The organism is Pantoea sp. X-Soil-ISGK-259 (assembly GCF_059730705.1).
Window position 1 is genome coordinate 2,407,381 of the sequence record NZ_AP035986.1, and the last position, 114,593, is coordinate 2,521,973.

Consider the following 114,593-nt stretch of genomic DNA (forward strand, 5'->3'; position numbering starts at 1 on the left):
AACATAGTGCCTTCATTGAATGGCTCCATAGCCAGAATGTTGCCTGTGCGACGGGGGCCGCCATCGGTTTTAACGCTGACGCGGTCATTTACCTTCATTTCGGTTCTCCAGATAATATCCTGAATACAGTCTAAACGAAGAACCGTGCCAATGCAGCGCGTTACCGGCGGGCAATAACCCAGACGGCGTGAATGATGCCCGGGATATAACCACAGATTGTCAGCAGGATGTTCAGCCAGAATGCGCCGCCAAAACCAACCTGCATAAACACGCCCAGTGGCGGCAGCAATATCGCAATAATAATTCGTAAAATGTCCATAACCATTCCTTTAGGTATTGATAAAAATCAGCTTTATTATCAACTATAGCTGAATATGCTCTGTCAGGACATAAAGTCAGGTAAATCTGAGTAAGGATAAAGTTTTGCAGTATCTTAACGTTTTACCGCAAGATTTCTTACGCGCCTCGCCTATACACTTCCCTGACTGCACCACCCCAATAGGTGCAGCCAACATGCAAGTAACAAGGATTTTGCCCGCGCAGCGCGGGCTTTTTTTGCCTGAAATTTGCCCGCGCCCGCCTTTCTGCATCAGGTTCTATACTCAATATTCTGTTTGCTCTCAGGAGTCAGAAAATGAAAGACGAAATGCAGCACAGCGAGGGTCAGCCGTCAGATTTACAGGTTGATATCGAGGGTTTACTAACGGCTATTCAGGCCAGAACGTCTGGAGAGATTCGGGAGTATATGGATCAGGACCAGCAGCCACGGCTGGAAGTTGAAGGCCGGGTTTTTCACTCCTACACCGAACTGGCAGAGGCGTTTGAGATCGACATTTCGAATTATCGCGCCTGAGAATTTGATGGCTGAAATCGATTTCAAAAAAATACCCGGCGGGAAGGCCGGGTAAAAAACTCATTCGTTACACCAGGGAATTCTTAACACCTCTGCAGATTACCCTATCCCTGGATTGAAACAAGCATCAGATATGCACATTTTTGCAACATGTCAGACAGATATGGAAAAATGTTACCGGAAACACCGCGCCAGCTGGTCATTGCGCCCCGCACACTTCATGCATCCCTCGGATTATAGCGACCTGGTTTTAAGAATTATCCTGGATTTCGGGCCAATGACGCCTGAAAAAAAGTGTGAGCCATATTCAACTATAATATTGAAAAATCGCCGCTTTAGCCGCGAACGTGATGAAAGGAGCCTGTTAATGCCCGATCTCCACCAGCCGTTAATGGTTATTACCGATCTGGATGGTTCACTACTGGACCATCATACCTATCGCTGGGATGCGGCCACCGAGTGGCTCAACACGCTGAAACACCATGCGGTTCCGCTGGTGATCTGTTCCAGCAAAACAGCGGCCGAAATTATTCCGCTGCAAAAAAGGCTCGGCATCAGCGGTTCGCCGTTTATTGCTGAGAATGGCGCAGTGATACAGACACAGGATCAACAGCGGATTCGCCTGCCTGATAACACGCTGACTTATGACAACCTCTGTCTGCGCCTGGCTGCTTTAAAAAAAGATTTTCGCTTTACCGGTTTTCATGACTTCTCTGATCCGGAAGTTGCCTCAATGACTGGATTAAGCGAAGCGGAATCAGCGCTGTCCCGTCAGCGCGACGCTTCTGAAGTCATTGTCTGGCGCGACAGTGACGAAGCCTTTGATCGTTTTCATGACGCACTACGCGCTCAAGGCCTGGCGCTGACCCAGGGCGGACGTTTCTGGCATGTGCTGCCCGCCGGGAGCGGCAAAGGCGAAGCGCTGCGCTGGCTGCTGGATCACTTCCCCGGAGAGACACGCACCACAATCGGCCTGGGCGACGGGCCTAATGATGCGCCGATGCTGGATGCGGTTGATTATGCCGTGGTGATTAAAGGCTACAGTAAAACGCCGGTGACACTCAGCCGGACCGACCCTGCTCAGGTTTATCACACGGCTCATCATGGCCCTGAAGGCTGGCGTGAAGGGCTGGACTATTTTCTGACTCAATCTCAATAAGCTGCCCACGGGCATTAAAAGGATGATGCGATGAGTGACTTTTACCAGAATGGCGTAATCACTAACTTCCACAACCTTACCCACCGCAGTGTGGAGTCGCTGGAAAAAGAGATGGTACGCTTTGCCCGCAAACGCAAAATGGGGCTGATCCTGCCATCGCTATTTTCTGAACTTGAAGGCCCGGCGCTGACAAAAATCGTTGATGAACTGGCTAAAGTGCCTTATCTGGATGAAATCGTGATTGGTCTGGACCGTGCCGACCGCGACCAGTTCCTGTTTGCCCGGGAATTCTTCTCCCGTCTGCCGCAACGGCATCGCATTCTGTGGAACGATGGCCCACGCCTCAAGGCGATCGATGCGGAACTGGATAAAGAGGGTCTGTCACCCACCAATCCGGGTAAAGGCCGCAATGTCTGGTTTTGTACCGGTTATACCCTGGCGTCGGACCGCACCAGCTGTGTGGCATTGCATGACTGCGATATTGTCACCTATGAGCGCGGCATGCTGGCCCGTCTGCTTTACCCGCTGGCAAACCCGGCGTTTCAGTATGAATTCTGTAAAGGGTTCTATGCGCGGGTTGCGGATGGCAAGCTTAATGGCCGCGTAGGCCGTCTTCTGGTCGGGCCGCTGCTGCGCTCGCTGCAGAAAGTCTATGGCCATTCCGAATATCTGGATTATCTGTCGAGCTTCCGCTATCCGCTCTCCGGCGAGTTCGCTATGCGAACCCATGTGCTGAACGGCATTAAAATCCCCGGCGACTGGGGGCTTGAGATTGGTGTGCTGTCAGAGATTTACCGCAACTACACCACCCGTCAGTCGTGCCAGGTGGAAATCGCCGATAATTACGATCACAAGCATCAGCCACTGGCGGAAGATGATGGCACCGGCGGCCTGAAGCGTATGAGCAGCGATATCGTCCAGTCACTGCTGCGTAAGCTCGCCACCATGGGTGTGCCGTTGACCAGCGACTCGTTTCGTGTTTTGAAGGCAACCTATTACCGTAATGCGCTGGATATGATGGAGACCTATAACCACGAAGCGGCGATGAACGGGCTGAAGTTTGATCAGCATGTGGAAGAGGCAGCAGTAGAGATGTTTACCCAGTCCATTCTGGAAGCGGGCCAGGCTTTTATTGAGCGACCTAACGATAAGCCGTTTATACCGAGCTGGAGCCGTGTCCAGTCTGCTTTTCCGGACGTGCTGCAGCGTATCTATCAGGCCGTTGAAGAGGATAACGACGGGAATGTCTGAAACAGGACGGCACAGGGACGTGCCGGGCCATCAATAAACTTTAAGCGGGCCTGGCGGGTCACTGGACCCACAGGCCTGTATGCTATCAGCTCGCCAGTTGCTCAGGATTCAGGGCGCTCAGCTCATCACTACGAAAGGCTTCACTGCGCACAGCATAACCGTCGTACCAGCGGCATTCCACCATGCCACTCGCGAAGCCGGTCACCACCATCGTCTGTCCCTGTTCCTTGTGCTGCACTTCTTCACTGATTGCGAAAACCATATTGCGCTCCTTTGATTACCTGTGTGTTATTAACCTGAGTGACTATTTTCTTTATAGCAGGCGAAGAAGGTTCCTGCCTGTTAAGGCACGCAAAAAAAGGGCAAATTCGGAATTAATCAGCTGGATATGCGGAAAATAAAAAAAGCGGATAAAAACTTATCCGCTTTGATGAAGTCTTGACGCTGACGTCAGATTTTACAGCCTTCGCAATCGGCTTCGTCGCCGAGATCATCCGGCACTTCGCTGGCTTTTTTCTCCGCTTTCGCTTCAGCCTGCTCAAGTTGTGCGTCGATATCAAATTCAAACATGTCGTCGTTCATCGTCATTCTCCTGACCGTAAATCACAGTGCGCTTTATACCGATTTTCCGCGCACTCTGGCAATAAGGTTAACCACTAACAGCACGATCGACCCAATGATAAAACCAAGCACCAGGTTTGCGCCATTACTCAGGAGCATGGCGATCCAGCCGTTAAAGCCGCTGCTGACTTGCCCGATGAGGTGATGCAGCGGTTCAATGCCATGCACCACGATGCCACCACCCACAAGGAACATCGCGATGGTGCCGACCACTGAAAGAATCTTCATCAACCAGGGCGCTGCAGCCAGCAGCACGCTGCCGATGCCCTGCGCAAGCCGCGAGGTTTTTTCACGCAGCCAGAAGCCAAGGTCATCAATTTTCACGATGGCGGCCACGATGCCATACACGCCAATGGTGACCAGAATCGCGATGCCCGCCAGAATAATCACCTGGTTAAGCAGCGGTGCGTCCGACACAATCCCTAAGGTAATCGCGACAATTTCAGCAGAGAGAATGAAATCCGTGCGCACCGCCCCTTTGATCTTCTTCTTCTCGAACTCTGCCGCATTCTCTTTAGCCAGTGAGTCAAGTCGCTGCTTGCGCGCTTCCGGTGATTTGCTCTGCTTATCCTGTTGTAGCGTGTGCATGACCTTTTCAACGCCTTCGTAACAGAGATAGGCCCCGCCAATCATCAGCAGCGGCGTGATAAGCCAGGGCGCAAACGCAGAGATGACCAACGCCATGGGCACCAGGATCAGTTTGTTGAGGAACGAGCCCTTGGCAACGCCCCAGACCACAGGCAGCTCACGATTGGCTTTTACGCCGGTGACCTGCTGTGCATTCAGCGACAGATCGTCGCCCAGTACGCCAGCGGTTTTTTTTGCCGCCACTTTCCCCATGACGGAAATATCGTCCAGAAGTGTTGCAATATCATCAAGTAAAGTCAGTAAACTGGTGCCTGCCAAAATTCTTATCCTTAGTCTGGTTCGTTATGTTGACAACATGGGCAGCGCTCAATTTCCGTAACGGTCATCTCTGCGATGCCCTCACAATCCCACTCCACCCGTACCGTCTCACCTGCTTTGCCTTCAGCATGCAAATATTTGCTGACCGGGCTTTCGGTCATGCCGGTAATCTCCTCCGTGGCAATAAGCCTGTCACCGCAGTAGACCCGCGCAGTCGCTTTGGTGTTAACCATCCGCTCGTCACGAATCTGATAGAGGCGTTTTACCGTCAGTTTTATGCTGCTCATTTAGGCTCCTGGCCACGGAGAAAGCGCAGATCTAACCAATTATGTTCCTGATTAGCAATCAGCGTTGTAATGATGAATACCCTGATGGTCGACCTCGGCACTCTCCGACATCGCCATCAGCCACTCCTCCAGCCGCTCCAGCAGATCCTGATCCGTCAGGCGCAGTTTGCCCCGTAGCGCACACTCCCAGATGATCAGTACTTTCCAGCCGCCCTCCTGCAGCTGGCGCACATAGCGCCGATCACGTTCAACATTGCTGTTGATTTTGCCGGTCCAGAACTCTGTTCGCGTCGCCGGCATCTTAAACAGATAGCAGTGATGGCGATGCCAGAAACAGCCATGAACAAAGATGATTGCCTGCTGTTCTGTCAGAACGAAATCAGGCCGACCCGGCAGGTTTTTATCCTGCACGCGAAAGCTGAATCCCCGGTCTTTCAGCAACAGTGCAATACGTTGCTCAATGGCCGTATCCTGAGCGCGAATAGCACGCATATTTTTGCTGCGCGTTTCGCTGGAGTGAACATCAGCCATAACCTCTCCTTTTTTGCTGGTTCTGTAACTTTAGTCTGCGCCACGAAAAGCGAAAGCTGTCGCCGGATGAGTTCGGAGAGTATGCCGCAAAAACAGAACTTTCCGGGGCGCTGGCACGGGGCACATCCCGGCAATTTCCTCATAGCGTCTGGAGTGATAGCATAGGCACCTTACTGTTAAGGAAAAACGCATGCATTCCGCCGCTCTCGCTGCCCCACTCTCTGCTGCACCCTCATCTGCTGACGCGTCTGACCTCGTTCAGCAGGTGCTGGCAATCTATTCAGTTCGTGATCTTACGGCCCGCCTGCATCAGGCAGGGTTTTCCTGCTGGACGCCATCACTGCTGAACCGGATCCGTCAGGGTAAAAGCGCCTTGCCGCCGTTGTGCGAGGCGGAGCTGTCGCTGCTGCAAAGTCTGCTGCCGACCCGACCGGCCCATTATGATAATCCTGAGTTTCGTTTCATCGATCTTTTTGCCGGGATTGGCGGCATTCGTAAAGGATTCGAGGCAATTGGCGGCAAGTGCGTCTTCACCAGTGAATGGAATAAAGAGGCGGTTCGCACTTACAAAGCCAATCACTACAGCGATCCGCTGGAGCATCACTTTAATACCGATATCCGTCAGGTTACCCAGCCGGAAGGTCTGACCGACGACGACGCGATTTACCGCGCGATTGATGCGGCGATCCCTGATCATCAGGTACTGCTGGCGGGTTTTCCCTGTCAGCCCTTTTCGCTGGCGGGCGTCAGCAAGAAAAATGCGATGGGACGCGCGCACGGTTTTGAGTGTCAGGTGCAGGGCACGCTGTTTTTCGATGTCGCCCGTATTCTGGCCGCCAAGAAACCGCCCTTCTTTGTGCTGGAGAATGTGAAAAATCTCAAGAGCCACGATAAGGGCCGCACCTTCGCCATTATCATGGAGACGCTGGATGAGCTGGGCTATGACGTGGCCGATGCCGGAGCCGGTAGCCCGGATGCCAAAGTGATCGATGCGCGTCACTTTCTGCCACAGCATCGCGAACGCATTGTGCTGGTCGGTATCCGCCGCGACCTGAAGAAGCAGGACTTTACGCTACGCGACATTCGCCGTTTCTATCCGGCGCAGGTGCCCAGCCTGCAGAGCCTGCTGGAGCGCGCGCCAGACGACAAATATATTCTGTCGCCGGTGTTATGGCGCTACCTCTACCAGTATGCGAAAAAACATAAAGCGAAAGGCAATGGCTTTGGTTTTGGTCTTAACGATCCGCGTAATCCTGATTGCTGCGTGCGGACGCTGTCGGCGCGGTACTATAAAGATGGCTCAGAAATTCTGATTGACCGCGGCTGGGACAGCGCTGTTGGCGAAGCAGCGTTTCAGGATGCAGACAATATGGCACGACGGCCCCGTCGTCTCTCCCCGCGCGAGTGCGCCCGTCTGATGGGCTTCGATGTGCCTGGCCGTGAGCCGTTCCGCATTCCGGTCTCGGACACGCAGGCTTATAAACAGTTTGGGAACTCGGTGGTTGTGCCGGTGTTTGCGGCAGTCGCGCAGCTGCTGCTGCCACATATACGTCAGCTGAAATCGTAATGGTTCTGAAATAAAAAAACCCGTCCTGCGACGGGTTTCTGTTTTATTTCTTCTTCTTGCTCTGTTTCTTGAGCAGCAGACGAATCTGCTTCAACTCGCTGGCGCTCAATCCATCGGATTTCACGTCAGTGGCACCTGATCCCTCAGTCCCCTCTTCGGTGATGTCCTGATTATCAATCGCCGGATGGGGATGCGTTTCCAGACTGGCCTGCAAACGTTGCACAATTTCCTGACTCATTGAAATCTGGTTTTCCAGCGCCAGCTGTTTAATCGTTTCTTTCAACTCAGGATCAATTTTAATTGTTAAATTAACAGTTTCGGTCATCGGGCAGCTCCTTTTTGTTATCGCTACACGCTACCGGATGCCCGTTTCGATTAATATACTGTCATAAAAATTTAATATTCAGTTTTCAATGGGGTGAAGTCACGCAGTACGCCCTCATCCAGCCCCACCAGATTGCCCTGCAGTTCGGCATAAAGTTTCGCCATGTAGCGCACCAGGAAATCGGCGTTATGCTCAGCTAACATGCGGCCGGTTTCGGTGTGCATGGTTTCCGGCAGGCGCAACAGCTTCTTCTGGAAATGGTCCAGCGTCCACTTAACATCATTCAGCTCACGATCTCTGCCCAGCGGGTCCTGACTGTCAAATAACGGACGATTCAGCGCACCCGCCGTGTAAAAAACGCGCGCCAGTCCGATTGCGCCCAGTGACTCCAGCCGGTCAGCATCCTGGACGATTTTAGCTTCCAGTGTCTGAGGCGGTATGCCAGCACTGAAACTGTGAGTTTTAACGGCATGCATCACCGCATCAATCTTCTCAGCAGGGAAATCGAGAAAGTCCTGCTGCAGAATGCGCTGGGTTTCCGTGGCGGCATAGGTTGAGGCGAGATGACGTTCCGGATGATTTTTTGGCAGATTAACCACATCGTGAAAATAACAGGCGGTGAGCACTACCAATGGATCAGCGGGTCTACCCGTCATGATTCGCTGCGCGCTCATCCAGACGCGCCGTAAATGGGCAATATCGTGCGCGCCGTCGTCGTGGATCCAGTTCGCCTGAAACCAGCTTTCATAGCGAGATTGCCAGAGTGTGAGTGACATAGTCTATCTCCCTGTAGTGACCGACAGCAGATTCTCTGTCGTGTTCAGTGCACGAACGGCAAGCCATCATAGCGACTGGCTAATGACACTTTTTTTACAGTGCTGTTGAAAAGAGCGGCGCTGCCAGTTTTTCGGGCAGAAAAATGAGATCTGGATCATCTGTATAGCATCTCTGTTACACAATAACCGCAATTTCGGCGGTTTTCAGCCTTTCCTCAGTGAATTGCTGCTAAGAAAATTAGTTTAACAGCTGTAATGTTTTGTCGATGTTTAACCGATAATACAGACCCTGTTTAACTTTTTTTTGTCACGTGTTTAATTGTAAAACTGTGCACAAAAGCAGGTGAAAAAGTCTGAAAAGGTTCCTATTTTTATCGTTATAACGTACTGTATCCGGGCTAATCGTCGTGTTGCGTCCATGATATCTAAAGCGTTGGTGCGCTTTTTGCATTTTGCGTTTTTTTAATACCCAACGTGACAACTTTAAAGTGACTGTCAGGCGACAAATTATTAAGCAAAATGATTTAAAGCTTTTATGATGACTCTGAGATGTGACGTGAATGGATGTTTACAGCAGTAACCGGGTTCTACTAATAAAAAAGAGGTAATCAATGAAAGAACGGCCGATTCTTTTTTCCGAACAGCGTGTTCGTGCCCTGTTGGTTGGCCAGCAAACGCAAACCCGGCGCATTATGAAAACTCAGGCTTTCGGTCCGGGACAGGATCATCACGAGGGCGTGCACGCCTTCGATGTGAGTGCTAACCATCTGCACGGCTACAAAATGATGTCGATGGCTGACATCAGCTATCAATGCCCCTATGGCAAACCGGGTGACATACTCTGGGTGCGTGAAACCTGGCGTGGCCCAATGGTGCCAGAGAGCGATCTGGCCGAATATGAACGTGACCCGACGCCGTTTCGCCTGCCGGAATATTGCCAGTATCGGGCCGACAGTAATGAGCTGGGTCAGCATGCACTGAGTACGCCAGAGGCCGAAGAGTTTGGCTGGCAGACCGCCATCCATATGCCTCGTTGGGCCAGCCGTATCAACCTCGAAATTACCGGCGTCCGCGCGGAGAAAATTCAGGACATTAGTGAAGATGACATCCGGGCAGAGGGCGTACAGACCGATTCGCACTTCCTGAATAACTTCTTCACCATGAACGCCAACTCAGAATCGCCTAAAGAGGCGTATCGCAAAGCCTGGGAAAAACAGTACGGCGCGACCAGCTGGGAAGTGAATCCCTGGGTCTGGGTCATTGAATTTCAGCGCATCGAACGCAACTAATGCTTTAGCCCTGCGCTTTGCGGGTTGAATCACAGACAACGGTCGCGCTAACGGGTTGAATAGACAGCCTTCAGCCCTGTAGCCAGCAACTGGTGCCAGCATTCGATGCTGGCATTTTTATATCTGCCGCGTCAGGATAGTGAAATAGTCCGATTCTGTGCGGGAGTTGCGATGTTTAAATGGCCCTGGAAAACGCATGACGACATGCTGGCTACATTACCGTGGCAGCAGGGTCTGGCACAGCCGGTATTCAGCCTGCTCAGCAATGACGAGCAACAGGCGTTGGTTGAGCTGGCAAAGCGCTTTCTGCAGCAGAAAAAACTGGTGCCTCTCGAGGGTGCACAGCTTGATGAACTGCGCAGCGTGCGCATCGCCCTGCTCTTTTCTCTGCCTGTCCTGAAGCTGGGTCTGGAGTGGCTGGACGGTTTTCACGATGTGCTGATCTATCCCGAGCCATTCGAGGTCGACGATCACTGGCAGGATGAGCATGGGCTGGTTCACAGTGCGCCTGCCGTTCACTCAGGACAGAGCTGGACACAGGGACCGGTAGTCCTCAACTGGCTGGATATTCAGGACTCCTTTGACCTCTCCGGCTTTAATCTGGTTATTCATGAGGTGGCACATAAGCTGGATGCGCGCGGCAGTGGTTACACCAGCGGTGTTCCGGTGATACCGCTGCGAGACGTGGCGCAGTGGGAAAAGGATTTGCGTGCCGCGATGGCAGAAATTGAGAGTGAGGTCGAGCTGGTGGGCGAACAGGCTGCCACTATTGATCCTTATGCCGCCAGCGATCCGGCTGAGTGCTTCGCTGTGCTCTCAGAATATTTCTTTACGGCCCCGGTTCTGCTGGCAGAACGCTTTCCCGCCATGTATCAGCATCTGCGACAGTTTTATCAGCAGGATCCGCTGACCCGGATCGCTACTGACACGGCGCAAACTGCTTAAATCCCGATCGCTTTGCGTTAAACCTAGCCAGTTGAATGATAATGTATTTTTTGCTGTTGACACCTTAGAGCGACGCCGTTAATATTCGCCTCGTTCAAACGATTCCTCTGTAGTTCAGTCGGTAGAACGGCGGACTGTTAATCCGTATGTCACTGGTTCGAGTCCAGTCAGAGGAGCCAGAATTAGAGAAAGCAGATATCTTCGGATATCTGCTTTTTTGCTTTATACCCGTTGGATATCCCTTCCTTCATATTTATCCCCTTTCAATTAAAAACACGTCATCCCACACCCTTTTTCAGATATGCATTTTGGCAATGGTTGTTCCATTTCATTATTGGCCAATAAGCGGTAGATGCCGTTATGGCACAAACTTGTCTCAAAGAAAAAACGCCGGGCTTTCTAGATCTGAGATTGATATTCGTGGCGTAAGAGACGTTCAGGATACGTCATTATTGTTTTGCCTGAGTGCATTTTTGCCAAATTGAACCTCTACTCATCAACGGACTCAGCCTCTCAATCCCCTTGCGTAAAAAAGCCCGCTCAGATTACGGGCCTTCAAACACACAAAACACAACAACCACTATTTTTCATGATAGCGATGCACAGCCGGATAATATTCCAGCCCATACAGCTGGCTCAGCGGCAGCAGCAACTCGACATTGATATCATGCCCATGCTGACTCACTCCGGGGCCACTCAGCAGCTGTTCAAACCAGGCTATCAGTTTCTGTTTCATCTCAGGTTCTCCGCATCGGTTGATGCCCTGAGTAAACCTGCTTGTGCGCGCAATCTGAAGCAAAAATTTCTGCGCTGCTTATGCCGGAGATGGCATAAGCAGCCTGCCCGGCTGATTAGTCAGCGCCAGAAACAGGTCTGTTACTGCGTAATCAGCGTCACCCAGTTCGCGCCTTTACCAGCAGGTGCTTCAGCGACCCGTTTCAATTCGCCGCTGGCAGGATCGATAGCGTAACTGCCAATCACGGCACTCTTCTCGCCGCTGACGATCAGCCATTTGCCCTTTGCATCGATAGCTATACTGCGCGGCTGTTTTTCAACCGGCCAGCTGCCGATTAGCGTTAACTCACCGGATTGTTTATCCACCCGGTAGCCGCTGACGTTGCTGGAGGTGCGCTCGGTCACGTAGATAAATTGCCCATCCAGCGTAATTTTGATGTCTGCCGCCCAGATGCGCAGTGTCGGATCGCTGTAACCCGCCGGGCGCTGCTCGCCATGCTGCAGGTTATATTTCTTCGCCACCGCATTTGGCCAGCGTTTCAGCTCTGTCAGTGAGCCATCCGCCGCGCGCCGGAATTGGGTGATGGTGCCGCTCATTTCCGTGAGGTTATAGAGAAAACGATTATCCGGCGAGATCACCGAATGCCGCGCACCGCTGTTCTTCTCTCCCTGAACAAAGCCGGTGCCCAGTGGTGTGATGGCCCCGTCACTGGCAAAGGTATATTGCAGCACCCGATCCGCGCCAAGATTGCCAACGTAGAGTGAATGGTTAGTGACGTCGGTAATTACGGAATGGGCATGGGGCCCGGTTTTCACTTCGCCCGTGACCTGCGCGGTCACAATCCCTTTGTCATCAATCCGGTTGCTGGTGACGATATCGCTGTCATAGGAGGCGGCCAGCAGATAGCGTCCGCTCTTATCAGTGGTAATCCACGGGAAGCTAGCTGCAACCGGCGTTACCGCCAGTTTCTGCAAATCACCCTGCGGCCCGGTAACGCGCCAGCTGATGATCGAATAAGGCGGACTGCGCAGCGCACCATAGAGATGTTTACCATCCGGGCTGGCCGCCAGCGGCATGATTTTTTTTCCGGCCGGCGTATCGCCCCACCATTTCAGGCTGCCGTTCGCCTCACTGAGCTGATAGCGGGAAACGGTGCCGGATTCAGCATTCGACACATAGACAAAGGTTGTCGCCCACAGCGGGCAGCTACACAGCAGCGGCAGAAGTGCCAGCGCCGTTTTGAGACGGATCATAGGGTCACCTTGATAAGTAGTCTCTGCGTCAGTGCGCAGCAGGCATTACGCTAACCCCGTCTGATGAGGCTGGCTTTGTGCAACTGTCTGAATTTAGGACCAGAAGTCTGGAGATGTGACGGAGATGTTATTTTTTGGGGCGGGAATGAGATTTAACGCCTCCCCCAGAATCAGGGAAGGCGTAAGCAGAACGCTAACCGGTTTTGGCGATCATCTTCCGGTAGCGATCGAGCCACTTACCGCTATTGAGCCGCCACCAGAAGAAGATGCCGCGCACCGTCCAGTCGAGGAACATCCCCAGCCAGACACCGGTGACGCCCATCCCAAGCACAATGCCGAGCAGATAACCGGCCACCACACGGGCGCACCACATGCTGAACATTGAGACATACATGGTGTAACGCGCATCACGCGCGCCCTTAAGTCCGGCGGGCAGCACCCAGGACGCGGCCCATAGAGGCATAAAGAGCGCGTTAAGCCAGAGCAGGTGCTTCGTTACGTTTATCACCTCCGGATCGCTGGTATAGAAGCGGGCCAGTAACCCGGCCAGCGGTACGGTCAACAGCGCTATCGCACTCAGACATGCCGTCGCCAGCCAGAAAACATGCCGCACCTGGCGTTCCGCCTGGAACACCTGATTCCGGCCTAATCGTGTGCCGGTAATAATGGTGGATGCAGAGCCCAGCGCATTGCCCGGCAGGTTGATCAGGGATGCAACAGAGAACGCGATGAAGTTACCGGCAATTTCACTGGTGCCCATCCCTGCCACAAAGACCTGGGTCAGGAGTTTGCCGCCGTTGAACAACACAGACTCGATACTGGCAGGCACACCTATGCCTAAAACTTCCATCAGGATGCTGCTGTTCCAGCGCCGGAAATAGCTCGATAGCGTGATTTTCAGCGAGGCGTTAAAGCCGATCATCAGCACGTAAATCACCGCGATCGCCCCGATATAGCGGGTGATGGTAAGTCCGAGTCCGGCCCCGACAAAGCCTAAACCGTCCCACGAGAAGCAGCCATAAATCAGCACGCTACTGATGATGATGTTCAGGATGTTCATGCCGCCGTTAATCAGCATCGGAATTTTGGTGTTGCCTGCACCGCGCAGCGCCCCGCTGCCGATCAGTGTGATGGCCGCAGCCGGATAGCTCCAGGCGGACGTCTGCAGATAGCTCAGCGCCAGTTCTTTCACTTTGGGATCGGCTGCACCGGCGATCGCATCGACAATCAAATGGCCCCAGAACTCAATGGCGATCACCAGCACAAAGGCAAGTATCGTCATCATAGCCAGCGACTGTCGCGTGGCGGCGCGGGCGCGCTTCCCGTTGCGTTTTGCCAGGCTGAACGCCACCACCACCGTGGTGCCGAGATCGATGGCGGCAAAGAATGAGATGATCACCATGTTGAAGCTGTCAGCCAGGCCCACGCCTGCCATCGCCTCTTTACCCAGCCAGCTGACCAGGAAGGTGCTCAGAACGCCCATCAACAACACACAGGCGTTCTCGAAGAAGATAGGCACTGCCAGTGGCGATATTTCACGCCAGTAGAGCGTGCGATAAGAGCGGCGTTTTGGATACCACGCCGTGCGCCTGATCGCCTGCATCACTGCTACGCCGGGATTTTGCAAAGGATTACCAAATCAGAAGTGACTGGATAGGAGATCTAATGATGATAGGGGGCTGAGAAATATGCAAAGTCTTTCCGGCGCAAATTAATCATGGTTACAAACTTTTTAATCCCGTTACGGCAGATTCTGCCTCACCGCCCTGTCCGCTGTAGCAATTCTGATTATTTACCTGACGTTATGATCGATTACCGCCGGCTTGCATAAGGCTGCTTTACGGCGCATTCGTCATCCGTAACGCAGTTAATGACGGCTAATCATCCTGTCTGATAGTAAAGATTTACTTAACGGACCTCAGTGCGACTGACTCATCCTTAAAACCGTACTGCTCAGATTTCCCGCTTCGTTAGCGCGAAAAATCAGCAATCACAGATTCTTCACCAATCTCTGCAGCAAACCCGCTAAGCTTGGGGCAAATTGCGGAAAAAAATGGAAGGAGAAACCATGCCGACACTACGGAAAAACCTGACCAGCCAGCAGGCGCTGGATGAACTTGAACGCCTCTACGACAGTGCCGTTGATGCGCTGCGTGCGGCGATTAAAGTCTTCACCGAAAACGGCACGCTGCCGGATGAGGCCGATCGGGCAGCGGGACTGTTTGTCTACCCCGAGCTGCGCATCACCTGGCACGGCGAAGGCCCGCAGCAGAACCGCACACGTGCCTGGGGACGTTTTACCCACACCGGCAGTTACAGCACCACCGTCACCCGTCCGGCGTTGCTGCGTCACTATATTGCGGAACAGCTGGCAATGCTGGAGAAGGAGTATCAGCTGGAGATTGACGTGGTGCCGTCCAGCCAGGAGATCCCCTATCCTTACGTGATCGACGGCTCCGATCTGTCACTGGATCGCACCATGAGTGCCGGTATTGCACGCCACTTCCCGACCACCGAGCTGTCACAGATTGGCGATGAGACCACCGACGGTCTGTTCCACGCTGACGCCAAATTCCCGCTGTCGCATTTTGACGCACTGCGCACCGACTTCTCGCTGGCCCGCCTGCGTCATTACACCGGCACCAGCGTGGAGCACTTCCAGCCGTTTGTGCTGTTCACTAACTACACCCGTTATGTTGACGAGTTTGTGCGCTGGGCGATTGAGCAGGTACGTGATCCCAATACCCCTTACGACAGCCTGGCCTGTGCCGGCGATGTAGTGCTGACCTCGGACACCGCCGACAGTGAGCCGATGCTTTCTGATCTGGCGTGGAAGAAGCACCAGATGCCAGCCTGGCATCTGACTTCGCCGAATCGCCGTGGTATTACGTTGATCAATATCGGCGTCGGCCCGTCGAATGCTAAAACCATCTGCGATCATCTCGCGGTAATGCGCCCTCACGCCTGGCTGATGATTGGTCACTGTGGCGGTCTGCGTGAGAGCCAGCGAATTGGCGATTACGTGCTGGCCCACGCCTATCTGCGTGACGATCACGTGCTCGACAGCGTGCTTCCGCCAGACATCCCGGTGCCTAGCATTGCCGAAGTGCAGCGCGCGCTCTACGACGCCACAAAAGCTGTGAGTAATATGCCTGGCGAAGAGGTGAAGCAGCGTCTGCGTACTGGCACCGTGGTGACCACTGACGATCGCAACTGGGAGTTACGTTACTCCGCGTCGGCTCTGCGCTTTAACCTGAGCCGCGCCGTCGCAGTCGATATGGAGAGCGCCACTATTGCCGCGCAGGGTTATCGCTTCCGTGTGCCGTATGGCACGCTGCTGTGCGTTTCGGATAAGCCGCTGCACGGCGAGATTAAGCTGCCTGGTCAGGCGAACCGCTTCTACGAAGGGGCGATTTCGGAGCATCTGCAGATTGGCATTCATGCGGTTGAGTTGCTGCGCGCCGAGGGTGATAAGTTGCATTCGCGTAAGTTGCGGACGTTTAATGAGCCGCCTTTCAGGTAAGTTTTTCGCCGCTGGCGAGGGGGGAGTGTTCGCTGCGCGAACGGGCGGGCTGCGGAGCTGGGGCTGGTGTTAGTTCGCTGCGCGAACGGGCTATGAGAGGGTTTCGTTCGCCTGGCGGGCTGCGTACGCTAAAGCCAGGGTGTTCGCTGCGCGAACGGGCTATGAGAAGGTTTCGTTCGCCTGGCGAGCTGGCCAGTTTCAGTTACGCCTCTGCAGGCGACCAACAAGGGGGCGCCAGTCGCCGCGCCCCCTTGACCCCGGGCTCCGGCCTGCTTCACCGCCGCTTCGCGGTCCCTTCGCTTCTTCCGGATTTCTTACGGACCGGCGGGACGCGCCCTCCCTGGCGCGAACCCGCCTCTTCGCGGCATCCCTGCCGCTCGTCCTGAAATCCCTCATCCGCTCAGCGGCTCTGACGGCCTCCCTTCCCCGCTTTTATCTCTTCTTTTTGTGTTGGGTACGTCGTCGCTGTAAGTCCGGAGGATTATCTGTGTCTCTCTGCCGGGCAGGAAGAATGGCCTTCTACCCTCGCTGATATCGCTTATTTTTGTGTTGGGTATGTCACCGGTGCAAGTCTGAAGGATTGCCTGCGGTTTTGGCCTGCCAGGAAGAATGCACTTCCACCCTATCTACTTTTATCTCTTCTTTTTGTGTTGGGTAAGTAATTGCTGCGAGTCTGAAGGATTGCCTGCGGTTTTAAGCCTGACAGGAAGAATGGCTCTTCACCCTATCAAATGTTGCCTCTTCTTTTTAATGCTGGTGCATTGCCGCTGATGGTTTTCAAAATTAGCTTTGGCTTTCAAACCACCAGACAACGCTATGTCCGATAAAAACCAGGATATTAAAGGCGGGGGTTTACCTGAGGCATCCGAAGCGCTGAGGAACAACCGGAGGCAAGGATGAGCCGACAGGACGTCGGCGAAAGGACGGAACGCGCCAGGGATGGCGCGTCCGGACGGTCCGCAGGCCGCAGGGCGTGACGAAGGCACCCCGCAACGCGGGGCGCGCAGGCTGCCGGACGCCGGGATTGTTAAGGGGCGGGCGTACGCCCCTTAACGCGTCCGCCTGCACGGGCAACCTGAAACTCCCCACCGCCTGGCGGGCGTAACCTGCTCAGTGGGCAGGCACCGCGCAACGTAACATTGTCATAGCAGGCCCGCTGCAAAGCGAAACCAGCCAGCCCCTTCCCCCCACTTTCAGCGGCCTTAATCCCCGAACCGGGCAAAAATCCCACCAGCAGGGGTTTACCAGAGGCATCCGAAGCGCTGAGGAACAACCGGAGGCAAGGATGAGCCGACAGGACGTCGGCGAAAGGACGGAACGCGCCAGGGAAGGCGCGTCCGGACGGTCCGCGGGCCGCAGGGCGTGACGAAGGCACCCCGCAACGCGGGGCGCGCAGGCTGCCGGACGCCGGGATTGTTAAGGGGCGGGCGTTCGCCCCTTGACGCGTCCGCCTGCACGGACAACCTGAACTCCCCACCGCCTGGCGGGCGTAACCTTCTCAGCGTAACCCGCTCAGCGCCAGCCCGCCGCAAGGCGTAACATCCCTGCCGCCAGGCAACAGCTAAGCACTCAGCCATCCCAGCTTAATCACAAACAGAATCGACAGAATCACCAGCGCCGCATTTATCTCTTTCACACGACCGCTCAGCAACTTCACCAGCGTCCAGGTAATGAAACCAAACGCAATGCCGTTAGCAATAGAATAAGTCAGCGGCATGGTCAACGCAGTCACGGTGACTGGCGCAGCGGTAGTAATATCTTTCCAGTCAATATCAGCCAGACCGGATGTCATCAGCACAGCCACAAACAGCAGCGCAGGTGCGGTGGCATAGACCGGCACGCTGGATGCCAGCGGCGAGAAGAACAGCGCCAGCAGGAACAGCACACCTACTACGATCGCCGTCAGGCCGGTACGGCCTCCTGCACTCACACCCGCCGCCGATTCCACATAACTGGTGGTGGTCGAGGTGCCGAGCAGCGAACCAAACAGTGCAGCGGCACTGTCGGCAATCAGCGCACGGCCCATCTTCGGCACGTTACCCTGCTCATCAGCCAGACCGGCACGTTTGGTCACGCCCAGCAGTGTGCCGGTGTTATCAAACACATCGACAAACAGGAAGGCAAAAATCACGCTGACCAAGCCAACGTTAAATGCCCCGGCAATATCAAGCTGCAAAAAGGTCGGTGCAATCGATGGCGGAGCTGAGAAAACGCCCGCGAACGGCGACAGGCCAATGCCCATGGAGATAAAGGTCACCAGCAGAATGCCGATCAGCACCGCACCGGTTACGCGGCGTGCTTCCAGCACCACGATCACCACAAAGCCCAGCATTGCCAGCAGCGGGCCGGGTTTAGTCAGATCGCCAATACCCACCAGCGTCGCCGGGTTATCAACCACGATGCCTGCCCCTTCCAGCGCAATAATTGCCAGAAACAGCCCGATACCAGCGCCAATCCCGGCACGCAGCGGCAGCGGGATACTGGCAATAATCCACTCACGAATCTTAAACAGTGACATCGCAAAGAAAATCACTGCTGAGAGAAACACCGCACCCAGCGCAATCTGCCACGTGTAGCCCATATGCAGCACCACGGTATAGGTGAAGAAAGCGTTCAGTCCCATACCCGGCGCCAGCGCAATCGGATAGTTGGCAATCAGCCCCATCAGCACACAACCAATCGCCGCCGCCAGACAGGTCGCGACAAATACCGCGCCCTTGTCCATGCCGGTTGCGCCCAGAATGCTCGGGTTCACAAACAGAATATAAGCCATCGCCAGGAAGGTGGTGATCCCGGCGATAATCTCGGTACGAACCGTCGTGTTATGCGCTTTGAGTTTGAATAGTTTTTCTAACATCATCATCTCTCGATACAGGAGACAGGAGTCTCACTTGCCAAAGGGGTTTGCATGCTGATTTATTCTGTTTCCGGGACATTGTCCTGGCCGCTGCATACTTGCTTGCCAGAACCGCCTGAAATCCCTGTGTAACCTGTTGGCCTAAGCAATTGCCATGCCACCTGCCGACGCAATCGATTACCTGGCAGAGCCGGCCACGCCTAAGAAGATTCCGAATCAAAACAGGGCGCGATTATGGTGCAATGCACCGATTCCGCGCAATCGTTTTCCTGCGGCAAATGCGTCACCCTGAAAAACTCTGCGCCAGCGCACGCTTCCGCACTCTCACAGGCGAAGCTGGTCACGTTTCAGCACGCTGCCTCAGCAACCATTTCTGGCCTGTGTAGACTCCAGAATTAACTCCTTCGTAACATTGAGGCCGCGCCATGAAGCCAGCGATTTTGGTGGTGGATGATGATCCTGCTGTCTGCGACGTCCTGCAGGATGCGTTAAGTGAACATCTGTTAACTGTCTACAGCTGTCATCAGGGACGCGAGGCGCTCTCCATGCTCAGCGAACACCCGGAAATTTCGCTGGTGATGCTGGATATGATGTTGCCCGATACCAACGGATTGCTGGTGTTGCAGCAGCTCCAGCGTCAGCGGCCGGACGTGCTGGTGATTATGCTGACGGGCATGGGTTCGGAAGCGGAGATGGTCGTGGGTCTGGAGATGGGCGCAGATGACTATATTGCCAAACCTTTTAATCCACGCGTGGTAGTGGCGCGCGCCCGTGCAGCACTGCGTCGCAGCGGACGCATTGCGCAGGCTCACCCCGAACAGGCGGGCTGGCGTTTTGGCGGCTGGCAACTGGACGATGGCCGCTGCCAGCTGTTTAATCCGCAGCATGAACTGGTGCCGCTGACCCAGGGAGAATACAGCCTGCTGCACGCGCTGGTGCGCCATGCCCGCAAAGTACTGACCCGTGATCAGTTGCTGGAGCTGACCCACAGCGAAAGCCTGGACGTATTTGACCGTACCATCGATGTGCTGATCATGCGACTGCGCCGCAAAATCGAAACTAACCCGCATCAGCCCGACCTGATTCGCACCATTCGCGGGCTGGGCTATGTCTTTTCCGCTGACGTGATGAAACCCGAAGCCGCGCTACGCGCCAGCCAGATCGCCTGAATCACTTTACCCGGCCTGCGTTCCGCTGGCCGGTACTCATCCCTCATAACTTCCGCCATAGGCGCGCGGCACCAGATCGACCTGCGCCTCTCCGCTCTGAATGACGGTGAGAATCGTTTCAGCCACGCGCTGCGGCGTATGCGCAATTGCGGCGCTCTGCTGTGCCTGCGCAATCGCAACGTCCTGCCCCGATTTCACCGACTGGTAAAATTCCGAGACGGTCATGAATGGATAAACAGCAGATACCGTTATCCCGGCGTCCGCCAGTTCCAGCCGTGCCACGCCGGAGAGCATATTCAGTCCCGCTTTGGAACTGGTATAGGCCGCCGATCCCGGCCAGGTTGCCAGGGTTGCACCGGAACTGACGTTGATAATGCACCCCTCGCCCTGCGCCCGCATCTGCGGGATCACCGCCTGCATCATCATCAGCGGCGCGATCAGATTCAGGTCGAGCAGCGCTCTGAACTCGCTTGCAGCAATCTCCTCAACCGCCGCGAACAACCCCTGCCCGGCATTGTTGATTAACACATCAATCCGGCCAAAGCGTGCTATCCCCTGCCTGACAGCATCTGCAATCTGCTCTGGCTGCGTCACATCGCAGGCCACAGCCAGTGCTTTGCCTGATTCTCCCACGAGGGCAACCAGGCGGTCTTTGCGTCGTGCCAGTAAAATAACCTGCGCACCCGCCTCCAGCGCCGCACGCGCGGTGGCTTCTCCGATGCCCGACGATGCACCGGTAATCATAATCACGGCGTTCTCAATTCTCATGTCATCCCCTCCAGTAAAATGGTCAGAGAGCGAGAATAATCCTCAGCCGATTGTGCGGCGGCTGTAATCCTGCCTAAAATTTGCCTGTTACTGCTTTTCTCACTCTGCACACGGCAACCGCCGGAGAGGTGTCCCATAAACAGGCTTGATGCGATAAGAGATGAAATGCTGGCATGCACGGCTGATGAACTCACGGCGACGGCGATTCCGCGCGTGGATCTTTACCGCGTCAGTCAGCCGATGCCCCTGCCGCCGGAAATCTATTCGCCTTTCGTCAGCCTGATACTGCAGGGAGAAAAAAGGCTGCAGATGGGCGAACGCTCTCTCCGCTATTCCGCCGGAGAGATGTTCACGGCGTCGTTCGACCTGCCCGCCACAGGCGAAATTACAGAGGCCAGTGAAATCTCACCTTATCTGGCGGTGCGCCTGACACTGGATTTCACTGCTATCAGCGAACTATTGCATCAGATGCCCATGACCGATGCGCCCAAAACAAAGAATGGCATGTCAGTCAATCGGGTGGATGAGGCGCTGGTGGATGCCTGGCTGCGGATGGTGCGCCTGATAGCAAAGCCTGGCGAGATTAGGGTGATGGCGCCGTTAGTAGAGCGCGAGATTCTTTATCGGCTGTTGCTGAGCACACAGGGCGGTTTACTGCGTCAGGCAGCAGAGGTGAACGGGTATTTCGCGAAGATCAGAAAGGCGCTGGTCTGGTTGCGTACACACTATGCCGCCGCGCTTCGTATTGAGGATATGGCGGCGATTGCGGGCATGAGTCTTTCAGCTTTTCATCGTGGTTTCCGGGCCAGCACCGGACTTTCCCCGCTGCAGTATCAAAAACATCTCCGGCTTTACGAGGCGCGCAAGACGCTTATGTTACGCCCCGGTAATGTCGCCGCTGTTGCGGCAGATGTGGGCTACGAAAGTCTGACGCAGTTTACCCGTGAATATGCACGCCTGTTCGGTGAGCCCCCCGCCCGCAGTATCAGAAAACTCAGGCTGAATAACGCTGAACACCTCGCGAAATCATTGAGGTGAACACAGCGCACGCTCAGCGCGGCCTGCCGCCGTGAGGCCGGCAATGTTGCACTGAGATTTTGCACTGAGATTGATTGAAAAGATTCAGGGAATGAACGCAATAAATGCGGCTCAGAGAAAGGCATGCGCATAGTCATTACACAGCAGCCAGCGCGGCGCTTCATCCTCATCCAGCGGGTTGAAACGGGCCAGCGGTGTCAGAAACACATTGTCGTTCTCGTCATCATTGGGCATCGACACTTCGCCCACCAGCACGTCACCAAAGCCGCTTTCGCCCCAGAAGCTGTGCCAGATCCCCGCCTCCAAAGTCACACTTTCACCCGGTGAAAGCCGCAGCTGTGTTCCGGCCGCATGGGTCTGTCGCATGCCATCCAGCGACACCACCACCGGCGAGTCGGCCAGCCCGTCTCCGTCGCGGTTATGCAGTTCAACAATCAGGTTGCCACCACCGCGATTGATGATGTCCTCCATCTTGCGCGGATGGTAGTGCATAGGTGTCAGTTGCCCTTCACGTACATGCATAATTTTTTCAGCGTAGGGTTTATGCCAGGGCTGTCCGCCAGGGGAGCCATTACGCAGAGTAAACAGCGTCAATCCGGTCTGAAAAAAATCAGCCGCACCAAAACTGGTGAGATCCCAGCCCAGCCGCAGCGCCAGAATCTCCTGTATCACTTCACGATCCTGCGCGCGCCACTGACGGATGCTGTAATCGGCCCAGGACGGAAGATGCACATCCTGCTGCCGGAAAAATTCGCGGGTATGTTGCAGGTAGTCGTTAACCTCTGAACGTTGCATATTGGCCTCCTGAATGCGGCACCCGAAGGTGCCGCTCTAACGCTTATTTCACCGTCCAGCCCTGATAGCTGCCGATATTATTACGATCAATCAGCTTCACCGGGATCAGCACAGGTTTATCCGGAGCCGGTTTGCCCTGCAGAATGTCATAGCCAATCTCAACCGCTTTGGCAGCCATCACCTGCGGGTCCTGAGCTGGCGTGGCGACAAACAGTGAGTTTTTACGCTTCAATGCCTCTTCCCCGTCCGGCGATCCATCGACGCCCACGATAAAGAACTCGCTGCGCTGCGCCTGTTTCGCCGCTAAATCCGCACCGATAGCCGTCGGATCATTGATGGCAAATACCGCATCAATTTTTGGATTAGCCGAGAGCAGACCGGTCATCACTTCCAGTCCGCCTTCACGACTGCCTTTGGCGTTCTGGTTGGAGGAGAGCAGCTTGATGTCCGGATGGGTTTTCAGCTCGTTCATGCAGCCTTCAACACGGTTCTGCACGGCAGAGACAGGCGGTCCGTTGATGATCACCACATTGCCTTTGTTCTTCAGACGGTCAGAGATATATTTACAGGCCATTGCGCCTGCCTGGGTGTTATCGGAGGTGATGGTCGCATTCGCGCCATCGGCTGCCACGTCAACCGCGACCACTACGATACCGGCGTCACGCGCCCGTTTAACGGCTGGGGCGATCCCTTTTGAGTCGGCGGCGTTGAGGATAATCATGTCGACTTTTGCTGCAATAAAGTTATCAATCTGGCCGACCTGCTGACCAAGATCGTAACCGCTGGAGACCAGCGTGACGTTAACTTTATCGCCCGCCAGCTGACGCGCCTTCATCTCTGCGCCTTTAGTGATCTGCACGAAGAAGGGGTTAGCCAGATCGCCGACCGTTACGCCGATAGATTTGAGTTCTTTTGCCTGAGCCAGGCCGGTGCTGAACAGCGTTGCCGCCAGCAGCCCGGTTACAATCGGATTAAAACGCATAGACCTTCTCCTGCTGTTTTCAAGGTGCCAACCACTTAATGGCGTTTTTTAGGTGGCGGAGGCCAGATAACGCATCCGCCCTTTTAAGCCTCAACTCACATGATGACGAGTACGGTATTTGTCGATCAGGACGGCGATGATGATCACTGCGCCTTTGATCACCAGCTGCCAGAAATAGGAGACACCCATCAGCGTCATGCCGTTATTCAGCGTGGCGATAATCAGTGCGCCAATCAGTGTGCCGGTGATGGTGCCGATACCACCGACAAAGCTGGTGCCGCCGAGAATCACCGCGGCAATCGCATCCAGCTCATAACCGACGCCCAGGTTGCCGTTGGCGCTGTAGAGCCGCGAGGCACTCATCAGCCCGGCCAGCCCCGACAGCAGGCCACTCATGCCGTAGACAAACAGCAGCACGACGCCAACCTTGATGCCCGTCAGGCGTGCAGCCTGGATATTGCCACCGACGGCGTAGATATGGACGCCCAGTGTGGTGCGACGCAGGATGAACCAGCAGATGGCAATCACCGCAAAGGCAATCACAATCAGCCACGGCACCGGCCCGAGATAGCCGTTGCCAATCCATTCAAAGTTAATATCGGAGTTGATCACCGTGGTGCCGTTCGCCAGCAGATACGCCGCTCCGCGCAATGCGGTGTAGGTACCCAGCGTGACAATAAAGGGGGGCAATCCGGCCCAGGCGACCAGGATGCCGTTGAACAGCCCCATCACCAGACCCGCGCCCAGCGCCATCGGAATGGTCAGGGAGGCGAGCATCGGGTCCAGCGACGCCACCAGCGCCACCACCGCCGTGGTGCCCAGCATCGACCCCACCGACAGATCGATACCGCCGGTGAGGATGACGAAAGTCATGCCCGCCGCCAGCACAATGTTGATCGACGCCTGACGGGTAATGTTGAGCAGGTTGGCTTCAGTAAAAAAGTTTGGCGTGACGAAACCAAATACCGCCACGATCAGGATCAGAATCGGCAGGATACCCACCGTTTGCAGCAGATCGCCCATCAGGGCGCGTTTCAGCGTCGGCGCTTTGGTGCGGGCCAGTTGTGTCATGGTGGTCTCCTTAGATTTCGCCTGTTGACGCGCTGTGCGCACCGGTTGCCAGCGTCATAATATTTTCCTGACTGATGTGGCTGCCCTCCAGCTCACCGACGATGGTGCCTTCGTGCATCACGTAAACGCGGTCACTCATCCCGACCACTTCCGGCAGTTCGCTGGAGATCATTAAAATCGCCACGCCCTGCCGCGCCATCTCCTGCATCATGCGGTAGATCTCGCTTTTAGCGCCGACATCGACGCCGCGCGTCGGCTCATCCAGAATCAGGATGCGCGGGCCAATCGCCACCCAGCGCGAGATCAGCAGCTTTTGCTGGTTCCCGCCGGACAGACCGCCCGCCCGGACCTGAGCATGCGGAACACGAATATTGAGTGAGGCGATCGCCTCATTGGCGATGGTCTGCCCTTTGCGTCGGTTGAGCATCCCGTAACTGGCGTCACGTTCCAGCGTCGCCATCACAATATTCTCCTGCGCGGCCATCTCCAGAAACAGTCCCTGCTCTTTGCGGTTCTCGGTGAGGAAGCCGATGCCACGGGCAATCGCATCACGCGGCGAATGAATGGTGACCATCTCACCGTCGATCCAGATCTCGCCCTCTTTCGGCTTATGTACGCCGAAGATCAGCTGCGCCAGCTCGCTGCGACCGGCGCCTACCAGCCCGGCCAGTCCGACAATTTCTCCGGCCCGCACTGCCAGACTACTGGGATGCACTTTGCCGCCGTCGGTAAGGTGATTCACCGCCAGCCGGATGTCGCCTAAAGGGATCGCGCGGTCTTTGTTAAACAGGTCGCTGAGCGGGCGTCCGACCATCATCCGCACCAGTTCACTGGCGTTAAGCTGGTCACGGGTCAGGCTGCCCACATATTGCCCATCACGCAGCACGCTGACGCGGTCAGACAGCTCATACACTTCCGCCATACGATGGCTGATGTAGATAATCGCCATGCCTTCGCTGCGCAGCCGTTTGATTAATGCAAACAGCTGTTCGGTTTCGCGGTTAGAGAGCGCGGCGGTCGGCTCATCCATTACCAGAATGCGGCTGTTGCGCTGCAGCGCACGGGCGATCTCCACCTGCTGCTGCTCGGCGATGCTCAGACGACTGACTAAATCCCAGGCGCTGAACTGTGCGCCGAGCCGATCAATGACCCGCTGCGCCTCTTCAGCCATCTGTCGCCGCTTCACCAGCCCGCCAGGCGCAATTTCGCTACCCAGAAAAATGTTCTCTGCCACCGTCAGGTTGGGTGCCAGATTGATCTCCTGATAAATCAGGGTAATCCCGGCAGCCAGCGCCTCTTTCGGCCCTTTCAGTGCCCAGGGCTTATTTTCAATTAAAATTTCCCCGCTGCTGGCGGTATAGGCACCGGCCAGAATCTTCATCAGTGTGCTTTTACCCGCGCCGTTCTCACCCATCAGTGCGTGAACCTCACCGGGCCAGACCGTGAGATCGACACCCTTCAGGGCATAAAAATTGCCGAAGCGTCGGGTAATTCCCCGCATTTCCAGTATTGGTGTGGCTGTCATCGCCTCGCTCCTGCGGACTGTGGATAGCCGCCAGTAAAACAACGCCAGATAAACGGAAAATGTCAGCGGCCGTTCATATTTGTCATAAACGCCTGACATCACGCTCCTATACTCGGCGCATCGTTGCAGTGATTAAGAGGTCGTGGGATGCAGCGCAGTTATCCGTGGCAGGCCGGGGCGCGTGGACGCCTGTTGATGTTCAATCTGCTGGTGGTGTCAGTCACGCTGATGGTAAGCGTGGTGGCGATCATCGGCTTTCGTCATGCCGGGGCAATTCAGGAGCAGGCGCAGGCGCAGACGCTGGCAGATATGAATGGCAGCCTGGCGCTGGCGCGCGATACCGCCAATGTGGCGACGGCGGCCGTGCGGCTGTCGCAGGTGGTCGGGGCACTGGAGTATCAAAGCGAATCGCAGCGCCTGCAGCAGAATCAGCAGGCGTTGCAGCAGTCGCTGAGCCTGCTGGCCAGCGCACCGCTGGCGGCCCGTCAGCCGGAGCGCATCGCCCGGATCCGCGCCCGCAGCCTGATGCTGGAGCAGACGATTAATAGCCTGCTGCTGAATGGCCATCAGCGGCATCTGCAGCGCAATAACATGCTGAGTGATCTGTGGCAGACCCAGATTCTGCTCAGCCATATCAACCAGCTGGTGCAGCGGGAACAGCTCATACTGCCGGATGCCGCACTGCGCGAACAAACCGAACGGCTGATCACTATCGCCATCCGCACGCCCTCGCCCATCGCCATCATTGAGCAGCTCCAGCAGGTGATGACGCAGTGGCGCACTGTGCCGCTGACGGGCGTCACGGGCAAGAACGTGCAGCGACTGCTGGCCACTCAGCAGCGCCTGCTGCCGCTGGCGGAGGCGCTGGAACAGAGCGACCTGGCGATCGCCTATGCCACCTACCGGATTAAAGCACTGGTGGCGATGCTGAATGACGATATCAATGCGTCAGTGCAGCAGGTTGCGCTGCAAAGTGAGGCGCGTACCCAGGCCACTCACCACGAACTTGATTCGATCATCGGCTTTATCGCGCTGTTTGTGCTGCTGGCGCTGGCGATTACCGGCTATGCCGGAATCTACATCTACCGCAATCTCGGATCGAGCCTGACAGCGATTGCCGGCGCGATGACGCGTCTGGCGCAGGGCGAACAGAACGTCAGCGTGCCGGGGCTGCAACGGCGTGACGAACTGGGGGAACTGGCGCGGGCCTTTAACGTCTTTGCCCGAAATACCGCCTCGCTGGCCCACACCTCACGGCTGCTGAAAGAGAAGAGTAACCAGCTGGAGTCCACCTTCCTGGCGATGCGCGACGGCTTTGCTCTGTTTGATCACAATGGTCAGCTGGTGGTGTGGAATGCGCAGTATGCGGAACTGCTCGGCCTTGCGCCGCGTGAGGTCCATCGCGGCGTCCACTATCAGCAGCTGCTGGCCCCGCTGGCGGTGGATCTGCACGATCCCGGTGAGCAGCAGGAGATCCGGCTGGCCGATGGCCGTACGCTGGAGCTGCGTTTCAGTCCGATTCCGCGGCGCGGCATGGTCAATACCGTGCTGGACCGCACCTCACGTAAAACCCTGGAAGAAGCGCTCCAGCACAGCCAGAAGATGAAGGCGGTCGGTCAGCTGACCGGCGGGCTGGCGCACGACTTTAACAATCTGCTGGCGGTGATTATCGGCAGTCTGGCGCTGACCGAAGGCCAGCTGATGCCCGGCCCCCTCGCCACCCGCATTGAGCGGGCGCGACAGGCGGCAGATCGCGCCGCCCAGCTGACGCAGCGCCTGCTGGCCTTCTCGCGCAAACAGGCGCTCTATCCGCGCGCAGTGTCGGTGGTGACGCTGGTGGATAACCTGCAGGGCTTGCTTCAGCACTCGCTGCTGCCGGGACAGCAGCTGATTATTGATGCCCAGCGCCCCGGCTGGCCCGCCTGGATCGATGCCAGCCAGCTGGAAAATGCGCTGATGAATCTGGTAGTGAATGCGCGCGATGCCATGCACCAGCAAAACGGCGAAATCCGGCTGCGCATCTGGAATCAGCGTCGTCTGGAAGGGGGAGAAAAACGTGACCGCGTCACAATTGAGGTGATCGACCACGGCTGCGGCATGTCCGCCGACGTGCGCGAACAGGTTTTCGAGCCTTTCTTTACCACCAAAGCGACCGGCAGTGGCAGCGGGCTTGGACTGTCCATGGTTTACGGCTTTGTGCGGCAGTCAGGCGGACAGATAGAACTGGAAACTGCGCCGGGCCAGGGCACCACGGTGCGTCTCTTGTTGCCGCGCGCAGCGGAAGCCGCCGTTATCGCCCCGCCACCGCCTGTGCCCGGTGAGGCTGACCTTGCAGCAGATGTTGAAGCGGCCAGTAACCGGCTGGTGCTGGTGCTGGATGATGAACCGGCGGTACGGCAGACACTGTGCGAGCATCTGCATCAGCTGGGTTATCTGACGCTGGAATGTGGCGACGGTGAAGAGGCGCTGGCGCTGCTGCGCCAGACACCGGATATCGACCTGCTGATCAGCGACCTGATGCTACCCGGCGAGATTAACGGCGCAGAGGTGATCCGGCAGGCCCATCAGAACTGGCCACAGCTGGCGACATTGCTTATCAGCGGTCAGGATCTGCGCCACCAGCCGGTCACGCTGCCGCTGTGTGAACGGCTGGCGAAACCCTGGCAGCAGGCACAACTGGTGCAGGCGCTACAGCGCGCCTGGCAGCGCAGTGAACGGCTTAACCGCGCGCAGCAGGCTGCCACAACGGCACCGGTTTCCCACTGATGTATCGCTTACGCAGGCGGCTGGAGATCACATCCATGACCATCACCACCACCACCAGGATCAGCGTCAGAAACATCACCACATCCCAGTTCCACAGGCGCATGTTCTCGGCGTAGACCAGACCGACACCACCCGCGCCGACAAAGCCCAGCACCGCTGCCGAGCGGGTATTGGACTCAATCTGGTAAAGGCTCAGCGCCAGAAACTGCGGGAATGACTGGGTAAAGATGCCAAAGCGGTGTTTCTGCAGACTGTTGGCGCCCACGGCACTCAGTCCGCGACCTGGCGATCGCTCCACCGCTTCGTGCCCTTCGGCGTAGAGTTTGCCGAGCAGACCGACATCCTGCAGGATAATCGCCAGCACCCCGGCCAGCGGCCCCATGCCGACCGCACGCACGAATATCAGCCCCCAGATCGCCATGTCGATGCCGCGTAACACATCGAACACACGGCGCATCAGAAACGCCAGCGGTTTTGCCGCGCCATCGTGCATGACGTTGCGTGCCGCCAGAAACGAGAGCGGCAGCGCCAGCAGCGAGGCGGTCAGCGTCCCGGCGAACACAATGCCCAGGGTAATCCCGACCTGCGAAAAATAGTAGCCAAACGGCCAGTTCATGAAGTCATGCCAGACAAACATTCGCAGGAAATAGCGTCCAAGTTGCTGGCAGCCCATCAGCAGGCGCGACCATTCCAGGCCAAATACGGAAAAGAAAAAGAGATAGTAGAGCAGCACCGCCAGCGCCATCAGCCCTATGCGGCGCAGATAGCGCGGCTGCGCGGCAAAGAGTTCACGATGCTGCTGCTTCATTAGCGTGACATCAGGTACGTGGCTCATCATGTCCGATCTCCTGTCACACGGCGACGAAGCTGGCCAGATAGCGTATCCAGCAGCGATACCACAATCAGAATCAGCAGCAGCGTGATACTGACCTGATCGTAGCGGTCCAGTTTGATATTGGTCATCAGCTCCTGGCCGATACCGCCTGCGCCAACCAGCCCGAGGATGGTTGAAGAGCGGAAGTTAATTTCCAGTCGCATAAAGCTGTAAGAGAGAAAGACCGGTTTCACCTGGGGCCAGAAGGCGAAGCGCATCCGCTGCAGCTTGCTGGCGCCACAGGCGGCCAGGCCGCGCACCGGCTTGTCGGATGCCGACTCAATCGCCTCATAAAACAGCTTGGTCAGGCTGCCCACGGTGTGCAGCGCCAGCGCCAGAAAGCCGGGGATCGCCCCGATGCCAAAGGCCATCACAAACATCACCGCCCACGCCAGTTCCGGCATGGTGCGCAGAAAGGCGACAAAGGCACGAATGGTCATCCGCACGCTGACCGGCGTCTGGGTGTTGTCGGCGGCGAAAAAGGCCAGCACCGCGGCCACGGCCACCGCGACCAGCGTCGAAGCCAGCGCCAGCTGCAGCGTTTCCCAAATCAGTGGCAGCTGAATCGGCAGACGGTAGCCCCAGTAGGCCAGCGAACCTTCGGTTTTGCCATCGGCAAACAGCAGCGGCAGATGCAGCACCGGCAGGATTTCATGCAGATAGTCAAAAAAGTGCGGCAGCGACTGCCAGACGGTGAGCAGATTAAATTCTGCCACCCTGCCCGCCGCCAGATAGAGTGCCACCAGCAGCAGTGACCAGAGCAGCGTGTCACGTTTCTGCTGGCGTCGGATGCGTTGGTAGTAGTGTTCGAATTCGGTCAAAGGAGGATCTCCGGCGCTAAAGCAGCGGGACGCAGGCGGGGTTGCCGCGTCCCGCTCTCCCCGCCTCGACGGGGAAAGTCAGGGCACCGTCGGCCTTAGCCGCGGCTGCCTTTCATCAGGTCACGTTTCATATCGATGATGTTTTTATAGTCAGCGACCGTCGCCTCACCGATATGCTGTTCACCACCCACGGCTTTTACGAAGCAGGCGTGATCGTCCTTATCCAGTTTTTTAATCGCCGACACCACTTTCGCTTTGAAGTCAGCGGGCAGCTTGTTGCTGACCAGCACCGGGCCGTTAGGGATCAGCGGCGACTGCCAGATGATGCGGATCTGCTTCATCAGGTCCGGATGGTCCATGCGGATCAATCGGCCAAAGGCGCCAGAGGTGTAACCGCTGTTGTAGTCACCGACCAGGGACGTCCAGGTGACTGCGCCATCAAACTGGTTATTCAGCACGCCCAGGATGTCCTGCTCATGACCGCCAGAGAAAGTGACGCTGGAGAAGAAGTTGTTATATTTGTCATCCACCGTGCCGCCGAACATCTTCTTAAACGCCTGGTTTGGCATCAGGAAGCCGGACGTCGAATCGGGATCGGCCATACCGAATGATTTGCCTTTCAGGTCTTCCAGCTTTTTATACGGGCTGTCCGCTTTAACGATGACGACAGAGTGGTAGCCACGTGACTGATCTTTGTCATCGACGACAATACCCACCACATCCACCGCTTTCGGGTCCTGAATGTAGACCGACGCAAACGAAGCCGGTGACATGCTCAGCACCATATCGATCTTGCCGCCCAGCAGGCCCTGAATCACGCCGGAATAGTCAGAGGCGTTGCGCATCTGGGTATCCACACCCAGCTCTTTATCCAAGAAGGTTTTTACACACTGATTATCGCCAATCTGCTGGGTGGCGTTCTGCCCGCCCATAATCCCCAGATTAAGCTGTTTCGGCGCATCCGCTGCGCTGACACCAAACGCCATGACACTGGTCAGAAGTGCTAAAGAAGTCAGTTTCATTCGGAATTATTCTCTTGCTGTGGACGTTAATGGATTTGGTTAAGTTCATCGCCGTACAGCTGGTGCAACAGGCTGTCGGTGAGTCGGGAAGGATGGCCATCAAACAGCACGACACCGCGCTGAATGCCAATAACCCGGGTGCAGTAGCTTTTGACCAGCTCAATCGAGTGCAGGTTGACCATCACGCTGATGCCCTGCTCGCTGACCTGGCGCAGCACATCCATAATGCGTTTGGTATTTTTAGGGTCGAGTGAGGCCACCGGCTCATCAGCCAGCAGGATTTTGGGGTTCTGCATCAGGGCGCGGCAGATCGCCACGCGCTGCATCTGTCCGCCTGAGAGATTTTCGGCCCGCTGCAGCGCCTGCGGCAGCATGTTCATCCACTGCAGCAGTTCGATGGCGTGCGCGCGGTCCTGGTCAGAAAAGATTTTGAAGAAGGATTTCAGCGTGCTGGTCTGGCTCAGGCGGCCCAGCAGCACGTTGGTCAGCACGTCGAGGCGCGGCACCAGACAGAAATCCTGAAAGATCATGCCGCACTGACTGCGCCATTCGCGCAGCTGGCGGCTGTTAAGCGTGACCACGTTACGATCTGCTTCGCCCTGATGCAGACTGATAATCGCACCGGACGTCGCGTTAATTGTGCCGTTGAGCATGTGCAGCAGTGTCGATTTACCCGCACCAGAGCGGCCAATCACCGCCACCAGCTCACCGGCGTGCAGGTCGAAACTGACCTGATCCAGCACCTGCGTGTCGCCATAGGCTTTACTCAGTTTCTGCACCGACAACACTTTTTGTCCGCTGAGGCTGGCCGGTGGCAGATCGTTGTCGACCACCGTTTTCAGAAGTGCCTGTGCCATGGTGTTCTCCGTCATCGCTGATTGCGTTCTGCCGGTTATTAAGGCGTGACGCGATGAACACGAGATGACAGCCAGATGATCAAACCGTGACAGGCCAGTGCGCGCCGCACAGCAAAGTCTGGCCGTCGCGGGCTGGCAGCACGCCTTCTGGCAACGGGTTTTCGGCTAACCAGTTATCCATCTCATGACTGAGGTGAGTGAGCCAGGTCTGACGCGGCTTGAGCCTCTCTGCTATCGCCAGCGCCTGGGTCAGATCATTGTGATTTCGAGGCTCTGCACGGGGTGGATCGTTGCAGTCAATCACCAGTTGATCCAGCGGCTGGCCGCGCAGGAAGTCGGCGGTGTCGGGCGGCAGTCCGCAGGTATCACACAGCCAGGCGAGCCGGGTGTCATGCCAGTCAAACAGATAACCGTGCGTCAGCTTTGAATGCTGCAGCGGCAGCGGCGTAACCTGCAGCTCGCCAAAGGCATGCGCCACAAAAGGGGTTAAAGCGGGACGGAAATCCAGCAGGCCAGGGTGTTTGTAGAGATCGTCACAGCCACGCGGATCGGGCGGTCCCCAGACCGGAATCGGCGCGCCCACGCCCCAGCGCAGCGCAAACAGGCCCTGAACATGATCCATGTGATAATGCGTCAACAGAATGCGGGTCAGCGAGCCAGGCGGAAAGCGTGATGCCAGCAGCGGCAGACCGGCATCCAGCAGGATGCGTTCGTGGCCAGACTCAATCAGCGCACTGCAGGGCGCCCGTGCATGAGTGCTGTTACGCTGCGCCCGCTGACAGGCGTGACAGTCGCAGCCCGGCAGCGGCGCGGCAGTCACACCGCCAGTGCCAAGAAAAGTGAGTTTCATGGATGCGCTCCTGGTCGCGTATATCGCTGCCGGGCGCTTACTGCCCGTGCCGGAAAAGTCGATCTCATTGATGCGCCTCCAGTATCTGGCGAAGCTGGCAGACGGTTTCCGCCAGCGCGCCGTCGTTGCTGAGTATCAGACAGCCATCGGGCTGCGGCTGGGCAGCACGCGCCAGCCGCCGGGCAATCTCCGCCTCATCTTCCCGTCCACGCTGACGCAGCCGCGCCGCCAGCACAGCGGGCGACACCTGCAGACAGACCGGCAGCAGCTGTGAGCCAAAGCGGGCCTGTGCCTGAGCCAGATGCAGCCGCGACCCGTTCACCACCACATTCTGTCCACGCAGCAGCCACTGTTCTGTCTCACAGCCAATGCCGTAGCGGAAACCGTGGGCTTCCCAGCTTACGGCAAACAGACCGAGCGCGGCGCGGCGGGCAAACTCCGCCTCGGTGAGTGCCACATGGTTTTCACCGCCCGCATCGGCGGCGCGGGTGATGTAGCGATGGGCGATCAACAGTTTGGGCGGCGGTGCCTCCCGCAGCGCATCCAGCAGGCTATCCTTGCCGGAGCCGGAGGGACCGGTGAGCCAGATCAGCCGCGCCATCAGTACACCTGCCGGCCTTTGCTCCAGACGTGCCGCACGTGCGGGTAGCCGTGTGCGGTGTGCGCCAGCACCAGGTCGGCGCGGCAACCTTCCGCGATGACACCGCGATCCTCCAATCCTAATGCGCGGGCCGGATTACAGGTCACCAGCGCGATGGCCTGCGCCATGCCCAGGCTGTTGCGCTCGTCATCCGCCAGCCGGAACGCGGCATCCAGCAGGCTGGCCGGGTAGTAATCGGACGACAGAATGTTCAGCAGGCCGTGTGACGCCAGTTCCCAGGCGGCGACGTTGCCGGAGTGCGAGCCGCCGCGCACGATGTTGGGCGCACCCATCAGCACCTGCATGTTGCGATAGCGTGAGGCACGTGCCGCTTCCAGCGTGGTCGGAAACTCCGCAATGCGGCTGCCTGCCGCATGGGACTCTTCCACATGCGCGGCGGTGGCGTCATCATGGCTGGCAATGGCGATGCCATGTTCCCGGCACAGTCCCGCAATCGCCTGACGATTGGGCTGCGACCACGCTGCCGCAAGGGTGAGCTGGTCATGCTCGAACTGATCCATCTCGGCGTCATTAAGCTGATATTTACCCTGATAATATTCGCGATATTTGGTCAGCGACGCGTACTGACGCTGGCCCGGCGAATGGTCCATCAGCGATACCAGCGCCAGCTCAGGCGTGCCCATCAGCGCTTCAAACAGCGGCGCAGTGGTAGGATGCGGCAGTTCACAGCGCAGATGCAGCAGATGCTCAGCCCGGTTCAGTCCCTTGCGGTTGCTGTCGCGGATGGCGTCGATCATCTTGCTGAGGTTATCCAGCCGGTGCCCGCCGTCGCGCACATCCCCGACGCCTATCGCGTCCAGCACCGTGGTAATGCCGCTGGAAACCATCAGCGCATCGTGGCTGCTCATCGCCGAGTGTGCGGGCCAGTCCACTTTCGGGCGCGGGGTGAAAAACTTGTCGAGGTTATCGGTGTGCAGTTCCACCAGACCTGGCAGCAGCCAGGCACCTTCACCATCCAGCGCACCGGGCTGCTGGCTGGTGGTTTCGCTGAAGCTGCTGATGCGCTCATCGCGGAACTCCAGTGACCCGCTGACCACTTCGTTTTCCAGCACCAGTCTGACGTTATTGATGATCATGCCTGCACTCCTGTGTCGATCGGGTGCATCAGGTGCAGCCGGTCGGCGACCCGCTCGCGCACCGCCCGATCGTGAAAAATACCGACGATGGCGGCACCACGTGCGCGCGCCTGTTCAATTAAGCTCACCACCGCCTCACTGTTGACGTTGTCGAGCGAGGCAGTGGGTTCATCCAGCAGCAGCACCGGATAATCGGCGATAAAGCCGCGTGCGATATTCACGCGCTGCTGCTCACCGCCAGAAAAGGTAGACGGGGCGAGCGACCAGAGACGCTGCGGCACATTCAGCCGGCTGAGCAGTTCGGCGGCCCGCGCTTCGCAGAATTCGCGATCAACGCCGCGCTCCAGCAGCGGCTGCATCACAATCTCCAGCGTCGGCACGCGTGGGATCACCCGCAGAAACTGGCTGACCCAGCCCAGCGTGTCGCGACGCAGGGCGATAATCTGGCGCGCTGATGCCTGCGCCATGTCGATCCATTCACCCTGATGTGCAACCCGTATATGACCGCTGTCGGGCTGATAGTTGCCGTAAAGCGCGCGCAGCAGCGTGGATTTGCCACTGCCGGAATGACCGTGCAGTACCACGCATTCGCCCTCGCCCACCGTCAGGCTGGCGTTGTGCAGCACCGGCAGCGCCGCGCCGTTCTGGTTGTGCAGCACAAAGGTTTTACACAGATTTTCTACCCGCAGGCGCGGAGTGAGTGTTGTCATTTAATTGAGCACCGAAGAGACCAGCAGTTGAGTGTAAGGATGATGAGGATCGTCCAGAACACGGTCTGTCAGACCGCTCTCCACCACCCGCCCCTGTTTCATCACCAGCAGGCGATGCGCCAGCAGTCGCGCCACCCCGAGATCGTGGGTGACAATCACCACCGCCAGATTCAGCTCGCGCACCAGGGTGCGCAGCAGATCCAGTAGTCGCGCCTGCACCGAGACATCCAGCCCGCCGGTCGGCTCATCCATAAACATCAGCTGAGGCTGCGTCACCAGGTTGCGGGCAATCTGCAGACGCTGCTGCATCCCGCCGGAAAAAGTGGTCGGCAGATCGTCGATGCGACTGGCATCAATCTCCACCGCCTGCAGCCAGCGGCTCGCCTCGGCGCGGATGTCGCCATAGTGGCGCTCTCCGGTCGCCATCAGCCGTTCGCCAATGTTACCGCCCGCGCTGACCTGCGCACGCAGCCCGTCCATCGGATGCTGATGCACCACGCCCCACTCGGTGCGCAGCAGGCGACGGCGGTCGCTTTCACTCATCTCATAGAGGTCGCGGTTCTGATAGTGAATGCTGCCCTGCTGCGGCGTCAGACGGGCCGACAGGCTCTGCAGCAGCGTGGTTTTACCGGAGCCGGACTCGCCGACAATCCCCAGTACTTCGCCAGGCCAGAGATCAAAACTGACCTGCTCAAACCCTTTGCCCGGCGCATAAAGATGGGTGAGCTGGTTCACCGCAAGCAGCGGCTGTTCACTGTGCATGTTGCTGTTCCTGCTGCTGATGGCAAAAGTCGGTGTCGGAGCAGACAAACATCCGCGTTCCCTGATCGTCCATCACCACCTCATCGAGGTAGCTGTGGCGCGATCCGCACAGCGCGCAGGGTTCATCCCACTGCTGCACGGTGAAGGGGTGATCGTCGAAGTCGAGGCTCTCCACGCGGGTGTAAGGCGGTAAGGCGTAGATGCGCTTTTCACGCCCGGCCCCAAACAGCTGCAGCGCAGGCATCATGTGCATCTTCGGGTTGTCGAATTTGGGAATGGGCGACGGATCCATCACGTAGCGATCGTTAACCCGGACCGGATAGGCGTAGGTCGTGGCGATATGGCCGTAGCGGGCGATATCTTCATACAGCTTCACCTGCATGATGCCGTACTCCTCCAGCGCATGCATGGTGCGGGTCTCGGTTTCGCGCGGTTCGATAAAACGCAGCGGCTCTGGAATCGGCACCTGGAATATCAGGATCTGGTCTTCCTCCAGCGGCGTTTCCGGGATGCGGTGCCGGGTCTGGATCAGGGTGGCATCGGCGGTGCGTTCGGTGGTTGCGGCCCCGCTGACCCGCTTAAAGAACTGACGTATTGACACCGCATTGGTGGTGTCATCAGCGCCCTGATCGATCACCTTCAGCACATCCTGATCGCCAATCACGCTGGCGGTAATCTGGATGCCGCCTGTCCCCCAGCCGTAAGGCATTGGCATCTCGCGTCCGGCGAACGGCACCTGATAGCCGGGGATCGCCACCGCTTTCAGGATGGCGCGACGGATGGAGCGTTTGGTCTGCTCATCGAGATAGCCATTGTTATAGCCGGTGAGTTCAGCCATGGTTGCGCTCCTGATAATCGTGCTGCAGTTGTTTCAGCAACTCCAGCTCAGCCTGGAAATCGACGTAGTGCGGCAGCTTGAGATGCGAGACAAAGCCCGCGGCTTCGACGTTGTCGGCGTGCGACAGCACAAACTCTTCGTCCTGCGCCGGGCTGGTCACGCGCTCATTCTGCTCGCGGCTTTGCAGCGCCCGATCCACCAGCGCCATCGCCATCGCCTTGCGTTCGGCACGGCCAAACACCAGCCCGTAGCCACGGGTAAACTGCGGCGCGGCGTCATCACTGTGGGCGACGCCGTTGACCATTTCACATTCGGTCAGCAGCACTTCCCCAATCTCCAGCTCAAAGCCCAGCTCTTCGGGACAGATGCTGACGCTGAGATAGCCGGTGCGGATCTCGCCAGCAAACGGATGGGTACGGCCATAGCCGCGCTGGGTGGAATAGCCCAGCGCCAGCAGAAAACCTTCATCGCCACGCACCAGCTGTTGCAGCCGTGCAGCGCGCGAAGCAGGAAAGCGCATTGGCTCGCGGGTGATATCATCTGGCTCGCTGCCGTCATCACTCTCGGCGGTTGCCAGTCCTTCTTCAGTCATCATGCTGAACATGTGCGGACACTGATCCGGCACCGAACGGTCGTCACGCGGCGCGGCAGGCGTTTCACCGTTTGCCAGCAGGGTGAAGTCGAGCAGACGGTGGCTATAGTCATAGGTTGGCCCCAGCACCTGGCCGCCCGGCAGATCTTTATAGACCGCCGAGATGCGGCGTTCGATGCGCATCGAACCGGTCGCCAGCGGCGTGCTCTCTGCCAGACGTGGCAGCGTGGTGCGATAGGCACGCAGCAGAAAAATCGCCTCGACCAGATCGCCACTGGCCTGCTTAATCGCCAGCGCCGCCAGTTCAGGATCGTATATGCCGCCTTCGGTCATTACCCGATCCACCGCCAGCCCCAGCTGCTGCGCCACCTGATCGCAGCCGAGTTCCGCTACTGCCCGATCGCCCCGTCGCAGATCGGCCTGTAACTGATGGGCATTAGAGATGGCTTTTTCGCCCCCTTTCACCGCGACATACATCAGCACACCTCCACAACGGTGGTGCGCGGCACGGCCATGATCGCTTCGCCACAGGTGAAGATCAGATCCACGCCCTGCGGGAACGGATGCGGACGGGTGCGCAGATATTCCAGCACGCTTTCCGGCAGCTGTGGTGCAATAGCACGGGTTTCCCGCAGGCCAGGGCCGGAGAGACGCAGCGTTAGTCCGCCATTCAGCGACGGCACTTCGATAATCAGCGTGGTGCTTTTCTCCGGCGACATATTGTCACCCGCCGCGAACTGCGTCGGATCGGGCTGTGCTGTTGCATGGCTCAGGGCGAACGGTGCGTCCTGCTGCGAAGTAATGGGTGCACCGGTATGGAAGCGCAGATTGTTACGCAGCTGTTCATTGTCAATTTGCGCATCCAGCCAGACCGGACTTTCCTGATCGACCAGCGTCAGCAGCAATGCTGTGGCCGCCGGTGACAGTGCGCCCCAGCCCTGCTGCAGCGGCAGCGAGACCATCACGCCCGGCTCGCTCATCGCTTTCAAAATACGGCGAAACGCACGCTGCGCATCCGCGACCGGATGGTTAAAACTTGCCAGTAAAGTCATCAGTTATCTCCGCGAACCAGCGTAAAGAAATCCACTTTGCTGCTGGCGATTTCACGGGCGCGCAGCTGTCGCTGCTCCTCGCGCCACGCCGCCAGCGGGGTAATAATCTTCTCTTCCAGCAACTGCCGTGTTTCCGGCTGCTGCAACAGCGCATCCAGCAGGGCGCAGCGTTCGGCATGGGCTTTGTCGCGCCCCAGCAGATAGCTGTAACCCAGGGTACCGTCGCTCAGTTGCACCACCGCACGTGTCACCGTGGCATCGCCCATGACAAAGCGTTTGCCGGTAGCGCCCATCCGCGCCTGGAGTCGCGTCAGCCCAATCTCTGCCGGACGGACCAGGGTGAACTCGGGCTGGAGGCTAAGCGCCTGCCAGTGCGCTTCAAGCAAGGCGGCGCTGCTGTGCGCCAGTACCGACAGCCAGCGCTGGCGATCTGTTTGCTGTTCCATTAGTGCTCCAGAGTCAGTTCGATCATGTCGCCGCGCGTCAGGCTGACGGAGTATTCCGCCACTGCGCCATCACTGGTTTTGTTGAGCGTTCGCACGCAGAGCAGCGGCGCATGCAGGGCGATGTCGAGCTGCCGACACTCTTTGGCCTGCGCCCGGCGGGTGCTGATACGCGTCTGAGTGCGCACCAGCTGTTTGCCGGTGTGTTCCACTAAGAAGTCGTGCAGCGAGCCGCTATTAAATTGCTGAAGCTGCGGCCACCAGCTGAGGTCGGCGAGGAAATGATTAATCAGGCAGAGCGGCACGCCATTGGCGCGGCGCAGGGTGCGCAGATGAATGACGTTGTCGCCCTCTTTCACGCCCAGCGCATTGGCGACGTCGTTGCTGGCCGGACGCAGTACCGCCAGCAGCCGTTCGCTGGTCGGGTGACTCCCCTGCTCCATCAGGTTCTGACTGAAGCGCGCCTGGGCATGCAGCGGATAGTCATAAGGACGCATCAGTACCAGGATGCCAACACCGTGACGGCGCTGCAGCAGCCCTTTGTGCACCAGCTCATCGACAGCCCGGCGCAGCGTGTGGCGGTTGACCTCGTAGTGATCGGCCAGCTGCTGCTCGGAAGGAAGATAGTCGCCGCAGCGGTAGCGCTCTTTCAGCGCCTGCTCCAGTTGTGCGGCAACAGCCTGATAAACAGTGGTCGGATGTCTGGATAACTCCATCACGATGAAATCCTCACGGGTTACAGAGTGGGAACGCAGTAATAGGACGCTGCGGGATGGTGTTAGCCTGAAGGGATCAGATGACAGAACGGTGACGGGGGAGTGAAGGAGTGGTGAATGTAGGGGCGTCTACCCTATTAGCGGGACGGTTTCACGCCGGATGCCGTGATTCAAACCAGGGCGTAATGAGCATATGCGGGATTGCCAGTGCGGCCAGTACAGCAAACAATGGCTGAATTCCCGCGTTGTCCACAGGATGCATCACCACAATGGTTCCCGCAGCCAGCAGAAGGGCCGCCGTCAGTACCGGCCAGGTGGCTTGCAGGTAGCGGAGATAGCTGGTGCACTTCAGCTGATCGCGCCGCTGTCGGGTTTGCGGCAGCGCATGTAAAATTAAGAATCCCATTGAAAAACCGACGAAAGGTGGAAGCAGTAACAACGCCAGTGTACCCGTCAGAAGACGCCTGTCCTGACGAACGAAACCCGCAAAAATAAGCCCTGACGCACAGAGTCCCCCTGTAATGGCAATGCCCACAGCAAGAGCGTCCGGCATTGAAAATCCTGGTGCCGCCTCATGCAGAATTGCGCTAAATGCCTGCAGATGCAGTGTCGCTGGGGCCGCTATCATACTTATCCCCCGCGCCAGACGTTCGGGGCTGCGTCCATCAGGGGCGTCTTCAAGCGCAAAATGCAGGGCAGATGCCAGAAGAAAAACGGGCAACGCCAGCGCCGGAGCACCGTGCCACCAGAACAGACAGATCAAGATGACCAGTCCATAGGCGGCAAGAAACGGGAACTGACGCTCGCGTTTAACGACGTCAAGATCGCTGGCACCGTGTGCCATGCCGATAACGCCAATGGCCAGGGTCGCAAACAGCACTTGCCCCGCAGGGGGGCTGAAAGAGGCAGCGAGCGCTGCCCCCCAGAGTCCTGCCCAGCCGAACCGCACCTGGGCTGTCATCTCCTCACAGCACCAACAGGCGTAGTATGAGAGAGCGCTTTTTTCATATTAGCCGCAGCGTAGAAGGCGTAGAAAACTTTAGCGATAATATCCAGAATCAGGAATGCCTGAACAGATGTCGCATCAGTGATGACACTGAGACCTTCCGGACCGACCAGAAAAACGATCGGATAGATAAACCACACGAGGGTCAGCAAGGCTACATTCTTGTTGTAGGCACCTGCCAGCGCGTTGCCTCGCGTCGCGGCCAGTGCGCGCAGTGGCCCCCAGAGCAGATAAACAACGCCCAGAAATGCCGCACACGACCATGAATACCACACCCATTTCGCGACAGGATTTTCCGCCAGGGAAGAGACCAGGCCGGTGATAATCATCATCACATCCAGCACAATGATGGCAGTCAGAAAGCCGCCCATTTCTCCTGGTTTACCCTGTTCATGGAAAGCCAGCATGACCAACCCGGCCAGTAAGAGAGGCGTGGTGATGGACCAGTCAGCGTAACGCGCCAGGTACACTATCGTGCCACTGTCCAGCGTGAGATTGCCAAACCCAAACGCCATGGCCAGATAGGCTGTGGCGGCAATAAACGGCACTGACGCGTGCACGAGTGTATGGTGACCAAAGGGATATTTCTTATCACCGGTCACGTAAATAATCAGTGACGCAATGGCCATGACCGAAAACCCAATCATAAATGCGGTTTGATCCATTTTACTCTCTCCTGTGCTAAAACGCCGGTATGGTGCCAGCCCTGCCGCTATGAATTAGCGTTAATAAAAGACGGTTATATTCGTTCAACGAATATGCTGTCAGTATATGGCGATATAGATAATTTGCCCGGCGAGCGAAATTTACACTGTTAATTTTAAGCAATCTGATTAAATTAACGTCTTTTACTGGCCTTCTGAGCGTCACATAAAAAAACCAATGTAAAGTTATGTTTCTCAGCGTTTCGCTTTCCTACCAAACCTTCCATATAGCCAGGATTCTTACACGCATAACTCTTTGATTTAATTGAAATATAATATTCTGAAAATCAGAACTCTTTGCCCCTGCATAAACTGACAAAAATGCAAAAATTTTATTTTTGAGTGGTAAATCTGAAACCAGCCGTTATGAAAACGGCGTCGTGTGACGCTTCACATTGGCGAAACGGCATTAATAAAATCGTTTCTGATTCTCTATGATTGATAATAAAGGGATGAACAGAGAATGAAAATTTTGCGTATTATTTATCCAGACTCTAATAAGCAGCACATCAGGAAACGGAAGTTTTTCACAGACAGAATCTATCCCTCATCATGGTTACATTGTGTCTGTGAAAAGGACAACGGGCATTAGGGTGTACACTGGAACGACCTAAAGCCGCACGTAAAGGAGAGAATATGTACGGACCGGATCCGGCCAATCCCCATCCAATGGAAGGCTTCCCACAAGTTTGTTTTATTAAAAACAGGGTGAAAAACCCCAACATCATCATCGGTGATTTTACGTATTATGATGACCCTGAAGGCGCAGAAAACTTCGAGCGCAATGTCCTTTATCACTTCCCGTTTATTGGCGACAAACTCATTATTGGAAAATTTTGCGCTATAGCGAAAGGCGTTCAGTTCATTATGAATGGGGCTAACCACAGCATGACGGGGTTCTCCACTTATCCGTTCTACATCTTCGGAAACGGATGGGAAGCAAGCCAGCCTCACGCCAGTGACCTGCCTGATAAAGGCGATACAGTGATTGGCAATGACGTATGGATTGGTTATCAGGCGCTGATTATGCCAGGCATTAAAATCGGTAACGGCGCGATCATTTCGTTACGTTCTGTCGTCACGTCGGATGTCCCGGCATATTCGATTGTGGGGGGTAATCCAGCCAGGGTTATCAGGCAGCGTTTTAACGATGAGACCATATCCATACTCGAGAAGCTGGCCTGGTGGGACTGGCCTGTGGAAAAGATTACCCAAAACCTCCCGGCAATCCGCTCTGCTAATGTTGAAGCCTTGCCAGATAAATAGCTATGCAGAATCACCCACGTTCGCTGCGGGCAAAGGGTGATGCGCATTCGTAATGTGTATGGATAATCGCGCGCAGCATGCTCTGCAAACATGTCAGCATTCAACGCTGGAGCGCGGATTTAAACAGGAGTCGTTATGCTGTACATATTCAGTGGCCTTCCCGGTTGTGGAAAAAGCACGGTCGCTAAAATGTTATCTGAAAAATTAAAAGCGGTGTATTTACGCGTCGATACGATCGAACAGGTACTGCGTAATGAATCAGCAGCGTTCAGAGAGATTGGCCCTGAAGGCTATTTCATCCTCTATGCGCTTGCGCGGGAGAATCTCAGACTGGGACTACCCGTTGTCACTGACTCAGTAAATGATCTTAATCTGGTGCGAGATAGTTTTCGTGATATCGCACTATCATCAGGTGTTCCCTTTCTGGAAATCGAAATCCTTTGTTCGGATCCGGAACAGCATCGGGCTCGTGTAGAGAACAGAATCTCAGAAATTCCTGGCTTAAAAGTGCCTGACTGGCAGGCCGTCATGGATCGTGATTATGAACCCTGGAGAAGGGATCATCTGCAGCTGGATACCGCAAAATTATCGCCCGCTGCGTGCGTCGATATAATTCTCAAAGCGAGCCTTCCGTTCTGAGCGCATTTAGCCCGCATCCTTGACGGCAATAAATTTTTTTGACCCTCAGGCTGCACCCTGCCCTACACGGGATTGAAACCGGTAAAACAGGGCCAGTCACGCTATGTTCTCAGCCTGTGCGGTAATAAACGCTGGCTGAATCCGGATTGGCTCAGAGCTTAAATGAGCTGACCTCTGTCAGCAGCCTGCCCGCCTGCTGACTCAGTGAGCCCGCAGCGGCAGACATCTGCTCTACCATTGCGGCATTCTGCTGCAGATTGCTTTCCATCTGCGTGACCGCAATGTTCACCTGGTCGATCCCATAACTCTGCTCTTTAGAGGAAGTATTGACCTGATTAATCAATTGCGTCGTTTCATCAACAACACTCAGAGCTTCATTCATTCGCGACGTCACATTCGCTGCGTATACCACGCCTTTATCCACATTCTGGATTGCTTCTTCAATCAGACCCCGGATATCCTGGGCTGCTACAGAAGAACGCTGTGACAATGAGCGGACCTCGCCGGCGACCACGGCAAACCCCTTGCCCTGCTCCCCGGCACGGGCGGCTTCCACTGCAGCGTTAAGCGCCAGAATGTTGGTCTGAAACGCAATGCCATCAATAATGGAGATAATTTCTGAAACCTTATTTGAAGAGACAGAGATATCGTTGATGGCACTTGTTAAATCATTCAGCTCACGGTTGCTATGGTTGACGATGGATTGCACTTTACCGATGAAGTTATTCGCCTCTGTCGCGTTATCCATATTGTGTTTCACGGTGGCCGACAGCTCGTTCATACTGGCTGCGGTTTGCTCAAGTGAAGAAGCCTGAGACTCTGAGCGTGATGACAGATCATCATTGCTGTGAGCGATTTCCTCTGACGCCGTATCCACCTCTTTGCTGGCATCCCGGACGCCTGAAAGAACCTCCCGAAACTTAGTCACAAGGGCATTAAAACTGCCAGCCGTTGCGCCCAGTTCATCTTTTTTATTGAGATTTACCCGAAGAGTCAGGTCCAGGGTTTCCTCGATGGTTTTCATGGTGCTCTGTAAATTCTGCAGGCCTTTTCTGATATAGCTCAGGACAGAGTACGAAGAAAGGGCTGTCATTAACACCGCGGCTGCAATAATGCTGCTCAGAAGCCATAACGTATGCAGATACTCGGCATGATTTTCCGCTGCAAATTTGTTGGCAACCTGATAGTTATAAGCCAGGATGTCCTTCAGATTCTGGCTTACCACAACCGATGCCGCCGCTGTCTCTCCCTGATCGGAAACCATAGCCCTGGCCGCATCAATGCCGCCGGTCTGATAAACGCCCACCATCTTATTCACTTTCTCGAGATAGACGCCGAAATCCTGAATAGTCTGGCTTATCAACTGGCCGTCGTTATCGTCTGTAATCAGGTGAGATTTATAATAATCCATTGCCTCGCGCGTTTTGGTCAGATATTCCTTTGCGGTGACCATATGCTTTTCAAATATCGCTTTATCGGTAACCAGAAGACCCATCAGTATCTGCCGTCTTGCTTCTTCACGAAGCTGAGAGATTTCACTGATTTTGTTAATGCTGGGCAGAGAGTTGGTCGCCACATACTCGAACCGATCCTGTGCGCCGCCCAGAGAGCGGATACTGATAATGCCCAAAAAAAGCAGCGCCAGAAGTGTAAAGGTAAAGACCAGCGTAAGTTTCTTTAAAATTGTCATGAGAGGTTACCCGAGGGAGATGTCAAGATACCTTTCTTTTATCGGCTATCCTAAAACACACTTTATGGTCAGACGGTGAAACTAAGCAGTTATTGTTATGTTTTTTGAGAGATATCGAAGTTTGCACTCATTACGATAATTGACCTTTTCCGGATAATCCGGCGACGCGGCACGACCGGCGACGCCCGTACATGACGCGACACCATGAGAGGAAAAAGCGAGAAACGCTGGCATATCACTGCCGGACACCATAGAGTGGAAAAAAGCTAAAAATCACGTGCAGGTTATAACCTGTCCCTTAAGCGGCTGTCTGAATTAATAAAATTACTGTGAAAAATGGGCTGCATCAGCCTCGGACCCGCTGAATACATCAAAATACTTACTGATATCTTTCAGCGATTTCACAGGCTTGCTTATCCGGACTGATACAGCTTACAGCCGGTAATGCGTTCAGCCACCGGGTCAGCCGTACCCTTTCCCTATGCTCGTCTGAACGAGCCTCGTTGCCAGGAAGATTGAGGATCACAGGAATAAATCTGAATGTTTGTTGCTACAGTAAATCGGGTGCGCCCGATCATTAATGCAGTGCGGAGGTTAACCACGTCCTCTTCAGATCAACCTCTCATCGCACGCAAAATTCTGTCGCCAGGGATTGTAGCAACCCGTTCACTCTCATTTTGTGGCGAACGGGTAAGTGAGCAGGCTGACTGCGCCTGCTATTTCGTTTTGCAGGATGCAGTCAGGTTCTTCATCTAACAACAGACATAGTTGGGCAATGACTTTTGCACGGGTGACTGGCTCGCCATCATAAAAAAGAGCCTCCACCGCCTTACCAATGTGAACATGCAGTGCATTAACGGCGTTATCGTCACACATTTACCACCTCCGATGACATAAACCCGAAAGGAGACCACCGGATGCCAGAAACGACGTCGGGCGGCCCCTCAGAATGCAGGACAACGATGATCAGAAGGTTTCCCAGTTTGCTTTCGACGCCATCAGGGATACTGAGGGTTGTACGTTGCGCCTGGTGGTCTGCGCCCTGGGTGTAAACGCCCCAGAAGACGGCACACGGAAAACGGCAACGGTTTTTTCAAGCTCAAGCGCCTGTTCTTCGAGACTGCTGGCCGCAGCAGAAGACTCCTCAACCAGCGCAGCGTTTTGCTGGGTTGTACTATCCATTTCCGTCATGGCCTGTGCAATCTGGGTAATGCCGCGATTCTGTTCGTCTGATGCAGCGGCAATTTCACCCATGATGTCCCTTACCTGCGTCACGGACCTGACGATACCCTCCATTGTCACGCCGGCGCGGTTTACCAGCTCAGTACCGTTACTCACTCTGTCCAGTGATTCCCGAATCAGCACTTCTATCTCTTTTGCGGCCAGTGAACTGCGCTGTGCAAGATTGCGCACTTCGCCTGCCACAACGGCAAAGCCCCGGCCCTGCTCACCTGCGCGCGCGGCCTCTACTGCCGCATTCAACGCCAGAATATTCGTCTGGAAAGCGATACCGTTAATAACGGTGATGATTTCGCCGATTTTGCCTGAGCTCTGACTTATTCCGCCCATTGTGGTTATCACCTCACTGATGATTTCCCCGCCGCAGCTGGCATTGTGCGACGCCTCCGTGGCCAGCTGACTGGCGTGATGGGCGTTCTCCGCATTCAACTTAACGGTGGAGGTTAATTCCTCCATGCTGGCAGCCGTCTCAACCACGGCAGCCGACTGCTGTTCTGTGCGCGATGAGAGGTCGGTATTTCCTGCTGCAATCTCAGACGAGGCGCGGGCGACGTTATTCACCCCATCCCGGACCCGGGAGATGATGTTGCGCAGGCTCAGGTTCATGGCGCCCATGGCAGTCATCAGTTCGCCAAGCTCATCAGTACGGGAACTGGTTATTTCGGCGGTCAGGTCACCTTCAGCGATACGCTGTGCCGAAGAAAGCGTCTCTCTCAGCGGAACGGTGATGCTGCGGGTCATTCTCCAGGCAATCAGGAGACTGAGAGTGATACAGACAAGGGTGGCAAAACCAATCTGCCACAGTGCGGTATGCATGTATTTCTGAGCCTGTTCAGACTGAAAGAACGCGAGGTCAGTGATTGACTGATTCAGTTTTCCCGCAGCTGCGGTCATTTCATCTGAGGCGCGTTTTTCGACCTGCACTGACTGGAGATAATTATTTAACAGCGTGGTGCCTGAGGTGGTTTTTTGCGCCACATCGGCCAGAAGCGCACCGAGTGAGGTGTCAGCGAGACCACTAAGCTGACTGACGAGTGGTGAAAAACCGTCTTTGATTTCGTTAAACTTATTCAGTGTGGAAGCATCTGGCCCATGCATGAACGCCTGAACATAAAATGCAGCCTGTTCAGTTTTGAGGCTGAGAGCCAGCAGGGGTGCAGTAAGGTCTGCCGGGACATAAGCCTGTCGGGCAGCCAGTTTTTCCGCCACTGACGTCAGTCCGAGAGCCTGAATATCATTCAGAGAAAGGGCTGCACTGTGGTTGCTTGCGAGAAAGTGCTGACGCTTTTCCTGATACTGAGCCAGAGCAGTATTGAGCGCAGAAAGCTTTTCACGACCGCCTGTTGACCAGGAATATTTCTCAAGATTTTTGTACAAAGCAGACAACTGATTCATCGCCTCACCGTTGAGTTCGATGAATTTAGTGTCGCGGGTGTACTGAAATAGCGTGCGGTTCAGCCTCGCTTTCGCCAGTGCATCAACCATTTGTACCGTGACGTCGCGCTTTTCCGAGTTATCCTGGATTTTTAAAAAACAGAGGGCAGCAAGGACTGATATAGCCAGTGACGCCAGTATAACCAGCAAAAACCCCAGAGTAAGCTTCCTGCCTATATTGAATTTTGACACTTTTTTTATAATATTCATTTTAATAATCCTGGTGTTGAAAAGTACCTGAGACTGACATTTCCTCAGGGTTACGTTACATATCGGCATAGCGACGATATTTATTAGAGCCACTTTCATCACCCGCCCTTAAATAATGATATTTATTGATGCAGATCACCTCCCTTAATATTTGTATCTGGCCGTGCAAATTAAGACCCTGATAATTCACCAGGTTATCATTCAGGCTCTAACCTGAAAGGCTCTGCTGAAAAAAAGCGATAACCTATTCCGCAGGCTTCTGATTTTATTGTACAAATTAAAAGACATGATACGGAATAGCATGTTAACTGAATAAATAGAGAGAAATAGCCTTCAGATCTTAAGGTTTTATTAAGCTTTGTGTTTTTACCTGGAAAGGTATTACCGGAAGGACAGGGGAAAAAGGGCATTTCAGCCTTCTTGTTTTCCAGAATAAGAATACGAGGTCAACGCGTTACTGAATTTTGTAAGCAGCCGATTATGCAAATGAAAAATCATTAACAGGCCTGCTTTTTCATTCAGTCCGGAACCTGCGGGAGGATCTTTTTTACAGCACGTGCATCAGGGCTAGCGGCACATCCGGTTTAGCGGCTGCCCATCAGCTTTTCAACTTCTTCGGGTTTGTCATGCACACCAAAGCGGTCAACGAGAGTGCGGATCGCCCCGTTCATGCCTCTGACGTCCACGTCGGCACCTTTGCGGCGGAACTTAATCACGATGCGGTTCAGCACGCTGACCGACGTGATGTCCCAGAAATGGGCGAGCGACACGTCGATGACCACGCGATCCAGCGCCTCGTGGAAATCGAAGTGATGGATAAACCGGTCAGCCGAGGCAAAGAAGACCTGCCCGGTTACGGTATAGGTGCGTGTCTCGCCCTTCAGCACCGAGGAGACCGCCATAAAGCAGGCCACTTTGGTGGCAAAGTTCAGCGACGCAATCAGCACGCCGGTCAGTACCCAAACGCCAGATTGTGGGTGGCCACCACCACGGCAACGGTCGCTACGCTGCGCTGGATGACTTTTTTCGGCAACAGCGCAATCTGGCTGATTGTGCAGCAGGGTGCCACTGACCTGCCGCAGAGGATCGTGAGCGATCAGACGCTGGCACTGTTCAACTTCCCTGAGCACTTCCCCTTCAGCTCGCTGCTCTCCTTTATTGCCATGGCGATGGTGGCCGTGCTCTTTGTCACCTCTGCGGACTCAGGCGCCAGGGTAGTCGATACGCTGGCATCGGGCGGCACCGACAAGCCCCCCTGTCGGTATGGCCTGTTTAAGGCTTTACGCGTTGACGCCTGTTTGCAACAGTAAACGCCGTTCCGCACCTCAAAACCCGCTATTCAGCTATTTCCCTTGCTGACTTTTCACCCCCGCTATCCGTCAGTGACGCCCTCACCTGTGGCAGGCTTTCCGGGTAATTCTGCTGAATAAACTCAATCATCTTTTCCCTGACGTAACAGCGCAGATCAAAAGCGATTGGCGAGTTCTGGGCAGTCATCAGCATCCTGATGGTCATGGTTTTTTCGGTGGTATCCGTCACCTGAAGTACAGACGTTTCCCCATCCCAGAGTTTGGTTTCACTCAGGACTTTTTCAAACTGCCTGCGCAGCGGCTCCAGCGGCATGGAGTAATCCACGTAGAGAAATACCGATCCTAAAATCTGGGCATTATTACGCGTCCAGTTCTGAAACGGATTCTCAGTGAAGTAAGTAATTGGCAGCACCAGACGGCGCAAATCCCAGATGCGCACCACCACATAGGTCAGGTTGATCTCCTCAATCCAGCCCCACTCTTTTTCCACCACCACCGCGTCATCAATTTTGATAGGCTGGGTAAAGGCGATCTGAATACCGGCAAACAGATTAACCAGCGACTTCTGTAAGGCGAAACCAATAATGATACCGGCAACACCTGCACCGGCCAGAATAGTGGTGCCGAATTTACGGACGCCAGGAAAGCTCAGCAGTATCAGTGAAATGCAGAACAGTACCAGGATGACAATAACCACTTTTTTGACATAGATAATCTGCGTACGAATTTTTCGTGCACGAAGATTATTCGAAATATTAATGTCATAGCGGATATAGAGCATATCCTGCGCCACATTGGTCAGCCGTATCAGGACCGAACAGAATGACATAATAATAAAGACGTTGATGATGTTAGTGATTAACTCAAGCGACTCAGGGTGAAAGTTAATGTAGTTAATCCCGACATTGATCATTAATAGCGGTACGAAAAAGAACATGGACCCGCTAAGGTGCTTCTCAAGGGATTTGAACAGCTTTCTGTCGCGACTCTGCCAGTAGCGGATAAAGGCCAGCAGGATAAGCCGGGCCAGGAAGCCCACGATAAACGAAAGCGAGACGAGTAATACAACAGGCACCCATGACGGGAAACCAGATAACTCACCGAATAACAATGGCATTATTTTCCCTTATAGTCAGCTGGCAACCTCAGGCTGTCAGCGAAGTGACAAACTCAGTAACCGTTGTCTGCACGGCTATCCGTTCGTAACACATTTAGCGCCCATGAGTATGAACCATTGCAGCGAAGTTGGCAGGAAATGCGCGGTGATGCGGCAGATTTACCTCAATGGCCCAAGCGAGCGGTCGGACTATCCCGCCCGGCGTAGCGGAAAATTCAGTAGCAAGTATTGAATCGGTGATGAAGCTGGTTCAGCCTTTGGGCCTGGTGGTCACAGCAGAAGGCGTGAAAACACAGGGGCAGATGTCTGCACTGGCGGATGCAGGCTGTAATCAGCTTCAGAGCGATCTGTTCAGTCAGGCGGTGCCCGACCTGAAACGCTGATGAAGAGAGCTGCGCCAGACAGTCAGGCAGGTATCATCGCCTGACGGGATAGCCTGAGCGGAGTTGTACGCTCAGGTTATCCGCCAGAAAGACTAACTGCCCAGGCTGTCCAGCAGTGCGGCAGAGGTGGCAACCGCGCCAAAGATGCCGCCCTGCATATGGATCATACTCAGCGCCGCCTCATGATGACGCCGCTCCGTTGCGGCACAGCAATCAGATAACACCAGACACTCGAAACCGCGATCGTTGGCTTCACGTAGCGTGGTATGAACGCAGACATCGGTGGTTATACCGGTGAGAATCAGATTACGTATGCCACGACTGCGCAGTATCAGCTCCAGATCGGTGGCGTAAAATGACCCCTTACCTGGCTTATCAATCACGACCTCATCCGGCAACGGGGCCAGCTCCGGAATAATCTCCCAGCCTGGCTCGCCGCGCACCAGAATGCGGCCGCACGGTCCGACATCGCCAATGCCGGCATTCATCCGTCTCGAACGCCACCGTTTATTGGCGGGCAAATCGCTGAGGTCGGGCCGATGCCCTTCACGGGTATGAATAATCGGAAACTGCCGGGCGCGCATCGCGGCCAGCACCTGCTGCAACGGGGCGATGGGTGCGCGGGTCAGGCTGACGTCATAGCCCATGCTATCGACATAGCCGCCGACGCCACAGAAGTCGGTCTGCATATCAATCACAATTAACGCCGTGTCAGCCGGGGTGAAACTGCCGTCAAAAGGCCAGGCGTAAGGGGTTGAATTAACGCTGTAATCGGGCATTGCTGTTCTCCATTACCGGGCGCGGCATGCGCATTTTGCTGATCACGCTGTAGCTGATGGCGGCGGTCACCAGACCAATCACTGCTTCACCGAACTGCGGGAAAGCCACATGAGCGATCACCGCACACAGGCTACCTATTGCCCAGGCGGCAAACGCTGTACCACGGAATCGCTGAGCCGGACGCTGCTCACTGATGCGCGCCATAAAGATCAAATCCACAATCATCACAGCACCAAATGGTGGCACCACGATCCCAAGCAGGCTGAGCCACGCCAGGAAGTAAGACCAGACGCCCGCCAGTGCCAGCGCGCCACCAATGGCGCCGAGGATCAGCGTCCACAGACGCATTTTGCTGCTGAACAGATGACTGAAACCCACTGCGCCGTTGTAGAGGCAGTGTGTGCAGACCGATCCCAGATTGATAAAGACAAACAGGCAGGCCACCACCGACAGGATGGCACTGTGCCCCATCAGCATCGGCAGGAAGTTACCGCCATTGGTCAGCGGATCCACCGTCGCGCCCACGGCTACAATTACCACGCCGAACAGATACGAGATGACGTTCGCAACCGGAAAAGCGGAGAAGGCAGCGATGACCGCTGAGCGTCCATTCTTCGACCAGCGGGTAAAGTCAGCGGTCATGGTGCCGGAGTCGGCAAAACCGGCCACCACCATGGTGACGGCGGTGCCCATGCTCATTGCGCCGGCGGCGCTGGCGCTGCCTTTCCACTGCGTCACCACGGAGAAGTCGTGCTGTTTGCTGATCAGCCACAGTGCCACCATCCCGAGCACCACAAACAGCGGCGCGGCGATCATCCCCAGCACGGACAGCGCCCGCACGCCCAGGAACGTGATGCCGGTGTAGAGGATCATGGCAAAGGCCGTCACCGCCAGCGCATTCCAGCCGAAGGTCTGATTAATCACCGTGCCGGTAAGGCCGGTCTGGAAGGCATACCAGCCGATCACCACCGTCGAGAGAAAACCCGAGACCAGGATGTAGCCTTTGCTGCCAAAGGTGCGTCTGGCCTGTAAAGCAAAGTTCATCCCGCTGTTACCGGCGTACCAGCTCAGCGCGCCGACATAGGCGAACAGCACCAGGTTGCCCAGCAGAATGGCGATCAGCGCGGGCCAGAAGCCCAGATGCCAGGTAATGATGCCGCCAAACAGCGCATTGGTGAGGATCATCGGGAATCCAAACCAGACCGCTGAAACAGAGCGGGTTGAATGACGATGCGTCAGCGGCACCGGCTCATGTTCAAATTCCTGCTCCAGCGCAGGTGTGTCAGACGTTTTCATTGGGCGATTCCGGGTTGAAGGTGATTCCACGGCTGAATGCGCTCGAAAGCGGCACTGGCAGCCAGCACTAAAGCATCATCAAGATGACGACCAACAATCTGCATACCGACCGGCAGGCCGCTGGCGGTGAAACCGGCAGGCACTGACGCGGCGGGCTGGCCGGTGAAGTTGAACGGGAAGCAGAATGAGAGCCAGTGATCGTTGCGAACCATGCGACTATCAATGATCTCCGGTCCCTGCATTCCCAGCGGAAACGGCGGCACGGCCAGCGTCGGCGTGATCAACAGATCAAAGCGCTGCATAAAGCGCCACAGGCTATTGCTGACCGCTTTGCGGGTGGCGATGGCATCGGTAAAGTTCTCTGCCCGCCAGTCGCGCTGTAACATAGCGACCAGATGCGGTGACATCGTGCTGCCCTGCTCCACCATCATCTGGCGCATGCCGGTGAGATCACTTTCCATCGCCACCAGTGCGCCAAAAGCGGCTGACGGATCCGGGAAGCCAGGATCGGCCAGCTCCAGTTCCGCACCGATTTCAGCAGCAAATCGCCTTACCGCCGCGCTGACAACAGCGCGGACTTCCGGGTCAACGGCCACATAGCCAAAATCTGCGCTGAATGCGATATGCAACTTGCCAGGCAGATGTTCTGGTGCACCCAGCCAGTCAACGTCGCTGCAGGGGATCGAGTGGCGGTCCCGCATATCCGGTCCTGCCATCAGTGACATCATCAGGGCGGCATCGCGCACGCTGCGCGTCATCGGCCCGATATGCTCCAGCGACTCCCAACTCGACACGCCGGGATAGCGTTCATCACGACAGCCGGGCCATAACGGCACCCGCCCCATCGACGCCTTGAAGCCAAAAATGCCGCAGTGCGCCGCCGGAATACGCACTGACCCGCCGCCATCGCTGCCCAGTGCAATCGGGCAAAGGCGTGCCGCCACCGCCGCCCCGGAACCCGCGCTGGAACCGCCCGGCGTCATCGCCAGATTCCAGGGATTACGTGGCGACGGAAAAAGCGGATTGTGCCCGACGCCGCTGTAGCCGAACTCCGGCGCGGTGGTTTTACCCAGCAGAATGGCGTCGGCGGCCAGTAGCCGTTCCACCGTGATGTCGTCATCTTCCGGTACGAACTCTTTGTATGCTGCTGAACCGGAGGTAGTGCGGACGTTTGCGGTGCAGATGAGATCTTTTACCGCCAGCGGCACGCCTGCCAGCGCGCCCAGTGTTTCTCCCTGCGCACGTCGGTCATCTATGGCTTTAGCCTGTGCCATCGCAAGCTCGGGTGTCGGGGTGCAAAAGGCCTGCACCGTCGGTTCACGCTGTTCCATCCTCGCCAGCGCCGCAGCGGTCAGTTCGCAGGCTGATACTTCCCCGTTGCGGATCAGAGCGGCCATCGTGGTGGCATCGTCGTCTAAAAAGGAGTCAAACATGGGTTACCTCGCCAAAAGTGTACCCATGAGCTAGTGCATGAAGCGTGCCAGATAGCCGCGAACTCAAGGGGCTGGGTCAGGGATGCGAGGTGGAATACGGGCTGGGATACAAGATCGAATTCTTATGGTGTCAGAAGCGGGTCGCTGTTTATTTTTTCAGCACAGTGATGGCGCAGGGCTGCGCAATAAGGGTGCGTGCCAGGTGAATGGTTTGTGGGCTGGCTTACAGAACGGTGTTGTTAATGCGCAACAGCGGCTGAAATGCTGGAATGAATAACCTCACTTTTACCATGGATGTTTGACGGTGCTGAGCAGGAACTGAAAAATCGAGTTTCAGGGATTCATATGTTACGGCAGGGATGAGAAGTGCGTATTGAAGAAGATATTTATCTCGAAAACTACGAAATCAGACGAAAAAGATTTATTTATGACCGCCAGATTTATCACAGCTACGTTTTTGTTGGCGGCAGCGAAACTTACACTGTCATCGTTGGCGACCGGATAGATGAACAGACCTTTACCCGCATCGGATATCGGATGCCACCCGGTATCTCCTTTCCTGTTAACGGGCTGGCTGAGGTCTGTTTTGACGTGTGCGATGGTCTGGAGTGCATGAGCGATTTTCGCCACATCAGCATTCCCGGATTAGGTAGTGCAGTCGTTTTAAAAAGTGTAGTACTTGCGTTAATGGCACACCATGAAAGCTTCTCTATCGGCGGTTTTGTTTTCCAGCCTGCGTCTGGCGAGATCGTTGAACGCAATCGTCCGACTCCGCTGGAAGAGATCTACGACGCCATGCTTGGGTTAAAAAATGAACTACGCTACAATCGCCGAACAGGGTTGCCGAAGAAAGCGCCGCAACCTTTAATCCCGGACTGTTTCCAGGCTTATAAAGTAGTGACTACAGGGAGAGCTTGCTATGTCGTTTTATGATACACACGATGAAACAACCCCTTTAGCTCCGGTTGAAACCCGATATAAAGAGTTAAGGGCACTTTTGATTGCAGAGTGGCTGGCCCGGCCCGATCTGCCCGCCATTAAAGCTCAGTTAGCTCAGGCGAGAAAACGTTCGTCATCTGCCCTGTTGCGCCGCAAGCTGAAAGAACTGAATGCGCGCGACATGCAGGAAGCAAAGATTCCCGATTAGCACTCAAAGGCCCGATAAACGGGCCTTTCGTATTTTAATAGCTTCTGGTTCACCAGCAGGCGGCTTCCCGCCACCCACAATTCACCTCTATTCCGGAAAATCCGTCTCCACCGACGTCTGTTTCCACGCGTCTATCTCAGCCAGACGCTCTTTGAGCTTACCTGTCACGGCGTCATGGCCCCAGGCACCCATCACCAGATGACGTGGCGGGTTTTCATGCTCGGTAATAGCAATCATCGCCGCGGCGGCCCGCGCCGGATCGCCCTTCTGAGTGCCGCTGTATTCGGAGGTCGCTTTCATCCGCGCGGCGGCGGTCTCCGCATAGTCTGGCAGCGTGCTCGGCGTCTGATGCAGTGAGCGTCCGGCCCAGTCGGTGCGGAACGGACCTGGCTCAACACAGGTCACGTGAATGCCCAGCGGACCGGCTTCAAGCGCCAGCGAATCGGACCAGCCTTCCACCGCATGTTTGCTGGCAGAGTAGTAGCCTGAGCTGGCAAAACCGATTAAGCCTGCCACTGAGGTAATGTTGATCACGTGGCCGCTACGCGCCTTTCTCATTGCGGGCAGCACGGCGCGGGTCAGGGCAAACAGACCGAAGACGTTGGCATCAAACTGCGCGCGGATTTCGCTTTCCACACCCTCTTCCACTGAGCTCTGATAACCGTAACCGGCGTTGTTTACCAGCACATCAATGGTGCCGAACGTGTCCAGGGCCGCACTGACGGCCTGGTCGATGCTCGACTGCTGCGTCACATCCAGCGCCACCGCCAATGCGTTGTCGTGTCCTTCAACCAGATCGGCAATGGACGCGGTGTCACGTGCCGTGACGACGACCTTAAAGCCACGCGCAATCGTCTGCTGCGCCAGTTCACGACCAAAACCGGTCGAACATCCCGAGATTAACCAGACAGGGCTGGAATGAGCAGTCATAACAAGACTCCCGTTGAGAATGATGAAGGGGTTTAAGACCCGGACGCGAGGGCATCCGGGAATAAAGGTTAGTGAGACGCGACCGCCCCACTTAGCCCTTAATGCTTTTTATGAAACAGCTGACTGGCGGTGTCGCTGATGATTTGCGCTGCGCCGCGATCGCCCTTCACCATCGACGCCATAAAGGCTTTCGCCTGCTTGAAGGTGATGTGTGGCGGTAATGGCGCGACTTCCGGATCGGTTTTCACCTCCAGTAATACCGGGCGATCGGCGCTGAGCGCACGCTGCCAGGCACCTGCCAGATCGTCAGGGTTGTCGACAAAAATACCGACCATTCCCAGCGACTGCGCAAACTCAGCGTACTTCACATCCGGCAGCTGTTGTGACGCGTCGAAGCGAGGGTTACCCTCCATCACGCGCTGCTCCCAGGTGACCTGATTCAGATCCTGATTGTTGAACACGCAGACAATCAGGCGCGGATCGGCCCACTGCTGCCAGTATTTCTGAATAGTGATCAGCTCGGCCATGTTGTTCATCTGCATCGCACCGTCTCCCACCAGCGCCACCACCGGTTTTTCCGGGTGAGCAAATTTCGCGGCAATCGCGTAAGGCACCGCCGCGCCCATACAGGCCAGACCGCCGGAGAGTGACGCGCGCTGTCCCTGCTTCACCCGATAGTCGCGGGCAAACCAGTTGGCGCAGGAGCCGGAATCCGAGGTGACAATGGCGTTGTCCGGTAACTGAGGTGACATCTCCCACACTACCCGCTGCGGATTGACCGGATTAGCCGGTGCCATGGCACGCTCTTCCATCAGCGTCCACCAGTCACGTACCTGAACCGCAATATCCTCCTGCCAGCTGCGATCCGCTTTATGCTCCAGCAGCGGCAGCAGCGCGCGCAGCGTTTCTGCCGCATCGCCATGCAGGTTCACTTCGCTGGGATAGCGCAGGCCCAGCATGGCGGGATCGATGTCTATCTGCACCGCACGCGCCTTGCCCTCTTCCGGCAGAAATTCCGTCCACGGGAAGCCGCTGCCAATCATCAGCAGGGTGTCGCAGTTTTGCATTAAATCGGATGAAGGTTTCGTGCCGAGCAGGCCAATCGAGCCGGTAACAAACGGCGCGTCGTCCGGCAGCACATCTTTGCCCAGCAGCGCTTTTGCTACTCCGGCACCCAGCACATTGGCAACCTGCACCACCTCAACGGCGGCGTTGCGTGCGCCCGCACCGATGAGAATCGCCACTTTTTTACCGGCGTTAAGCACGTCGGCAGCGCGTTGCAGGTCCGCTTCGTAGGGGATAACTTTGGGACGCTGATAGCCGCTGCCGGAATGGGTGAAGCCATGCAGATGCTGCGGCGGCTGCCACTCTTCATCCTGAATATCTTTAGGGATGATGATCACCGCCACGCCGTTTTGCGCTTTGGCAATGCGCACGCCACGATCCAGCAGATGGCGCACCTGTGTCGGGGTCGAAGCTTCCTGAACGAAGTTAGCGACGTCCGAGAAGATGCGGTCCAGGTTCATCTCCTGCTGATAACTGGCTCCACGCGCAGTCGCTTCTGCCTGTCCGGCAATCGCCAGCACCGGCGCATGGTCCATTTTGGCGTCATAAAGCCCGGTCAGCAGATGGGTTGCGCCCGGCCCGCCAGTTGAGAGACAGACGCCCAGCTCCCCAGTAAACTTCGCGTGCCCGGCCGCCATAAAGGCCGCCATCTCCTCGTGCCGCACCTGAATAAATTCGATGCCGTCACCTTTAGCGTTAGCGCGCTGGATAGCTCCCAGCACGCCGTTAATCCCGTCACCTGGATAGCCGTAGATGCGTGTGACGCCCCACTCTTTCAGGCGCTGGACAAAAAAATCACTGGTTTTCATGCTCATCGTCGCGTTGCCTTCATAGTCCATGCAGACTTAAAGCGTAGTCGACGATGCGCACTCTCCGTTAATTGTTCGCCATGGCCGGGTATCGCTGATGCAAATCACTGAATATTTGATTCATATCCGCCGTTTCGCCTATCTCCGCTACCGCCCGGAATACCTGGGTTTTCAGGAAATGACGCCAGCTGACCGGTGCGCCTGCCAGAAAAGCGGTCAGCAACTGGTAACGCTGAGGGGTCCAGAGCGTTTCAAAGCGATTCCGTGCCTCGCCGTGCTCAAAATGCTGCGCAGCGCGTTGCGGCATCGCGGCGCGAAGGCGCGCTGTGGCTGACTCATCCACACCGTCATCAACGATCACTACGCCATACTGCGCCCGGGCTGCTGCGACGCTGAGATAACCACAGCGCACATCCTGCATGACCGCCTCAGTCTCGCGCTGTGACGGCAGGCCATAACCGCCCGCGCCAGGGCCCCGCACTTCGACCACGTCACCCGGCTGGCAGTGGATTACGTCTGTGTTGCCGTGATTGATAACCTCGCCATTGCGCCGGGTGCAGAAGTAAGAGAGCGCCCCGTTCTGCCCGCCCACCAAGCCCGCCGAGGCAAACACCGACCGGTTACGGTTGCGCGCGGTAATCGTGGTGTTGGGCGAGAAAATCTCAAATGCCATTTCGGTCGCTAAGCCGCCGCGATAGCGACCTGGGCCGGCGCTGTCCTGAGCCAGCCCGTAACGATGAAAACGGATCGGGACTTCCGCTTCGTTGATCTCAATGGGCGTGTTTTTCAGGAAGGCAGACAGCCCGCCAGAGCCGTCAGGCCCGTCATGACGCGGCGTACCGCCCGCGCCACCACCCACTGGACCCAGAGAAGCAACCACGCTGCGGTTATGCGTCTGCGTGCGGATGTTCATGATTGAATTACCGCCCGGTGAATTGGCGGGAAGACGGTCCGGCATCGCCAGCGAGAAGACGCCGATTGTCGCAATCTGCGACAGTGCACAGGTCAGCGAGCGCATCCCCACCGCCGCCGGTGCTTCACAATTCATCACCGTACCCGGCGGCAGGATCGCCCGGGTCGGTCGCAGTGTTCCCGCGTTCAGCAGCAGCGAACGATCCAGTGTGGAGAGCACATAAGTGACGCCCACCAGCGCCAGCGGATGCCGTTCACGGCCGCCGGTCGGCATGTTCAGTGACGAGGCCAGCTGCGGGTCGCTGCCGGTGTAGTCCAGCTCCAGCTGATCGCCCTGCACCCGCAGTGTAATGGCGATACGGCAGGGATAACCGCCCTCGCCATCTTCATCGGCGTAGTCGGCATAAAAATACTCCCCATCGGGAATGGTGCTGATAATGCTGCGGGCCTGTGCTTCGGCGTAATCGAGAATCCCTTCTATGCCCTGTAAAAAATCGTCGATACCAAAACGGGCGATAATGTCGTGGATTTTACGCTCACCGACGTTAACTGAAGCCAGCTGTGCTTTGAAATCACCCCAGTTCTGGTCCGGCACCCGCACGTTGAGCCGCATGATGCTGGCGACCTCTTCATTGAGCTGCCCCTGCCGCATGATTTTCAGTGGCGGGATGCGGATCCCCTCCTGCACGATATCGGTCAGCGAGCGCGACAGTGAGGCGGGCACCGCGCCGCCGACGTCGGTGTTATGAATGTGCCCCACCACGAAGCAGACAATTTCGCCCTTGTAAAACACCGGCTTCCAGATGTGGATATCGGGCGAGTGCGTCGCCACATTGCCGGCGTAGGCGTCATTAGTAATGCAGATATCGCCGTCGGCGTAATCGTCAATCAGTGCCAGTACTGGCGCATAGTCGATGCCGCTGTACCAGGGTGCGCCAAAACTGCGCGGCGAGGCAAACGCCAGTCCGGTGCGGCTGACAATCTGGCAGGAGAAATCCTCCGTCTCTTTAACAAAGGTGGAGTGCGCGGTACGCATCAGGGTAAAGGCCATCGCATCAGCAGCAGCGGCGCAGTAGTTCGCCAGGATTTGTAAGTTACGTCCATCAATCGCCATGTTATGCCTCGTTCGCCGTGATCAGCAGGTTACCAAAGGAATCGACCGTCACGCCCATACCGGGCGGCACGCAGGTGGTGCAATCGTTCTGCGCAATGATGACCGGACCCCGTAACTGATGGCCGGCAAGCAATACGGTTCGCAGCACCACATCCACCTGATGCCATGCGCCGTCGATCCATGCATCGGTCTGTTTCAGCACTGGCACCGGTTCTGTCGCCGTTGCGAGCCGGTTAATCACCGGTTTTGGCGTGGGTGAGGCGATCACCAGCCGCAGGTTAATCAACTGCACCGGTGCCTGCGGGTCACTGTGACCAAACAGCTGCTGATGCTGGCGATCAAAGGCGTCATGCAGCGCAGTGAAATCTGCCTGCGTCAGCCAGCTCGCCTCCAGCGGCACGTCGATTTCAAACGACTGTCCGTGATAGCGCATATCCGCGCTGAACTGCAGGCTATAGGGCATGTCGCTGCCGTGCTCCTGCGTCAGCCAGTTGCAGGCGCGCTGCTGCAAGGCTTCGGCTTCACTGGCTAATGTGTCAGCCAGCGCAGGCGTCAGGTCGCCGTAGAGTGTGCGGATAAAATCGTTGCGGATGTCCGCTACCAGTCCGCCTAATGCGGAGAGCACGCCTGGCGTAGGCGGAACAATCACCCCTTTCATGTTCAGTTCGCGGGCAAGAAAACAGCCCATCATCGGGCCCGCTCCGCCAAAGGCGAGGAACCAGAATTCACGTGGGTCGAGGCCAAAGCGGGACAGCAGGCCACTGGTGTCGCTGTACATGCTGGAGATCGCCAGTTGAATAGCGGTTTCCGCGGTTTCCTCGACCGAAATAGTGAGGGCATCGGCCAGGGGCTGCCAGGCCGCCCGGGCGGCGGCAACATCCACCGTCACGGCGTTATAACCCAGCGCGCCGTGGCCCATCATGCCGCAGGCGGCAAAGGCATCGGTGGCTGTCGGCTGTGTGCCGCCGCGCTGGAAGCAGACCGGACCCGGCAGCGATCCGGCACTGTCTGGTCCCATCTGCAATACGCCCTGCCCGTCAATCCACGCCAGCGAGCCGCCGCCTTGCCCCACTGAGGTGACGGCGACAGAAGGAATAAAGATCGGGAAGTCGCCGATGATTTCGCCGTTGCCCTGCGCCACTTTGCCATCAATGATCACCGCTACGTCGGCGCTGGTGCCGCCAATATCCAGGCTGAGGATTTTGTCAAAACCGCAGGCGCTGGCCAGATAGCTGGCCCCGATCACCCCGGAGGCGGTGCCGGAGAGCACCATCTGGACGCATTCGCGTTTCGCCTGCCCGACGCCCATTACCCCACCGTTGGATTTGGTGATACGCGGCGGCGGCTTTACGCCAAGCCGTTTCAGCGCCTGCTCAAAGGATTCCAGGTAGTGAATGACCATCGGCTGCACGTAGGCATTAATGGTGGCGGTGATGGTGCGTTCATATTCACGAATAATCGGCCAGATGTCAGCGGAACAGGAGGTCAGCAGCTCAGGCGCGACTTCCTCAATAATCGCTTTTACTGCTGCTTCATTATGCCGGTTGCGATAGCTGTGCAGCAGCGACACGACAATACCCTGACAACCTGCGGCGCGTGCCTGCTCAATGGCGTCCAGCACGCTCTGACGATCAGGCGCGTGCAGCACATTGCCGTGGGCGTCAATGCGTTCGCGGATGGCAAATACCCGGTCGCGGGTAATCAGCGGTGCGGCACGCCGGGAGAAAAGATCATGGATATGCGGAATTTTCAGCCGCGCCAGCTCCAGAACATCGCAGAAGCCCTCGGTAGCAAACAGCGCCAGCCGCACACCGCGCCGCTGGATCACCGCGTTAATCCCTACCGTCGTGCCGTGGGTAAAGTAGCCAATTTCAGCGGGATCAATGCCCTGATGCTGCTGAAATTGCGTCAGCCCGGTCTCGATTTCGCTGCCAGGTTTGTCCGGGCGTGACAGGACTTTGAGGGTATGGATCTGGTTCGTTTGCTGGTCCAGCACGGCGAAATCAGTAAAGGATCCACCAATATCCACGCCAACGCGGTATCGCATATCGGGTTAACTCCAGAGTTATGAGAGCGGAAATTCCATCAGCGTCTCGGGATGCTGCACAACACGCCAGCCGAGTCGCTGGTAGACCTGATGGGCATCCTGGGTTGAAAGCATCCAGCGGTGCACCGTTTGCAGCTCCGGATGTTCACGGACGCAGGTCGCCAGCCAGCTGCCCAGCCCGTGACCGCGCCAGTTTTCATCAATGATCACGTCGCACAGCCAGCCAAAACGGGTGTAGTCAGTGATCAGTCGGGCAAAACCTATCTGAGTCTGCTGGTGATAAAGACCAAACGGCAGCGAACCGGCAATCGCCCGCGTGGTTTTGGCCTGCGGCTGACCTTTGGCCCAGTAGGACTTCTCCGCCAGCTGAATATGGATCCAGGCAAGGTCCAGCCGCTGGCGATCGGTAGAAATGGTGAACATATCGCGCTGCCACTGCTGATCAGCAATCTGTAATGAGTCCATGGCAACTCCTTGTATCGGTTGAAATCATTTTAAAAGGGTTCGCACGACGGTTGAGGCTGTAGCGCGCCCTGAAACCGGGTGCAGCCACTGAATTTTGTAACGGAAAAAAATTTTATGCTGAGGGAAGATTGGGCAGATTAAAGCGGTATAGAGGTAACGGGATAACGGGTCAGGCAGGCAGCCAAAAAGCGGGATGGGTGTGACGGCCCTCTCTCCGGTGGACGCAGGAGAGAGGCAACGCCGGGCAGACATTTATACGCCGAACTCCACAGTGTGCTTCCCGATGAGCGATCGTAACGGCACGCTGCTTTTCATGATCGGGGATTTAATCACGATATAGCTGAAGTACTTATCAATGCCGATCTGCGCATCCAGCATCTTCTCAATCACTTCCTGATAATGTTCAATGCTGCGGGTAATAAAGCGCAGCAAATAGTCATAGCCGCCGGTGATCAGATGGCACTCCATCAGCTCATCGACGTCGCGCATCGCACTTTCGAACTTCATAAAATCTTCGCGGCGATGGCCTGACAGGGTGACTTCGGTAAAGACGGTCACCGAATCGGTAATGCGGGTGAGATTAATGTGCGCTTCATAACCGGTGATAAAGCCAGCCTGTTCCAGACGTTTGACCCGTTGCAGACAGGGACTGGGCGAGAGACCGACGGCGTCGGCGAGGTTAACGTTGCTGATACGGCCATCTTTCTGGAGTTGCACCAGGATGTTGATGTCGATGCGGTCAAGTTTCATTAAGCCGTTCATAGCACCCCCCTCATTGTCAGAGCCTGTTGGGCCAGGCGCTTAATCAAATGTTCAGAACCTCCCGAAGATATAACACGCTTTACCGTAAACGCGCCAGCGCTTCGCAGTGGTTATACCAGCGGGAGGCTTTCAAATTATTCTAATAAAATCAATGAGGAATGCAGATTTAACCCAACCGGCCCGTGGCGCGGGCCAGCGCAATATCAAAGATATGCAATGCCTCTTCCAGTTGTGAGTCGGTCGTGACCAGCGGCGCCAGGAAACGGATGGTGTTGCGATGCAGGCCGCATTTGATCAGCAGCAATCCTTCCTGGCAGGCGCTGTCGAGGATCTTCTGGGTAAGCGCCGCATCGGGACGCCCCGTTTCGAAGTCGAGAATTTCCACCGCCTGCATAAAGCCCACGCCGCGCACATCACCAATGCAGGCATATTTGTCCGCCAGCTGTCGCAGACGGGCGTTGAGCTGTTCGCCGAGCTGACAGGACCGCTGCAACAGGTTCTCATGTTCAAACAGATCCAGTACCGCCAGCGCCGCCGCACAGCCCAGTGCGTTGCCGCCGTAGGTGCCGCCTAACCCGCCTGGCGTTGGCGCATCCATGATCTCTGCACGGCCAACCACACCGGAAATCGGCAGACCGCCGCCAAGGCTTTTCGCCAGGGTAATTAAATCCGGTTTGATCCCCAACTGCTGGAAGGCAAACATGGTGCCGGTACGCCCAAAGCCGGATTGCACTTCATCGCAAATCAGCAGAATGCCGTGCTGGCTGGTGATACGACGCAGCGCCTGCATAAAGGCCGGTCCGGCTGGCAGGAAGCCGCCATCGCCCTGTACCGGCTCGATGATAATCGCGGCCACACGCTCAGGCAGGATCTGCACAGCGAAGAGCTGATCCATCGCTTTCAGGCAGTCCGCTTCGGTGATGCCGTGCAGCGGGTTCGGGAATGGCAGACGATAGATGTCGCCAGGGAACGGACCAAAGTTCTGTTTGTAAGGCGCGGACATACCGGTCAGGGTGACGCCCAATAAGGTACGCCCATGAAACGCACCATCAAACGCAATGATGCCGGGCCGCTGGGTGTGCGAGCGGGCAATCTTCACCGCATTTTCCACGGCTTCGGCGCCGCTGGTGAAGAAGACGCTTTTGTATGCCTCATCGCCGCCGACCAGTTTGTTCAGCCGCTGTGCCAGTTCAATGTAGCCCGGATAGGCCACCACCTGAAAACAGGCGTGAGAAACCAGACCCAACTGCCTGGTGACCGCATTGACCACCGCAGGGTGATTGTGGCCGACGTTCAGCACGCCGATGCCGCCAACAAAGTCGAGATAGCGATTGCCCTCCACATCCCATACTTCACTGCCTCTGGCGCGTTCGATCACCAGCGGATGGGCGGTCACTACACCGCGCGGCACATTCTGCTCACGTGCATCCAGTAACAGGCTGTTATCGGAATATGCTTGCTGCTCTGCCATGACATTCTGCATTTTAAACCCTCATCCACGTAACGTTCGGTTGGCTCAAGTATCGCAACCTGCTGGTTTCTTACGCTGCCGTAATTCCCCAGGCAGCGGCATTTCCTGTCAAAATCCCGCTGCATTCAGCAGGGAAATTTCTCTGCCAGCGCCTGACGAATCAGGGCGACAAAAACGTTAATGCCATGCGGGATCAGCGCATCATTGAAGTCGTAAGCGGCATGGTGCAGCGGCTTGCAGGGTGCCGATCCCAGCCACAGATAGGCACCGGGGCGCGCCTGCAGCATAAAAGCAAAATCTTCTGAGGTCAGCGCGGGCTGTGGTGCGAGGTCAGCCGGGATGCCCGCCTGCTTTAGCGCCTCAAGGGAAAGCTGCGCTTCCGTTGCGCTGTTGATCGTCGCCGGGTAGTAGCGCCGATAGCTGACCTCTGCCTGCAGGCCGTGGGCGGCGGTGATGTGCGCCGCCATCTGGCGCAAACGCGCTTCAATCGTATCCTGTGCAGTCGGGCTGAAGGTGCGCACCGTGCCGGTGATGTTCGCCTCTGCCGGGATCATGTTGTGTGAAAAGCCACCCTGCATTCGGGTAACGGTGAGCAGCGCGGTTTCGCATGGGTCGAGTGCGCGTGAAACCAGGGTATTCAGCTGCACCACCAGCTCACTGGTCGCAAGAAGCGTATCGCATGTGAGATGAGGCTGCGCAGCGTGACCGCCGCCACCCAGCACCCGAATATCAAAGCGGTCGGCTGCCGCCATGATGGCGCCGGGCCGGGTCTGCACCTGACCGAGGGGCAGTTCAGGCCAGTTATGAATGGCGTAGACCGCCTCACAGGGAAAGCGGCTGAAAAGGCCATCCTCGATCATCGCCTTTGCGCCCGCCTGCCCCTCTTCGGCAGGCTGAAAGATAAAGCAGACGCTGCCGTCAAAGCTGACGTCGCGCGCCAGTTTTTCGGCAGCCCCCAGCAGCATCACAGTATGACCGTCATGGCCGCAGGCGTGACTCACCTGCTCTGCCTGGCTTTGCCACTCTGTGCCGCTCTGATCCTGCATCGGCAACGCATCCATATCGGCGCGCAGGCCGATCATGCGGTCACTGCTGCCCTTTTTCAGTATCCCGACCACGCCGGTTTTACCGATGCCGCGATGCACCTCCATGCCCAGCTGTTGCAGGAAATTCGCCACCATCTCGCTGGTGCGTTGCTCCTGAAAGCCCAGCTCCGGGTGCGCATGCAGATCGCGGCGCAGTGCCACTAAATGTTCCATCTTAATATCCTCGCGAACGGTCAATTTCACCGTGCAGCGGTTCGCCACGCTGGTAGCGCCGCAGGTTTTCCAGCAGTGCCGCAATGGCGCTCTCATTCTGCGTCTGGCTGGCGATGTGTGGGGTGAGCCAGATGGCGGGATGGTGCCAGAACGGATGGCCCTGAGGTAACGGCTCCGGATCGGTGACATCAATCACGGCAGCACGGAGCTGACCGCTCTCCAGCGCTTTGAGCAGATCGTCATGGTTCAGTTGCGGGCCGCGACCGGCCTGCACCAGCGCCGCGCCCTGGGGTAACTGATTAAACAGGCTGTGGTTCAGCAAACCCCGCGTCGTGTCGGTCAGCGGCAGCAGGCAGATCAGAATTTCGCTGTGGGCCAGGAAGTCAGCGAGCTGATCAGCGCCGTGCCAGCAGCGTACGCCAGGAAAGTGGCGTGGTGTGCGGCTCCAGCCTGCGCAGTCAAAACCCAGCGCCACCAGTTGCACTAACGCGGCCTGACCCAGTTCGCCCAGCCCCATCACGCCGACCCGCCGCTGCGAGGCGGGTAATGCCACGTGCGCCAGCCACTGCTGCTGGCGCTGCTGATGAAAATAGCGCGGCATATCACGATGCAGCCCGAGCACCGCAAAGGTGACATATTCCACCATGCCCTGCGTCAGACCCGGTTCGATCATCCTGATTACTGGCAGGTCGGGCGGCAGCGCACTGAAATCAAACTGATCGGCGCCGGCACCCACCGAGAAGAGCAGTTTCAGGTGTGGAAACCGCGCCGGAATGTCTGCCGGAGGCTGCCAGGCAACCAGCGCTTCAACCTGGTCTGGATCACCGGTCTCTGGCCAGATATGCAGGTGAATGTCAGGTGCATGTTCTGCCAGCCAGCGCTGCCAGATCCGCCCACGTTCAGGCTCCGATTTATAGACGATATGCATCAGGCCATCGCCTGCGTCATCAATCCAAACGCCTGCATACCCTGCGGTGTCCAGGGCATGCCGCGCACCATTGTGGTGGGCGCATCGACCTGAGGAATACCGAGAGAGGTTAGCCAGGCAGCCATCGGCAGCGCGGCGTCGGTGTCGATTCGCAGGAATTCACCCTGTAACGACTGCATCAGCGAGGCGACCAGCGCCTGCGCGATCGCAAAGTCAGCGGCGATTACCGGGCCAATTGCCCAGCCGTGCCCAAAGCGGCGCAGGCTGGCGAAGCCCTGAATCTGCTGTGATGCGTCCTCTAAAATCACCGTCTGACAGTCGCGCAGTAAATGCGCAATAAGCGCCGGGCGATGCATACCGTGTGCCTGCTGATCCAGCGTCACCAGCGTGCTGTGATCGGCCAGTGTCGCCGGGCGCAGCTGGCATCCCGCCGGGATCACAACGTCTGGCAGCGTGGTGACTTCACGGGTCTGGTGCTGACGAATCTCACCACAGCTGACAAACCCGAGCTTTTCATACAAGCCTTTGCCCATTTCAGTGGCGTGCAGACGCACGTTGTAATCCGGTACTTTTTCCAGTTGCGCCAGCATCAGCTGTTTGCCGAGGCCACGCCCCTGCTGCTGGTTATCGACAATCACCAGACCCAGCGTGGCGGCACTGTCGCCCCAGCGCCAGAGCACGGCACTGCCGATCAGCCTGCCCTGCTCTTCAATCACTGTGCCCTCGCCCAGCTGCAGCGCCAGCGCCCAGTCTTCGCGTCGGTGGGGCCATTTCAGTGCCTGCGTCATGCTGAAGCACGGGTTAAGATCGTCTGGCGTCATTGCGCGTATTGTCAGGCTCATTAAAACTCTCCTTACATCATGCCTGGTGTTTCAAGTCCGCTGCCGTCCACCAGACGACTGTAGCGGTACGGCGTTGGATCAACGATAGGGGTGGCTTCGGTGGCAAGATCCGCCGCCAGTCGACCGGCTCCCGGTCCGATACCGAAGCCGTGGGCGCTGTACCCTGCAGACAGCACCAGCCCCGGCAGTTTCGCCACGGTAGAGATCACCGGAATTGCGTCCGGGGTACTGTCGATCATGCCGCCCCACGACTGCGCCAGCCGGAGGTTCGCCAGCGCCGGGTATTCACGCCGCATCGCCGCCAGCCCCTCTTCCACGATTTTTGCATCGGCGGCCGGATCGAGAATGCGCATGCGCTCAAACGGTGACTCGCGGTCAAATGCCCAGCCACCCATCGCCTCCGGGCCGTTGAAGAACGGCGACAGCCCAAGGTTGAGGGTGAGATTCTTGCGGCGACTTTTGAATGTGGGATAGAACTGACGAGCGTAACGCAGCCCCTGTGCGCCTGGCTCCAGACGCCCGCGACCCGAGACGGAGACGGTGTAACTGCCATCCATCTGCGGCCGGCAGGCAAAGCCCGGCGTGTAGAGCGGCATGGCGATCGCCTGCTCGATAGGCTGGGTACGGAAAGCGGTGCCAATAACGTTGCCCAGCGGCAGATCGATGCCATGACGACGGCAGAACATCGAGGTCCACGCTCCGCCGGCACAGATAACCCGGCTGGTTTTGATCAGACCGCGTTCGGTCCAGACGCCGCTGACACGGCCGCCAGCGATATCCAGCCCGCGCACCGCACACTGCTGAAACAGCATTGCGCCTTTTTTCAGCGCGCCCGCCACCAGCCCAGGCGCAGCGAGGCGCGGTTCGGCGTGACCGTCGGTCGGCGCTGAGAGACCGCCCCGCCACGGAGTGGTGCTGCCCGGCGTCATTGCTTTGGCCTGCTCCGCCGTGAGAATCGAACTGTTTACGCCATAGCCCTTTGCCATCTGGATCCACTTATCCCAGGCCGCAATGTCCGACTCTTCCTGCGTGGCGTAAACCAGCCCGCTGCGCCGGAACCCAAGCTCTTCGCCGGTTTCATCATTTAGCTCACCCCAGCGTTGCAGCGCATAAATAATCAGCGGCAGTTCGCGCTCATCGCGGTTCTGCTGTCGACACCAGCCCCAGTTGCGGCTTGACTGCTCTGCCCCTACCAGGCCTTTCTCAATCAGCACAACCTTCACTCCCTGCTTTGCCAGCTCCCAGGTGGCTGCGGCACCGGCAATACCGGCGCCAATCACCACCACATCGGCGGAATCAGGGAAATTCGCACTGTCCTGTACATAACGAATGGGTGCAGGCATAACACAATAACCTCTGTTGTCAGTATCGGGTCTGGCGCAGGGCAACATCGCCGCTGTGCGTAAGTACGTCGCCTGCGCAATGCATCACTGCTCTGCAGGCGGGTAAATCAGAGCACGCTAACTCACTCTGCTTTTAAAATCTCTTCATGCTCATCCAGCCAGCCCTGACGCAGCTCCGGCACCGCGCGCTTCAGCCGCTCGAAATAGAGTTCACTGGTCGGCTTGTCGTAGTCGTTGCGCGCCAGCTGGGTGACGATGCGACCGCTCTTCATTACCACAATTTCGTCGCACACCGCGCGAACGGCATGCATGTCGTGGCTGATAAAGATCACCGAGAGCCCCAGCTCACGGCGCAGCTCGCTGATTAAGTCGAGTACGGCGGCGGCAACCACGGTGTCCAGCGCCGAGGTCACTTCATCACACAGGATCAAATCCGGTTCAGCCGCCAGCGCACGCGCAAGGTTGACGCGCTGCTTTTGCCCGCCAGAAAGTGCCCAGGGACGCCGCCACAACACGCTGCGTGGCAGCTGTACCAGATCCAGTAGCTGATAAAGTCGCTGCTGGCGGGCCGAACCACTCAGGCCGTGAAACAGCGTCAGCGGTCGCGACAGGATACGTTCAACGCTGTGGGCCGGATTCAGTGCGGTATCCGCCATCTGGAACACATACTGAATGCGCCGCAGCTCGTTGTCAGGACGTTTTTGCATATCGCCCGCAATGTAGTGGCCGTTAAACAGGATGTGGCCGTGACTGGGGGCATTAAGTCCGGCAATGGCATGCGCCAGGGTGGTTTTGCCCGAGCCTGACTCACCGATAATGCCAATCGCCTGTCCTTTCCACAGTTTGAGGTTAATCTCCTCAAGAATGCGCACTTTCGAATGGCCGTCGCTGCCACGCGGGCCATAACCTGCGTTGAGGTCGCGCACCTCCAGCAGCGGCTGAATATCGGCAGCGGCCGGGCACCAGTTGCTGGGCCGCTCTTTCTGCCGCGCGGCGTCCATCAGTAAGCGGGTGTACTCTGCCTTAGGCGCGCCAATCAGATGCGCCGTGCTGCCATACTCCGCCATTTTGCCGCGCAGCAGCACCAGAATCCGGTCAGCCATCTGTGCCACCACGGCCAGATCGTGACTGACGTAAATCGCGGTGACCCCACGCTGCACCACCACGCGGCGAAACGCTTTCAGCACTTCCACCTGGGTGGTCACATCCAGTGCGGTGGTCGGTTCATCAAGGATCACCACATCCGGATCGCCAATCAGCGCCATCGCCGTCATCAGACGCTGTAGCTGTCCGCCCGATACCTGGTGCGGAAAACGGTCGCCTATCGTCTCAGGATTGGGCAGCGCCAGTTCGCGGAACAGGCCTATGGCCTTCTCTTTCGCCGCTTTGCGCGTCAGGGTGCCGTGAATAACCACCGGCTCAATGACCTGGTCGAGAATCTTCATGCCCGGATTAAACGATGCCGCCGCGCTCTGGGCGATATAGGCGACGTTGTTGCCGCGAAAGGCGCGTAACTGGCCTGGCGTCAGGCTGTTAACATCGGTGCCAGCAACGTGAATGTTACCGTCGGCAATGCGGCAACCGCTGCGGGCATAGCCCATCAGCGCCATGGCGATGGTGGTTTTACCTGAGCCGGATTCGCCTATCAGCGCCAGCACCTCTCCCTTCTGCACGGTAAAATGAATGTCGGAAACCAGGTCAATCTCTTCGCCGCGATCGGTCTGCGCGGTGACGCGCAGTTTATCCACCGATATCACTGGCATGGCGGTATGTGGTGTCACGTTCATGCTCCCTCCTTCGCCAGCGTCATCGGACGCATCGCCTGAAGGCTGTCTATAAACAGGTTGGCGCCAATGGTCAGGCTGGCAATCGCCAGCGCGGGCATCAGGACGGCAGGCGAACCGTCAAATAGCCCCTGCATATTTTCACGCACCAGCGTGCCCCAGTCGGCATACGGCGGCTGAACGCCCAGACCGAGAAAACTCAGGCCGCTCAGCAGCAGCACGATATAGACAAAGCGCAGGCCAAAATCCGTCAGCATCGGGTGCACCATGTTTGGCAGGATGTCGTGAATGGCGATATACCAGCGGCTTTCGCCCCGCAGCCGTGAAGCCCGGACGTAATCCATGCTACGCAGCGAGCTGGCCATGGCAAAAGCGATACGAAATGCGCCCGGCCAGTAGGTGAATACCGCTGTGAGGATCAGCATCGGCAACGAGGAGCCAAACACCGCGACGATCATCAGCGACAGCACTTTGCCTGGCAGCACCAGCAGCGCGTCATTGACACGGCCCAGTAACTCCTCCAGCCAGCGTCCCGTGACCGCGGCCAGCAGCGCCAGCAGCGTGCCGATCAGACTGGCCAGCAGCGCCGCACTCAGTGCCAGGCCGATAGAGAATTTCGCGCCGTAGAGAATACGGCTCAGCATGTCGCGTCCCAGATAGTCGGTGCCCAGCAGGTTATCCGCCGTCAGGCCACCCATCAGCGGGCCGCCGCCGATGTCATCAATGCTGTGTGGCGCCAGCGATGTGCCGAATACCGCCATCAGAAGCCAGAACAGCGACATCATCAGACCCAGCCGACCTGACCAGGAAAGAGACTGAAAGAAACGCCAGGGCAACAAGAGAGTATTCATGCGCTTCTCCATTTCGGGTTAAAGGCGATAGTCAGAATGTCGGCCGCCAGCAGCAGCACCAGATAGCAGGCGGCGAACAGCATCACGCAGAGCTGCACCACCGGCAGGTCGCGGTTACTGACCGCATCCACCAGCTGGCTGGCCAGACCGGGATAGCTGAAGATGGTTTCGATGATGATCACTCCGCCAAACAGATAGGAGAGACTGAGTGAAATCGCGTTGGCGATAGGGCCGACCGCATTGGGCAGCGCGTGGCGCAGCACGGCGCGGAGCGGCGACACCCCTTTCAGCAGCGCCATCTCCAGATAGGGGCTGTCGAGCTGATTGATAATGGCGGCCCGTGTCATGCGCGCCATCTGCGCCACCAGCACGCAGCAGAGTGTCAGCACCGGCAGCGCGTATGCTTTGAGGTAGCTCAGCAGGTCGCTGTCTGGACTGCCGAACGACATCGCCGACACCCAGTGCAGTTTGACGGCGAAAATCAGCACCGCCACGGTGGCCACCAGAAATTCCGGTACCGCAACCGTCGCCATCGTGCCGATAACCAGTGCCCGATCGAGCCGGGAACCGCGATTCATCGCCGCGATGATGCCGATGATCAGCGCCATCGGCACGCAGATCAGCGTGGTGATACCCGCCAGTTCAAAGGTGGCGGGGATACGCTGCGCCACCAGCTGTGAGACCGGCAGATGGCTGGCAAACGAGGTGCCGAAATCGCCCTGCACCATGCCGGTCAGCCAGTGGATATAGCGCATCAGCAAAGGCTGATCGAGGCCCAGCTGCTGCCGTAACGCCGCCACCGTTTCCGGCGTGGCGTTCTGGCCGAGGATCATCTGTGCCGCGTCACCCGGCAGCAGGCTGGTGATGAAAAACACCACCGCCGAGACGATAAGCAAAGTCAGGATGCCGGCGCCAATCCGCCGGGCAATCAGGAACATCATGTATCGGTTCATCGGCGTACTCCTTAAAAGAGCCTGTTGGGCCAGGCGGGGATCAGGCTGACAGCCACGCAAACTCATGGAAGCGATAACCCATCATCATGCCCGACGGCCAGGCCTCTACCCCTTTAACCTTCCTGTTATAACCATCGGTGGAGCTGATAAAGGTGGGGATAATCGTGCCGCAGTGGTCATAGATCAGGGCCTGCATGTCGCCATACATCTGCTTGCGTTTCGCCTGATCGCGCTCACCGCGTGCGGCGACCACCAGTTGATCAAACTGGGGATTTTTCCAGCCCGATTCGTTGTTCGGAGCCGTAGAGAGGTAGAACTGGGAAAAGAGCATATCGAGCGTTGGACGCGGGTTTATCGAGCCATATCCGATCGGATCTTTCATCCAGTGCGAAGACCAGTAACCGTCATAGGGCACGCGGCGTACTTTCACGTTGAGACCCGCCCCACGCGCCATCTGCTGAATCAGCTGTCCGCCTTCGTTCGCGCCTTCGATATTCGGCGTGGTGATGATCTCTACCGTGGAGCCTGTCATGCCTGCCTTTTTGATATGAAATTTCGCTTTTTCAACGTCGAGCGGGCGCGGCTTGAGGTCGGCGTTGTAAAGCGGATGCCACGGCGGAACCGGGGTGTCATTACTGACGTCGCCGTATCCCTGCAGTACCGTTTTCACCAGCATTTCGCGCGGCTGCAGGTATTTCATTGCCAGCACGAAATCTTCGTTGTTACCCGGCTTAACATCGGTGCGGATGATCAGGTTGGTATACATGCCCGATTTACTCTCCAGCACACCAAATTCATTGCTGCCTTTAAGGCGCTTGCAGTCAGCGGCGGTCAGTGTCGACACTATCTGCAGATCGCCCGACATCAGGGCATTAACGCGTGCCGCACCGTCGGTGACACCAATCAATTCCACCTCATCCAGATGGGGCAGTCCGGGCTTGTAGTAGTTGGGATTTTTCGTGCCGATGGTGCGCGTCCCCGGCATAAACGTTTTGCAGACAAAGGGACCGGTGCCGATGCCTTTGCTGAAATCGGTGGTGCCATCCTTCACAATTAAAAACGGTGGCGTTGCCAGCATGTAAGGGACATCGAAGTTGGCACTGTTGAGCTCCAGCTGCACCTCATTGTCATTCACCGCACTGAACGATTTAAACTGATCGGCCAGCTTAAAAGCGATAGAGGCGATGGCAGGATCTTTGTGGCGGCTGAGCGAGAAGATCACATCTTTCGCGGTCAGCGGTTTGCCATCGTGAAAGGTCACCCCTTTACGCAGTTTGATATGCCAGGTGATGCCGTCGCTGGATTCAATCGATTCGGCCAGCGCCGGTTTCGCCATCAGGTTTTTATCCAGTTCGGTCAGGCCGCTGTAGAACATAAACTGACGGGTGTAATCCGCACTGTTGTTACTTTTGGCAGGATCGAGCGTGTCGGTGGCTGACGCATTCGACATCGCTGCCCGCAGTTTTCCGCCTTTAACCGGCTTGTCATCCGCCAGTGCTTTCCCTGAAAAACCGATCAGGCCGCTGCTCATCGCCGCGCCCGCGGAGAGGATTTTCATCAGGCTGCGACGTGACAGTGAGCCTTCAGTGATCATGCGCGTCAGGGCCGGATTTACCGCATCAGCATCGTTATTATCAAATTTACTCATCTCTCTACCCTCAATAGTCAGGCGAACCGGGAATGATGTTCTGGCGGTGCTGGTGACCTGGCGGCCAGCACCCGACGGGACGTTATGAAAGGCGATCCTTTGCTTTGTAATAGAGTCCTGCGAGCGGTAAAAACCATGGCTTGCCGTGATAACCGGGTAGCGCGGGCCATGTGTCGCGCTGCCAGGGATTTTCAGTGCGCTTTTCGGTCAGCAGATCGGCCATCACTCGCCCCATCCACACCGACATCTGCGTGCCGTGACCGCTGTAGCCCAGCGAATAGAACAGACCATCCTGTTCACCCGCGTGCGGCAGACGGTCGGCGGTCATGTCGACCATGCCGCCCCAGCAGTACTCCACCTCTGCCTGTCCCAACTGCGGCAGCATCTGCGTCATGGCACGGCGCAGGATCTCGCCGCTGCGCGAATCGGATGTCGGGTTGCTGACGGCAAAACGGGCACGGCCGCCAAACACCAGACGGCTGTCAGCAGTCGTGCGAAAGTAGTTGCCGATATTCAGCGAGGTGACGTAAGTCCGATTGTTGGGCAGCACCTGGCGCAGCAGCGTCGGGTCCAGCGCTTCGGTCACCACAATAAAGCTGCCGACCGGCACAATGCGGCGCTGAAACCAGGGGAAAGGACCGACGTTGGAGCAGCCGGTCGCCATCAGGACTTTATCCGCCACAATGGTGCCCTGCGCCGTGTGTATCCGGTGCTGATAGCCTTTAAGTCGCTCTAACTTCGTTACCGCGTGATGCGGAAAAATCTTCGCTCCGCTTCGTGCAGCGGCTTCAGCCAGCCCGACGCCAAACTTACCCATGTGCATTTGACCGCCCCGTTTCTGCAGCAGGCCGCCGTGGAAATCGTCGCTGGCGATCTCGTCGCGCACCGCCGTTTTGTCGAGCAGTTCGATCTCCGGGTCCACAGTGCGACGCATCAGTTCATACGCCTCCCGCAGTCCGGCCACGTGCGACGCTTTGCTGGCGAGCTTAAGCTTGCCGCACAGCCGGAAGTCACAGTCGATGGCTTCATCCTGGATCAGTTGCTGGACATAGCTCACCGCATCGTCGAACGCCCGATAGAAGCGGCTGGCCTGTTCCAGACCCTGACTTGCCACCAGCGAGGCGAAGTTCTGCGCTACACCGGTGTTGCAGTGGCCGCCGTTGCGCGCCGAGGCCTGGCTCATCACGTCACCACTCTCCAGCAGCACCACACTGATGCCGCTGCGCGCCAGGTTAAGCGCCGCCGAGACGCCGGTGAAACCGCCACCAATCACTACCACGTCCGCCTGTGCGGGCAGCGGTTCGCGGGCGGCGCCGGTAAAGGTGGGAGCGGTGGCCTGCCAGAACGATTCCAGTTTCATGGGGTGTTCCTCAGAGTCCGACGACGCCAGGCAGGCCGCCGATATCTTTGATTTCGGTGTACTGGTAGTACGGATTCGCCGGTTCATGGCCGCGATTGACCCAGACCTTGTTTTTGATGCCGAGATCGTAGGCGGTCATCAGGTCATAGCGGAAGCTGGAGGAGACATGGAGAATCTCCTCCGGGCCGCAGCCGAGCTTATCCAGCATGTATTCGAAACCTTTCATCTGGGGTTTATATGCGCCCGCTTCTTCAGCCGTGATGGTCAGGTAGATGGGTGCACCCAGACGCGGTTCATGGTGTGGGATCAGGTCTTTCATCGAATTGGTCAGCAGCACCAGCGGAAACTCCTTAGCCACTTTTGCCAGCCCGGCGGGCACATCAGGATGCGGTCCCCAGCTGGCGCAGTCAGTGTAGATAAAGTCGCTGTCGGCTTTACTCCACGTCACGCCCCACTTTTTGCAGGTGCGCTGAATCGCATTACTGACCACGTCGTAATAGGGTTTCCATGCGCCGAGCACCTCATCCAGCCGGTAACTGGAAAAGTCGGTAGTAAAGGCATGCATTGCATCCGGGTCGACGCGGTCGCTGAAACAACGCTCCGCCGCGCCAGCCATATCGAAGCGAATCAGTGTGCCGTAACAGTCAAACGTGATGAATTTCGGTTTAAACAGTGCCATGTAACACCCTCGTCATTGTCAGTTGCGCTTAGAAATCGATGAGTACACTTTTCTGGCGCTGGCAGGCCTGAAACGCCTGACGCCCTAAATCTTTACCAATGCCAGAACCCAGGAAGCCACCGGTTGGAATAATGAAGTCGCCGGAGCGTCCATAGCGGTTAATCCAGACGGTGCCCGCCTCTATGGCACGCATCGCCCGCATGGCACGAGGCAGGCTCAGCGTGTGCACGCCGGCACAAAGGCCATAGGTGTCATGGGCGGCCATCGCCAGCCCCTGCTCTTCGTCGTCAAACGTCTGTACTGTCAGCACCGGACCAAAAATCTCCTGCTGCACCGCCGGGTTATCCTGCGCCACGTGGCTCAGCAGTGTGGGCTGCCAGAACCAGCCGTTGTCGGTGTCGGCAAAACGCTCTCCGCCCACCAGCACTTCTGCGCCCTGTGCTTTTGCTGCCTCAATGACCGAGCAGACTTTGTTGCCCTGGCGTTCGTCGATCAGGGGCGCATAACGGCTCTCTTCCTGCCACGTGACGCCCGGTTTAAGTTCGCGGCAGAGCTGGGCCAGCCGCTCAACCAGCGGATCGGCGATATTGCGTTGTACGATAAGACGGGTGCCCGCCACGCAAGCCTGCCCGCCGTTGGCGGTAAAGCCGCGCAGAATGCGCTGAGCCAGCACCTCAAGGTCACCCGCGTCATCGAATACCAGTTGCGGACTCTTGCCGCCCAGCTCCAGTGTCACGGGTTTCATACCGTGCTGCGCGGCATCGCTCATGATGCGTTTTCCGGTCACGGTCGAGCCGGTAAAGGAGACTTTGCGCACCAGCGGATGGGTCACCAGCGCGCTGCCGGTCACCGCGCCACTGCCCTGAACAATATTCAGCACGCCCGCCGGTAAGCCCGCCTGGATCGCCAGTTCAGCCATACGCACGGTTGAAAACGGGGTCAGTTCAGAGGGTTTGAGCACCACGGCGTTACCCGCCGCCAGCGCCGGTCCGCATTTCCACGACGCCATCGACAGCGGAAAATTCCACGGGGTAATCGCGGCGATGACACCATAAGGTTCAGCAATCAGCATGCCGAGACTGCTGTCACGGGTTGGAAAGAGGTCACCGCTGTATTTGTCGGCGCATTCGGCATAGAAGCGAATCGCTTCGGCGGTGAACGGAATTTCATGCAGCACAACGTCGCTGATTGGACGTGTCGAACCCAGTGCTTCCAGCTGAGCCAGCAGCGTGTCCTGCTCAATCAGATCGGCCCAGCGGCGTAACACGCGACCGCGTTCGCGCGGCGGACAGCCGGACCAGCCGCTGGTTTTCAGCGCCTGATGCGCAACAGTGACAGCGCGATCAACATCCTGCGGCGTCGCATCCTGCAGCGTGGCATAGACTCTGCCATCCGAGGGACGTTTTACCTCAAATGATGCGCCCTGGCTCTGGCAGTGCTGGCCGCCAATATAATGGCCAGCCGGAAGAGAAACTTTTTCAGGGTCGAAACTTAACATGGAAAAATCCTTATTTGTTACACCCATCAGTTGCTGGTTTATTAGCGTTTTCACTGGCCGATTTCTGTGGCGTTAATAAGCTAATGCAGAAAGTATGCCAGCCGGGCAAAAAATAAAAATGCGTTTAAAACAGCGCAAAAAAATTTTCTGCCGTATTGCCGGGGGATTTTTTGCGGAATTGCCGAACAATTAAACAGATGATTTACTTCACAAAATTTATGCGCCCTGCTGGTGCAACCTGCACGGAAATTGCACCAAAGCGGATATTAGTGACCAGGCCGCTCATTCTTCGATTCCTGACTCACCGTTTACCGACGTGCCTCACATCCCGGATAAATTCTTTAAATTTTTAAAGACTATTATTTGACGCCGAAGAATTCAGGTTGCGCATCAGGCAAAAAAAAACGCCAGCCGGATGATCCGGCTGGCGTTCTCTTAATATTTAATTACAAACTGCCAATGTGAAATGTTTTCTGTTCCAGATATTCATCAATTCCGTAGCGGGACCCTTCACGCCCTATACCGGAGAGTTTGACGCCGCCAAATGGCGCGACCTCCAGGGAAATAGCGCCGGTATTAAAGCCGACCATGCCAAACTCCAGCGCTTCCGCCACCCGCCAGGCTCGCCGGATATTCTCGGTAAAGAAATAGGCGCCCAGGCCGTAAGGCGTGTCATTCGCCATCGCAATCGCCTCCTCTTCATCATCAAAGATAAACAACGGCGCGACCGGACCGAACGTCTCTTCATGGGCGATACGCATACTGGACGTGACCTCACCGAGCACCGTGGGCTGCACAAACGTGCCGTTGCCCTGGCTGATGCCGCCGGTCAGCAACGTTGCCCCGTGACTGAGCGCATCGTCGATATGGCCGTTCACTTTCTCGACGGCGCGGCTGTTGATTAGCGGCCCTATGGTGCTGTCTGGCGCAAAGCCATCGCCCACTTTCAGGGTGGCAACAGCCTCCAGCAGTCGTGCGGTAAAGCGCGGATAGATACTTCGCTGCACCAGAATACGGTTAGCACAAACGCAGGTCTGCCCGGCGTTGCGGAACTTGCTGAGCATGACGCCGGCGACCGCGATTTCAATATCTGCATCATCAAACACGATGAGCGGCGCGTTGCCGCCCAGCTCCAGACTCAGGCGTTTTATGCTGTTGGCGCTCTGCTGCATCAGCAACTGGCCGATTCGGGTGGAGCCGGTAAACGAAATTTTGCGCACCGTGCGACTTTCAGTCAGCGCCGCACCAATCTCCGTGGGCAGCCCGGTCAGTACCTGCAACACGCCAGACGGGAATCCGGCGCGCTCTGCCAGCACGGCCAGGGCCAGCGCCGAGAGCGGTGTCAGCTCCGAAGGTTTAACGATAATCGGGCATCCGGCGGCTAACGCCGGAGCAACCTTGCGGGTGATCATTGCAATCGGGAAGTTCCACGGCGTAATAGCCGCTGCCACCCCAACAGGCTGTTTCAGCACCAGGATGCGGCGGTCCTCGCTGGGTGCAGGAATGGTGTCGCCGTAGATTCGACGCGCCTCTTCTGCGAACCATTTCACAAAGCTGGCGCCGTAGAGCACCTCGCCCCGGGCTTCCGCCAGCGGCTTGCCCTGCTCGGCAGGTCATGATGATGGCCAGGTCATCAGCATGTTCGACAATCAGCTGATGCCATTTTTCCAGCAGCGCGGCCCGGCTGGCATTGGTGGTTTTGCCCCAGCTGATGCGCACCGTTTCTGCATAGGCTATCGCCTGCTCCGTCTCCGTGCGGCCCAGCGCCGGAATGGTGGCCAGCGTTTCGCCCGTAGCGGGATCGATAACCGGCAGCGTGGCGCCCTGATGCGCATCCTGCCAGCGTCCGGCAAACAGCGCCTGCTGGCGCAGCAGATTGCTATCGGTAAGTTTTAATCGCGACATAACATCCCCTCGTGGTCAGTTAATTCCACTTTATCGTGCCGGGTCAGCGCAGGATGTTGTTGTGCGGGGTGAGAAAGATGAGTGAAATAGTTTTTCGCGCTGTTTTGAAATTTTATGCCGTGCATAAACAGCCGCGCATCCGGCTGGATGCGCGCACTTTAAATCTGGAAGTCGATAACCGGTTCATCGTCGTTGCTGTAGGAGAGCGCCTGACGTTTGATCTCTTCCAGTGACAGGTTGGCGTTGCAGAGTTCCAGGAACTGCCAGACGTAGTTACGCTGCAGCTGACCGCGTTTGAGGCCGAGCCATACGGTGCTGGCATCGAACAGATGCGTGGCATCCAGGCGTTCCAGCTCTTCATTCTCTTCGGTTTCACACGCCTGGTCGGCCAGGATCCCGACACCCAGACCGAGTTTTACGTAGGTTTTGACTACGTCTGAGTCCTGGGCGCTGAGCACGATATCCGGTTTCAGGCCCGCCGCCTGGAAAGCGCGGTCAACCCGTGAACGTCCGGTAATGCCCTGTCGATACGTGATGAGAGGATAGCGGCTGAGCGTACTCAGTGAGACCGGCTGGTTCTGTACCAGCTCATGTCCTTTCGGCACCAGCAAAGCGTGATGCCAGCTGAACCAGGGGAATGCCGCCAGACTGCTGTTATTCACCAGCATTTCACTGGCGATACCGATATCTGCTTCACCCGCCAGCAGCATGGTGACGATTTCCTGTGGCGATCCCTGATTCAACTCAAGACGGACGTTGGGATAAAGCTGACGGAACGCTTTAATCACTTTCGGCAGGCTGTAGCGCGCCTGAGTATGGGTGGTGGCGATAGTCAGGATGCCGCTGGTTTCATTGGTAAAGACATCAGCCAGTCTTCTTACCTTTCCTGCTTCATCCAGAATGCGTTCGGCAATTGTCAGCAGTGCTTTGCCCGGTTCAGTCATGCCCAGCAGGCGCTTACCGCGACGGATAAAGATCTCCACGCCCAGCTCGTCTTCCAGATCGCGAATATGGCGGCTCACACCCGACTGGGAGGTAAACAGCGTATTAGCGACTTCCGTCAAATTAAACTCACAGCGGGCCGCCTCGCGGATGATTTTAAGCTGCTGGAAATTCACGATATTTACCTCCCTTTACATAATCTGATTCGTTGATGGTAAGAACAATTATTGATAACTGGAAATACTTAAAAATTTGGCTTTATGACTTTAGGGAATAAAGGGTGGGAGTGTTCGCTGCGCGAATGGGCTGAGGTGCACGCAGGTGCTGGGGGGTGTTCGCTGCGCGAACGGGCTGGGGTGCACCTGGGTGCCTGGGGGTGTTCGCTGCGCGAACGGGCTGGGGTGCACCTGGGTGCTGGGGGGTGTTCGCTGCGCGAACCGGCGCTGAGAAGGTTTCGTTAGCCTGGCGGGTTGGGGAGTTTCAGTTACGCCTCTGCAGGCGACCAACAAGGGGGCGCCAGTCGCCGCGCCCCCTTGCCCCCGGGCTCCGGCCTGCTTCACCGCCGCTTCGCGGTTCCTTCGCTTCTTCCGGATTTCTTACGGACCGGCGGGACGCGCCCTCCCTGGCGCGAACCCGCCTCTTCGCGGCATCCCTGCCGCTCGTCCTGAAATCCCTCATCCGCTCAGCGGTTCTGACGGCCTCCCTTCCCCGCTTTTATCTCTTCTGTTTGTGTTGGTTACGTCATCGCTGTAAGTCTGAAGGATTATCTGCGGCTCTCCGCCTGGCAGGAAGAATGGCCTTCTACCCTCGCTGATATCTCTTATTTTTGTGTCGGGTACGTCATCGCTGTAAGTCTGAAGGATTATCTGCGGCTCTCTGCCTGGCAGGAAGAATGGCTCTTCACCCTATCAAATGTTGCCTCTTCTTTTTAATGCTGGTGCATTGCCGCTGATAGTTTTCAAAATTAGCTTTGGCTTTCAAACCACCAGACAACGCCATGTCCGATAAAAACCAGGATATTAAAGGCAGGGGTTTACCAGAGGCATCCGAAGCGCTGAGGAACAACCGCAGGCAAGGATGAGCCGACAGGACGCCGGCGAAAGGACGGCTCGCGCCAGGGATGGCGCGTCCGGACGGTCCGCGAGCCGCAGGGCGTGACGAAGGCACCCCGCACAGCGGGGCGCGCAGGCTGCCGGACGCCGGGATTGTTAAGGGGCGGGCGTACGCCCCTTAATGCGTCCGCCTGCACGGGAGACCTGAAATTCGCCACCGCCTGGCGGGCGTTACCCGCTCAGTGGGCAGGCACCGCGCAACGTAATCTTCTCAGTGTGAAGGTGCAGCAAAGCGAGACCCGCCCCCGCTGCTAAGCGTAATCAGCTCAATACCTGGCCCGCTGCTAAGCGAGATCGATTCCGAATCCGCCCGCTGCAAGCGCCCCTACCCCACTAACATCAACTCCCGCTCCTCAGTCAGCGGCTTGTTCAGCAGCGACAGCAGGATATTCTTCACCGCCTGTGCGGAAGGCGACAGCGGCAAACGGGCGGAAATGTTCAGCGACAGCGGCAGGCTCAACGATGGACTGTTAATGCGCGACATCCAGGCATCCGTTGATCCCACCAGCGCACGGGCAGCGGATTCAGGTAATACCGTCACACCCATCCCACTGGAAATCGCTGCGGTCAGAGTAGAAATTGATTCGATCTCTCCGATGATGCGCGCGCTCAGGCGACGCAGTGAAAATGCCTCATCAACCCGCTTGCGCACGGCGCTGTAGTCGCGTGGTAAAAACAGGCTCATCTGTGCCACATCGGCCAGATCGACGCTGACACCGGGATAATCAGTGGCGCCTACCAGGAAGAGATCCTCTTTCATCAGCGGCATACTGTTAATTCCGGCAGTGGGTGCGCGATCGTACAGCACCGCCATATCCAGCTGACCGCTCATCACCTTCTCGTTCAGCACGCTGCCACTGTTTTCATGCAGGTAGACCAGCACTTCCGGAAACTGATCGCGTACGGTTTGCAGCAGCGGCATGGTCAGCGAGGATGCCGCCGTGCCGGGTGCCAGTCCAATCGACACCTGACCGCTCAGCACCTGACCGGCGTTGATGACCGCGGTCTGGGCCTGCTCGCACTGGCGCAGAATAGTACGCGCATGGCCATAGAGAATCTTACCGGCTTCCGTTGGCGTAACGCCGCGCTTGGTGCGAATCAGTAATTGCTGATCCAGTTCATTCTCCAGTGTCGCGACCTGCTGACTGAGTGCAGGCTGTGCGATGTGCAGCACTTCTGCTGCCTGCGTCAGACTGCCGATATCGACGATTTTAACAAAGTACTTTAGTCGTCTTAAATTCATCTTGCCTCCGTCACTCACCCCGAATAGCGAAATGGGTCTGATCCAATCGCCCTGATAACAGAGATTTTGCAAGATGCAGGCCAGGTTTAAAGAGCAGCAGTCAGTGTCCAGCCAGATTTTTCCTAACGGCCCGGAAAATAAGCGTTTCTGATTACCTCTTAAGGGTTAATAAGGATCGGGAATGCGTAATCAGTGTGAGTAAGGATCCCGGGCGCACTGTGACAGTGCAGACGCTGCGAGTCAGACGTGCATAAAAGTGATGACAGACTGTACATTTTTAGTGCAGTGGAAACGTATTGCACCTGATGAAGGCTTGCAGGGCCTGAAGCGTAGCGGTAAAGCGCAGGATAAAAATGTAAACGTTATCAGCAGGATTTCTTATCGCTGACGAAGGGAGGGAGGAAAGTAAACAGTGCCCTCTCCCGCATGCAGAAGAGGGCAACGCCTGCTGATTAACGTTTTTTGCGGTTACGGTGCATATCGATTGAGACCGCCGCCACGATGATGATCCCTTTGATGATGTCCTGAATGTAGGCATCGACACCAACGAAAGTGAATCCACTTTTAATCAGGCCGAGAATGACCGCGCCGATTAACGTGCCGGTGATACGGCCCACGCCGCCCATCAGGCTGCTGCCGCCGATCACAGCTGCGGCAATCGCATCCAGCTCGTATGACATCCCCATGCTTGACTGACCGCTGCTGACACGCGCCGCCAGGACCACACCCGCCAGGCCAGAGAGTGCACCAGCAATGGTGTAGACGATGATCAGATACTTATTAACGTTAATACCGGAGACTTTCGCCGAGGTCATGTTGCCGCCGATGGCGTAAACATATTTACCGTAGCGGGTATGTTTCAGGGCGATGTGGAACAGCAGCGCCACCACCAGGAAAATCACCACCGGCATTGCACCCTGCCCGATTGAGGTAAAACCGTCGGACAGGAAGCTGATTGGGTTACCCTGGGTGTAATACTGCGCCAGACCGCGTGCCGATACCATCATGCCCAGTGTGGCAATGAACGGTGGAATCCCGGTGCGGGTAATCAGTACGCCGTTGACGACGCCCGCCAGTAAACCGACGCCAATACCGGCCGCGATAGGGATCACCGCAGGCATATTCACCAGCGAGGGATACATCGGTGACAGACTGTCAGACGTCTGCGCCAGGCTCGCGGCAACCACCGCCGCCAGGGCAATCACCGACCCGGAGGAGAGATCGATACCGGTGGTAATGATGACCTGGGTCACGCCAACGGCGATAATCCCGATAATCGCCACCTGCAGGACAATCAGGATCAGACGGTTGGTGTTGAGCAGGAAAGACTGGTCACGCACGTACCAGCCAAACATTTCAAAAATTAACGCAATCCCCACCATCACCACGAAAATGCCGGTATCTTTCGGCAATTTATGACGCAGGCTGGCGAAAAAAGAGGGTTGCTGCGGGGCTGCCGGGGTAGCAGTAGCTTTCATATTGCTCATAGTGGTCTCGCGCCTCACTCGGATGCCAACGACAGAATGGTTTCCTGATCGGCTTCTTCTTTATCGAGGATGCCGGTTATACGCCCGCCGTGCATCACCATCACCCGGTCGCTCATGCCAAGGATTTCCGGCAGTTCAGAGGAGACCATGATGATAGCCACGCCACGGTTGGCAAGTTCACTGATTAAGCGGTAAATCTCCGCTTTAGCGCCGACATCAATGCCGCGCGTCGGTTCGTCCAGAATCAGAATCTTCGGTTGCGCCAGCAGCCAGCGGGCAATCAGGACTTTCTGCTGATTACCGCCGCTGAGGTTGTTGATGATCTGATCCATGGTCGGTGTTTTGATATTCAGGCGACGGATCTGGTCCATGCAGTCCTGCGCCATCTTCACATGGCTGACAAACCCGCTTTTACCGCTGTACTCCGGCATGTTGACGATGCTCATGTTCTCCATCACCGACAGCACCAGAAACAGCCCGGACTTTTTGCGATCTTCGGTCAGAAACGCCATGCCCTTTTCAATCGCCGTGGAAGGTGAGTCGATCGTCACCGGCACGCCATCAATTAAGATCTCGCCGCTGTCGAAGCTCTCCATGCCGAACAGGCTCTCCATCACTTCGCTGCGACCGGCACCCACCAGTCCGGCGACGCCGAGAATTTCACCCCTGCGGACGTTGAAACTGACATCAGTAAAACGATCTTTGCAGGTGAGATTGCGAACCGTCAGGACATCTTCTCCGATGGCGCTGTTGAATTTCGGGAACAGCTGGGTCAGTTCACGTCCCACCATCTGCGTAATCAGCGACTGACGGGTATATTTCGCCGTCTCATCACTGGCAATCCAGGCGCCGTCGCGGAAAATACTGACTTCATCAGTGATGTTAAAAATTTCATCCATCTTGTGACTGATGTAGATGATTGCTTTGCCTTGCTCCCGCAGATCACGAATGATGGTAAACAGGTGCGCCACTTCAGTTTCGGTGAGCGCGGAGGTGGGCTCATCCATGATGACGATATCTGAATCCCAGGAGACCGCTTTGGCAATCTCGACCATCTGCTGTGACGCAATGCTCAGCTCGCCCACCATGCTCTCCGCTTTCAGGCGGATATTCAGCCGGCTGAGCAGCTCCTGCGTCTTCTGATTCAGCCGGGCGTGATCAACAAAACCAAACTTCATTGGCTCACGACCCAGCCAGATATTCTCAGCGACGGTCATGTAGGGCACCAGATTGAGTTCCTGGTGAATCATCGAAATGCCGGAACGCAACGCGTCCATGGTGTCCTGAAACTGCACCGGCTCCCCTTTAATTTTGATGGTGCCCTTATCGGGACGGTACATCCCGATAAGGCACTTCATTAAAGTGGATTTGCCCGCGCCATTTTCGCCCATCAAGGCATGTACCGTTCCCGGACGCACCCGCAACGAGACGTTGTCGAGGGCTTTAACGCCGGGGAAGAACTTGCTGATGCCTTCGGCTTCAAGCGCAAACGCGTTCATACATCACCTCCGTACAGCTGGGTCGGGAACGATTATTTCAGGTTACGGTTGGTAAACTGTTCCATGTTTTCTTTGGTAATCAGCTGGTAAGGAATGTTGATGATTTTCTGGACTTTCTCACCTTTCACCAGTTTGATTGCCGTCTGCACCGCACCTTCACCCTGGCCCTGCGCATCCTGGAATACTGTGGCGACCATCTTGCCCTGCTTCAGCATCTGCAGCGCATCCGGTGTGCCATCGACACCCGCGATCAGGATTTTGTCCGGGTTTTTACCCAGCGCCTGCAGCGCACCAATCGCCATTTCATCGTTGTTCGAGGCGATGGCATTGATCTGATCACCGGCAGTCATCCAGTTACTGACCACATCCACCGCATCGTTACGGGTAAATTTGGCGGTCTGTTTCTGAACGATTTTGATGCCAGGGAATTTAGCTGCGACTTCTTCCACGCCTTTAGTACGGTCGCGGGTCGCTTCGTTTGCCAGGTCACCCATCAGGATGGCAACGTTGCCTTTGCCGTTCATCGCCTTCGCCAGCGCTTCCATCTGTAAGCGTCCGGCCAGTTCTGAGTCGGATCCGACATAAGCCATTTTTCCGGTCAGTTCAGCCCCAGGGCGGCGGTTTACGAAGATCAGCGGAATACCCGCTTTGCTCGCCTGATCCATAATCGGTTTCACCGCATTGGTATCGACCGGGTTGACGATCAGCGCATCAACACCCTGTCCGATAAAGTTTTGTACCTGCTGCAGCTGCTGTGAAACGTCACCTTTTGCATCCTCAACCTGCCCTTTGACGCCATCTTTCTGCATCTCTTTCTGCATTGAGGTACGCAGAATGGTCAGGAAGTTGTCATCAAACAGCGCCATAGAGACGCCCACTGAAATATCTTTTGCCATAACTGCGGCAGGTAACATGCAGGCTAACAGTGAGGCGACAATCGTTTTTTTAATGTTCATAGGGACCCTTCTTCTTTGTTAACTTGCTCAGTGGCTGCGGACCACGAATGAAAAATATCTTTTACATTCACCCAGCCTGTCTGGCGTCTGTTTCGGAAAATTTGAGGTAAGACTTCAGGTTCTGGCTATTTTTGTGATCGACCACTCCTTTTCACAATCACTTGATCTGCAAACAGTTAGTTTCAAAATGCCGTTTCACTTCTGGCCGATGATGACGACCGTGATGATAAGCAGTTCATTTGTTCCATATAATATCGTTTTGAAATTTTTATCATAAAAGCACTGAAACGCTTGTTTTAACATCGGCAAATAACAAAACTTTGACATGCATCTAACATCTACTGAGAAATGCCAGCAAAGTGAGATCCTGTTGGCAGTTTGAAAATCCATCAGAAGTGACTAAAAACCGCCAATCCGCTGCTTTTACGAGCATCTGAACGCAAATCAGTAAACAGGGCTTTGACAAGCAGGATCTACGCCGCTAATATTCGCCCCGTTCAAGCGATTCCTCTGTAGTTCAGTCGGTAGAACGGCGGACTGTTAATCCGTATGTCACTGGTTCGAGTCCAGTCAGAGGAGCCAGAATTAGAAAAGCCCGCTCAGGGAAACCTGAGCGGGCTTTTTGCTTTTGTGTTACAGGTCGGCGAATCACTGACAGGTTCAGATGTGAACCATCAAATAACGATGTGCTTTGGTTGCTACTCAGGCAGCCTGTAGATAGAGCGTCTATCGACCCCCACTGATGTTAGCCAGGAAGCGGTTTAGCATTTGTGCTGTGCCTTTCCGCCATCCTTTTCCTTTGCTGCCTGCCAGAGAAAATGGCGCCAGTGCCTGGTTCTTTCTTTAGTGCAAAGGTTCTGCGAGCTTTCATGCAATCAGTTAAAAAGCCACGCAGGTAAAGACAAACGAAAGTGGGCTTCCCATCATAAAAGTATGATGTCCGACATTAATCACATCAAGTTGTAAGGTTTCCGGGTCGCCGGTAAATTCAGCCAACAGCTTCTCAAAGGTTGGATTATCTGTATTGTCAGTGGGAGAGATAATGATGCGGCTTATAGAGTAATGCGCTGTATTACTGCCCCTTACTTCCCCCCTATTCAGTATGAGGGTTCTTCCTAAATTTTTTTCCTCATTATTGATTAACACCCGTCCATTCAGTAAAAAATATCCGGTTCCGTCCTTGTATAGTCTGAGATCCTGGGCGACATTAAATTTAAGCGTCTGTCCCTCACCACCCAGATCGTATTGGGTAAAAGAGTAACATCTCAGTGGCAATATTAAATTATTTTCAGACCCAAAAAATATAAAACCCAGAAGAATTGCCGTACAGACAGTTGAAATAGCTATCAGAACTCTCACGTTTGGAAACATCATATTAATTCTCGTTAATATGGAAGAAATTATTGCAACTGGTTACATTCCTCTCTTTTCCAAGCTTGCAATACGAAATTAATGTTCGGCCATCATCTTTTGGCGAAAAAGATGTATAGTTATCAAAATAGATTTTTTTATTTTTATCACAGACTAAATTATTTTCTGCTAAAAGAGCAGTTATTTTACTTTTTACTTCTTTCATCTTATTTTCATTGAGATCCTTAACAAAAACCACCTCGCACCCCTCTGCAAGAAAATCTGATTTCAGATAAATGTTGATATTATCCAATGAAGACGTATTGTTTTTAAAGACTAACACCGCAGTTGCAATAAAAACGGGTGAAATGATATACAGGCAAAGAACAATGACTTTCCATGAAAGAAAAGATCCAGGTTTATTTAATAATGCCTTAGGTAAATGAGCCGGTGGGGATGACTCTATTCCGTCAAAGGAGGGGGATTTAACGACAGAATGATTAGTATTTAACTTAATACCAATTTTAGGAATGGTAATGACAATTTCATCACATCCAAATGCGGATAATGCACGTCTCATTATACTCAGGTATTGCGTTAAATTTGCATTTGACCCTCTGAGGTTATGTTTATCCCAGACTTCAACAATCAAATATTCTCTTGTCAGAATATCGCCATTGGAATCAAGAATGAGTGCCAGTAATCGCGCCGAAGGCAGGTTAATCTGAACGGTATCTTTCGTCGGTATATGTCGGAGAGTACTGTCATCCGTATTAAACACTATTGAACCATTAATGGTATACAACACCTTCACATCCCCCCCGATTAAATAAATTCAATCTCAGATTTATCTCACAACATAATACAGTTAAACCCTTTTTGCACGTAGCATTTTTAAACCAAGCGAATAAAAAGCACGGGAACGCGTTGATACCCACTGACTCTGTTTCAGGGAAATCATTGTCCTGATGTCGGAACGCCGTTGCTAACGAAAGTATGAGTATATTCGCACAGCTGAACCTTCCGCTGTCAGAAGGGAATTACGACGATTCAACCAGATTCACGGCAGGAGATGCTCTTTTAAACTCTCCTCCGGATGTCAGGTAGTGGGCAGCCTGCAACAATCGGCGACTGTTTAAGCTAAAAAAATAACAAAAATAGATCATTAAACTAAAAATACAGATAAATTCGAATTACATTCCGTTATTGGTTTTCCTGTATAACACTGTTTCCATCCTGAGGTGGCAAGCCCCGGCCAGTGTGGGGGTTAAGGTGGGTACGCATCTTGCTTCAGCTCGGTGATTATAGATGTACCTGAATCCGCGCCATCTATATGAATGTGAAAAGCAATGACCCGGTAATTTCTTCAACATGCTTTATGGGCATTATAAATAACCCGAAAACACACCAGAGGATTACTGAATATGAAACTTAAATTTAAAAATTATTGCACGACTGCCCTTTCCACCTGTGGCTCATCGGGCTCGCTAACTACCTGTGCCGCTTTTTATCTGAAGCTTTTCTCTTCTTAAAAATCTGGTCGTGTATTTTTAAAATGAATTTCTTTGTTAATTTTACGTTTACCTAAAAATTAACAAGGGTATTTTACGATTACGTTTAGTCAGGAATAATTATTCTCTGATAGGGATGTGTTATGTATTTACTTTGTAATAAAAAAACTTACAGGGCAGCCGGGGCTGTACTGGCCGCCGCGATATTAATCAGTAATGGCGCTACTCCGGCTTTTGCGCAGGAGCTGAAGACGGTCACCAATACCAAAGTATTCGAGGTCAAACTGGGTGCCTCACGAGTGATATATAACCCGGACTCCAGCGGAGCGTCTTTATCCATCACCAATGCGCAGGCTTACCCCATACTGGTGCAGGGAAAGGTGCTTGCGGAAGATAAAAAAACACCTGCGCCTTTTATTGTCACCCCGCCAGTTTTCCGTCTGGATGCACAGCAGCAGAACCGCCTGCGAATTATTCGTACCGGCGGTCAAATGGCCGGTGACCGTGAAACGCTGCACTGGCTTTGCGTGACCGGTATTCCGCCTAAAGATAGTGATGTCTGGGCTCAGGATGCGAAAGGGACACCGTTAAAGCCCACAGCAGTCACGCTGAACCTGGAAGTCAGCGCAAACAGCTGTATTAAACTGCTGGTGCGCCCGTCCGGCGTGAGAGGAACGATGATGGATGCCGTATCCGCGCTTAAGTGGCAACGCCAGGGCGATAAGCTGACGGTAACTAACCCTTCCGCATTTTATATGAATTTGTCCTCACTCAGCGTGGGGGAGATGAATATTCCGGATAGGGAATATGTCGCTCCGCACTCTTCCCGCAGCTTTATCCTGCCAAAAGGCGCTGCCGGTCAGGTGAAGTGGACGGTTATCACTGATGAAGGTGGAGAGAGCCGCACGTTTCAGTCGCCGTTGCACTAATAAGGCGCCTGGATAATGAAATATTTTCGGTTTTCTGTGGTGGCCATCGTGGTATCTGCCGGGCTGTTTTCAATGCCGGTGATGGCCCGGACCTGGGAATTTGATGCTTCACAGTTGGGTGGTGGTGTCAGTGATGCGGATATCGCTCTATTTAACCAGGGCGGGCAGCTTCCAGGAACCTATCTGGTTGACGTGTTGCTCAATGGTGAGCAGGTGGATTCCCGTGAAGTGGTTTTTGTTCAGCAGGAAGATTCCCGGGGCATGCCTGTTTTGCAGCCCTGCCTGAGCAGGAAGCAGCTTTTACGTTACGGCATAAAGACGGAAGACTATCCGGCATTGTCCGGCAAAGGCCTGGACGCAAACAAAGATTGTGCTGACATCCGCGTTATTCCGCATGCCAGAGCTGATTTTAATTTCGGGGCACAGCAGCTGGTGCTGAGCGTTCCGCAGATAGCATTGCGCCCTGAAGTAAAGGGCATTTCTCCCCGAGAGCTGTGGGATGAGGGAGTCCCGGCGATCCTGATGAATTACCGGACCGGTACCAGCCATGTGGAATCCCGGGTCGGGAGTAGAAATGTCAATGAATCGCAGTACCTGCAGCTGGAGCCCGGCGCTAACTGGGGACCATGGCGATTACGTAATTCGACGACGTGGCAGAAGAGCCGCGGACAGACCGGCCGCTGGCAGACTCCTTATACCTATCTTGATCGGGGCCTGTATGACATGCAAAGCAGGCTGACGCTGGGAGAGCGTTTCACGCCGTCGGAAATTTTTGACAGCGTACCTTTTCGCGGCGTGATGCTGGGTTCGGATGAAAATATGCTGCCCTCTTCGCAGCGGACTTTTTCACCCGTGGTGCGCGGTATTGCCCGCACTCAGGCCAGGGTAGAAGTGAAGCAGAATGGCTACACGGTTTACAACGCCACGGTAGCGCCCGGCCCGTTTGCCCTGAGTGACTTTGCCGCTGGCGGCTCGGGTGGGGATTTGCAGGTTACCGTATGGGAAGCCGACGGCACTACTCAGGAATTCAGCGTCCCTTATCAGACGCCGGCGATTGCGCTGCAGGAAGGCCACAGCGTGTACAACCTGATGGCCGGGCAGTATCGGGCATCAGATAACACGGTTGATTCGCCTCTGGTTGCACAGGCCACTGTTATGTATGGCCTGCCGTGGAGCCTGACCCTATACGGCGGTTTGCAGGGCGCGGAGCGCTATCAGGCGACGACTGCGGGGCTGGGTATGTTGCTCGGGTCGTGGGGCGCGGTATCTCTGGATGGGACCCACGGCCGTGGGCAGAAGAAAGAGCGTGAAAGTGAAACGGGGGGATACGGACGGCTGCGCTACAGCAAGCGCGTTGAGGTAACCAATACCTCGCTTGATCTGTCCCATACCCGCTATGACGCATCCGGTTTCAGCACGCTGTCTGAGGTAATGGACAGCTATCGGCAGGAAAACCCAGCCGGCAGTGACGCACAACGCCGGTCTGAGACAACCCTGACGCTCAGTCAGTCATTGGGCGGATTGGGGAGTCTCAGCCTGAGCGGTTCTCGCAACAGTTACGGCAACGGGCAAGGGAGTACAGAGTCGTTCAGTGCCGGCTATGGCGTCAGTATACGCGGCGTTTCCCTGTCGCTGAATGCGACGCAGAACCGTAACCGGAACAGCGGCAGTAAATGGCAGGATAACCGGCTGATTAACATGATGGTCAGTATTCCACTGGACCGCTGGCCTGGTGGGGCAACCCGGGCGACCTATCAGATGACGTCGCCTTCATCCGGCGGCAATACACAGCAGGTGGGGCTCAGTGGTGAGGCGTATGACCGCCAGTTGCAGTGGAATGTGAACCAGCGTCAACGTTCGGGGGCGGTGAGCGGAGACCGCAACGACAGCGACCTGAACCTTGGCTGGAGCGGGGGCTACGGCCAGCTGAATGGCCGTTACGGCTACAGTCCGTCTTACCGGCAGACAGGACTGGATGCGTCAGGCGGCATCGTGATTACCCGCAGTAGTGTCACCGCAGGGCAGACGCTGAACGATACCGTGGCACTGGTGGAAGCGCCGGGTGCCTCCGGAGTGGCTGTTGGCGGCTGGCCGGGAGTGAAAACCGATTTTCGTGGCTACACCACACAGTCAGGCCTGCAGCCTTACCGGAAGAATATTGTCAGCCTGGACCCTGCTCGTCTTTCGGCTGATGCAGAAATAAAACAGACGGACGTGACGGTAGTGCCGACGCAGGGCGCGGTTATCCCGGCCACCTTTATCACGCATATTGGCCGGCGGGCGCTGGTGACACTGATACGTCCGGACGGTAAACCTGTTCCTTTTGGGGCACTGGTTACCCCGGAAAACCAGGCGTCATCAGGCAGTGGCATTACCGGTGAAGCCGGGCAGGTGTATCTGTCCGGACTGAACGGAAAAGGTGCCCTGATGGCGAGATGGGGAGAGAAGCAACAGTGCCGGGCTGATTACCGTCTGCCGGAAAAACCAGGGCCAGCAGGGCTGTATCTGTCAGAGGCAGTTTGTCGCTGAAAGCAGTTACCGGCTCCCGAAAAAACTGAACAGAAACATCACCCGGAGAAGGGGAATGATGAACAGAAAAAGATTGTATCTGATAGCGGCAGCGCTTTTGACAGTCATGGCCAGCAGCGCTCCGGCTGTCGCGACGGGTAGCCCGCAACTGGTGTTGCAGATGAACCATGGCCTGCAGGCGGGTGCTGTCAGAGACGGCACAAAGCTCGGCAGGGGCACGCTGGTCAGCTACGACATCCATACGGGCTTTCAGCTCCGGAGCGAGCAGGCTGTATCCGGCCAGCAGGGAGGACGTTATGTGCTGACAGGCCAGCAGAATCCGGCGCATCAGTTGCGGGTGCGTCTGGTGCCACAGCAACAGGTGGTAACGGAAATGGCGGACATGCAGGTGATAACCGTGCATACCGGCGAAGACAGAATGGTTTTTGACATTCTGGCGGATGGCGACCAGAGGGTGAAAGCGGATACCTACTCTTTAAACATCGCTGGTCAGGTGGTCACTCAGTAACGTGCAACAGCCGGGCGCTATATAGAGATTTCACGAATACCACGTCACTGACATTTTTGGTGACGGGGAGCCATCGGTGGCACATATGCCTCGATGGTCGGGTAGACGCACTGTCTACGACTTTTAGGGACGACTGCAGTCGTTAATTCAACACAACAAAGGATAGAGATATGAAATTTTTAAACATCAAAACCTCAGCGGCAGCAGCGATAATCATCGCGGGTATTTCATCCCACGCAGCAATCGCAGCGCTGTCCGAAGCCAGTACTACGTCGGCCGACATTACTTTTACTTCTCCGCTCACTGTTTCTAACGTTTTGACACCGGTGTCGGGTCTGTCGGACGGGACTCATAATAGTGGAAAAGTGCTGGCAAATGGTACCATCACTTCGACAGGCGGCGCCTCTCGTCATTACATAGCTTTGGGTATGCCCGGGTCATTAACAGGGTCTGGTAACGGCACACCCCAGTTCCCATTAAATATTAAAGGCAAAAACGACAGCAATAACGCCATTCTTGTATCAATACTCAGGACTTCTGATACTCCTGGCTCTACTGGCTTTACTCGTTGCACAGAGTTAGGTTTGACATGTACCACCGATTACATTTTATACAGCACTGCCACCAACGGCGTATCAACTTACAATGTTACATTAAGCGGGACGCAGAACGTGAAACCTGATACCTATACCGTCCAGACCACCGCTTACGCGTATGGAGACTGACAGAAATAAAAACATCAGGCGAACACCCTGTAATGTTCAGGGATTTGACTGACTCTGTCGCATTGACGTTAATCAGAAGCATAGGCGGGGAATCCCGCCTATGCTTACAGCTTCAAATTTTCAATCTCAGGTAAGCCAGTTCAGAGAATAGCTTCATATTTCAACATTCATTAACAGTAATCGACACAAATCCTTCTGGTTACATTGTTCTGCCTGTTCGGCAGTAACAGAGATTTACGCAACAAAGAATGTTGTTATCATGTTCAAATCAAATAATGAGATCGCATTAAATTCCTTCTATGCGAGGGTTGTATTTTTTATGCCCGTAAGTACATGAAGGCGAAGGCTATATTAGCGAGTTACTGACAAAGGCGATCTCAGCCAGAAAAGCCAGAATTAAAAAAGCCCGCTCAGTTTTCCCTGAGCGGGCTTTTTGCTTTTCAGCTCTCTTTATCTTTCTGGCAAATTATCCTTTCGCAAAGTTCGCCTGAATGCGCTGTTGCAGATAATCTTCGGCGGTGATGGCCGGATATTTCGCCTGCGGCCCCAGAATCTCCACATCTTTATTAGCCTGACAGAAAAAGGCCAGGCTGTAGCGCGCACCCTGGTATTCGCCGGGCAGTGGGCTTCTCACACGGTGGAAATTTGACGGCAGCTGATCGTCGCTCCAGCGCATCAGCATGTCGCCGATGTTGCAGGTGATCACCTCTTCGCGCGGCTCGATGCTGGTCCACTGCTGACTTTCGCGGTCTTTGCCAGGACATACCTGCAACCCGCCCTGACCGGGACGCTGGAACAGCAGCGTCAGACAGTCAAAATCTGTATGCGCACCCGCGCGCCACATCCCCTGCTCTGACTGCTCAGTGGCATAGTAGTGCAGCATGCGCAGCGTACTCTGGTAAGTTTGCAGGTCCGGATTATGTGCCTGCTCGAAAAAGTGCTCAGGAAAGCCCAGTTTGAGGGCAAAACAGGAAAGCAGTTTCATGCCCAGTTGCCAGCATTGCGATTCAAAATTCAGCATGGTCTCTTTGAAGGCCGGCAGTTCCTGTTCGGTCGGCCATAGCGGTGCCATCAGCGGACGGGTAATCTGGTAAGACTCTTTCTGGTCTGGCGTTCGGGTTGATGGACGCACCTGAGACTTATTCTCCCAGCCTGCGTTACGCGCCAGCGGATATTGCGCTTTTATCTCTTCGGGCAGTGAGAAGAAATCCTCTGTCATGCTGAACGCCTGACGGATATCGCCGAGTGCAATGCCGTGATTGCTGACCTGGAAGAAGCCAATTTCTACGGCTGCGCTCCAGAGTTCGTCGGCGATCTCACTTTTACGGTTTTCGAAATCTGATAAATCGATACAACGCACTTCACGGGCAAAAGTTTCTTCACCCATCGCGCCCATTCCTGCTTCTTTTTCCAGTTCCTGTAATGCATATGCTGTTTGATTTGATTGCGTCATTGTTCTTATCCTTCTTAATCAATAGGGTTAGCGCGCAGCGCGCTGTTGTAAAGTACGGACGGCAGACATTGCCTCATGGCGCATGGCCTCCAGATCGAGTCCGGGGATGACATCGTTTTCGACGATCACCCGGCCATTTATCATCAGTGCCTTAAGCGAAGCGCGTCCGGCACAGGCCACCGGACCAATGGCCATGTCGTGCAGGCCGAAGTAGCGCGGGTCATCCAGCCGATAAATGGCGATATCCGCCAGCCTGCCCACCTGCACGGTGCCGCTTTGTTGCAGGCCAAGGATCTGCGCCCCGCCTGCGCTGCCCCACCGCACCACGTCTTCAACAGATGCTGCGTCGCCGCCGCCTTCAAACGTGCCGCCGTCATAACGCGGTGTCGCCAGCATGCCTTTTCGGGCGCGCTGCAAAAGCCAGGCCGCATGCGCTTCACTTTGCATATCGGCGGCTTCGTTCGATGCCGCACCGTCTACGCCTAATGAAACAGGCACACCGGCCTGTTCCAGCGCCAGCAAATCAGCGATGCCGCTGCCCAGACGCCCGTTGCTTTGCGGGCAGTGTGCAATGCCAGAGCGGGTCTGACCCAGCATCGTGATTTCCTGCGGCAGCAGTTTTACCAGGTGCGCAAACCAGACGTCCTCACCCAGCCAGTCGTGTTCCGCACAAAACTGCACCGGCGTCATGTCGAATCTGGCACGCGCCGCATCAAGATAATCCACGGTTTCCGACAAGTGGCTGTGCAGCCGAATCCCCAGACTGCGGGCCAGTTTCGCCATTTCGCGCAACTCCGCACCGGGTGCAGAATGCAGCAAGGTTGTAGGTGCCATCACCACACGGCGCAGTGACGTTGGTTTCGGATCGTGATAACGACCCACCAGCCGTTCAATATCCGCCATGTAATCCCCGAAGTTTTCCGGGCGCAGCGCCTGCGGCAAATCTTTCTCGATCGCGCGCCCCTGCGTTGCGCCACCCCGGCATAGCACAATGCGCATTCCCAGCGCCTCACCTTCACTGAACAGGATTTCCGAGGTATCGAACGGCATATCTGGCCAGTAAAGGTAGTTATGGTCTGCCACCGTCGCGCAGCCGGAACGCAGCAGTTCGGTCAGGCCGATACGCACCGCAAGACGAAAGGTGGATTCATCGAAGGTGGCGCGAAAACGATAAGGCGTGGCACTCAGCCATGCGGTCAGGCTTTGGTTCAGCCCCTGCGGTTCCCCTTTTAACAATGACTGAAACAGGTGATGGTGCGTATTCACCCAGGCGGGATAAACCACGCAATCGCGGGCGTCGATCAGCTGCTCGTCGGGCATTGCCGTCAGGGAACCTATCGCCTCGATCACCCCATGACGCACGCGAATATCCGGCCCGGCGTGACGCGCTGCCTCTCCCGGCAAGCCGGTGAGGATTGCGTGCGCATTTTTAATCAGTAAAACGTCAGATGACATTCCAACACTCCTCAGGGCTTAACCTGCATCTGGTCGACAATTTCAGTGGTATACGCCTGCTTCCAGTCGGTATTCGCATTCAGCAGTCTGGCGTTCACCATGAAATCACGGGTTTTCTGCCAGCGGGCCTCCGTCATGGTGCCCCACCCCTTCGTTGCCGCATCACCGCCGTCAATCAGATGGTGCGCTTTGATTTGCTGAACGCCCCAGGCCAGCAGGTCGTCCGTCATCTTCGGATTATCCTTTTTGATCAGCGCGTTGCCCGCCGCCGGATTTTGCAGATAGCTTACCCATCCTTCCATCGACGCCTTTACAAACTTAGCCATCGCCTCTTTCCGGCTGCTGATCAGTTCAGGACGGGTGATCAGAATGCCGCCGTAAGGGGGATAGCCGTGCTCCGAGAAGAGGAAGAAATTTGATTTCACACCCGCCTTTTGTGCCTGAAAAACTTCAGAACTGACATAGGCTTGCTGCGCGACATTTTCGTCAGCCACAAAGGGCTGGATATTGAAGGTGTAAGGACGAACCTGTGAATCGCTAAGCTGATAGCGTGCTTTCAGCCATGGCCACCAGGTCGATTGCCCGGAGCTGGAGACTAAAATGGTTTTGTCTTTCAGACCGTCCAGGGAAGTGACTGAAGCATGTGTCAGCAGCCCCTGAGGATCAAACTGGAAAGGGGCGGCGATGGCTTTGGCCTGAAAACCGCGCTGTACGGATTCGAGTAGCTGGAGATCATAACCGATGATCACGTCCGATCGCTTTGCCAGCAGCAACTGCATGCCGTTGACCTGCGGGCCGCCGGACTGAATGCTGACATCCAGCCCGTAACGCTTGTAAATGCCTGTGGCCTGCGCCTGATAATAGCCGCCCTGCTCCGCCTGCGCGTACCAGGATGTCAGTAGTGCTATTTTCTCATCGGCGTGTGCCGACAGTGAAAATGCGGCAGGAATCAGCGCGCTCAGCACGCAGCAAGACAGGGGAATGCGGGAAACTGACTTCATTGCTCCTCTCCTAATCATCACCGGAGGGGCATTGAGCGAATGCGGCTCAGCTCCCCTGACCGGCTCAAAATGAACCGCGAAATGGTTGCTGAGCAATGTCCCGCGCAGTTGCCCGCACTGACCGCTTCTACTCACTGTGGGTTATACAAGAAAGGTGCCAACTTCACGAATGCGCTTTCTCTGCGCTTTAACAGGGGATTGATCGGCGCTGGCTCTGCAACCTTTGATTCATTACAAAGCAACCAGCACCAGAACAGTGCAAATCAATCCCGATCACCTCGCGGCATCTGGATCTCGCTGAACAACATCTCCAGCTGTTTGAGCATCATCGAGGCGGCCAGCGAAAGCTGTCTTGTCGGGGCGACGCACAACGAAAGGGTGAACGTTTTTAATTGCGGATCGGTCAGCGGAATAAATTGCAGTTCATCGCTTTCCACCTCATCAATGATGTCGAGCCAGCAGAGAATACCGATGCCCATTTTCTCTTTAATCAGCGAGCGGATCATGTGGATGTTATTGGATACCGCGACTTCGTTAATCATGTCGCCGTTGATATTCATCAGCGCCTGGACGGGTTCGGCCAGCATCAGCGGCGCAGCCGGCAGGATAAACGGATATTCCATGCACTGGCTAAAACGCACGTGGCTTCTGTCGCCGAGCGGGTGCCCTTTCGGCACCACAATCCCCAGCTCGATTTCTGCAAAAGCGCGTACCTGCAACTCTCGTGAACTTTGCGGATTAAGCATCAGACCAAAGTCAGCATCGCCAGATATCAGCGCCTGCTGAATGTCCACATTGTTCATGGTGGTCAGCGTGAAAGAGATATTCGGATAATCAGCATGCACCTTCCTGAGCATCGCCGAGAAAAACTGCCGGTTGATGGCGTCAATGGTGGCAATTCGCACGTGTCCGCGCCGCAGACCGCGCAGGTCATCGAGTTGCTCGCAGACGCGGGTGAAATCCTTTTTCCAGTTGTTGGCGGCGTGCAATAGCAGCTCGCCGGCTGCCGTTAGCCGCAATCCGGTCGGGTGCCGTTCAAACAGCGGCATTGCCAGTTCTTTTTCCACCCGCAGGATCTGCCGGTCAATCGACGATGCGGCGACATGTAAGGTTTCTGACGCCTTACGAAACGAGCCCTGGCGGGCAACCTCAGTGAAGTACAGCAGAAACCGTGAGAATGCGAACATGATTGAGTGCTCTCTTTTTTGCAACGGGATGTGCGAATCAAAGCGCTGGACGCAACAGCTTTACAACAATAACGTAGCTTTCATTGCAATGGGAACAATCGTTTCATCGACATTACATCCCGCCGCGGGCTATTCCAGGCCGGATGGCAGCAGGTTATGCGGTGAACAGGTTACCCTGGTTTATGAATGACTCATCAAAATGAATACGGTAAATGACGATGAATGATGCCGGATTAATTCCTGTCACGATCAAGGCGATCGGCGAAAATGGTAAAGGAAATATTTCACTGCAACTTATTGCGCAGGACGGTGGATTATTACCGCCCTGGTTACCCGGTGCGCACATTGACCTTTTCATTCCTGAAATTGGCCCGCGCCAGTATTCTCTCTGCAACGAAAATCACAGCGGGGAATATTATGAAATCTGCGTAAAACTGGCAGACAACGCGACCGGCGGGTCGCACTTTATTCATCATCATTTCAGTGCTAACGACACACTCAATATCTCGATGCCACGTAACCATTTCCCTCTGCCAGCCGCCGGGCGCTATCTGTTATTTGCCGGAGGAATTGGCATTACGCCACTGCTGGCGATGGCGGAACAGATTTCTCGGCAAGGCATTGAATTTGAACTGCACTACTACATTTCGGGCCTGGATAAAGCGGCGTATATACCGCGTCTCACAGCACCTTCACTGGCAAGAAATCTCTTTTTACATGACAGCAGCGCAAACGATTCCCTGCGGCACACGACGCCGCTGAGCCTGTGTCAGCCGGATGCCAATACGCAGGTGATGGCCTGTGGCCCGGATGGGTTTATTAAGCGCCTTGAAGAGATTATGTACACGCACCACTGGCATAAGAATCAATTATCTTTTGAGCGATTCAGCAATAACACTATAAACAAAAATAACGCCAACTCTGAATTTCACATTGAGCTGAAATCCAGCGGAAAACGTTATTTAGTTGGTTCAGACCAAAGCATTGCAGAAGTCTTATTGAGTGCCAGAGTCGATATTATGCTGTCGTGCGAACAGGGTATTTGCGGCTCATGCATTACGGATGTCATCGACGGTATTCCCGATCACCGCGACTGCGTGCTGACAGAAGAAGAGAAAGCGGAGAACACGCAGATTACGCTGTGCTGTTCGCGCGCTAAGAGTCCTGTTCTGGTCCTGGACCTGTAATGCCAACGCGGAGCCTCAATATGAACTTTCCTTCTTTTGCCTCACCGTTAAACGGCATTGCCAACGTTCGCCTTCCCGCCTGGCTGCTTCCTGCCGGGTGGCCTGAGGAGGCAGGTGAACCGGTGACGGCAGATCTGCGCGTTGAGGCAGGCAAAATAACTTCCATGACGCCTTTTCAGCCCGACCAGAATGATTTGTGGGACGCACAGGGCATGCTGGCGCTGCCAGGTCTGCTCGAACCTCATGCGCATCTTGATAAAACCTTCACCATTGGTCGCAGCCGTCCCCTAAAACCCGGTCTGCTGGCCGCGATTGAAACCCTGCATGAGGATCGCCGGCACTGGACCACGGCAGATCTTCATCAGCGTGCCCGACAGGGAATGGCATGGGCCGCCGCCAACGGCGTAACCCGCCTGCGCACCCATATTGACTGGTTCGATGCCACGCCGCCGCTGGCCTGGACGGCACTGGCCACTATCACACAACCCGGCGTCATGCTGGAACGGGTGGCGCTGGTCCCGCTGACTCTTTTTGCCGACAGCGAGGCCGCTGACCGCATCGCCGCTGCGGTGGCGCAAAGCGGGAACCACTGCCTGCTGGGTGGATTTATCCACTCATCCAACTGGAATCCGGCCGCCATGACCAACCTGATGCGCAGTGCCTCGCGCTGGCAACTGAATCTGGATTTGCATATCGATGAAGAGCTCTCGCCGGTGGCACACGGCCTGAGCTGGCTGGCGCATTACCTGTCAGAAAATAGATTCAGCGGCCATATCTGTTGCAGCCATGGCTGCGCGCTGGCCTCCGGCAGTGAACATCAGGCAGTGGAGGTCCTGCGTTTGCTGGCGGAGCAGCGCGTCACGCTGATTGCACTGCCGATGACCAACCTGCTGTTGCAGGACGCCGTCACCGGCCGTACGCCACGACAGCGCGGCATAACGCTGCTGAAAGAGGCGCAGGCGGCAGGCGTTCCGGTGCTGCTCGGTTGCGATAACGTGCAGGACGCTTTTTGTCCGGCCGGCAGCTACGACCCGCTGGATACGCTGGCCTGTGCCCTGTTCGCACTGCAGCTGGATAACGTTTTTGACTGGCAGTCGCGACTGATCTGCGATGTCGCCGCGCTGAGCGGTGATGCACCGCCCGGCCTGCCACTCGCACCTGGCAGCGATGCCACGCTGATTCTCTTTCCAGGCAGCGACAGCCTGACCTGGCCTTTAAACAGCGCAGCCCGGCTGGTTTTCCACCATGGCAGGCTTGCCCACCAACGTACCTGGAATCCGGAGTTATCCCATGAGTCTTGAAGCGGGTGCGGGTAAACCGCTCGCCAACTATGCCGCGTGGCGCCGCGCGGGCGATTTTGTTTTTCTCTCGGGCGTGATTCCGGTTAATCCGCAGAGCGGGACCATCGTGCGCGGCTTTCAGGATATCCCCGCCGAAGCACGCCTGCTGTTGGGTGAAACCGGCGAATTCTCGACTGATATCAAACAGGGGCCGATCCTCGCCCAGAGCTGGTATGTGCTCGAAAGTATCCGCCACATCATTGAAGACGCCGGCGGGCAGATGAGTGATGTGATCAAGCTGGTGCAGTACTTTCGCAATCTTGATCATTTCCCCTATTACAGCCGGGTCAGAAAGCTTTTTTATCCCGGTCAACCGCCGGTTTCTACCGTGGTTCAGGTCAGCGAAATGCTGCCCTGCGCCGACGTGCTGATTGAAGTGGAAGCCACCGCCTGGTTACCCCAGTCCCGCTAACCCTGACAAGTCCGAACACGAGGCAGAGCATGATTAACGGCTATATTCCCGCAGAACGTTTTCTCCCTTTTCTGAGCTGGACAGCTATCGCTGCTCTGCCCGACAAGGCTAACACCGTGATTGTCTTACCGACCGGCGCCATCGAACAGCATGGCCCGCATCTGCCGTGTTCGGTGGACAGCGTGATTTCCTCCGGCGTCGCGGGTCACGCACTGGCGCGGCTTCCGGAAGAGATTCCGGCCTTCGCGATTCCGCCCATTACTTACGGCAAGTCGGACGAGCATCTGAACTTCCCCGGCACGCTGACCCTGACCGGCGACACGCTGTTGCAGACGGTGCTGGAAATTGCCGAATCGCTCTACCGCGCCGGGTTCCGCAAACTGCTGATGATCAATGGGCACGGCGGACAGCCGCAGGTGCTGCAAATGGCCTCGCGGGAAATGCGCCTGCGTCACGGGGACATGATCATGATCCCGCACGACGTGTTCCGCGTGCCTAACGTGGAAAATCAGTTCCTGAGTGCGCAGGAGCAGAAAATGGCGATGCATGCCGGTCACAGCGAAACGGCAGTGATGCTGGCTCTGGCACCGGAATGCGTTCACATGGAGCACGCGGTCGCCAATTATCCGCCGGCGTTTCCCTGTCCGACGCTGTCATCTGGCCGCCCTGTCGCCGCCTGGGCTTCTTATGATTTTGGTCCGAGCGGCGTAATCGGCGATCCGATTGGCGCAACCGCCGAACAGGGGCACGCGATCCTCGATTCGCTGGCGGCAAGCTGGGCGCAGGCGATCACGGAGATCCACCTGATGGAATGGACAGTCCGCAGCGAACCCACCTGGGGTAAACACCACTGGAACGGCTTTGTGCAAACCCGCTTCACTCCTCCTTCGTCTTCTCTGGCCTCTGAATAAAGGAATTCTCAAGATGAAACTACGGCGTTCACCCACTTACACCCTGCTGGCTCTGCTGCTGAGCGGCGTTTCGGCCAGTTCAATGGCGGAAGAGAAATTCACGTTCCTGACCAACTGGTACGCGCAGGCGGAGCATGGCGGATTTTACGAGGCGCAGGCTAAAGGGTTGTACAAAACCGCCGGTCTGGATGTCAGCATTAAAATGGGCGGCCCGCAGGTTAACGTGATGCAACTGATGGCCGCTGGTCAGGCGGACTGTACGCTCGGCGACAATGGCCAGGCGCTGGAAACCTGGCAGGCTGGCGTGCATGCGGTGACCGTGGCGACGGTGTTCCAGCATTCGCCGACGGTGTTTATCAGCCACGATAAAGTCGGGGCCGGCGAGCAACTGAAAGACAAAACCTTTTTGCTGGCGACCGAGGCGTATACCTCATTCTGGCCCTGGGCGAAAAGTGAACTGGGGCTGGGTAACGCCAAAGTCCGGCCCTACACCTTCAGCGTGCAGCCGTTTCTTGCGGACAATAATCTGGTACAGCAGGGTTATGTGACTTCCGAGCCGTTCTCAATCGAGAAAGGTGGCAAACCGTTCTATGTCTACATGCTTAGCGACTGGGGATATCCGCCTTACGGCAACTCCATTATCTGCATGGCCGACACTGTCAAAAAACGCCCGGCAGCCGTGGCGGCGTTCGTGAAAGCCTCCATGCAGGGCTGGAAGGAATATCTGCAGGACCCCGCCGCGGGCAACGCGCTCATTACCCAGGCTAACCCGCGTATGGGCGCCGACCAGATTGCCTTTGGCATTGCGCAGATGAAGAAGTATGCGCTGGTGACGGGTGGCGACGCGCAAACCGGCGGTATCGGCATCATCACTGAACCTCGTCTGAAAAAGACATGGGAGATGCTGGTCAAAAATAAACTCATCGACGCGGATAAAGTGCCGTTTGCGCAGACCTATACCCTCGACATGATTAAAGACGCGAAGGTTATGCCATGAATTCAGCCCCGAAACTCACCGTGATGAGCGATGTCCGCTCAGTTATTTCTCCAACCGTTCCGGCTATCGAGGTGTTGTCGGCGGAGAAAATTTACAGCAACGGCACCCGCGCGCTTCTGCCGGTCAATCTGACCATTAATCAGGGCGAATTTGTCACGCTGCTCGGCCCGTCGGGCTGCGGCAAAAGTACGCTGTTAAAAATGGTTGCCGGTCTGGTGGAACCCAGCGACGGCAAGCTGATGCTGTGGCGCCGCGAAAGTCGTGAAAAAGCGCAGGTTCCGCTCTCTTTCGTGTTTCAGGAAGCCACGCTGATGCCGTGGAGTAATGTGCAGAACAACGTGCGCTTGCCGCTGGATCTGGCAGGCGTACCCCGCGCTGAAGCCAATACCCGCGTCAGTGAAGCGCTGGAACTGGTGGGGCTTGGCAAATTTGCCAACGTCCTGCCTCGCGAACTGTCAGGCGGCATGCAGATGCGCGTGTCGATTGCCCGCGGCCTGGTCACGCGCCCGAAGCTGCTGCTGATGGATGAACCTTTCGGCGCGCTCGACGAAATCACCCGCAACAAACTCGACAGCGACCTTCTGCGCCTGTGGCGGGAACAGGGACTGACGGTCGTGTTCGTCACTCACTCGATCCACGAAGCGGTGTTCCTGTCGCAGCGGGTGATCATGATGGCCGCGCGTCCGGGGCGCGTGGTGGAAGATATCGCCATCAACGAACCTTTTCCGCGCAGCGAAGATTTCCGCGTCAGTCCGGCATTTTCACGCTATGCGAAGCAGTTGCAGGACAGCCTGCTGCAAGCCAGCCAATCGGGTATGGAGTAACGGTATGAAAACGCAAAATGCTTCTCCGTGGATCAACAACCCCACGTTTCGCAAAGTGCTCTATCCGGCGGTAGTCGCCGTGGTGGTCATTTTGCTATGGCAAGGCTGGGTGAGCTATTTCAACATCCCTCAGTTTCTGGTGCCGTCACCGGTGGTGATGCTGCAAAGCCTGTGGACACATTGCGGTTCGCTGATGACGTCGCTGCTGTTCACCCTGAAAATCACCCTGATTTCATTTTTACTGTCGATTGTCATCGGTGCAGTCGTGGCGTTCGTACTGGTACAGAACCGCTTTATTGAAACCGCGCTGTTTCCCTACATCGTGTTCCTGCAGGTGACGCCGATCGTCGCCATCGCGCCGTTGATCATCATCTGGGTCAAAGACACCACATTGTCGCTGGTGGTGTGTTCAACGCTGATGGCGGTGTTCCCGATTATTTCCAATACCACACAGGGGCTTCGCAGCGTATCGCCGGGGCTGCTGAGCTATTTTCAGCTGAATCACGCCAGCCGTCTGCAAATCCTCATTCGCCTGCGCATTCCCTCCGCTCTGCCCTATTTCTTCGGCGCACTGCGCATTTCCAGCGGTCTGTCACTGATTGGTGCGGTGGTGGCTGAGTTTGTGGCCGGCACCGGCGGCAATAATACCGGCCTGGCCTACCAGATATTGCAGGCTGGCTATCAGTTGGACATCCCGCTGATGTTTGCCGCTCTGCTGCTTATTTCACTCACCGGCATTGCACTCTTTGGCGCGATGTCCTGGATTTCCCGACGCGTGCTGAGTGCCTGGCATGAAAGCGAAGCCGTGCAATCTCATTAACCTCATTCATCTTTAGGCAGGAAGATTATGGACAGTGAACAACGTCAACAGGCGCTCGCCCTGATTCTGCAGGCGCTACCTGATCTGGACTGGACTTTACAGGCGCCGAAGGTCAAACGCCTTTCCCGTGATTTTCACTGGTTCAGCCCGGTGCTTAAGCGGCAACTGGAAGACAAACAGGCCGATGCCGTGGTCAGGCCGCGCAGCGAAGAAGAGCTGAGATTACTGGTGAAAGCCTGTGTTCAGCATCAGTTGCCGCTGATCCTGCGCGGCGGCGCGACCGGCAACTACGGCCAGCTGGTGCCACTGGAGGGCGGCATTCTGGTCGATATGACCGGATTCAATCAGGTATGTGAACTGGGCAACGGCGTGGTACGGGCGCAGGCTGGGATCCGGCTGGCGGAGATTGAAACCCTGACCCGGCCAACAGGATGGGAACTGCGCTGCATGCCTTCCACCTACCGGCTCGCCAGTCTGGGCGGCCTTTACGGCGGCGGATTTGGCGGTATCGGCTCCATTAACTACGGCCCACTCGGCGCGCCCGGCAATGTGCTCAGCGTAAAAGTCATGACGATGGAAGCCGAACCACGCATTCTGCAGGTGCCCGCGCCACAGGCATTGCTGCTGCATCATGCCTATGGCAGCAACGGTATTGTGCTTGAGGTGGCGCTGGCACTGGCACCGGTCCATCAGTGGATTGAGAGGCTGGACGTGTTTGATGATTTCACCGACGCGCTGGATTATGCCAATGCCTTTGCCCGTTCGCCGGGGCTGGCAAAACGCCAGCTCGCGCTGTTCGCCGCGCCAATCCCCTCTTATTTCAGTCACCTGAACGGACGCTATCAGGCCAGCCAGCATGCGGTAATCAGTGTGATCGCGCAGGAAAGCGAAGGATTTTGCGCGCATCTGCTGGAAAAATACCGCGGTCAGAGCGCCCTGCGCCAGCCGGCCGACGAAGCGCGTGAGGCTAACGCGTCTCTGATGGAGTATTGCTGGAACCACACCACGCTGCACGCACTTAAAGTTGACAGCTCTCTGACATATTTACAGACAGCGTTTAATCACACCTGTTATCGTCAGCAGATTATCGATATGGCAGCGTTGTTCGGTGATGAGGTTATTTCGCATATTGAATTCCTGCGTGACAATGATGGCAACATTACCGCAAGCGGTTTGCAACTTGTGCGTTATTCAACTGAAGAAAGACTGAATGAAATAATGACAACCTTCCGTGACAATGACGTAAAAATAAATAACCCACATGTTTATCATATTGAGGATGGTAAACAGGGAGAAATTAAACCTGACGTCGTTTCTGTTAAAAAGTGTCTTGATCCTGAAGGATTACTTAACCCCGGCAAGCTCAGAGGCTGGGCGGAACGCGACAACCTCGTATTAGATAAAGACCCTCTGTTATTAATCATTAAATAATAATAATCCTCCCCACTTCTGGTGACAGAAACAGAGGCGGGGCGGCGATTGCCTGTGTGTGCCCTTAAATAAAAGTTACCGGCAGTTGTTCTGCCAGGCAACTCTGTTACTTTTTGACAGGATGGCACTAATGAGAAATAACCTATTCAGCGTTACGCTGAAGTTGAGCGCTATTGGTGTCGGATTTTCAATTCGCACCTGTCCACCAGCGCGATGAAATTTCAACTCAGCAGGTGCTTTCTCGATCGCGGGTGTGAGTCCTGCCGGGCGGAGAAATAATTTGATCCGTGTGACGACTGCCAGCATGAGCATGTTTTTCCCTTCCATTTTCTTTTTATCCACGGAAGGAATGGCTTTGGTATTGAAGTAATAAAGTGTTTCACGGTCGGGCGCAGCTGGCGCGCCAACATACATCAGACGAAGGGTGTTCTCATTACCCGGCCCACTGACATACAGCGGCGGGGTAACAACAAAATCCTGACTTTTTTGGTCATCCGACTGTTCAACCCAGGACTGCACCAGAAAACTGCTGTCTTCAGATGTATTGCGCACAGACATACTGACCTGCTTCTGGTCTGCCGGATAAATAATGCGGGTGCCTCCCAGCATTATTCCGCCTGCACTTGTCAGAGAAGGCAGCAGACACGCAGTGGAGATAAAGAGGGTAAATAAGGTGTTTCGTAACATATGGCCCGGCATCGTTCGTTCCTCTGATAACAGTAAGGCGTGTGTCCGCGATAAGGGTGTCGCGGACACTGTGACGTTACGGTTACTGATAGTTCACCGTGAAGTTGACAGAACTGTTTGCCGCACCCGCAGTGACACCCGTTTTAGCGGTTGCCACATACGTTGCCGTGAATGGAATTTCGTTTTCACCCACCAGGATGTTGCTGGCTTCAGTGCTGGCAGTACCATTAACATGCACAGCCTTATTCGCCTGCATAATCTGAATACCGACGTTTTTGGCTGGCTGCTGACCCGCATCATTTGCTGTCACCTGCAGCGTGGTGGCGTCTACTGTTGGACCCGTGAAGGTGATGGATGCTTTGGTGTAGTTTTTCTTCTCCGCAGGTGCGCCTGCCTGAGGGGATAAATCACAGCCAATCAGCTTGATGCTGAAAGGCACGGCAGAACCGGTTGATCCTTTTTTGGGTAACTGGTTCGTCGCAATCTGTCCCAACGGAACATTCTGACCATTCGTTGAGAGAACTGAATAGCGCGCTTTGCGCTAACAATCAGATTGATTTGTGCCGTACCTCAATGACGGCAATTATTATCAGACAGGCGGCGACTCGCAATATTCAGCTATAAAAATTGCGTTTATAGATTTTTATTCCATGGAATAACTAACGTATAAAATACTGAAAATTTTATTTCTGCATGCCTGAGCCGATTAGGGATGGAACTAAAGAATGGAGGGGGAATGTAGGATAACGTTCAGACCATACTGAATTTTTAGTGAGATCACTAATTTTATTAGTCGATAACTGAATACGGTCTGAGATAAAAATCAGCGTAATTTTTCGGTGACACCTGACTAACCTTAATGTGATTTAAATTTTAAACAAACTAATCACTGTCACATCAATCTGAAGGCATGAATAATATCTGTAAGAATGTTTAGCAGAGTGGTTGGAAAGGGGAATCTGCGTAAATACGGAGTCATTCAGGATGAAGATGATCGCCTGACAGATAATGAAGATTCTCGACGGACGTGGGTGTTCATTCTTTGTTCCAGCGAGACAACCCCACCATATTAAGAGACGCTGGCGGGTTAACGCCTGGCACAGCTTCCTGTGATAATGCTGTGCCCGATAGCGTCAGGGCGTCGGCCGACTGTTTTTTGAAGAACTGCGGAGAATCAGGATTATTTTTTACGCCAGAAAAGAAAGGCAGCCAACGCTGTGAGCACGCCAATCAACGGCATTGTTCCCGCGCCGGCCAGAAAGTTATGCCGATCAATGGCATTCTCTTTTCTGATATTTGCAAAGCGCGCAGCGGCCTGCTTTTCATCAGGAGCACGCACTTCTTCAGCCTCTTTTATAAACCCCCGGACAAGCAACTCGCTGGCGCGGTTCATATCTGACCTTGCCAGGGCAATGGTCTGTTTTCCCTGCGTGTAGAAACAGTAATCTGGCATATTTTGTGCTCACTATTGAGAACCGGATTTCTACTTTATAGGATAGTGCGCGTGGCAAATAGCATTGCTCATGAATAAAGCTGTTTATATCTGACTGCTTAATCAAAACATTAGCAAAATCCTGCACTTTCCCTTTGTAAACCGTTATCGCTTTTGATCCATACTTTCATAAAATAATTTTGATCAGGATCAAATAAATACAATTCAACTCCATATAATTATAAATTTTTATTTTATTAATCAGAAGCTTGCAATCATGCCTGAAATTATTAGAAGGCAAATAATTTCAACATTAACAATAAAAAGCCAACTCATTAGCCCCTCATGCAATTATAAATAAAATTAAAGGTTATTTTCACCCTGACGATATAAAGATCATCTTTGGCATTATTTAACTTTTTTTCCTTTTCTTCTGCTTCTGAACCTCATTAAAGGTGAACCTCATGGGTCTTTCTCAACGTATCTCTGATATTAAAATCGGAAAAAAACTGGGTGCCGGCTTTATCGTCCTTATCGCTGCCTCGCTTGCCATTACCTTTATGGCTTTTGACTGTTTTCGCAGTATCAAAGACAACTCTGCCCGGCGCTCAATTACCGTGGAAATGGTTAACACCTTAGGCAAAGCACGTCTTAACCGTACCCTCTACCAGTACACCAAAGATCCCAAATTTGCGTCACAGAACGTTCAGGCCCTGAAGGATCTAGAAGCGCTTTATAAACGGCTGGATGGATTCAAATGGGATGAGATTGGTCAGCAGAAAGTCACCCTGATGGGACAGCTGCTCAATGACTATAAGAACCAGCGTGAGAAATTCGTGGCATCCGCGGAAACGACCTCCGCCGCTCTCAATGCGATTAAACCCGGTGCCCTGATCGGTTTTGCACATCAGTTTGAATCGCTCGATATGGCTCAGTCACCGGATGCGGCCCTTCCCGTCATGCATCTGGCTGCCGCACTGTTTGATGCCGCCAATGTTGAAAAAGCGTTTCTGGATAAACCCACAGAGACCAGCAGAGATGCGGTCCTGGAAGAATACACTGCGATTAATACGCTGAGTGAGCAGCTGGACATTTTTGCTCAGCCCACCATCAGTGATGGCACGCGAAACTTACTTAACACGCTTGCGCAGCAGCGCCAGGCTTTAACGCGCTATATCGATGCTTCAGAGAAAGAAAAAGGCGAATCTGCGAGCCTGACTGCTGCTGCTGAACGGCTCAATGCGGCAGTCTCTGACACCTTTGCGTTCCAGTCTCAGCTTTCTGCAGAGTTCATTAAACAGGCGGAGTGGCGTATTGCGTTTGCCGCGCTGATTTGTGCAATTCTGAGCCTGCTGATTGCCTGGCGGATCACCCGCAGCATTACGCAGCCCCTGAAAGAGACACTGAATGCCGCGCAGCGTATCGCCAGCGGGGATTTAACAACCTCGCTGAAAACCACGCGTGGCGATGAGTTGGGTCAGTTGATGCAGGCGGTAGATGCAATGAACATCAGCCTGCAGAACATCATCACCAACGTGCGCGATGGCGTCAGCAGCGTGGCGCGCGCTTCGGCAGAAATTGCCGCAGGCAACACCGACCTGTCATCGCGCACTGAACAGCAGTCTGCCGCCGTGGTTCAGACGGCTGCCAGTATGGAAGAGCTCTCCTCGACGGTGAAACAGAATGCGGAGAACGCCCACCATGCAAGTCAGCTGGCGACCGATGCGTCGGTGAATGCCGGACGCGGTGGTGAGATTATCCGTGATGTTATCGTCACCATGGACAGCATCAGCCAGAGTTCAGGGAAAATTGGCGAAATCATTCACGTCATCAATAGCATCTCTTTCCAGACTAACATCCTGGCACTCAACGCTGCCGTGGAAGCGGCTCGCGCCGGTGAACAGGGGCGCGGGTTTGCGGTGGTTGCAGGTGAAGTGAGAAATCTGGCCCAGCGCAGCTCGCTGGCCGCTAAAGAGATTGAAACGCTGATTCGCGAGTCACTTGACCGGGTGCAGGATGGCTCTGCGTTTGTTGAACGCGCCGGCACCACGATGAATGACATCGTTCGCTCAGTCAGTCAGGTTAAAGACATTATGGGTGAGATTGCTGCCGCATCTGACGAGCAAAACCGCGGCATTTCTCAGATTGCCACGGCCATGGCCGAAATGGATACCACCACGCAACAGAACGCCGCGCTGGTTGAAGAGTCTTCCGCTGCAGCCAGCTCTCTGGAGTCGCAGGCAGATGAACTGGAAAAAACAGTGGCTGTGTTCCGTCTCTCTGCCGTGCAAACCCGGACTCCGGTTCTGACGCCACGTTTAGTACCTGCTGTGCCTGTGGCGGCATCCGCAGACGCCAGCTGGGAGAGTTTTTAACCCTTAGCAACGCGTCAATCTGTTCTGCACGTTAATTCAGCCAGCCTTGTCACAACGAGGCTGGCTGAAATAGTCATTATCTTCAGACAACAAGACAGTCGATAAACAGAAAGCCTACAGCAACGGCCGCCGCAGGCACGACGTGAAGATGTTGAATATGATGGCAGCGATACAATCTGGCTGGACGGCGGGTGCGATGTGTCTCTCGCCTGATTTGTATCAGGCTGGCGGTTTGCAGGCAGAAAGGGATCTGGCAGATTGTAGTAGAAAGGGATAATGTCGCGATCACAGGTGCAGTTTTTGAGGGCAGGAGAAGTGTCGTCCCTGACATTATCTCCGGCCGGTATACGCTCTCGCGCAACCGTTGAGGTCGTCCGCTTCGTCGTTTTCCGGCCGGAGCCGGACTACGTCCACTGGCGTCAGTTCTATCGGGGCTAGTTCAGCTCTTCGTTCAGGCCTGCAAGCGTTCGCAGGTACGGCACCTGCTGCTGGGCAACCGCTGGTGACGTAAAACTACTCAGCCAGTTTCTGGCTTTGTCGATTTTCTCCAGTCGATCAGCGTTGCTTTCAGATTTCGCCATCAAACCCAGCTGAGTAAAGAGTGATGCGATACTGATTTCTTTCTCACCCAGGGCAAGGCTTAGTGCCGCTTCGCCAATAATGACGTGGCCTTTCTCGTCGTTTTGAATTAACACAGAAAATCCTCCATTTGGTACGAATTGATGACAACCTCACCAGAGACTGTAGTCGTTAAAGCGAGACTTGCCCGAATAAATCACTAAAAATCGTGCAAGTTGCTGTTCAAATGTACTAAAAGTTTTTTTCCGGATTGTTCTGTTTGTCTCTGTCACCGTTCCTGCCAGACTGACTGCCCTTATCAGCACTGGATGCAGCCATGAAACTTTCTGTTCTTCTCACGTTGTTAGCCGCGACGGTATGCTCAGTATTTGTTGCTCAGGCGGGGTTCGGAACGCATCAGGCCAGCCAGTCGCTCGCCACACAAAGCGGTGAAACCATTACGGGAGAATAAAGACCCGGTGAAATCTGCCGTCGTCGTCAGTGACCGGGCAATAGGTTATGATCTCCGGCCCTTTGTCTGCCGGTTGCACCATGTCTGCCATTATCGATACGTTTATCGCCCCACCCTGCTTTGATGAGATCACATTTCTCTTTCAGGATGCACATCTGCTGGTGATCAACAAACCCGGCGGATTGCTGAGCCTGTCAGGTAAAAATCCTCAAAATCTTGATTCGGTGCATCACCGGCTGGTCAGCCTTTTCCCTGGCTGCACGCTGGTGCATCGGCTCGACTTCGGCACATCCGGCCTGATGGTTGTTGCACGAAACAAGGCGATTAACGCCGCCCTCTGCCAGCAGTTCAGCCAGCGTAGCGTGAGCAAAACCTACCAGGCCCTGCTGTGCGGCCATCTGTCCGATGATGAGGGAGTCATTGATGCTGCCATCGCGAAAGATCCGGCGTTGTTTCCCCGGATGACGATATGCGCCATCAGGGGCAAACCCGCGCGGTCACGCTACCGGGTCACTGAACGCGGTTATTATCAGGGAAGTGAGGGAGACGCGTTGCCGGTCACGCGGGTTGAGCTGACGCCTGAAACCGGACGCACCCACCAGCTTCGTATTCACTGTCAGCAGCGGGGGCACCCGATTCTGGGCTGTGATCTTTACGGTGGGCTGTTGATGCCGGGCGCCCAACAGGCAGAAAGGCTGATGCTGCACGCCAGTG

Annotated in this window: 103 protein-coding genes, 2 tRNA genes and 5 pseudogenes (2 of these 110 only partly in view); 34 read left to right on the forward strand and 76 right to left on the reverse strand. The window is 55.7% G+C overall.

The window, feature by feature from the left end; all coding sequences use genetic code 11:
- Window positions 1–98, reverse strand: the 5' portion of a protein-coding gene (gene dsrB / locus AC6I77_RS11485) for a protein DsrB (protein WP_003854458.1). The gene continues 97 nt to the left of window position 1, outside the view; only the first 98 of its 195 coding nucleotides appear in the window; its start codon is at window positions 96–98; its stop codon lies beyond the left edge, outside the window.
- A gap of 62 nt (window positions 99–160) precedes the next feature.
- Complete coding sequence (locus AC6I77_RS11490) at window positions 161–319, reverse strand: YqaE/Pmp3 family membrane protein (RefSeq protein WP_003854456.1); 159 nt, start codon at window positions 317–319, stop codon at window positions 161–163.
- Window positions 320–634: 315 nt separating this feature from the next.
- On the opposite strand from AC6I77_RS11490, the gene AC6I77_RS11495 reads away from it, so the two are divergent.
- The 3 genes from AC6I77_RS11495 to AC6I77_RS11505 all read left to right on the forward strand — a co-directional run bounded on the left by AC6I77_RS11495 (window position 635) and on the right by AC6I77_RS11505 (window position 3,263).
- Entirely contained in the window at window positions 635–853 is a 219-nt protein-coding gene (locus AC6I77_RS11495) for a DUF2525 domain-containing protein (protein ID WP_003854453.1), read from the forward strand.
- Between the two features lie 367 nt (window positions 854–1,220).
- Entirely contained in the window at window positions 1,221–2,012 is a 792-nt protein-coding gene (locus AC6I77_RS11500; protein WP_110411317.1) for a mannosyl-3-phosphoglycerate phosphatase-related protein, read from the forward strand.
- A 30-nt stretch (window positions 2,013–2,042) separates the two neighbouring features.
- Window positions 2,043–3,263 (forward strand): glycosyltransferase family protein, encoded by a 1,221-nt coding sequence (locus AC6I77_RS11505; RefSeq protein ID WP_003854447.1) that lies wholly within the window; start codon window positions 2,043–2,045, stop codon window positions 3,261–3,263.
- A gap of 85 nt (window positions 3,264–3,348) precedes the next feature.
- Here the strand turns inward: AC6I77_RS11505 and AC6I77_RS11510 are convergent, their stop codons facing one another.
- The 5 genes from AC6I77_RS11510 to AC6I77_RS11530 all read right to left on the reverse strand — a co-directional run bounded on the left by AC6I77_RS11510 (window position 3,349) and on the right by AC6I77_RS11530 (window position 5,608).
- The gene (locus AC6I77_RS11510; RefSeq protein ID WP_003854445.1) at window positions 3,349–3,525 is read right to left on the reverse strand and encodes a YodC family protein; all 177 of its coding nucleotides are present in this window, start codon (window positions 3,523–3,525) and stop codon (window positions 3,349–3,351) included.
- Between the two features lie 188 nt (window positions 3,526–3,713).
- On the reverse strand, window positions 3,714–3,845 hold the full coding sequence (locus AC6I77_RS11515; RefSeq protein ID WP_003854444.1) for a hypothetical protein: 132 nt from the start codon (window positions 3,843–3,845) through the stop codon (window positions 3,714–3,716).
- Between the two features lie 33 nt (window positions 3,846–3,878).
- Entirely contained in the window at window positions 3,879–4,790 is a 912-nt protein-coding gene (locus AC6I77_RS11520; protein ID WP_003854441.1) for a DUF808 family protein, read from the reverse strand.
- 11 nt (window positions 4,791–4,801) lie between these two features.
- On the reverse strand, window positions 4,802–5,077 hold the full coding sequence (locus AC6I77_RS11525) for a hypothetical protein (protein WP_003854439.1): 276 nt from the start codon (window positions 5,075–5,077) through the stop codon (window positions 4,802–4,804).
- Between the two features lie 51 nt (window positions 5,078–5,128).
- The gene (locus AC6I77_RS11530; RefSeq protein WP_003854438.1) at window positions 5,129–5,608 is read right to left on the reverse strand and encodes a very short patch repair endonuclease; all 480 of its coding nucleotides are present in this window, start codon (window positions 5,606–5,608) and stop codon (window positions 5,129–5,131) included.
- A 190-nt stretch (window positions 5,609–5,798) separates the two neighbouring features.
- On the opposite strand from AC6I77_RS11530, the gene dcm reads away from it, so the two are divergent.
- Entirely contained in the window at window positions 5,799–7,175 is a 1,377-nt protein-coding gene (gene dcm / locus AC6I77_RS11535) for a DNA (cytosine-5-)-methyltransferase (RefSeq protein ID WP_003854436.1), read from the forward strand.
- Between the two features lie 43 nt (window positions 7,176–7,218).
- Here dcm and AC6I77_RS11540 read toward each other — a convergent pair whose 3' ends face one another.
- Window positions 7,219–7,500 carry an Arc family DNA-binding protein gene (locus tag AC6I77_RS11540; protein WP_003854433.1) on the reverse strand — a complete coding sequence of 94 codons (282 nt, stop codon included), beginning with the start codon at window positions 7,498–7,500 and terminating at the stop codon, window positions 7,219–7,221.
- A 71-nt stretch (window positions 7,501–7,571) separates the two neighbouring features.
- Window positions 7,572–8,276, reverse strand: coding sequence for a phosphohydrolase (locus AC6I77_RS11545; RefSeq protein ID WP_497816943.1), 705 nt, complete (start codon window positions 8,274–8,276; stop codon window positions 7,572–7,574).
- Window positions 8,277–8,887: 611 nt separating this feature from the next.
- Here AC6I77_RS11545 and AC6I77_RS11550 point away from each other — a divergent pair.
- The 3 genes from AC6I77_RS11550 to AC6I77_RS11560 all read left to right on the forward strand — a co-directional run bounded on the left by AC6I77_RS11550 (window position 8,888) and on the right by AC6I77_RS11560 (window position 10,689).
- The gene (locus AC6I77_RS11550; protein WP_003854430.1) at window positions 8,888–9,565 is read left to right on the forward strand and encodes an ASCH domain-containing protein; all 678 of its coding nucleotides are present in this window, start codon (window positions 8,888–8,890) and stop codon (window positions 9,563–9,565) included.
- A gap of 171 nt (window positions 9,566–9,736) precedes the next feature.
- A complete protein-coding gene (gene mtfA, locus AC6I77_RS11555; protein ID WP_008926889.1) occupies window positions 9,737–10,510 on the forward strand; it encodes a DgsA anti-repressor MtfA in 774 nt (257 codons plus the stop codon).
- A gap of 103 nt (window positions 10,511–10,613) precedes the next feature.
- A tRNA-Asn gene (locus tag AC6I77_RS11560) sits at window positions 10,614–10,689 on the forward strand.
- A gap of 401 nt (window positions 10,690–11,090) precedes the next feature.
- Here AC6I77_RS11560 and AC6I77_RS11565 read toward each other — a convergent pair.
- From AC6I77_RS11565 to AC6I77_RS11575, 3 genes are all read right to left on the reverse strand, one after another.
- Complete coding sequence (locus AC6I77_RS11565) at window positions 11,091–11,246, reverse strand: hypothetical protein (RefSeq protein WP_003854427.1); 156 nt, start codon at window positions 11,244–11,246, stop codon at window positions 11,091–11,093.
- Window positions 11,247–11,386: 140 nt separating this feature from the next.
- Window positions 11,387–12,499 carry a lactonase family protein gene (locus AC6I77_RS11570; protein WP_497816944.1) on the reverse strand — a complete coding sequence of 371 codons (1,113 nt, stop codon included), beginning with the start codon at window positions 12,497–12,499 and terminating at the stop codon, window positions 11,387–11,389.
- A 193-nt stretch (window positions 12,500–12,692) separates the two neighbouring features.
- Window positions 12,693–14,102, reverse strand: a complete 1,410-nt coding sequence (locus AC6I77_RS11575) for an EmmdR/YeeO family multidrug/toxin efflux MATE transporter (RefSeq protein ID WP_003854424.1) — start codon at window positions 14,100–14,102, stop codon at window positions 12,693–12,695.
- 465 nt (window positions 14,103–14,567) lie between these two features.
- On the opposite strand from AC6I77_RS11575, the gene AC6I77_RS11580 reads away from it, so the two are divergent.
- The gene (locus tag AC6I77_RS11580; RefSeq protein WP_497816945.1) at window positions 14,568–16,022 is read left to right on the forward strand and encodes an AMP nucleosidase; all 1,455 of its coding nucleotides are present in this window, start codon (window positions 14,568–14,570) and stop codon (window positions 16,020–16,022) included.
- Between the two features lie 1,561 nt (window positions 16,023–17,583).
- Here AC6I77_RS11580 and AC6I77_RS11585 read toward each other — a convergent pair.
- Complete coding sequence (locus AC6I77_RS11585) at window positions 17,584–18,882, reverse strand: NCS2 family permease (protein WP_008926891.1); 1,299 nt, start codon at window positions 18,880–18,882, stop codon at window positions 17,584–17,586.
- 422 nt (window positions 18,883–19,304) lie between these two features.
- On the opposite strand from AC6I77_RS11585, the gene AC6I77_RS11590 reads away from it, so the two are divergent.
- On the forward strand, window positions 19,305–20,048 hold the full coding sequence (locus AC6I77_RS11590; RefSeq protein ID WP_003852465.1) for a response regulator: 744 nt from the start codon (window positions 19,305–19,307) through the stop codon (window positions 20,046–20,048).
- 36 nt (window positions 20,049–20,084) lie between these two features.
- Here the strand turns inward: AC6I77_RS11590 and AC6I77_RS11595 are convergent, their stop codons facing one another.
- Window positions 20,085–20,816 (reverse strand): SDR family oxidoreductase, encoded by a 732-nt coding sequence (locus AC6I77_RS11595; protein WP_008926892.1) that lies wholly within the window; start codon window positions 20,814–20,816, stop codon window positions 20,085–20,087.
- Window positions 20,817–20,981: 165 nt separating this feature from the next.
- On the opposite strand from AC6I77_RS11595, the gene AC6I77_RS11600 reads away from it, so the two are divergent.
- Window positions 20,982–21,854 (forward strand): AraC family transcriptional regulator, encoded by an 873-nt coding sequence (locus tag AC6I77_RS11600; protein ID WP_497816946.1) that lies wholly within the window; start codon window positions 20,982–20,984, stop codon window positions 21,852–21,854.
- A 111-nt stretch (window positions 21,855–21,965) separates the two neighbouring features.
- Here the strand turns inward: AC6I77_RS11600 and AC6I77_RS11605 are convergent, their stop codons facing one another.
- The 4 genes from AC6I77_RS11605 to AC6I77_RS11620 form a co-directional block, all read right to left on the reverse strand.
- The gene (locus tag AC6I77_RS11605) at window positions 21,966–22,649 is read right to left on the reverse strand and encodes a D-lyxose/D-mannose isomerase (protein ID WP_078805181.1); all 684 of its coding nucleotides are present in this window, start codon (window positions 22,647–22,649) and stop codon (window positions 21,966–21,968) included.
- A 43-nt stretch (window positions 22,650–22,692) separates the two neighbouring features.
- Entirely contained in the window at window positions 22,693–23,631 is a 939-nt protein-coding gene (locus tag AC6I77_RS11610; protein WP_008926894.1) for an ABC transporter substrate-binding protein, read from the reverse strand.
- A 90-nt stretch (window positions 23,632–23,721) separates the two neighbouring features.
- Window positions 23,722–24,702 (reverse strand): ABC transporter permease subunit, encoded by a 981-nt coding sequence (locus AC6I77_RS11615; RefSeq protein WP_008926895.1) that lies wholly within the window; start codon window positions 24,700–24,702, stop codon window positions 23,722–23,724.
- Between the two features lie 10 nt (window positions 24,703–24,712).
- Window positions 24,713–26,227 carry a sugar ABC transporter ATP-binding protein gene (locus tag AC6I77_RS11620; protein ID WP_497816947.1) on the reverse strand — a complete coding sequence of 505 codons (1,515 nt, stop codon included), beginning with the start codon at window positions 26,225–26,227 and terminating at the stop codon, window positions 24,713–24,715.
- A gap of 147 nt (window positions 26,228–26,374) precedes the next feature.
- Here AC6I77_RS11620 and AC6I77_RS11625 point away from each other — a divergent pair, with 147 nt between their 5' ends.
- Window positions 26,375–28,993, forward strand: a complete 2,619-nt coding sequence (locus tag AC6I77_RS11625) for an ATP-binding protein (RefSeq protein ID WP_497816948.1) — start codon at window positions 26,375–26,377, stop codon at window positions 28,991–28,993.
- Here the strand turns inward: AC6I77_RS11625 and phnE (AC6I77_RS11630) are convergent.
- The 16 genes from phnE (AC6I77_RS11630) to AC6I77_RS11705 all read right to left on the reverse strand — a co-directional run bounded on the left by phnE (AC6I77_RS11630) (window position 28,947) and on the right by AC6I77_RS11705 (window position 41,938).
- On the reverse strand, window positions 28,947–29,831 hold the full coding sequence (gene phnE / locus AC6I77_RS11630) for a phosphonate ABC transporter, permease protein PhnE (protein ID WP_140033290.1): 885 nt from the start codon (window positions 29,829–29,831) through the stop codon (window positions 28,947–28,949). The genes AC6I77_RS11625 and phnE (AC6I77_RS11630) overlap by 47 nt on opposite strands.
- Window positions 29,828–30,688: a phosphonate ABC transporter, permease protein PhnE gene (phnE, locus tag AC6I77_RS11635; RefSeq protein WP_003852456.1), complete on the reverse strand. Its 861-nt coding sequence runs from the start codon at window positions 30,686–30,688 to the stop codon at window positions 29,828–29,830. Before phnE (AC6I77_RS11635) ends, phnE (AC6I77_RS11630) begins: the two co-directional genes overlap by 4 nt.
- Window positions 30,689–30,783: 95 nt before the next feature.
- On the reverse strand, window positions 30,784–31,710 hold the full coding sequence (gene phnD, locus AC6I77_RS11640) for a phosphonate ABC transporter substrate-binding protein (RefSeq protein ID WP_008926899.1): 927 nt from the start codon (window positions 31,708–31,710) through the stop codon (window positions 30,784–30,786).
- Between the two features lie 26 nt (window positions 31,711–31,736).
- Window positions 31,737–32,567, reverse strand: coding sequence for a phosphonate ABC transporter ATP-binding protein (phnC, locus tag AC6I77_RS11645; RefSeq protein ID WP_003852452.1), 831 nt, complete (start codon window positions 32,565–32,567; stop codon window positions 31,737–31,739).
- A gap of 79 nt (window positions 32,568–32,646) precedes the next feature.
- A complete protein-coding gene (gene phnP, locus AC6I77_RS11650; protein WP_008926900.1) occupies window positions 32,647–33,417 on the reverse strand; it encodes a phosphonate metabolism protein PhnP in 771 nt (256 codons plus the stop codon).
- Window positions 33,418–33,481: 64 nt separating this feature from the next.
- Window positions 33,482–34,018, reverse strand: coding sequence for a ribose 1,5-bisphosphokinase (gene phnN, locus AC6I77_RS11655; protein ID WP_008926901.1), 537 nt, complete (start codon window positions 34,016–34,018; stop codon window positions 33,482–33,484).
- Entirely contained in the window at window positions 34,018–35,154 is a 1,137-nt protein-coding gene (phnM, locus tag AC6I77_RS11660) for an alpha-D-ribose 1-methylphosphonate 5-triphosphate diphosphatase (RefSeq protein ID WP_003852448.1), read from the reverse strand. Before phnM ends, phnN begins: the two co-directional genes overlap by 1 nt.
- Window positions 35,151–35,864 (reverse strand): phosphonate C-P lyase system protein PhnL, encoded by a 714-nt coding sequence (gene phnL, locus AC6I77_RS11665; protein ID WP_003852445.1) that lies wholly within the window; start codon window positions 35,862–35,864, stop codon window positions 35,151–35,153. Before phnL ends, phnM begins: the two co-directional genes overlap by 4 nt.
- Window positions 35,865–36,626, reverse strand: a complete 762-nt coding sequence (phnK, locus tag AC6I77_RS11670) for a phosphonate C-P lyase system protein PhnK (protein ID WP_375150258.1) — start codon at window positions 36,624–36,626, stop codon at window positions 35,865–35,867.
- Entirely contained in the window at window positions 36,616–37,464 is an 849-nt protein-coding gene (locus AC6I77_RS11675) for an alpha-D-ribose 1-methylphosphonate 5-phosphate C-P-lyase PhnJ (RefSeq protein WP_078805174.1), read from the reverse strand. Before AC6I77_RS11675 ends, phnK begins: the two co-directional genes overlap by 11 nt.
- Complete coding sequence (locus tag AC6I77_RS11680) at window positions 37,457–38,533, reverse strand: carbon-phosphorus lyase complex subunit (protein ID WP_286863953.1); 1,077 nt, start codon at window positions 38,531–38,533, stop codon at window positions 37,457–37,459. Before AC6I77_RS11680 ends, AC6I77_RS11675 begins: the two co-directional genes overlap by 8 nt.
- Window positions 38,533–39,108, reverse strand: coding sequence for a phosphonate C-P lyase system protein PhnH (phnH, locus tag AC6I77_RS11685; RefSeq protein ID WP_003852437.1), 576 nt, complete (start codon window positions 39,106–39,108; stop codon window positions 38,533–38,535). Before phnH ends, AC6I77_RS11680 begins: the two co-directional genes overlap by 1 nt.
- Entirely contained in the window at window positions 39,108–39,554 is a 447-nt protein-coding gene (phnG, locus tag AC6I77_RS11690; protein ID WP_008926906.1) for a phosphonate C-P lyase system protein PhnG, read from the reverse strand. Before phnG ends, phnH begins: the two co-directional genes overlap by 1 nt.
- Window positions 39,554–40,267, reverse strand: coding sequence for a phosphonate metabolism transcriptional regulator PhnF (phnF, locus tag AC6I77_RS11695; protein ID WP_003852432.1), 714 nt, complete (start codon window positions 40,265–40,267; stop codon window positions 39,554–39,556). Before phnF ends, phnG begins: the two co-directional genes overlap by 1 nt.
- 151 nt (window positions 40,268–40,418) lie before the next feature.
- Window positions 40,419–41,228 carry a Brp/Blh family beta-carotene 15,15'-dioxygenase gene (locus AC6I77_RS11700; protein ID WP_008926907.1) on the reverse strand — a complete coding sequence of 270 codons (810 nt, stop codon included), beginning with the start codon at window positions 41,226–41,228 and terminating at the stop codon, window positions 40,419–40,421.
- A complete protein-coding gene (locus AC6I77_RS11705; protein ID WP_003852428.1) occupies window positions 41,225–41,938 on the reverse strand; it encodes a bacteriorhodopsin in 714 nt (237 codons plus the stop codon). Before AC6I77_RS11705 ends, AC6I77_RS11700 begins: the two co-directional genes overlap by 4 nt.
- Window positions 41,939–42,613: 675 nt before the next feature.
- Between AC6I77_RS11705 and AC6I77_RS11710 the strand changes: the two genes are divergently transcribed.
- Window positions 42,614–43,243 (forward strand): Vat family streptogramin A O-acetyltransferase, encoded by a 630-nt coding sequence (locus tag AC6I77_RS11710; protein ID WP_003852426.1) that lies wholly within the window; start codon window positions 42,614–42,616, stop codon window positions 43,241–43,243.
- Between the two features lie 135 nt (window positions 43,244–43,378).
- Window positions 43,379–43,882 carry a P-loop nucleotide/nucleoside kinase family protein gene (locus AC6I77_RS11715; RefSeq protein ID WP_033762735.1) on the forward strand — a complete coding sequence of 168 codons (504 nt, stop codon included), beginning with the start codon at window positions 43,379–43,381 and terminating at the stop codon, window positions 43,880–43,882.
- A 151-nt stretch (window positions 43,883–44,033) separates the two neighbouring features.
- On the opposite strand, the gene AC6I77_RS11720 is transcribed toward AC6I77_RS11715, so the two are convergent.
- The 4 genes and pseudogenes from AC6I77_RS11720 to AC6I77_RS11735 form a co-directional block, all read right to left on the reverse strand.
- Window positions 44,034–45,572: a methyl-accepting chemotaxis protein gene (locus tag AC6I77_RS11720; protein WP_003852423.1), complete on the reverse strand. Its 1,539-nt coding sequence runs from the start codon at window positions 45,570–45,572 to the stop codon at window positions 44,034–44,036.
- A 672-nt stretch (window positions 45,573–46,244) separates the two neighbouring features.
- Entirely contained in the window at window positions 46,245–46,448 is a 204-nt protein-coding gene (locus AC6I77_RS11725; protein WP_003852422.1) for a hypothetical protein, read from the reverse strand.
- 90 nt (window positions 46,449–46,538) lie between these two features.
- Complete coding sequence (locus tag AC6I77_RS11730) at window positions 46,539–48,455, reverse strand: methyl-accepting chemotaxis protein (RefSeq protein ID WP_078805168.1); 1,917 nt, start codon at window positions 48,453–48,455, stop codon at window positions 46,539–46,541.
- Window positions 48,456–49,039: 584 nt separating this feature from the next.
- Window positions 49,040–49,461: pseudogene (locus AC6I77_RS11735) on the reverse strand (STAS domain-containing protein); the annotation flags it as partial.
- On the opposite strand from AC6I77_RS11735, the pseudogene AC6I77_RS11740 reads away from it, so the two are divergent.
- Window positions 49,460–49,735: pseudogene (locus AC6I77_RS11740) on the forward strand (BCCT family transporter); the annotation flags it as partial. The pseudogenes AC6I77_RS11735 and AC6I77_RS11740 sit on opposite strands and share 2 nt — an antisense overlap.
- Window positions 49,736–49,790: 55 nt before the next feature.
- Here the strand turns inward: AC6I77_RS11740 and AC6I77_RS11745 are convergent.
- Window positions 49,791–50,882, reverse strand: coding sequence for a mechanosensitive ion channel family protein (locus AC6I77_RS11745; protein ID WP_003852412.1), 1,092 nt, complete (start codon window positions 50,880–50,882; stop codon window positions 49,791–49,793).
- A 200-nt stretch (window positions 50,883–51,082) separates the two neighbouring features.
- Between AC6I77_RS11745 and AC6I77_RS11750 the strand changes: the two are divergent.
- Window positions 51,083–51,265, forward strand: a pseudogene (locus tag AC6I77_RS11750) (EAL domain-containing protein); the annotation flags it as partial.
- Between the two features lie 92 nt (window positions 51,266–51,357).
- Here the strand turns inward: AC6I77_RS11750 and biuH are convergent.
- The 3 genes from biuH to AC6I77_RS11765 are packed head-to-tail and all read right to left on the reverse strand — an operon-like array spanning window position 51,358 to window position 54,774.
- A complete protein-coding gene (gene biuH, locus AC6I77_RS11755; protein WP_008926914.1) occupies window positions 51,358–52,044 on the reverse strand; it encodes a biuret amidohydrolase in 687 nt (228 codons plus the stop codon).
- A complete protein-coding gene (locus tag AC6I77_RS11760) occupies window positions 52,025–53,341 on the reverse strand; it encodes a purine-cytosine permease family protein (protein WP_497816949.1) in 1,317 nt (438 codons plus the stop codon). Before AC6I77_RS11760 ends, biuH begins: the two co-directional genes overlap by 20 nt.
- Window positions 53,338–54,774, reverse strand: coding sequence for an amidase (locus AC6I77_RS11765; protein WP_497816950.1), 1,437 nt, complete (start codon window positions 54,772–54,774; stop codon window positions 53,338–53,340). Before AC6I77_RS11765 ends, AC6I77_RS11760 begins: the two co-directional genes overlap by 4 nt.
- Window positions 54,775–55,140: 366 nt before the next feature.
- Between AC6I77_RS11765 and AC6I77_RS11770 the strand changes: the two genes are divergently transcribed.
- Window positions 55,141–55,707, forward strand: a complete 567-nt coding sequence (locus AC6I77_RS11770; RefSeq protein ID WP_008926917.1) for a hypothetical protein — start codon at window positions 55,141–55,143, stop codon at window positions 55,705–55,707.
- Window positions 55,694–55,921 (forward strand): hypothetical protein, encoded by a 228-nt coding sequence (locus tag AC6I77_RS11775; RefSeq protein ID WP_003852400.1) that lies wholly within the window; start codon window positions 55,694–55,696, stop codon window positions 55,919–55,921. Before AC6I77_RS11770 ends, AC6I77_RS11775 begins: the two co-directional genes overlap by 14 nt.
- Window positions 55,922–56,008: 87 nt before the next feature.
- Here the strand turns inward: AC6I77_RS11775 and AC6I77_RS11780 are convergent, their stop codons facing one another.
- The 9 genes from AC6I77_RS11780 to AC6I77_RS11820 all read right to left on the reverse strand — a co-directional run bounded on the left by AC6I77_RS11780 (window position 56,009) and on the right by AC6I77_RS11820 (window position 67,629).
- Window positions 56,009–56,851: an oxidoreductase gene (locus AC6I77_RS11780; protein ID WP_105099029.1), complete on the reverse strand. Its 843-nt coding sequence runs from the start codon at window positions 56,849–56,851 to the stop codon at window positions 56,009–56,011.
- 98 nt (window positions 56,852–56,949) lie between these two features.
- The gene (locus AC6I77_RS11785; RefSeq protein WP_003852397.1) at window positions 56,950–58,731 is read right to left on the reverse strand and encodes a thiamine pyrophosphate-requiring protein; all 1,782 of its coding nucleotides are present in this window, start codon (window positions 58,729–58,731) and stop codon (window positions 56,950–56,952) included.
- A gap of 61 nt (window positions 58,732–58,792) precedes the next feature.
- Window positions 58,793–60,751, reverse strand: a complete 1,959-nt coding sequence (locus tag AC6I77_RS11790; RefSeq protein ID WP_110411295.1) for a hydantoinase B/oxoprolinase family protein — start codon at window positions 60,749–60,751, stop codon at window positions 58,793–58,795.
- Window position 60,752: 1 nt separating this feature from the next.
- The gene (locus AC6I77_RS11795; protein ID WP_008926919.1) at window positions 60,753–62,798 is read right to left on the reverse strand and encodes a hydantoinase/oxoprolinase family protein; all 2,046 of its coding nucleotides are present in this window, start codon (window positions 62,796–62,798) and stop codon (window positions 60,753–60,755) included.
- An 18-nt stretch (window positions 62,799–62,816) separates the two neighbouring features.
- Window positions 62,817–63,263, reverse strand: a complete 447-nt coding sequence (locus tag AC6I77_RS11800; protein WP_003852392.1) for a GNAT family N-acetyltransferase — start codon at window positions 63,261–63,263, stop codon at window positions 62,817–62,819.
- A 252-nt stretch (window positions 63,264–63,515) separates the two neighbouring features.
- The gene (locus AC6I77_RS11805; protein WP_003852391.1) at window positions 63,516–64,025 is read right to left on the reverse strand and encodes an Lrp/AsnC family transcriptional regulator; all 510 of its coding nucleotides are present in this window, start codon (window positions 64,023–64,025) and stop codon (window positions 63,516–63,518) included.
- Between the two features lie 166 nt (window positions 64,026–64,191).
- The gene (gene gabT, locus AC6I77_RS11810) at window positions 64,192–65,508 is read right to left on the reverse strand and encodes a 4-aminobutyrate--2-oxoglutarate transaminase (protein WP_003852389.1); all 1,317 of its coding nucleotides are present in this window, start codon (window positions 65,506–65,508) and stop codon (window positions 64,192–64,194) included.
- Between the two features lie 113 nt (window positions 65,509–65,621).
- The gene (locus tag AC6I77_RS11815) at window positions 65,622–66,755 is read right to left on the reverse strand and encodes a M20 aminoacylase family protein (RefSeq protein ID WP_039659907.1); all 1,134 of its coding nucleotides are present in this window, start codon (window positions 66,753–66,755) and stop codon (window positions 65,622–65,624) included.
- A gap of 1 nt (window position 66,756) precedes the next feature.
- Window positions 66,757–67,629, reverse strand: coding sequence for a 2-hydroxyacid dehydrogenase (locus AC6I77_RS11820; RefSeq protein WP_497817222.1), 873 nt, complete (start codon window positions 67,627–67,629; stop codon window positions 66,757–66,759).
- Between AC6I77_RS11820 and AC6I77_RS11825 the strand changes: the two genes are divergently transcribed.
- Complete coding sequence (locus AC6I77_RS11825) at window positions 67,512–67,796, forward strand: D-alanyl-D-alanine carboxypeptidase family protein (RefSeq protein ID WP_497817223.1); 285 nt, start codon at window positions 67,512–67,514, stop codon at window positions 67,794–67,796. The two genes, AC6I77_RS11820 and AC6I77_RS11825, sit on opposite strands and share 118 nt — an antisense overlap.
- Here the strand turns inward: AC6I77_RS11825 and AC6I77_RS11830 are convergent.
- The 15 genes and pseudogenes from AC6I77_RS11830 to AC6I77_RS11900 all read right to left on the reverse strand — a co-directional run bounded on the left by AC6I77_RS11830 (window position 67,683) and on the right by AC6I77_RS11900 (window position 87,785).
- On the reverse strand, window positions 67,683–68,525 hold the full coding sequence (locus AC6I77_RS11830; protein WP_039659904.1) for a GNAT family N-acetyltransferase: 843 nt from the start codon (window positions 68,523–68,525) through the stop codon (window positions 67,683–67,685). The two genes, AC6I77_RS11825 and AC6I77_RS11830, sit on opposite strands and share 114 nt — an antisense overlap.
- A gap of 11 nt (window positions 68,526–68,536) precedes the next feature.
- Window positions 68,537–69,868 (reverse strand): NAD(P)/FAD-dependent oxidoreductase, encoded by a 1,332-nt coding sequence (locus AC6I77_RS11835; RefSeq protein ID WP_003852381.1) that lies wholly within the window; start codon window positions 69,866–69,868, stop codon window positions 68,537–68,539.
- A gap of 122 nt (window positions 69,869–69,990) precedes the next feature.
- Window positions 69,991–71,655 carry an ABC transporter ATP-binding protein gene (locus tag AC6I77_RS11840; protein ID WP_039659902.1) on the reverse strand — a complete coding sequence of 555 codons (1,665 nt, stop codon included), beginning with the start codon at window positions 71,653–71,655 and terminating at the stop codon, window positions 69,991–69,993.
- The gene (locus tag AC6I77_RS11845; RefSeq protein ID WP_003852377.1) at window positions 71,652–72,503 is read right to left on the reverse strand and encodes an ABC transporter permease; all 852 of its coding nucleotides are present in this window, start codon (window positions 72,501–72,503) and stop codon (window positions 71,652–71,654) included. Before AC6I77_RS11845 ends, AC6I77_RS11840 begins: the two co-directional genes overlap by 4 nt.
- Window positions 72,500–73,456: an ABC transporter permease gene (locus tag AC6I77_RS11850; RefSeq protein WP_003852376.1), complete on the reverse strand. Its 957-nt coding sequence runs from the start codon at window positions 73,454–73,456 to the stop codon at window positions 72,500–72,502. The genes AC6I77_RS11845 and AC6I77_RS11850 overlap by 4 nt, the downstream gene beginning before the upstream one ends.
- A 40-nt stretch (window positions 73,457–73,496) precedes the next feature.
- Window positions 73,497–75,104 carry an ABC transporter substrate-binding protein gene (locus tag AC6I77_RS11855; RefSeq protein ID WP_003852374.1) on the reverse strand — a complete coding sequence of 536 codons (1,608 nt, stop codon included), beginning with the start codon at window positions 75,102–75,104 and terminating at the stop codon, window positions 73,497–73,499.
- An 82-nt stretch (window positions 75,105–75,186) separates the two neighbouring features.
- The gene (locus AC6I77_RS11860; protein WP_039659901.1) at window positions 75,187–76,464 is read right to left on the reverse strand and encodes an NAD(P)/FAD-dependent oxidoreductase; all 1,278 of its coding nucleotides are present in this window, start codon (window positions 76,462–76,464) and stop codon (window positions 75,187–75,189) included.
- Window positions 76,465–76,474: 10 nt separating this feature from the next.
- Window positions 76,475–77,143 carry a haloacid dehalogenase type II gene (locus AC6I77_RS11865; protein WP_003852370.1) on the reverse strand — a complete coding sequence of 223 codons (669 nt, stop codon included), beginning with the start codon at window positions 77,141–77,143 and terminating at the stop codon, window positions 76,475–76,477.
- Between the two features lie 28 nt (window positions 77,144–77,171).
- Window positions 77,172–78,641, reverse strand: coding sequence for an aldehyde dehydrogenase family protein (locus AC6I77_RS11870; protein WP_008926926.1), 1,470 nt, complete (start codon window positions 78,639–78,641; stop codon window positions 77,172–77,174).
- Between the two features lie 446 nt (window positions 78,642–79,087).
- Window positions 79,088–80,546 (reverse strand): annotated as a pseudogene (locus tag AC6I77_RS11875) (NAD-dependent succinate-semialdehyde dehydrogenase).
- Window positions 80,547–80,704: 158 nt separating this feature from the next.
- Window positions 80,705–81,664, reverse strand: coding sequence for an HTH-type transcriptional regulator Cbl (cbl, locus tag AC6I77_RS11880; protein WP_003853203.1), 960 nt, complete (start codon window positions 81,662–81,664; stop codon window positions 80,705–80,707).
- Window positions 81,665–82,925: 1,261 nt separating this feature from the next.
- Window positions 82,926–83,843, reverse strand: a complete 918-nt coding sequence (nac, locus tag AC6I77_RS11885) for a nitrogen assimilation transcriptional regulator NAC (RefSeq protein ID WP_003852599.1) — start codon at window positions 83,841–83,843, stop codon at window positions 82,926–82,928.
- A 452-nt stretch (window positions 83,844–84,295) separates the two neighbouring features.
- The gene (locus AC6I77_RS11890; RefSeq protein ID WP_181162214.1) at window positions 84,296–85,321 is read right to left on the reverse strand and encodes an ABC transporter permease; all 1,026 of its coding nucleotides are present in this window, start codon (window positions 85,319–85,321) and stop codon (window positions 84,296–84,298) included.
- A 23-nt stretch (window positions 85,322–85,344) separates the two neighbouring features.
- Window positions 85,345–86,829 (reverse strand): sugar ABC transporter ATP-binding protein, encoded by a 1,485-nt coding sequence (locus tag AC6I77_RS11895; RefSeq protein WP_497816951.1) that lies wholly within the window; start codon window positions 86,827–86,829, stop codon window positions 85,345–85,347.
- Window positions 86,830–86,861: 32 nt separating this feature from the next.
- Window positions 86,862–87,785, reverse strand: a complete 924-nt coding sequence (locus AC6I77_RS11900; RefSeq protein WP_003852592.1) for a sugar ABC transporter substrate-binding protein — start codon at window positions 87,783–87,785, stop codon at window positions 86,862–86,864.
- A 506-nt stretch (window positions 87,786–88,291) separates the two neighbouring features.
- Here AC6I77_RS11900 and AC6I77_RS11905 point away from each other — a divergent pair.
- Window positions 88,292–88,367: transfer RNA gene (locus AC6I77_RS11905), tRNA-Asn, on the forward strand.
- A gap of 297 nt (window positions 88,368–88,664) precedes the next feature.
- Here AC6I77_RS11905 and AC6I77_RS11910 read toward each other — a convergent pair.
- Entirely contained in the window at window positions 88,665–89,159 is a 495-nt protein-coding gene (locus tag AC6I77_RS11910; RefSeq protein ID WP_008925991.1) for a FidL-like protein, read from the reverse strand.
- A gap of 1 nt (window position 89,160) precedes the next feature.
- Window positions 89,161–89,943: a winged helix-turn-helix domain-containing protein gene (locus AC6I77_RS11915; RefSeq protein ID WP_008925992.1), complete on the reverse strand. Its 783-nt coding sequence runs from the start codon at window positions 89,941–89,943 to the stop codon at window positions 89,161–89,163.
- 846 nt (window positions 89,944–90,789) lie between these two features.
- Here AC6I77_RS11915 and AC6I77_RS11920 point away from each other — a divergent pair.
- The 4 genes from AC6I77_RS11920 to AC6I77_RS11935 all read left to right on the forward strand — a co-directional run bounded on the left by AC6I77_RS11920 (window position 90,790) and on the right by AC6I77_RS11935 (window position 95,337).
- On the forward strand, window positions 90,790–91,575 hold the full coding sequence (locus AC6I77_RS11920; RefSeq protein ID WP_008925993.1) for a fimbria/pilus periplasmic chaperone: 786 nt from the start codon (window positions 90,790–90,792) through the stop codon (window positions 91,573–91,575).
- Window positions 91,576–91,647: 72 nt separating this feature from the next.
- Window positions 91,648–94,104 carry a fimbria/pilus outer membrane usher protein gene (locus tag AC6I77_RS11925; protein WP_497817224.1) on the forward strand — a complete coding sequence of 819 codons (2,457 nt, stop codon included), beginning with the start codon at window positions 91,648–91,650 and terminating at the stop codon, window positions 94,102–94,104.
- Between the two features lie 55 nt (window positions 94,105–94,159).
- Window positions 94,160–94,612, forward strand: coding sequence for an AfaD family invasin (gene afaD, locus AC6I77_RS11930; RefSeq protein ID WP_008925995.1), 453 nt, complete (start codon window positions 94,160–94,162; stop codon window positions 94,610–94,612).
- Window positions 94,613–94,782: 170 nt separating this feature from the next.
- Window positions 94,783–95,337, forward strand: coding sequence for a hypothetical protein (locus AC6I77_RS11935; RefSeq protein WP_140033267.1), 555 nt, complete (start codon window positions 94,783–94,785; stop codon window positions 95,335–95,337).
- A 466-nt stretch (window positions 95,338–95,803) separates the two neighbouring features.
- Here AC6I77_RS11935 and AC6I77_RS11940 read toward each other — a convergent pair whose 3' ends face one another.
- The 4 genes from AC6I77_RS11940 to AC6I77_RS11955 form a co-directional block, all read right to left on the reverse strand.
- A complete protein-coding gene (locus AC6I77_RS11940) occupies window positions 95,804–96,790 on the reverse strand; it encodes an isopenicillin N synthase family dioxygenase (RefSeq protein ID WP_105099013.1) in 987 nt (328 codons plus the stop codon).
- 27 nt (window positions 96,791–96,817) lie between these two features.
- Window positions 96,818–98,245: an amidohydrolase family protein gene (locus AC6I77_RS11945; RefSeq protein WP_078804528.1), complete on the reverse strand. Its 1,428-nt coding sequence runs from the start codon at window positions 98,243–98,245 to the stop codon at window positions 96,818–96,820.
- A gap of 11 nt (window positions 98,246–98,256) precedes the next feature.
- Window positions 98,257–99,246, reverse strand: coding sequence for an ABC transporter substrate-binding protein (locus tag AC6I77_RS11950; protein WP_485522948.1), 990 nt, complete (start codon window positions 99,244–99,246; stop codon window positions 98,257–98,259).
- 263 nt (window positions 99,247–99,509) lie between these two features.
- Complete coding sequence (locus tag AC6I77_RS11955) at window positions 99,510–100,433, reverse strand: LysR family transcriptional regulator (RefSeq protein WP_140033265.1); 924 nt, start codon at window positions 100,431–100,433, stop codon at window positions 99,510–99,512.
- Between the two features lie 212 nt (window positions 100,434–100,645).
- On the opposite strand from AC6I77_RS11955, the gene AC6I77_RS11960 reads away from it, so the two are divergent.
- From AC6I77_RS11960 to AC6I77_RS11995, 8 genes are read left to right on the forward strand one after another with little or no spacing between them, the layout of a single operon-like run.
- Window positions 100,646–101,620, forward strand: coding sequence for a PDR/VanB family oxidoreductase (locus AC6I77_RS11960; RefSeq protein WP_004571371.1), 975 nt, complete (start codon window positions 100,646–100,648; stop codon window positions 101,618–101,620).
- Between the two features lie 20 nt (window positions 101,621–101,640).
- Complete coding sequence (locus AC6I77_RS11965) at window positions 101,641–102,921, forward strand: amidohydrolase family protein (RefSeq protein ID WP_192377731.1); 1,281 nt, start codon at window positions 101,641–101,643, stop codon at window positions 102,919–102,921.
- Window positions 102,911–103,372, forward strand: a complete 462-nt coding sequence (locus AC6I77_RS11970; RefSeq protein WP_008926002.1) for a RidA family protein — start codon at window positions 102,911–102,913, stop codon at window positions 103,370–103,372. Before AC6I77_RS11965 ends, AC6I77_RS11970 begins: the two co-directional genes overlap by 11 nt.
- A 29-nt stretch (window positions 103,373–103,401) precedes the next feature.
- Window positions 103,402–104,283, forward strand: a complete 882-nt coding sequence (locus tag AC6I77_RS11975; RefSeq protein WP_004571368.1) for a creatininase family protein — start codon at window positions 103,402–103,404, stop codon at window positions 104,281–104,283.
- Between the two features lie 13 nt (window positions 104,284–104,296).
- Complete coding sequence (locus AC6I77_RS11980; RefSeq protein ID WP_140033262.1) at window positions 104,297–105,280, forward strand: ABC transporter substrate-binding protein; 984 nt, start codon at window positions 104,297–104,299, stop codon at window positions 105,278–105,280.
- Complete coding sequence (locus AC6I77_RS11985; RefSeq protein ID WP_004571366.1) at window positions 105,277–106,104, forward strand: ABC transporter ATP-binding protein; 828 nt, start codon at window positions 105,277–105,279, stop codon at window positions 106,102–106,104. Before AC6I77_RS11980 ends, AC6I77_RS11985 begins: the two co-directional genes overlap by 4 nt.
- A gap of 4 nt (window positions 106,105–106,108) precedes the next feature.
- Window positions 106,109–106,924, forward strand: coding sequence for an ABC transporter permease (locus AC6I77_RS11990; protein ID WP_004571365.1), 816 nt, complete (start codon window positions 106,109–106,111; stop codon window positions 106,922–106,924).
- A 27-nt stretch (window positions 106,925–106,951) separates the two neighbouring features.
- The gene (locus AC6I77_RS11995) at window positions 106,952–108,355 is read left to right on the forward strand and encodes an FAD-binding oxidoreductase (RefSeq protein ID WP_182629515.1); all 1,404 of its coding nucleotides are present in this window, start codon (window positions 106,952–106,954) and stop codon (window positions 108,353–108,355) included.
- A gap of 75 nt (window positions 108,356–108,430) precedes the next feature.
- Here AC6I77_RS11995 and AC6I77_RS12000 read toward each other — a convergent pair whose 3' ends face one another.
- The 3 genes and pseudogenes from AC6I77_RS12000 to AC6I77_RS12010 form a co-directional block, all read right to left on the reverse strand.
- A complete protein-coding gene (locus AC6I77_RS12000; RefSeq protein WP_497816952.1) occupies window positions 108,431–108,964 on the reverse strand; it encodes a fimbria/pilus periplasmic chaperone in 534 nt (177 codons plus the stop codon).
- 160 nt (window positions 108,965–109,124) lie between these two features.
- Window positions 109,125–109,544, reverse strand: a pseudogene (locus AC6I77_RS12005) (fimbrial protein); the annotation flags it as partial.
- 678 nt (window positions 109,545–110,222) lie between these two features.
- The gene (locus AC6I77_RS12010; RefSeq protein WP_140916221.1) at window positions 110,223–110,495 is read right to left on the reverse strand and encodes a hypothetical protein; all 273 of its coding nucleotides are present in this window, start codon (window positions 110,493–110,495) and stop codon (window positions 110,223–110,225) included.
- Window positions 110,496–110,938: 443 nt separating this feature from the next.
- Here AC6I77_RS12010 and AC6I77_RS12015 point away from each other — a divergent pair, with 443 nt between their 5' ends.
- Window positions 110,939–112,849: a methyl-accepting chemotaxis protein gene (locus AC6I77_RS12015; protein ID WP_140033259.1), complete on the forward strand. Its 1,911-nt coding sequence runs from the start codon at window positions 110,939–110,941 to the stop codon at window positions 112,847–112,849.
- A gap of 434 nt (window positions 112,850–113,283) precedes the next feature.
- Here AC6I77_RS12015 and AC6I77_RS12020 read toward each other — a convergent pair whose 3' ends face one another.
- Entirely contained in the window at window positions 113,284–113,544 is a 261-nt protein-coding gene (locus tag AC6I77_RS12020; protein ID WP_004571361.1) for a hypothetical protein, read from the reverse strand.
- A gap of 200 nt (window positions 113,545–113,744) precedes the next feature.
- Between AC6I77_RS12020 and AC6I77_RS12025 the strand changes: the two genes are divergently transcribed.
- Together AC6I77_RS12025 and AC6I77_RS12030 are read left to right on the forward strand one after the other, a co-directional pair.
- Window positions 113,745–113,879 (forward strand): hypothetical protein, encoded by a 135-nt coding sequence (locus AC6I77_RS12025; RefSeq protein ID WP_255348850.1) that lies wholly within the window; start codon window positions 113,745–113,747, stop codon window positions 113,877–113,879.
- An 80-nt stretch (window positions 113,880–113,959) separates the two neighbouring features.
- Window positions 113,960–114,593 carry the 5' portion of an RluA family pseudouridine synthase gene (locus tag AC6I77_RS12030; protein WP_033762058.1) on the forward strand. Its footprint extends 65 nt past the window's final position, so only the first 634 of its 699 coding nucleotides appear in the window; it begins with the start codon at window positions 113,960–113,962; the stop codon falls past the right edge of the window.

Excerpts from the sequence above, each read along its gene's own strand:
- AC6I77_RS11580 (WP_497816945.1), top strand. The coding sequence starts at position 14,568 with ATGCCGACACTACGGAAAAACCTGACCAGCCAGCAGGCGCTGGATGAA.
- AC6I77_RS11975 (WP_004571368.1), top strand. The coding sequence starts at position 103,402 with ATGATTAACGGCTATATTCCCGCAGAACGTTTTCTCCCTTTTCTGAGC.
- phnL (WP_003852445.1), bottom strand. The coding sequence starts at position 35,864 with ATGACAACACTCACTCCGCGCCTGCGGGTAGAAAATCTGTGTAAAACC.
- AC6I77_RS11565 (WP_003854427.1), bottom strand. The coding sequence starts at position 11,246 with ATGAAACAGAAACTGATAGCCTGGTTTGAACAGCTGCTGAGTGGCCCC.
- AC6I77_RS12010 (WP_140916221.1), bottom strand. The coding sequence starts at position 110,495 with ATGCCAGATTACTGTTTCTACACGCAGGGAAAACAGACCATTGCCCTG.
- AC6I77_RS11525 (WP_003854439.1), bottom strand. The coding sequence starts at position 5,077 with ATGAGCAGCATAAAACTGACGGTAAAACGCCTCTATCAGATTCGTGAC.
- AC6I77_RS11935 (WP_140033267.1), top strand. The coding sequence starts at position 94,783 with ATGAAATTTTTAAACATCAAAACCTCAGCGGCAGCAGCGATAATCATC.
- AC6I77_RS11895 (WP_497816951.1), bottom strand. The coding sequence starts at position 86,829 with ATGAACGCGTTTGCGCTTGAAGCCGAAGGCATCAGCAAGTTCTTCCCC.
- AC6I77_RS11765 (WP_497816950.1), bottom strand. The coding sequence starts at position 54,774 with ATGTTTGACTCCTTTTTAGACGACGATGCCACCACGATGGCCGCTCTG.
- AC6I77_RS11490 (WP_003854456.1), bottom strand. The coding sequence starts at position 319 with ATGGACATTTTACGAATTATTATTGCGATATTGCTGCCGCCACTGGGC.
- AC6I77_RS11800 (WP_003852392.1), bottom strand. The coding sequence starts at position 63,263 with ATGGACTCATTACAGATTGCTGATCAGCAGTGGCAGCGCGATATGTTC.
- AC6I77_RS11500 (WP_110411317.1), top strand. The coding sequence starts at position 1,221 with ATGCCCGATCTCCACCAGCCGTTAATGGTTATTACCGATCTGGATGGT.
- AC6I77_RS11945 (WP_078804528.1), bottom strand. The coding sequence starts at position 98,245 with ATGTCATCTGACGTTTTACTGATTAAAAATGCGCACGCAATCCTCACC.
- AC6I77_RS11795 (WP_008926919.1), bottom strand. The coding sequence starts at position 62,798 with ATGCGATACCGCGTTGGCGTGGATATTGGTGGATCCTTTACTGATTTC.
- AC6I77_RS11850 (WP_003852376.1), bottom strand. The coding sequence starts at position 73,456 with ATGAACCGATACATGATGTTCCTGATTGCCCGGCGGATTGGCGCCGGC.
- AC6I77_RS11985 (WP_004571366.1), top strand. The coding sequence starts at position 105,277 with ATGAATTCAGCCCCGAAACTCACCGTGATGAGCGATGTCCGCTCAGTT.
- AC6I77_RS11890 (WP_181162214.1), bottom strand. The coding sequence starts at position 85,321 with ATGAAAGCTACTGCTACCCCGGCAGCCCCGCAGCAACCCTCTTTTTTC.
- AC6I77_RS11590 (WP_003852465.1), top strand. The coding sequence starts at position 19,305 with ATGAAGCCAGCGATTTTGGTGGTGGATGATGATCCTGCTGTCTGCGAC.
- AC6I77_RS11605 (WP_078805181.1), bottom strand. The coding sequence starts at position 22,649 with ATGCAACGTTCAGAGGTTAACGACTACCTGCAACATACCCGCGAATTT.
- AC6I77_RS12025 (WP_255348850.1), top strand. The coding sequence starts at position 113,745 with ATGAAACTTTCTGTTCTTCTCACGTTGTTAGCCGCGACGGTATGCTCA.
- AC6I77_RS11835 (WP_003852381.1), bottom strand. The coding sequence starts at position 69,868 with ATGCCTGCACCCATTCGTTATGTACAGGACAGTGCGAATTTCCCTGAT.
- phnK (WP_375150258.1), bottom strand. The coding sequence starts at position 36,626 with ATGCACAGTGAACAGCCGCTGCTTGCGGTGAACCAGCTCACCCATCTT.
- AC6I77_RS11745 (WP_003852412.1), bottom strand. The coding sequence starts at position 50,882 with ATGCCATTGTTATTCGGTGAGTTATCTGGTTTCCCGTCATGGGTGCCT.
- AC6I77_RS11790 (WP_110411295.1), bottom strand. The coding sequence starts at position 60,751 with ATGGCGATTGATGGACGTAACTTACAAATCCTGGCGAACTACTGCGCC.
- AC6I77_RS11625 (WP_497816948.1), top strand. The coding sequence starts at position 26,375 with ATGCAGCGCAGTTATCCGTGGCAGGCCGGGGCGCGTGGACGCCTGTTG.
- AC6I77_RS11990 (WP_004571365.1), top strand. The coding sequence starts at position 106,109 with ATGAAAACGCAAAATGCTTCTCCGTGGATCAACAACCCCACGTTTCGC.
- AC6I77_RS11550 (WP_003854430.1), top strand. The coding sequence starts at position 8,888 with ATGAAAGAACGGCCGATTCTTTTTTCCGAACAGCGTGTTCGTGCCCTG.
- AC6I77_RS11925 (WP_497817224.1), top strand. The coding sequence starts at position 91,648 with ATGCCGGTGATGGCCCGGACCTGGGAATTTGATGCTTCACAGTTGGGT.
- AC6I77_RS11615 (WP_008926895.1), bottom strand. The coding sequence starts at position 24,702 with ATGACACAACTGGCCCGCACCAAAGCGCCGACGCTGAAACGCGCCCTG.
- AC6I77_RS11760 (WP_497816949.1), bottom strand. The coding sequence starts at position 53,341 with ATGAAAACGTCTGACACACCTGCGCTGGAGCAGGAATTTGAACATGAG.
- AC6I77_RS11730 (WP_078805168.1), bottom strand. The coding sequence starts at position 48,455 with ATGAATATTATAAAAAAAGTGTCAAAATTCAATATAGGCAGGAAGCTT.
- phnG (WP_008926906.1), bottom strand. The coding sequence starts at position 39,554 with ATGGAACAGCAAACAGATCGCCAGCGCTGGCTGTCGGTACTGGCGCAC.
- AC6I77_RS11920 (WP_008925993.1), top strand. The coding sequence starts at position 90,790 with ATGTATTTACTTTGTAATAAAAAAACTTACAGGGCAGCCGGGGCTGTA.
- AC6I77_RS11570 (WP_497816944.1), bottom strand. The coding sequence starts at position 12,499 with ATGATCCGTCTCAAAACGGCGCTGGCACTTCTGCCGCTGCTGTGTAGC.
- dcm (WP_003854436.1), top strand. The coding sequence starts at position 5,799 with ATGCATTCCGCCGCTCTCGCTGCCCCACTCTCTGCTGCACCCTCATCT.
- AC6I77_RS11910 (WP_008925991.1), bottom strand. The coding sequence starts at position 89,159 with ATGATGTTTCCAAACGTGAGAGTTCTGATAGCTATTTCAACTGTCTGT.
- AC6I77_RS11870 (WP_008926926.1), bottom strand. The coding sequence starts at position 78,641 with ATGTTAAGTTTCGACCCTGAAAAAGTTTCTCTTCCGGCTGGCCATTAT.
- AC6I77_RS11865 (WP_003852370.1), bottom strand. The coding sequence starts at position 77,143 with ATGGCACTGTTTAAACCGAAATTCATCACGTTTGACTGTTACGGCACA.
- AC6I77_RS11715 (WP_033762735.1), top strand. The coding sequence starts at position 43,379 with ATGCTGTACATATTCAGTGGCCTTCCCGGTTGTGGAAAAAGCACGGTC.
- AC6I77_RS11775 (WP_003852400.1), top strand. The coding sequence starts at position 55,694 with ATGTCGTTTTATGATACACACGATGAAACAACCCCTTTAGCTCCGGTT.
- phnD (WP_008926899.1), bottom strand. The coding sequence starts at position 31,710 with ATGAAACTGACTTCTTTAGCACTTCTGACCAGTGTCATGGCGTTTGGT.
- AC6I77_RS11855 (WP_003852374.1), bottom strand. The coding sequence starts at position 75,104 with ATGAGTAAATTTGATAATAACGATGCTGATGCGGTAAATCCGGCCCTG.
- phnF (WP_003852432.1), bottom strand. The coding sequence starts at position 40,267 with ATGGAGTTATCCAGACATCCGACCACTGTTTATCAGGCTGTTGCCGCA.
- AC6I77_RS11515 (WP_003854444.1), bottom strand. The coding sequence starts at position 3,845 with ATGAACGACGACATGTTTGAATTTGATATCGACGCACAACTTGAGCAG.
- AC6I77_RS11495 (WP_003854453.1), top strand. The coding sequence starts at position 635 with ATGAAAGACGAAATGCAGCACAGCGAGGGTCAGCCGTCAGATTTACAG.
- AC6I77_RS11545 (WP_497816943.1), bottom strand. The coding sequence starts at position 8,276 with ATGTCACTCACACTCTGGCAATCTCGCTATGAAAGCTGGTTTCAGGCG.
- AC6I77_RS11970 (WP_008926002.1), top strand. The coding sequence starts at position 102,911 with ATGAGTCTTGAAGCGGGTGCGGGTAAACCGCTCGCCAACTATGCCGCG.
- AC6I77_RS11780 (WP_105099029.1), bottom strand. The coding sequence starts at position 56,851 with ATGACTGCTCATTCCAGCCCTGTCTGGTTAATCTCGGGATGTTCGACC.
- AC6I77_RS11960 (WP_004571371.1), top strand. The coding sequence starts at position 100,646 with ATGACGATGAATGATGCCGGATTAATTCCTGTCACGATCAAGGCGATC.
- AC6I77_RS11675 (WP_078805174.1), bottom strand. The coding sequence starts at position 37,464 with ATGGCTGAACTCACCGGCTATAACAATGGCTATCTCGATGAGCAGACC.
- AC6I77_RS12000 (WP_497816952.1), bottom strand. The coding sequence starts at position 108,964 with ATGCTGGGAGGCACCCGCATTATTTATCCGGCAGACCAGAAGCAGGTC.
- phnM (WP_003852448.1), bottom strand. The coding sequence starts at position 35,154 with ATGATCATCAATAACGTCAGACTGGTGCTGGAAAACGAAGTGGTCAGC.
- AC6I77_RS11610 (WP_008926894.1), bottom strand. The coding sequence starts at position 23,631 with ATGCGTTTTAATCCGATTGTAACCGGGCTGCTGGCGGCAACGCTGTTC.
- AC6I77_RS11540 (WP_003854433.1), bottom strand. The coding sequence starts at position 7,500 with ATGACCGAAACTGTTAATTTAACAATTAAAATTGATCCTGAGTTGAAA.
- AC6I77_RS11805 (WP_003852391.1), bottom strand. The coding sequence starts at position 64,025 with ATGAACGGCTTAATGAAACTTGACCGCATCGACATCAACATCCTGGTG.
- phnE (WP_140033290.1), bottom strand. The coding sequence starts at position 29,831 with ATGATGAGCCACGTACCTGATGTCACGCTAATGAAGCAGCAGCATCGT.
- AC6I77_RS11965 (WP_192377731.1), top strand. The coding sequence starts at position 101,641 with ATGAACTTTCCTTCTTTTGCCTCACCGTTAAACGGCATTGCCAACGTT.
- afaD (WP_008925995.1), top strand. The coding sequence starts at position 94,160 with ATGATGAACAGAAAAAGATTGTATCTGATAGCGGCAGCGCTTTTGACA.
- nac (WP_003852599.1), bottom strand. The coding sequence starts at position 83,843 with ATGAATTTAAGACGACTAAAGTACTTTGTTAAAATCGTCGATATCGGC.
- gabT (WP_003852389.1), bottom strand. The coding sequence starts at position 65,508 with ATGCAGAATGTCATGGCAGAGCAGCAAGCATATTCCGATAACAGCCTG.
- AC6I77_RS11700 (WP_008926907.1), bottom strand. The coding sequence starts at position 41,228 with ATGACAGCCCAGGTGCGGTTCGGCTGGGCAGGACTCTGGGGGGCAGCG.
- AC6I77_RS11505 (WP_003854447.1), top strand. The coding sequence starts at position 2,043 with ATGAGTGACTTTTACCAGAATGGCGTAATCACTAACTTCCACAACCTT.
- AC6I77_RS11710 (WP_003852426.1), top strand. The coding sequence starts at position 42,614 with ATGTACGGACCGGATCCGGCCAATCCCCATCCAATGGAAGGCTTCCCA.
- phnP (WP_008926900.1), bottom strand. The coding sequence starts at position 33,417 with ATGAAACTCACTTTTCTTGGCACTGGCGGTGTGACTGCCGCGCCGCTG.
- AC6I77_RS11725 (WP_003852422.1), bottom strand. The coding sequence starts at position 46,448 with ATGTGTGACGATAACGCCGTTAATGCACTGCATGTTCACATTGGTAAG.
- AC6I77_RS11815 (WP_039659907.1), bottom strand. The coding sequence starts at position 66,755 with ATGGAACATTTAGTGGCACTGCGCCGCGATCTGCATGCGCACCCGGAG.
- AC6I77_RS11575 (WP_003854424.1), bottom strand. The coding sequence starts at position 14,102 with ATGCAGGCGATCAGGCGCACGGCGTGGTATCCAAAACGCCGCTCTTAT.
- AC6I77_RS11980 (WP_140033262.1), top strand. The coding sequence starts at position 104,297 with ATGAAACTACGGCGTTCACCCACTTACACCCTGCTGGCTCTGCTGCTG.
- AC6I77_RS11955 (WP_140033265.1), bottom strand. The coding sequence starts at position 100,433 with ATGTTCGCATTCTCACGGTTTCTGCTGTACTTCACTGAGGTTGCCCGC.
- AC6I77_RS11845 (WP_003852377.1), bottom strand. The coding sequence starts at position 72,503 with ATGAATACTCTCTTGTTGCCCTGGCGTTTCTTTCAGTCTCTTTCCTGG.
- phnN (WP_008926901.1), bottom strand. The coding sequence starts at position 34,018 with ATGGCGCGGCTGATCTGGCTCACCGGTCCCTCCGGCTCCGGCAAGGAT.
- AC6I77_RS11860 (WP_039659901.1), bottom strand. The coding sequence starts at position 76,464 with ATGAAACTGGAATCGTTCTGGCAGGCCACCGCTCCCACCTTTACCGGC.
- AC6I77_RS11785 (WP_003852397.1), bottom strand. The coding sequence starts at position 58,731 with ATGAGCATGAAAACCAGTGATTTTTTTGTCCAGCGCCTGAAAGAGTGG.
- AC6I77_RS11620 (WP_497816947.1), bottom strand. The coding sequence starts at position 26,227 with ATGACAGCCACACCAATACTGGAAATGCGGGGAATTACCCGACGCTTC.
- AC6I77_RS11940 (WP_105099013.1), bottom strand. The coding sequence starts at position 96,790 with ATGACGCAATCAAATCAAACAGCATATGCATTACAGGAACTGGAAAAA.
- AC6I77_RS11680 (WP_286863953.1), bottom strand. The coding sequence starts at position 38,533 with ATGTATGTCGCGGTGAAAGGGGGCGAAAAAGCCATCTCTAATGCCCAT.
- AC6I77_RS11600 (WP_497816946.1), top strand. The coding sequence starts at position 20,982 with ATGCTGGCATGCACGGCTGATGAACTCACGGCGACGGCGATTCCGCGC.
- AC6I77_RS11840 (WP_039659902.1), bottom strand. The coding sequence starts at position 71,655 with ATGAACGTGACACCACATACCGCCATGCCAGTGATATCGGTGGATAAA.
- AC6I77_RS11585 (WP_008926891.1), bottom strand. The coding sequence starts at position 18,882 with ATGATGTTAGAAAAACTATTCAAACTCAAAGCGCATAACACGACGGTT.
- phnH (WP_003852437.1), bottom strand. The coding sequence starts at position 39,108 with ATGACTTTACTGGCAAGTTTTAACCATCCGGTCGCGGATGCGCAGCGT.
- AC6I77_RS11510 (WP_003854445.1), bottom strand. The coding sequence starts at position 3,525 with ATGGTTTTCGCAATCAGTGAAGAAGTGCAGCACAAGGAACAGGGACAG.
- AC6I77_RS11995 (WP_182629515.1), top strand. The coding sequence starts at position 106,952 with ATGGACAGTGAACAACGTCAACAGGCGCTCGCCCTGATTCTGCAGGCG.
- mtfA (WP_008926889.1), top strand. The coding sequence starts at position 9,737 with ATGTTTAAATGGCCCTGGAAAACGCATGACGACATGCTGGCTACATTA.
- AC6I77_RS12015 (WP_140033259.1), top strand. The coding sequence starts at position 110,939 with ATGGGTCTTTCTCAACGTATCTCTGATATTAAAATCGGAAAAAAACTG.
- AC6I77_RS11530 (WP_003854438.1), bottom strand. The coding sequence starts at position 5,608 with ATGGCTGATGTTCACTCCAGCGAAACGCGCAGCAAAAATATGCGTGCT.
- AC6I77_RS11595 (WP_008926892.1), bottom strand. The coding sequence starts at position 20,816 with ATGAGAATTGAGAACGCCGTGATTATGATTACCGGTGCATCGTCGGGC.
- phnC (WP_003852452.1), bottom strand. The coding sequence starts at position 32,567 with ATGGCACAGGCACTTCTGAAAACGGTGGTCGACAACGATCTGCCACCG.
- biuH (WP_008926914.1), bottom strand. The coding sequence starts at position 52,044 with ATGCCCGATTACAGCGTTAATTCAACCCCTTACGCCTGGCCTTTTGAC.
- AC6I77_RS11830 (WP_039659904.1), bottom strand. The coding sequence starts at position 68,525 with ATGAGCCTGACAATACGCGCAATGACGCCAGACGATCTTAACCCGTGC.
- AC6I77_RS11720 (WP_003852423.1), bottom strand. The coding sequence starts at position 45,572 with ATGACAATTTTAAAGAAACTTACGCTGGTCTTTACCTTTACACTTCTG.
- AC6I77_RS11705 (WP_003852428.1), bottom strand. The coding sequence starts at position 41,938 with ATGGATCAAACCGCATTTATGATTGGGTTTTCGGTCATGGCCATTGCG.
- AC6I77_RS11900 (WP_003852592.1), bottom strand. The coding sequence starts at position 87,785 with ATGAACATTAAAAAAACGATTGTCGCCTCACTGTTAGCCTGCATGTTA.
- AC6I77_RS11950 (WP_485522948.1), bottom strand. The coding sequence starts at position 99,246 with ATGAAGTCAGTTTCCCGCATTCCCCTGTCTTGCTGCGTGCTGAGCGCG.